Raw genomic sequence first — 112,461 nt, 5'->3', positions numbered from 1 at the left:
ACAGGCCTGAGCGATTCAGGTTGCAGATTTACCGGCAGGGCCGCAAGGATCGTATGCTCGTGGAAGTCGAGGAGTTTGCGTTCCCCAACGTCTGTGTGGATCCAAATAACGCCAAAATCAGGGTCTGCCATATCAACGGTTCCTTGCCAGCGGGTGCCGGTTTTGTCCCATGCTTCAATTCGGCTGCCGGGCTCAAGGTATTGGAATTTGCTCATATTCTTGCCTCCAACGTGCGACCTGCCCTGCCCGTCGTGTCCGTCATGCACCCAGTTTGTGAAGATCAGATCCGATGGTGCTCCCAATTTGTTCTAACAGTGGCCCAGCTTGGTTGATGCATCGGGACAGATCGGGCTGCAGTTCCCGCAGAGAGTAGGCCCGGGTGAAACCAGCGAGCTCAACTTGCGAAGCGTCCAGGGCGATGTTTCCGCAGACTGCAATCACTGGTACACCGTGTTCTGAAGCGATGCGACTGATACCCAGGGGCAGCTTCCCGCCGAGGCTTTGCTCGTCCATGTTTCCCTCACCGGTTATTACGAGTGTTGAGTCCGCGATGTAGTGGTTCAGTTCCAGTATGTTTTGGAAGGCAACGACTCCTGGTTGGGTTCGCGCAGCCAGGACTGCGATGACAGCGTAACCGAGCCCGCCCGCAGATCCCGCTCCTGGTACTGCGGCAGCTCTAATAGCCCGAGGACCGATTTCTTGCTCCATACTTGCGACTAGCTGCTCAAGTCCGGCTTTGAGGCGCGCGATGTCGGTCTTCGTAGCCCCCTTTTGGGGCGCGAATATCGCTGCTGCACCCTCAGGACCGAGCAATGGGTTGTTAACGTCTGTTGCCAAAACGAATCGCGCCCGACGAAGTCTCTTATCCAGGTTGTCCAGATTCACGGAGGCGAGGTCCATCAGAAACCCCCCGCCCTCGTGCAGAGGTTGACCCTTGGCATCGAGAAATTCGGCACCAAGTGCCGCCAGGAATCCAGCCCCACCGTCAGTGCAGGCGCTTCCTCCAGCCCCGATGACGATCTTGTTACAGCCCAGGTCGAGTGCTGCGCAGACGAGTTCTCCTACTCCTCTACTACTAGCGGTCAGCGGAGCGGAGGCACCCCCTGGGAGAAGGGCTAAGCCAGCGGCATTTGCCATCTCAATAACGGCTTCGTTGCCCCGTGTTGCAAATTCTGCGACAACTGGACGTCCCGTGGGACCGCTGACTTGAACGAGATGGCTGCTGAAGCCTGCACTGATCACCGCTTTTACTGTGCCTTCGCCACCATCAGCGACCTGCAGCTGTTTGACCTGAACGGCTGGATGCACGCTGCGAAGACCAGCAGTGAGATGGGCGGCGACCTCTCGTGAGGAAAGGGAGCCCTTGAATTTATCTGATGCGATGAGAACCCGTGCGTGTCCATTCGGGCGCGGACTGGCAAGGTCCATCTAGATCCCGCTTATCCGCAAAAATTCAGACATCCGGAAGGCAGCCAGTGCCGGGTCCTTGAGCAGGCCCGCCTGGTCGGCCAGTTCGAAGGTCTTGGCGAGGTGGCACACAGACCGGCCGGAGTGCAGACCGCCGACCATCTGGAAGCCGGGCTGTTTGCCGTTGAGCCAGGACATAAACGCGATGCCGGTCTTGTAGTAGAAGGTGGGGGCGCTGAAGATGTGCTTGCCCAGTTCCCTGGTGGAGTCCAGGATTTCGCGTGCTTTGGCGGCGTTGCCGGCGTCGTAGTTCTGCAGGGCAACCGAGGCGGCCGGGTAGATGGCCGCGAAGATGCCCAGCAGGGCGTCGGAGTGGTGGGTCCCGTCGCCGTCGATGAGCTCGGGGTAGTTGAAGTCGTCGCCGGTGTAGAGGCGGACGCCTTCGGGGAGGGCCGCGCGGAGTGCAACCTCGTGGCCGGCATCCAGCAGGGAGACCTTGACGCCGTCCACCTTGTCCGCATGGTCCCTGATGAGGCCAAGGAACGTCGCGGTGGCGGTTGCGACATCGTCCGAACCCCAGTAGCCGGCCAGGGCGGGATCGAACATGGTGCCCAGCCAGTGCAGGATGACGGGCTGGTCCACTTCCTGCAGCAGGGTGGAGTAGACCTTCAGGTAGTCGTCAGGGCCGTTGGCAACCTTGGCCAGGGCACGCGACGCCATCAGGATAACCTTGGGGCCGGCTTCGGTGATCACGGCGATCTGTTCGCGGTAGGCCTCAAGCACGGCCTTGATGCCCGCTTCGCCGGCCGGCAGGGAGTCGATGTCGAGCTGGTCCGTGCCGGCGCCGCAGGAAACCAGGTCCCGGACGGTCTTGCCCGCTGTGGCGGCGTTTCCGGTTGCGACCACCGATGCGGCCTCGACGCCTGTCCGCTTGATGAGCTGCTGGGTGGCCGCCCAGTCGAGGCCCATGCCGCGCTGGGCAGTATCCATGGCGTCCGCCACACCGAGCCCGTAGGACCACAGCTCATGGCGGTAGGCCATGGTCGCCTCCCAGTCGAGCCGGGCCGGGGCGCCGGGGGTGTTGTCAGCGAGGACTTCGGGGATGACGTGCGCGGCAGCGTAGGCCCGCCGGGCAGTCAGCGGGGCGGTGGGGCGGGCCCAGGAGGTGCCGCCCTGCAGCCGGTATTCGCGGGTGCCGCCGTCGTGGGAGGGAAGGATGAGCGAGGTCATTAGAGGGTGATCTCCGGGATGTCGAGGGTGCGGCGTTCATCGTTGGACTTCAGGCCGAGCTCGGCCAGCTGGACGCCGCGGGCGGCGGACAGCAGCCCGAAGCGGTGCTCGCGGCCGGCCACGACGTCGCGGAGGAACTCTTCCCACTGCAGCTTGAACCCGTTGTCCAGCTCGGCATTGGCCGGGACTTCCTGCCACTGGTCGCGGAAGGACTCGGTGACGGGCAGGTCCGGGTTCCAGACCGGCTTGGGGGTGTGGGCGCGCTGCTGGGCGACGCACTTGTTCAGGCCTGCGACGGCGGAGCCGTGGGTCCCGTCAACCTGGAACTCCACCAGTTCATCGCGGTAGACACGCACTGCCCAGGACGAGTTGATCTGGCCGATGACTTCGTCGCCGCCCGGGGTCTCGAGCTCGAAGATGCCGTAGGAAGCATCATCCGCCGTGGCCTTGTATTCCTTGCCGGCTTCGTCCCAGCGCGCCGGGATGTGGGTGGCGGTCTTGGCGCTGACGCTCTTGACCTTGCCGATGATGCCCTCGAGGACGTAGTTCCAGTGGCAGAACATGTCCGTGGTCATTCCACCGCCGTCTTCCTTGCGGTAGTTCCAGGACGGGCGCTGGGCCGCCTGGATGTCGCCTTCGAAGACCCAGTAGCCAAACTCGCCGCGGATGGAGAGGATGCGGCCGAAGAAGCCCTCGTCCACCAGGCGGCGGAGCTTGACCAGGCCGGGCAGGTAGAGCTTGTCGTGAACGACGCCGGCCGTGACGCCGGCTTCCTTGCCGATGCGGGCAAGTTCGATGGCCTCTTCAAGGGTTTCCGCTGTGGGCTTCTCGGTGAAGATGTGCTTGCCGGCGAGCATGGCCTTCTTCAGGGTGGCTGCGCGGAGGCTGGTCATGGACGCGTCGAAGATGACGTCAACGGTGGGGTCGTTGATGACCGAGTCGAGGTCCGTGGTCCATTCGGCGACCTTGTGCTTTTCCGCAAGTTCGCGGATCTTGGCCTCGTTGCGGCCCACCAGGATCGGTTCGATCTGGACCCTGGTGCCGTCCTCGAGGGTGAAGCCGCCGGCGTCGCGGATCGGGAGGATGGAACGCAGCAGGTGCTGGCGGTAACCCATCCGGCCGGTGATGCCATTCATGGCGACGCGGACAATCGCTGTTTTAGTCATATTTTCCTCAGAGAAAAGGGTTGAAGGGGCGGCGCTGAGGGTTAGTAGGGCCAGCGCCGCCCCGTGTCGGGTGGGTCAGGAGGTCCAGACCGTCTTGATGTTTACGAACTCCCGGATTCCATAGGCGGAGAGCTCACGTCCGTAGCCGGAGTCTTTGAGGCCGCCGAAAGGCACCGCCGGGAATGACGCCGTCAGACCGTTGATGAAGACGCCCCCGGCCTCGATTGATCGAGCTGCTTCGGTCGCTTCGGTCTCGTCATTCGTCCACACGCTTGAGCTCAAACCAAAATCAGAGTCGTTGCTGAGAGCGATGGCTTCCTGGAGTGATGACACTTTGTAGAGGCAGGCCACGGGGCCGAAGCATTCTTCCCGGTAGATGCGCATGTCCTCTGTTACGCCTGTGAGGACAGTCGCCGGGTAGTACCAGCCCTCCCCTTCCGGTATTTCTCCTCCACACTGAACTGCTGCCCCTTTTTCGCGGGCGTCCCTAACCAGTTCATGAACGTCCTGGCGTCCTCGCTCCGTGGCCAGGGGGCCAAAGCTGGTGCTTTCGTCCAAGGGGTCACCGGCAACTGCTTCGGCCATACCTGTAACGAACAGATGTTCAAAGCGGTCGTAGACATCTTCGTGAACGTAGAAGCGCTTGGCCGCGATGCAGGACTGCCCCGAGTTTTGAAGGCGTGCGATTACTGCCTGGGCAGCAGCCTTTTCAATATCGGCCGAGGGCATGACGATAAAGACATCCATGCCTCCCAGTTCCAGGACACTCCTTTTGATGTTCCTGCCGGCTGCTTCAGCAATGGCGGAACCGGCAGCGACGGAGCCGGTCAGGGTGACCGCCCTGATCCTTGCGTCATCCACGAGGGGAATAACGTCTTTGCCTTCAACCAGCAGTGTCTGAAACGCGCCTTCAGGAAAACCGCCGCGGGCGAAGAGGTCTCCCAGGTACAGCGCACATTGAGGAACGTTTGAGGCGTGCTTGAGGAGCCCTGTGTTGCCCGCCATTAGTGCGGGGGCGGCGAAGCGGACGGCCTGCCAAAGGGGGTAATTCCAGGGCATAACGGCCAAAACGACGCCTAACGGGTCGAATTGTACGTGGAGGTTGGAGGCGTTGACCTCTTTCGCCGGGACCGGGGTTTCCGGGCTAAGGTAGCGCTGGGCGTGATCGGCGAAGTGCCGCATGCCGGTGGCTGATTTCAGGGCCTCGTACTTTGCTGTCGTTAAGGTTTTGCCCATCTCGGTGGCGATGAGACGGGCCACTTCGTCGGCTTCGCTTTCGAGGATGTCAGCGGCCTTATGCATCCAGCGGGCGCGTTCTTCAAAGGAGGTGTTCTGCAGTGACCGGAATGCTGCTTCCGCACGGGCGATCCGGTTTTCTACCTCTTCGGGCGTATGGGCGTCGAAGGTTTTCAGGGTGATGCCCGTGGTGGGGTCGATGGTCGCGATTGCCATGATGCTCCTTGTTGCTGTTTTCGATGGCTGGTAGGGCAGCGGAACGGAATGTCTACAGAGCTGCCGCGCTGAGCTGCCGGCCGATGTAGTCGCCCTGTCGCATCGACAGGGCGACGATTGTCAGGGTGGGGTTCGCGGCAGCGCCGGTGGTGAATTGTGACCCGTCGGAGACGAACAGGTTAGGTACGTCGTGGGCTTGACCGAAACTGTTGACGACGCCTTCATCAGGCTTCTGGCTCATTCGGGCTGTTCCCAGGTTGTGGCCGGAGGGCATCCCCGGGGCTCTGGTTGTGCGGATGGCGCCGACAGCTTTGAAGAGTTTCTCGCCCTGCTCGTAGCCGTGGTTCCGCATGGCGATGTCGTTGGGATGGTCGTCGTAGTGGACGACAGGTGCGGGCAGACCGAGGCGGTCGGTGACGGTGTTGCTTAGGGTCACTCTGTTGGATGCCTGCGGAACGTCCTCACCGCAAATCCAAAGTGCCGCTGTGCGGGTGTAGGCTTCTACCTTTTCTGTGAATTGTGGCCCCCACTCCCCCGGGCTCATGAAGGTACTGAATGAGGGCAGCCCTTGGGCGATCATCTCGATGTAGTAGCCGCCAACGAAGCCCCGTGATGGGTCATGCCGCGATTCGTCGCTGATGATGCCTGCCATTGGTTCGCCGCGGTACATATGGACTTCGTTGGGGAACTCGGCGTAGACGAGACCGGTGGTGTGCCGCATATAGTTGCGCCCGACCTGGCCTGAGGAGTTCGCAAGGCCGTCGGGATGGCCCGAGGTAGCCGAAAGCAGGAGCAGGCGTGGCGTCTCGATGGCGTTTCCTGCTACAGCTACGAGGCGAGCCCGTTGACGTTGCAGGTTTCCGACGGTGTCTGTGTAGACGACGCCGTCCGCGCGGCCGTCAGGGCCTAGCGTGATTTGTACGGCTTGGGCTTCGGTCCGCAGTTCCAGCAGGCCGGTGGCTAAGGCCTTTGGTATCTCGCTGACAAGTGGTGACCACTTGGCGCGGCTTTTATCGCCTGCCATGGCGAAGCCGTCCTGAACTGTGCCCGGGCGGCCATCGTAGGGTTCAACGTTGGTGGCGTAGGGGCCTGTTGCGTAATGGCGGTATCCGATTCGTTCGGCGCCGTTCGCCAGAACCTTGTAGCCGTTGCTCGCCGGCAGTGGAGGTCGGCCGTGCCGGTGGGAGGCTCCCACCGCTTTTTCCGCTTCGGTGTAGTAATGGTCGAGTTCGTCCAGGTCCAGTGGCCAGTCTGCGATGGTCCCATCGGGCAGGTCTCCGTAGTACGTGTGTGTCTTGAACTCGTGCCATTTGAATCGGGGTGTCAGTCCGGTCCAGAATGTCGCGGTTCCACCGACGGCCTTTCCGTTCCACGCCGGGCTGCCGGGGAAGTCCTTCGCGAGGCTCCATGATCCTGTTGCCAGGCGGGTGTCGGTCCATGTGAGCTGCTTGTAGGACTCCCGTTCGTCGTTGATGAACTTGTCGTTGGTGATCCATGGGCCTGCTTCGAGAAGCACGACTTTAAGGCCTTGCTGTACGAGTCTGAGGGCCAAGGTGGCACCGCCGGGGCCGGAACCGATGATAACGGCGACGTCGTCATCAGTGAGGTCATACTTTTTCATCCGGCTGTCCTTGCGTATTCGGTCACGTCAGGAGACGTCGTTGGGAGGGGCCCGATGGGGAGGAGGGACTCGGTGGGTTCTTCGATGCGGGGTTGGGGAAGCCATGCCAGGTCGTCGAATCCGCGGTGCAGGTAGCCGCCGTGTTCGAACGAAGACCCCGGGTAGCCGATGAATTCCCAGACTTCGCGGTCGTCGTAAAGGTGAAATGCAACCAGCGGACGCAGAGTGTTGAAGAACGTCGTTTGCTCAACCGCTCGCAGCAGGCAATCAATGGCCTTGGAATCCATGTCGCGGATTGGCGAAGTTGTTATCTGGGCCAAGTCCCTTAATCCGTCCGACAGGGTTCGGTATAGCCCGGGGTCTGATGCGGCCTGTGTGATGATGCTGGAAACAGTCCGGGTGTAAGGTCCGTCCCGTAGGTCCGGGTGTGGATAAAGCGCTTTTGCCAGCACGATGAGCTCTGCGACGCGCGCAGGTGGAAATAGGTCTGGATGGGGCGAAAAAACAGCGCTGTCTGCCGCCATGGATTTTCCTTTCGAACTGAAGTGAAGTGTGGAGGGAAGGACGTTCTTCCCGGCCCTTCCCTGTGCGGTTAGGGAATGACCCGCTTTTGCCATACCTGCGGAAAGCCTGGAAGGTCCTCGCCGCCGAAGGCTGCGTAATGCGAATCGGGCATTCCCTCGTTGGTCTTCAGTACCTTGTCGAGATCTTCGGAAGTGACTGGTACCTGCGGCAACACCCAATCCTTGGGGATGGATTCGCCCCGGAAGAGGGACGCTGCCGCAAGGAGCGCAGTTCGCCACTGGTAGGCGTCATACACGGATGCGAAGCCTTTGAACCCTTTGTTCTTCCATGCCCTGAGGTAAGAGAGGTTGTCTTCGCCGGTCACCACAGGGATGTCCTTGCCGGCATCCTCGAAGGCCTCGATAGCTGGAACCGACTGGTCGCCCAGGTCCACCCAAACGGCATCGACAGTTCCTTTGGCGAGTTCATCGGCCACGACTGCTTTGATTTTCGTGGGGTCGGCACCGGTGATGTAGTCCGTGTATTTCAGCCCTGCCTTGCTGAAAATGTGCTGGGCAGCAGCCCAGCGCTGCTCGAAAACGTCAACTCCAGGCGCCGTACGCAGTGCTACTACGTGTCCTCCTGGCTTGACGTTTTCTGTTACGAACGTCGCTGAATCAATTCCCCAGGCCATGCCGCCCACGGAGTGGATGAATGTGGTTGCGCAGTCCGTGCCGGCCCCACGGTCGAAGATGATGACGGGTTTTCCTGTGTTGCAGGCTCTTTCCACTGCCGGTGCCGTTGCCTGTGGCGAGTTGGGGGCGATGATGAAGGCGTCACAGGATTGCTGGTTCACGAAGTAGTCGATGTCAGCAACCTGTGTGTTGTCGCTGTCTTGGGCGTTGCGGGTTTCCATTTGCGAGATGACACCCTGCTTTTGCAGCTCCTTGAGCTGTTCGTTCATGGTGATCCAGCCGGTCTGCCGCCACGTGTTACTGAGCGCAGCGTTGGAGAAACAGACCTTGGCCGGCGCGTTCTTTTTGAATGCTGTGGCGTCTACCATTGGCCCGTCGAGGTGCTGAAGAAAGGGGGTGGATGGGTCCCCGGCAAAGGTTGCAGTCCGTTGCGAGTTTTCCAGATCGAATTGTGCCTGGTTGAACCAGTCATTGGTTGTGGTGGTGGAACCCGGAGAGGTTTCCGCACCAGCGGTCGAACCGGGAGCACACGCGGTGATCATCATGGCGGCTGCACCTAGCACCGCAAACATCTTTGTTTTGGTCCCTTGTGTAGGCACGTTGTTCCTTTCGAAGTGGCCTGCTGTGGCCAGGGGGTTGTTGTTATTTGTTACTGGTCATCCGGGGTGTTGCGGTTTACCGGCCTTCTCGTCATCCATGCTGGGCGCCTCATGCGCAGCAGTGGGATGCCGAGAGCGAGGATGATAATTGCGCCTTGAACTGAAGGGCGCCACGTCGATTGGACGCCGGCAAAGTTGAGGATGCTGACGAGGGTTTCCAGGACGTATGCCCCTGCTACCGCGGACAGGACTGCGCCGCGTCCACCTCCCAGGGCGACGCCGCCGAGGACGACGGCCGTGATGGCCGTGAACTCATAGCCCTGTCCGACAACCGGACTGACACCGGCGTAGCCGACCATGAGAACTGCTGCCACGGTGGCTGCCGTGGATGAAAGGATGAAGGCTTTAGTACGGATCCACCAGGGGCTGGCACCAGCAAGGGCTGTTGTCGCAGGATTGTCACCAACTGCAATCAGCATTCGTCCGAACGGTCTTTTCATGAGCCAGGCCGCGCCTATAGCTACGAAGAGCAGAATCAGAACTGAGTAGGGCACGAATCCTATAAGGGGGACATTTTGCAGTCCACCGCGGCCAATGGCGCGGAAGGCATCGGCCGGGTTTCCGCTGGGAGCGCCGCCGGTGAAGTAGAAAGTCAGTCCGGACAGGACCAGTGCCGTTCCGAGCGTTGTGATGAAACTGGGTACCTTGAGTAGAGAGGTCAGTACGCCGTTGACCAGACCTACGACGGTTCCCAGCACCGCCATGAGCACCATGACCTGCGGGATCCGGGATGGCTCCTGGCCAATCAGATTTCCGGCAAGAACGACCTGAGCCGAGATGACGGCGCCCATTGACAGGTCGAATTCCCCTGCGACGATGACGAAGTACTGGCCAATTGCCACGACCGCGATTGGTACTGACCTCCCAATGAACCGGGTCATCTGGTCCGGTTCTGCAAGGGATGGATTGTAAAAGGTCAGGATGATAAGGAGGGCGAGGAGGAGCAAGTAAATCGCTCCACTGGGTGTGGCGAAGGAACGCAGGGTTCGTGAAAACAGGGGCTGCCTTTGGGCGGAATACCTGATTGTGGTCATCGGATGCTTCCCTCCTTCATTGAACTGGTTGATTTCGTCCGCAGTGAGTCGAAGCGCGCGGATCGTTTGAGTTGGTTTCTTTTCGCATAGACAGCGACAGCGATGATGATGATGAGGCCCCTGACTACTTCCTTCAGGTAGGGGTTGACTTCCATGATTCCCAGCAGGCTGTCGATGGTCGCGAAGATGAGGATGCCGCCGAGCGAACCCCAAATCGATCCTTTTCCGCCGGCTAGGACTGCTCCGCCCACCACGACGGCCGCAATTGAGAGCAGGTCATAACCACCCTGGGTGCCGACCTCGGGGCTGCCGACGCCCAGACGTGCGACGATGACCAGTCCGGCGAGGCCCGCGAAGAGTCCGGAAAGGGAGTGAGCCACGATTGCGGGTAACGATGCCCTGATTCCTGACATCCTTGTGACGGCGGGATCCCCGCCAACGGCGTAAATGTGGAGCCCTGTCCGGGTCCTGTTCAGAAACAGGGCTGTGGCCACCAGGCATAGGACCATGGCAACTGTCGTCCATGGCACCACTCCCCAGGAGGCTGACCCGATGGCGGCAAGTTCAGGGGATGCTTTGCCAGTGCTTCCGCGGTAGTTGGTGAAGAGGTATCCCGAAACCACGAGACCTGTACCGAGCGTGGCGATAAAGCCATTGATCTTGACCAGACCGACGAGCAGGCCGTTGATGAGTCCAATGGCGAGGGATACCAAAACCGCTGCGACGATACCGGCAGTAAAGTTTTCTGATCGTCCTGCCATGACTCCTGCGGCCAGGACGCTGGAAAGGCTAAGCACGAATGGAACGGACAGATCAAGGCTTCCAAGGAGAATGACGAGGGTCTGTCCGACGACAACCAGGCCAAGGACGGTGGTGCTGGTCAGAAGGTCGGTGATGTTCCCTTCGGTAAAAAAGGTGCGGCCGGAGAGCCCAGTGAGAACCGCACCGCAGCAGAGGACGAGGATCCAGACCAGATATACCGAACCTGTATTGGACCGGAGGGCGTTGTTCAAAGTGGACTTGAATCTGTGAGCGTTCATGCTGCCACCGCCGCGTCGGTTATGCCGGCCGCTGCCTGCAAAATGCTTTCTTCGCTGGACCCGGCAGGAAGCTCGGAGACCAGTTCCCCGTCACGCATAACGAGAACTCTGTCGGCCATCCCGATGAGTTCAGGCAATTCGCTGGAAACCATGAGGATGGCGTGTCCGGCGGCAGCCAAACGTCGCATTAGGACGTACAGGGCAAACTTCGCACCAACATCAATCCCTCTGGTGGGCTCATCGAGAAGGACGATTTGTGGTTCCATAAGCAGCCACTTGGTGAGAATCACTTTTTGTTGATTGCCGCCGGAAAGGTACCTGATCTCCTGATCCGGTCCCCGTGCTGAGAGTTGCAGCTCCAGAAACAGGTCGGTTGCAGCCTGACGGGCAGTTGAAGTGCGTTTGGGATAGCAGGCTCGGATTACTGTCAGAGCGTTATCAATGACTGATTGATTCAGGAGCAGTCCCGTAGCTTTCCTGTCCTCCGTGACGTGAGCAATCCCGGCTCGAATTGCTTGGCGGGTTGTTTTGATGGTCGTGGCTGCCCCATTGACGTGTATCTCGCCGCGGGTAAATGGTGCCGATCCGGAGATAGCATCCAAGACTTCTGTGCGGCCTGACCCTTGCAGTCCGGCTATTCCCAGGATTTCCCCGCGACGGAGTTTCAGCGTCACGTTGTTTACTACATGGTTCCCGGCGTTTTGAAGGGAGAGCGCTGTGTCTCCAACTACTGTTCCTTCGGTCTTGGGCGGGAAGAACGAGGACAGGGGGCGCCCGACCATAAGCCGGACCAGTTCCTGCTCGTTGAGTTCTTCTGCCGGCTTCGTGGCTACAAGGGCGCCATCCTTGAGAACTGTGATGCGGTCACAAAGCTTAAAAATTTCCCGCAATCGGTGGGATACGTAGAGAACGGCAACGCCGCGCTTCTTGAGGTTTTCAATGATGCTGTACAGGAGCTCCACTTCGTGATCCGCAAGCGCAGCGGTTGGCTCGTCCATGGAGATGACCCGGGCGTCAAAGCTGAGGGCCTTGGCGATTTCCACGAGCTGTTGCTGCGCCACAGATAGTGTTCGCACATGCGCTGCCGGGTTAATGGAGTCAACACCAAGGGATGAAAAAAGCTCTGCAGTCGCTGCGTTCATCTTCCGTTGCGAGATGAAACCTCGCACACGCGGTTCGCGGCCGAGATAGATATTTTCGGCTACGGACCGGTCCGGCAACAGGTTGAATTCCTGGAATACCGTGGAAATGCCTGCCAGCTGAGCCTGCACAGGATGGCTGAACATTACCTCCTTGCCACCGAGAACAACCCGGCCCACGTCCCTTGTGTAGACTCCCGCAAGAATCTTCATCAATGTAGATTTCCCGGCGCCGTTCTCCCCTACGAGCCCGTGCACCTCTCCCGGCCTTATCTCAAGGTCTACGCCGGTCAGTACCGGGAATCCGAAGAATGATTTGCTCACTCCCCGTACTTCAAGTGCTAACACGAAAGCCTCATCTCACTTCGTTGTGACACCCGCCGAAGCGGAAAGCCGCACCGTCTCGGCGGCCTGTTCGAGCAGCAACTCTATGACCGCGATCACCCCCAAGTCAAGCATTATCGATAATGCCTAAAACTTTCTTTTTCTCCTTGCCCCGCGTAAGGTGAATGCAAAGCCCGGCGAGACTAGAAAGCTCGTGCTTGCCTTCCGGGCGCTCCAAGAAAGGCCGAGGAACCATGGACGCCACCTCTAAGCGGCTGACGAGAACGACCGTCGCCAGCCAAGTGCGAGACTTCATCGTCATGGAAATTGCGCAGGGAAGGCTACCTTTGGGCGCCCCCGTTCGTGAGATGGAAATAGCGGCACAGCTCGGGACAAGTCAGACGCCGGTGCGTGAGGCGTTTCGTGAACTCGCAGCCCTTGGCCTGCTCGAATCCCGTATCCACGTCGGCACCCGTGTACGACAACTAGCCGAAAAGGACTTGGTTGAGGCGGTGCCCATCCGTTCTGCCCTTGAAGGCATAGCCGGTCGCTTAGCCGCCAGTAACTATCACAATCACGCTGAGGAGGTTCGTGGAGGCTTCGAGGCTATGAAGGAAGCGGCGGAAGGGGGTGACCGCAGGGTTTTCGCTGCGGCCAGTACCACGTTCCACCGATCCGTCGTACGGGCGGCCGAAAACGCCTCTTTGCTGCGCGCCTGGAACGCCCTGGGAATCGAGGTCATGACGATCTTGGCAATGGCCTCCAGCGACGTCCCATTAGATGACGCAGCCGAATCACATCGACCAATTGTTGACGCCCTCGAAGCTGGTGATCCTGAGCTGGCCGAGCATGCCCTGACGCATCATGTTGCTGCCTATCTCCCCGCCACTGCACACTCCAATGGGGAAGTAGACGCCGCCGTCCAGGCGAGTTAACGGCTAGCGGCCTGGTCAGCCTGGTGCGGTCGCTCCGTTACGGAAAGAAAAGGCTAGGCCGGGGCCCAGCACTGGCTATGCCCACTACCAAGATGTTCCGAAAATCAGGGATAAAAATGGCAGCTGCAAGTGCCTCTGACAGCTTTTTCATGCGTGACCTCGCCCGCAGGGCGTACGCAATCTACGTTGAGCGGATTGGGAAGGAACCCGCTCCGATGACATTCGATTATGCTGCGATTGCAGCCTCCGGGGACGCCCTCCTTGCCTGGAGCGATGACCAGTTGGTCGGCATGCTTATCACCCGTTTGGAGGACGCGGCACTTCATATTCATAACCTCGCCGTATCCCCTGACGTTCAGGACCTGGGTTTGGGATCAGCGTTGCTCATCGAAGCCGAGCAGCTCGCCCGTCGCGCGGGGCGCGATGAACTGGGCCTCTACACGAACGAGGCGATGCTCGATAACCTGACCTTTTACCGGCGCCGTGGCTATCAAGAAACACACCGAAACATCGAAGATGGATTTCGCCGGGTCTACTTTATAAAGCGGCTGGAGCCTGCCACGTGAGCTTCCACCGACCGCCGTGCAATTGATTGCGCTGAGCAGGAGCTGACGACCACCATCGCGGATCTGCGAAGGTCTCGGTAGGAACGCGAGAGATGACTTCCAACCAGTGTTTGCACTGCGGCGATGGTCCAACTCCTTCCTGGGTCCTCCCTATACGACGGCTTATAGCCTAGCCAGCTCAAGGTTCAGCGTGGCAGGCCCTTCTGCCTAACTTAGTCCTGGAAAGGTCCGTGCAGTTGGGGCACACCCCAACCTGACGTCAGGGAGCGTCGAAAAGTCCGTCAGAATAGGGTTGGAAATACAGTTCCTGCACATGCCCGCTGAACGGTCTTAAGGTCAAACCTGACAGCCGGCCGGAGAAGGAGCCACCCCAGAGAGCCCCCGGCAATTACGCAACGGGCTGTTGCACACTTGGCCAGAGACCGCAGCGGAGCGCCGACGGCCTCAGTCAGTCCGGCGGTGCTGCAGTTTGTCCAGGAGGCGGTCCACCATCCCGACGCCGGGCCCAACAGTCTTGCGGAACAGCTCGGAATGCGGGGCGCTGCTGCGGCCTGGTGGGTGCAAGCTTCTTGGCCTTCTCCACCTTTTCGCCGAGCTCCACCAGCTTTTCCCGGGGAAGGTGGGCACAGAGCTTCGGGAACTGCTCAGACTCCCCGTCATTCGCGTGGTGGGTCAGCTGCGATTCGAGCTCATTGACCGTCTCCATGAAGGCCGGGTCGGCAGGCTCCGCCTTTTCCAGCTGCTTCATCAGCTTGACGATGTCGTCGTGCTCCACTTCCTCGCTGCCGTTGGGCACGTGGTCCTCCATGGCGGGGTAGACGTACTTCTTCCTCCGCGACGGCATGGCGCACCCCCTCGGCAATGAGGGCGTCGGCAGGATCCCTCCGCTCGGTTCCATCGGCCGTGCCCTTGATTAGTCCGATCAGTGCAACCATGTCCTGGTGGTAGTCAGGATGTCCATGACATCCACATTGGTTCCGGCGGAATCGGTGTCACTCGAAGTGAAGTCAAAGGGGTTTTGCCGAATGCTGCGTTAACTCGAGCCCTTGGTCTGGCGAGAACCTCATGCTGGCCGACGGCCTAATCACACCCCGCCGCAGGACCCGGCCGGACCCACAAGAAAGACGCGCCGGACAGCACTTCCAAACTCTGGACAAGACCCGCGCCGCGTAGCACGATCAAAGCTGTGACCAGCCCCCCGCCCTCGGATCCTCACCTCCGTGAACTGACCCAGCTGCGCCGGGTTAAAGACCGGATCGACCGCGAGTACGCCCAGCCGCTGGACGTGGAATCACTCGCCAAGGCAGTCCACATGTCGGCCGGCCACTTCAGCCGCCGCTTCAAGCTCGCGTACGGCGAGTCGCCCTACAGCTACCTCATGACCCGCCGCATCGAACGGGCCATGGCACTGCTCCGCAAAGGTGGCCTCTCCGTCACGGAGGTGTGCTTCGCCGTCGGCTGCTCCTCGCTGGGGACGTTCAGCACCCGCTTCACGGAGCTCGTAGGGATGCCGCCCAGCGTCTACAGACAGGAGGCAGAGCAGTCGACGGCGGGCATCCCGGCGTGCGTGGCAAAACAGGTCACCAGACCGGTCAGGAATCAAGAAGCGCCGGCGCCGGAGCCGCAACTAGCATGACTGCCATGGACATCACCATCAGCTCAAGTTTCCTTCCGCACACCGATCCCGACGCCTCGCTGGCGTTCTACCGCGACGCCCTGGGCTTCGAGGTCCGCAACGACGTGGGGCGCGGCGCCATGCGCTGGATCACCGTCGGCCCCGCCGGGCAGCCTGACGTGTCCATCGTCCTGCACCCGCCGGCGGTGGACCCGGGCATTACCGATGATGAGCGCCGCACCATCGCCGAAATGATGGCGAAGGGCACCTATGCCACCGTCATCCTCTCCGCGCCGAACGTGGACGAGGCGTTCGCCAAAGTGGAGGCGAGCGGAGCGGACGTCGTCCAGGAACCGGTGGACCAGCCCTACGGAATCCGGGACTGCGCTTTCCGCGACCCCGCCGGCAATACCGTCCGGATCAACCAGCAGCCCTGAACTGGGAGGATTGTCCCCAGCAGCCGAACAGATGGAGACCCGATGAGCACGGACACCAGCACCGCAGCAGCCACCGATCCCCGGACCAACGGCCTGCACGTCGCCGACACCCACGACCTGATCCGTGTGCAGGGCGCGCGGGAAAACAACCTCAAGAACATCAGCGTGGAGCTGCCCAAGCGCCGGCTCACCGTGTTCACCGGCGTCTCCGGCTCGGGGAAGAGTTCGCTGGTGTTCGCCACTATCGCCGCGGAGTCGCAGCGCCTGATCAACGAAACCTACAGCGCGTTTGTCCAGGGCTTCATGCCGAATCTCGCCCGCCCGGAGGTGGACTTCCTGGAAGGGCTCACCACGGCGATCATCGTGGACCAGGAGCGCATGGGCGCCAACCCGCGGTCCACTGTAGGGACGGCCACCGACGCCCACGCCATGCTCCGCATCCTCTTCAGCCGCCTTGGCTCGCCGTACGTGGGCCCGCCCACCGCGTACTCGTTCAACGTTCCCACCCGCAAGGCCAGCGGGGTCATGTCCACTGAAAAGGGCGGGCGCGTAGAGAAGGCTGTGGTCCAGCAGGCCGTGTACCTGGGCGGGATGTGCCCGCGGTGCGAGGGCATGGGGAATGTCAGCGACATTGACCGCACGGCGTTGTACGACGACGAGAAGTCCCTTAACGAGGGCGCGCTGCTGGTCCCGGGCTACTCCATGGACGGCTGGTACGGGCGGCTGTTCGAGGGCATGGGCCTGCCCATGGACAAGCCCATCGCGAAGTTCACCACCAAGCAGCTGGACACGATGCTCTACGCGGAGCCCACCAAAATCAAGGTGGAGGGCATCAACCTGACGTTCGAAGGCATCATCCCCAAGATCCAGAAGTCCATGCTGTCCAAGGACCCTGAGGCAATGCAGCCGCACGTGCGCCGGTTCGTGGAGCGGGCGGTCACCTTCCAGACCTGCCCCGAGTGCCACGGGACCCGGCTCACCCAGCAGGCCCTGTCCTCCAGGATCAACGGCAAGAACATCGCCGAGCTGTGCCAGATGCAGATCAGCGACCTTGCCGGCTGGATTCGCGACGTGAAGGACCCCTCGGTGGCTCCCCTGCTGAAGGGCCTCCAGCACCTGCTCGACTCCTTCTCTGATATCGGCCTGGGCTACCTCAGCCTGGACCGGCCCGCCGGCACCCTGTCCGGCGGTGAGGCCCAGCGCACCAAGATGATCCGGCACCTCGGCTCCTCGCTCACGGACGTCACGTATGTCTTCGACGAGCCTTCCATCGGCCTGCATCCGCACGACATCGAACGGATGAACCAGCTCCTGCTGCAGCTCCGGGACAAAGGCAACACTGTCCTGGTGGTGGAGCACAAGCCTGAAATGATCAGCATCGCCGACCACGTCGTCGACCTCGGTCCCGGGGCCGGCACGGCCGGCGGTGAGGTCTGTTTCGAGGGCACGGTGGAGGGGCTGCAGTCCAGCGACACCATCACCGGGCACCACCTGGGTGACCGCGCTTCCCTGAAGGAAACCGTCCGGACGGCGTCCGGGGCGCTGGAAATCCGCGGCGCGTCCACGCACAACCTGCAGGCGGTCGACGTCGACATCCCCCTGGGAGTCCTCACGGTCGTCACAGGCGTGGCCGGCTCCGGCAAGAGTTCGCTGATCCACGGCTCGGTGGCCAAGCGCGACGGCGTGGTGGTGATCGACCAGGGCGCCATCCGCGGCTCCCGGCGCAGCAACCCCGCCACCTACACGGGCCTGCTGGAGCCCATCCGCAAGGCGTTCGCCAAGGCCAACGGCGTCAAGCCCGCGCTGTTCAGCTCCAACTCCGAGGGCGCGTGCCCCACCTGCAACGGCGCCGGCGTCATCTTCACCGAGCTGGGCGTGATGGCCACCGTTGAGTCCCCCTGCGAGGACTGTGAGGGCCGCCGCTTCCAGGCCGCGGTCCTGGAGTACAAGCTCGGCGGCCGCGACATCGCGGAGGTGCTGGCCATGTCCGTGACCGAGGCCGCCGCCTTCTTCGCCGAAGGTGAGGCCAAGACACCGGCCGCCCGGACCATCCTGGACAGGCTGGCGGACGTGGGCCTTGGCTATCTCAGCCTGGGCCAGCCGCTCACCACCCTCTCCGGCGGCGAGCGCCAGCGGCTCAAGCTCGCCACCCAGATGGCGGAGAAGGGCGACGTCTATGTCCTCGACGAGCCCACCACCGGCCTGCACCTGGCCGATGTGGAGAACCTGCTGGCCCTGCTGGACCGGCTCGTCGACTCAGGCAAGTCCGTGATTGTCATCGAGCACCACCAGGCGGTGATGGCGCACGCGGACTGGATCATCGACCTCGGTCCCGGAGCAGGGCACGACGGCGGCCGGATCGTTTTCGAGGGCACGCCGGCTGAGCTGGTGGCCGGCGCCTCGACGCTCACCGGCAAGCACCTGGCCGCGTATGTCGGTGCGTGAGTCCGCGCGTACGGTGGAGGCATGAGCGGAAGTTTCCGGTACGACGTCGAAATCCTGCACCTGCTCGTGTCCCCCGCGCACGCCTACTTTGGGCGGGCCCGTGACGGCGCTGCGGACGTGCCCACCACCGACGCCGACTCCGCGGAGGTGGTGGCCGGCAAGGGCATCGTGGGCGACCGGTTCTTCGGCAAGGCCGCCCACATGGACGCCGCCGTGACCCTGTTCGCCGTCGAGTCCCTCGAAGCCATCGCCGCCGAACTGGGCGCCGGACCCTTCGATCCCCTCCTGACGCGCCGGAACGTGATCCTCCGGGGCGCCCAGCTGGCGCCGCTGCTGGGCCAGGACTTCGTGCTGGAGTCAGGCGGCTCGCAGGTGGAATTCCATGGCGGCCGGCACGCCCAGCCCTGCACCTGGATGAACGAAATGCTCGCGCCGGGGGCCCACCCTGCCATGCGCGGCCGCGGGGGAATCCGGTGCCGCGCGCTATCCAGCGGGCTGCTGCACCGCGGGCCCGCGGTGCTGGTCAGCCCGGTTCAGCTTGACCCGGCCCAGGCGGGCGAGCCGAGCCTCCTCCGGCCATCGCGCCTGCCCTAACTCCCGCCTGCCCTGGTTCCCCCTAGCTAGTCCAGCCGGACGCCCCGCAGCAGCAGGAGCGTCCCGCCCACCACAACGGCCGACGCCAGGAAAACACCGCCTGCACCCAGACCGGCTGCAACAGCGCCAATGGCGCTGGGCAGGATCACCTGGCCCACTCGGTTTCCTGCGAGCCGCAGGGCCAGTGCCCGGCCGCGCTGCCCCGGCGGTGCCTGCGACGACAGCCACGACATGGTGAGGGGCTGGCCGATGCCGAGCCCCAGTCCGAGCACGGCCATCACAACAAACAGCAGCCAGGCCGGCATGGGAACCGCCGCAGCCGCCAGCGCCACGGTGGACAGGGCAAGACTCAGCACCAGGAGCCGCATCCGGCCTATCGTTCGGGACACCCTTCCCAGCAGGAGCCGGGAGATCATCGAGAAGACGGCCCGGACGGTCAGCATGGCGCCCACGGTTGCGGCGCTGAGCCCGCGGTCGGATCCCAGCGCGGGAAGGTAGACCATGGTCAGGTCCACCACGGCAAGGACCGTGGCGCTGGTGGTGACCGCGCGGACGACGCCGGGCGCCTTCAGCAGCGAGAGCGCGCTGCCGTTGACGCCGCCGGACGCAACGGCATTCCTCTTTCCGCCGCTGACTTTGGACGAAACCGCGAACGTGGCCAGGAAAAGCACCAGGCTCATGCCGACAGACAGAAGGAAGATCGCCTGTGTGTCCGGGCGGATCGCTGCGCCGCCCACCAGGGAGATCGCCAGCGGCCCCAGCGCCTGGCCGAGCGACGCGGCGAAGGTCAGGTATCCGAAGGCGGAATCCATCCGGGAGGCAGCTGCGTTGTTTGCCACCACAGCCTGCTGCCCCACCACACAGGCAAGCTGGCCCGCGCCGAGCAGCGCGGTGCCAATGACCAGCGCAACGATCGACGAGCCCCACAGCAGCAGGAAGGCGGAAGAGACCAGCACGACGGCGGACCCGATCGCCATCAGCCGCCGCTCACCCAGCCGGTCCACCAGTCCGCCCGTGGGGACGGCGAGCAGCAGGGGGAAGACGGCGTAGCTCGCGGCAAGCAGGCCCAGCGCAAACCCGGGAACGTCCAGCTCCAGTGCCCGGTAGGTGGCGGCCGGGCGGACCAGGAACGTCACGGCCTGGATCAGGGCTGAGTGTACGAGGAGTGCGGTGGCCGAGCGGCGTCCCAGTTCGCCGATCATGAAAGAGCCAGGACGCTGCCCGAGATGGCTTTCAAGGCAGCATCGCGGGCAGCCATGACGTGGTCGAAGGCAATCTTCGCCGCTGCATCCGGGTCTCCGGCAGCGATCGCGCCCACCAGCGTCCTGTGCTGCGCGAGCGCCTGGTCCCGCCGTTCCTGGCTGCTGTTGGTGAAGTGGCGGTACCGCTCCATCTGGCTGGAAATCTGGTCATGGAAGCGCCGGGCCCACGAGTTTCCGGCGATCCCTGCGATCGTGGCGTGCAGCGCCATGCCCTGCTGCATCGCGTCGTCGGCGAACTCCACCAGCGCCGCGTTGCGCGCGAGGATGGCGTGGAGCGCTTCGATGTCGGCCGCCGTGGCTTTGAGGCAGGCGTTGCGCGCCATGAGGGATTCAATGGCTGCCCGGACTTCGTACAGTTCCGAAATCGTGGCCGCGTCCAGCACCGGCACCAGCACCCCGCCGGTGGGCTGCTGCTCAAGGAGGTTCTCCGAGATGAGCCGCCGGATTGCTTCGCGCAACGGCGTCCGGCTCACGTGTAATGCCGCTGCCATGGCTGGCTCGTAGACGCGCTCCCCCGGCTTCAGCTCAAGGGTCAGGATCTTGCGCTTCAGTTCGGCGTACACGAAGTGCGCCCCGGTGTTCCGGCCGGATGTATCGGGCATATGGGCAACCTCCGCGCTTCATCATACTTGTATACAACTGTACAACGCGGTGGGGGCGCATCCCTGTTGCCGCCGTCGGGCCTCATGACAAGGGAGGGGACAACCTAGGCTGCCCCCTCCCTGCGCCCTGCAGCGCGGCTGGTTACGCCTTCTGCGCCTCGAGGTCCTCGAGCGACTTGCCCTTGGTGTCGGAGGACAGGAGTGTGGCCACTGCGGACACGAGGCAGATGCCGAAGGTGGCCAGTCCGATGGTGAAGGGGACATTGGTTGAGCCTGGAGGCGCGATCGCGGTAAAGATGCTCGGGAAGAAGGACGCGATCATCAGACCGATGTTCTGCGAGACGGCAAAGCCGGTAACGCGGATCCGCATGGGAAACTGCTCCTGGAAGAACGTGGCGAAGGTTGCGTTCCACATCTGGAAGAAGATGCCCTGCACGATGACGACGCAGACGAAGACCAGCGGCAGGCTGCCCTGTTCGATCGCCCACAGGTACCCGGCCACGAGGAGGCCGCCCATAAGCCCGCCGGCTGCCATGAGCGACCGGCGCCCGATCCTGTCGGACAGTGCCCCGAACAGCGGGATGGTCAGTACCGCCGCCACGTTGGCCACGAGCGTTACCCAGAGGAACTCGCTGCTGGTAAAGCCGTTGCCGTAGCCCTCCTGGGTGGCGTAGGAGACGCCGAAGATCAGGGTGGCCATGCCGATCACGTTGGTGAAGGTCATGAGGATGCAACGGACCAGGACGCCCGGGCGGGTGCGCAGGAGGTCGACGAGCGGGAACCGCTGCTTTGCCTTGGCTTCTCCCGACTGCGCCGCGTAGGCGGGCGGCTCCTGCACGCGGCGTCGGATGAAGTAGCCGGCAAGGATCACCACGGCGCTGAGCAGGAACGGGATGCGCCAGCCCCAGGTGCCGAACTGGTCGGCGGGGAGGAGTGCGGCGAGCGGCAGCAGGACGGCGGTGGCCAGGATGGAGCCCACCTGGGTGCCCTGGAGGCTGAAGCTCGCGAAGAAGCCGCGCTTGGCATCGGGAGAGTGCTCCACAATCATTGCGCTGGCCCCGCCGAGCTCGCCGGCCACGGCAAACCCCTGGACCAGGCGGAGGATCACCAGGAGGACGGGGGCCAGGATGCCCACTTGGCCGTAGGTGGGCAGGAGCCCCACGGCGAAGGTGGCGAAGCCCATGAGGAGCATCGCGAACACCAGCACGCTCTTGCGCCCGTGCCGGTCACCGTAAGCCCCAAGGACAACGGCGCCGACCGGCCGGGAAACGTAGCCCACGGCGTAGGTCGCGAGGGAAGCGATGATGCCGACCGTCGGGTTCTCTGATGGGAAGAAGATCGTGGGGAAAATCAGGGTTGCCGCGAGCGAGTACAACGCGAAGTCGTAGTACTCCAGAGCGCTTCCAATCCAGCCGCTCATTGCGGCCTTCCTGGGATCCCGCGGGCCGCCTCCCGCCCCTTGGCCGGGACGGGCAGCGGTGGCTTGGGTGATGGTCATGGGCAATATCCTTCGTCTTCATTGGCAAGGAGCCGGAGCCGCTGGATCCAAACAGATCTCAGGGGCCGTGGTGCGTGCGGGGCGGGCTACTCAAAGCAAGGAGCCGCGCGGCGGTGTTTTGAATCGATTCATTAACTTTAGGACGTGATGCCCGTTACGTCAAAGCCTTGGCAGGGGAAGAAACCGGAAGGCGGGACATTTGCCGTCGGAATACTAGGAACCCCTGGAGGAGCAGTGCCACGTATTTTTATCACCGGTTCCACGGACGGACTGGGGCGGCACACTGCCGCGGCGCTGGCGGAAAAGGGGCATCACGTCGTCGTCCATGCACGGAACCAAGCCCGCCTGCCTGCGGTGCAGGACCTCGTGGACCGCGGCGCCGCAGCCGTGGTGGGCGACCTCGCGGACCTGGCGCAGGCGCGTGGGGTGGCCGAACAGGTTAACCGAATCGGCCCGGTGGACGCGGTCATTCATAACGCGGGCGTGCTGCACGGCCCTGACATCTTCCAGGTCAACGTGGTTGCGCCGTACCTCCTCACCGCGCTGATCGACCGCCCGCAACGGCTGGTCTACCTCAGCAGCGGCATGCACCGTGGCGGCCACGCTGACCTCACCCGTCTCGACGGCGGCAACCGCCCAGTGACCTACTCGGACAGCAAGCTCTACCTCACGACCCTCGCTGCCGCCGTCGCCCGCGTGTGGCCGGACGTCCTCAGCAACGCGGTGGATCCTGGCTGGGTGCCTACCCGGATGGGCGGCCCGGGCGCTCCAGACGATCTCCGGCTCGGCCACCTGACACAGGAATGGCTCGCCACCAGCGATGAGCCGGCGGCTCTCACCAGTGGCGGCTACTGGTACCACCAGCACCGCGAGAAGCCGCACCCCGCCGTCCGCGACGAGCGGTTCCAGGACAAACTCCTGGAACACCTGGCCGCAGTCACCGGCCAGCGCCTGGCCTGAAAGCAGTCCTTACATCAGCGCAGTGGCATTTGCAGGTGATCCCGTCCCGCCGGTGATATTCAGTGGCTTGACGGTGATGAAGGCGTCCCACTGGCCCGTGCTGCGCATGTGCCGTGCGAGGGGCCCGAGCCGCCAAAGCTCCCCCAGCGGCATGCCCAGCTTGGCGAGCAGCTGCTGGTGCATCATGCCGTGGTCATTTGGAGCGGACTCACGGTAGGGACTGGACGGCAGGGCAGGCAAGCATTCGAAGGCGAAATTGTCCGCGGCAAGGAGCGAGAGCCGTTGATCCCACGCCCAGGCGACGAACTCCTCCGACTGGGCGACGCCCGTGGCCCGCCGGCTCTCCTGCATGCGCTGTTTTTCCTCCGCCGGCAGGCCCAGGAACCACTCGGACCAGCCGGTGTGCAGCATCAGGATGTCCCCCTGGCGGAGGTTCACGGACTGCGAATCCAGCACCGCTTCGATCAGGTCAAGGCCCAGGGGCTCACCGGCGTCATGGTCGATGGGGTTGCCCTGCGCGGCGCGGTACCCGGCCAGGTCCAGCAGTACTCCCCTGCCCACGATGGGGCTGTCCGCCCATTCCTGGATGCCGAGGTCCGGGGTGCCCTCGGTGATCCGCTCGTCGGGCGTGCCGTTGTAGAAGCCGACGTCGTCGGCCCGGCGGTGCCGCAGCCCGTCGATCTGGCTGGACCCCTGCAGGTAGTAGCCGTCCAGGAAGTCGTCACGGTGGGCCGGGTGCGAGGAGTAGATGGTGTGCCGGGGCGCCCCCCGCTTCAGGGACATGCCTGGATCGAAGGCATCGGCCGGATAGTCCAGGCCAAAGGCAGTGCCGGTGCGGATACAGTTCCGCGCCTCCACCACCGCCTGGGGAGTAATGAACGACGGCGTCCCGCGGGTTGCGTCCGGAAACAGGCCCCAGGAGGTCCCCGCCAATGCGCCCTCCCGGCGGAGGAGTTCGGCAAACGCCGGGTAGGCTTCGTCGCCGGCAAGCGGCCTCACCGCGCCGCTGCTTCCTGCGGCTGTTCCTGGTTCTGGTTCCGCTTGTAGCCAAGCAGGAATCCTGCGATGGCACAGATGGATGCCGCGATGCACATGGGCGCCTTGATGGTGTCGTTGAGCAGTGTGAGCCAGTCGCCCTGGCCGGCCACCAACGCGATAGCCTGCCCCGCCACGAACACAATGCCGCCGGCAAGGAGCGCTGCCAGGGTGAGGACGAAGAGGACTTCGATGGCCCTTCGGATGGTGTGCATGGTGTTAGTCCTTAGATGGGCAGGATGCCGAGGATGATCAGCACGCCGATACCGAGCAGCGGCAGAGCGTAATGGGTGAACAGCCGGAGGAACGTTTTGATCGGGTCCACGTCTGCGATGCCGCACGCCACGTACAGCGGAGCACCGCCCGGAGGAACCGCCGCCTCGCAGGAGGAGAAAACAAGGACGGCTACGGCTGCCGTGGTTGCCGGCACCCCGGCCGCCACCAGTGCGGCAACGCCTACGGTTCCCACGGCGGCCATCGTCGCCGTCGCTGACAGCGGCGCAGCCACTGCAATGACGATCAGCCCGATCAGGATGGCCAGGAGCCACAGCGGCAGGTTCATCCCGTTCAGCAGTTCCGTCATCTGCTTCGGCAGGCCGGTGGCCGCCAGGGCATTGGCACCGGCGAAGGCGAACACCACGGTGACGCCCACAATGCCGAAGCGCGGCGCGGAGTCTTGCAACAGGGTCCACCACGCCCGGCCATCGCTGGGCAGCTTTTTCCGGCCCAGCAGCAGTCCGGTGATGATGAGGACCACGGGAATCCAGACGATCACGCTCACAGACTTGGAGACATCTCCCCCGGTCCAGTCCGAGAGCGCCTTGGCGATGGCGCCCGACGTGATGACCAGCGGGATGGCCACCACAATGAACAGCAGCAGGGTGGCCCAGCCGCGGCCGAACGCGGCCCGGACCGGCAGCCGGTGGGCGGCGTCCAGCGGCGCCATGCCGCTCTTGCGGACCAGCAGCCAGGTGACGATCAGCCGGTGCAGGAAGCACCACAGGCCGCCGAACAGCAGCGGAAGGACCAGCGAGTTGATGTCCAGCAGGGGCCCCACGGTGGCCGAGCCCACCAGGACGAACATTGAGGCGCTGAACGGGAACGTGATGCCCATTCCCGCGTTCCCCGCCACCAGGGTGGCAGCAGCGGGCTTGTCCAGCTTGGATTTCTCCATCCAGGGGATGGTGACCGAACCCACCGTTGCGGCAATGGCGGCCTGGTTGTGCACCACGCTGCCCAGGCCGGCTGAAGCTACCGTGGACACCCACGCCGGCCCTCCCTTGACCCCGCCGATCAGGGAATTCAGCAGGTCGATCAGCCGGTCCAGCACCCCGGTCTTGTCCAACAGATATCCCATGAAAACGAAGGCCATGGTGGCGTAGACAATCTCGTCCGTGATGGCCGAGTACAGCGCATCCCAGCCGATCTGCGCCGCTGCCGCCCCCGTGAACGGAAGCACGGCCAGGAATCCAAGGATCATGGCTTCCCCCACGCTGCGCTTGAGCACGGTGGTCCACAACAGGATGACGGCAAGGTAGGCGCCGAGTGCCCAGATGCCGATCATGCTGCTGCTCCTGACGGCGGGACGCCGGTTATATGGTCAGTCACGAATACCCGCTCCTGATTCTGCCGGACCCTGCGATCAGCGCAAGGCCGGTGCCGTTTCCATTGCGATGCGGGACAGCGCGGCGGCGGACGCGCTGGTCATTTCGGCCGGCACTCCAAGGTCGCCTAGGTAGCTGGCGGTGTCCTGCATTTCCTTGGAACGGCGGACGGCGTGCTTGGCAGTGCCGGTGAGGAACCTGTCGATGACGGCCTGGCCGTCACCGGCCAGCTGGCTGGCAATCTGGGCCCGGATCCAGTCTTCGAGTCCGGCGGCGCGGCCGGCCGTCACGGCCTCGACCACTACGGAGGCGAAGCCTTTCATCAGGACGCTGCGCAGGAGCTTGTGGGCCATGGCTGCCCCGGGTTCGCCCTCGGCAATTTCGACGTCGACGCCCAGCGGGGCGAGGAGGTCCGCCACAGCCTGCGCACCCGGTCCGCTGACCATCAGGGGTGTCTTCTCCCCCAAAGCCGAGACGGGTCCAAGGATGGCTACGTCGGCGAAGTCGGCCTTGCCCGGAAGCTGCCCGAGTTCGCGCATCACACCTGGGGATGAGGAGGTGAAGTCCGCGTAGCAGCTGCCGGCCGCCAGGACCGGAAGGCACTCCTCCGCGACGCTGCGTGCCGCGGCGGCGCCCGTCATCACCAGGACGATGTCGGCGCCGGTGCAGGCCTCGGCGGCAGTGGAGGCGCGGGTGACGCCGGCAGGTGTGGTGGGAGCCACGGGGTCAAAGCCCGTGACGTTGTGGCCTGCGGCGTGGAGTGCCGCGGCGTAGGTGGCTCCGGCTTCGCCGAGGCCAATAACGGTCACTGCTGTCATGGTTCTCTCTGTCTTTCTTGCTTTAGCCGCGCGCTGCGACGATGGCCTGGCGGCGGTTGGTTTCGTCGGCGAAGACTGCTTCGGCGGCCTCGGCGACGGCTGCTGCCTGCTCACGCGGAACCACCACCACACCGTCAGAGTCGCCGATGATCACGTCGCCCGGCAGGACAGGGACGCCGCCGAAGGCCAGCGGTGTCCCCAGGCGGAAGGGACCGTCCTTGTAGGGGCCCGCGGGGGAAGTAGCCCTGGCGAAGACGGGCATGCCAATCTCACCCAGCGCTTCGGCGTCGCGCGCTGCTCCGTCCAGGGCGAAGCCGGCGATGCCAAGGTTGATGGCACGCTCGCCAATCAGTTCGCCAAGGAGGGCGCGGGAGGCGTCGCCGCCGCCAGCGACCACAATCACGTCGCCGGGTCGGGCCAGTTTAAGAGCCTTGTGGATGCCCTGGTTGTCCCCGGGCCGGGTCCACACCGTGAAGGCAGGACCGGCGAGGACGGCCCCCGGCCAAATGGCCTGGATGGCGGAGTCAGCAACGCCGAGCCGGTCCATTGCATCACCGATGTTGGCGGCGGGAAGCTTGGCAAGGCGTTCCACAACGTCCCGGTCGGGGCGGGGGAAGTCGGCGTCGACGGTGTCGATGGCTGGGGTTGTCATGATGGTTTCTTCCGTCCGGTAAGTGCGGGAGGGTCTAGTCGGTCTTCTGGACCAGCGGCAGGACCTTCTTGAAGTCCTCTTCCTGCCCGGCCCAGAACTGCTTGTAGTCCTCGCCCGAGAGGTAGCTGGTCTGCAGGCCCAGGTCGTTCATCTTCTGCTTCACTGCAGGGTCTTCGATGGCCGTCTTGATGGCAGCTTCAAGCTTCTTGGCCACCTCGTCCGGCAGCCCGGCGGGTGCTGAGTAGCCGCGGGCCGTTCCGGCTTCCACTTCGTAGCCGGACTCCTTGAACGTGGGAACGTCCGGCAGCGACGGGGACCGCTCGGAGGTCATGACCCCCAGGACGCGGGCCTTACCCTGCTTGGTCAGGTCCGTCACGTCGCTGACGTTGGCCACAAGGATGTCAACGTGCTTGCCGAGGAATGCCGTGGTGGCCTGGGACGCGCCTTCGGAGAAGTGGACGGGGGCGAACTCAGCACCGGTAACTTCCTGGATCTGCGCCATGGCGAAGTGCTCACCGGTCTGGAGGCCGGTGGTGCTGGCAGTCATGGACTTGGGGCTTGCCTTGGCGGCGTCCAGGAGCTCCTTCAGGTTCTGGTACGGGCTGTCCGGCTGTACGGCAATGACGGCGGGGTCGATGACCTGGCGGCCCAGCGGCTGGAAGCTGTCGCGGGTGTACTTCGCACCGCGGGAGGGGTCCAGGGGCGAAACCACCACGGACGGGGAGCCGGTGGCACCGATGGTGTAGCCGTCCGGGGCCGCGCTGGTCAGCTGGGTGTAGCCGATCTGCCCGCCGGCGCCGGGCTTGTTGATGACCTCGACGTTGGTGCCAAGTTCCTTTTCCAGGATTGGCTGGATGAGCCTGGCGGCCGTGTCCACGGCACCGCCCGAGGAGAAGGCCACCACGAGGTCTATGGTCTTGCCCTTCTTCGGGAAGTCGCCGCCGGCGGCGGTGGTGGTTCCGGCGTTGGCGCCGCAACCGGTGAGTGCAATGAGGGATGCTGCCGCGAGGGCGGCGATGCGGAAACGGGTTTTCATGGTTCTTCTCCTTTGAAGGGGTTTTGGGGAGTAGCGCGGAGGGGTTTTAGGTTTCGGGGTCTTCGTTGAGCGCCTTGGGCTTGCGGAGCTTGAGGAGCGGGCTGAAGACGATCAGGATGCCGAGTCCGATCAGGACCGCGGAGATGGGGCGGCTGGTGAAGATGCTGAAGTCGCCCTGTGAAATTTCCAGGGATTCCCGCAGGGAACGTTCCATCAGGGGGCCGAGGACAAGGGTGAGCACCATGGGTGCCAGCGGGATGTCCAGGTGCCGGAGGGCGAGGCCAAGGAGGCCGAAACCGATCATCACGAAGACATCGAAGACGCTGAAGTTGATGGTGTAGGCGCCGATGACCATAAAGAGCAGGATCAGGGCCGTGAGGATGGTGGTGGGAACCCGGAGGATGGAGGTCCACAGGCCCACCAGGGGAACGTTCAGGACCAGCAGGAGCAGGTTTCCGATGAAGAGGCTGGCGATAATGGCCCACGCGATTTCGGAGTGTTCGGTGAAGAGGGTCGGCCCCGGGGTAAGGCCCTGCTGAAGGAACGCACCCATCAGCACGGCGATGGTGGGGGATGCCGGAATGCCCAGGGTGAACAGCGGGATCAGTGCAGCATTTGCATGGGAGTTGTTGGCCGTCTCCGGACCGGCCACGCCTTCGATGGCACCCTTGCCAAGTTCATTGCGGTGGCGGGAGAACTTCTTCTCCGCGCCGTAGGCAAGCAGGGATGACACCGAACCGGTCATACCCGGGATAAGGCCCAGGCCAAAGCCGATACCAGTGCCGCGGGCCATGGCGGGTGCACTCCGGCGCCATTCCTTGCCGGTGGGAAGCAGGGAACGGAAGTTCGGGGCATGCACGGTGGGGGTGGTGCTGCCTTTTTTGTAGGAGAGCAGCTCGGACAGGCCGAAGACGCCCACGATCACGGCCACAAAGCTGACGCCGTCCAGGAGCCGGTCCATACCGAAGGTGAAGCGGGGCGCGCCGGCGACGGGGTCGATGCCCACCATGGCGATCAGCAGGCCGAGAGCGCCGGAGATGACCGCTTTGACCATGGACTTGCCGGCGAGCGCCACGAGCAGGGAGATGCCCACCACCATCAGCGCGAAAAACTCGGGCGGGCCGACCAGCAGACCCAGTTCGCCAAGCGGTTTGGCTGCCGCCACCAGGCCGAGGGTGGCCACCGTGCCGCCAACGAAGGATCCAACGGCGGCGATGGTCAGCGCGGCTCCGGCCTTGCCGATCTTCGTCATGGCGTAGCCGTCGATGGTGGTAATGGCCGACGCAGCCTCGCCGGGAGTGTTCAGCAGGACGCTGGTGATGGTTCCGCCGTAGGCCGTGCCGTAGAAGATGGCGCACAGCATGATGATCGCGCCGGTCGCATCGAGGTTCAGCGTGAGCGGGATGAGCAGCGCCACGCCTGCTACCGGGCCGATGCCGGGCAGCACGCCGATGATTGTGCCCAGGAGGCAGCCGAGGAAGGCGAAGAGCAGGTTTTGCCACGTCATGGCGGCCGCAAAGCCGCCCATAAGTTCGTTGAAGATATCCACGTTCAGAGTCCGATCGTGTTCAGCAGGGGGAAAGCCGAGACGGGCAGTGCGACATTCAGGCCGTAGTTGAAGGCGTAGAACGCACCCACGCTGCCGGCGAGGGAGGTGATCAGGGAGGAGGGCCAGCGCCTGCCGCCGCGCAGCTTCAGGTGGTACATCAGGAACAGGAACATGCTCAGCTGGAAGCCGAGCAGATCCATCACAGCCGCGAGGACCACCAGGCTGGTGACGACGGCGATCACCAGACCGCGGTCAACACCTTCCGTTGTTTCACTCGGGCGGCGGAGCTCCTGGAGAAGCCAGACGACGGACATCGTTGCCAGGACGGCACCCATGGCGAAGGGGAACAACCCCGGGCCGGGTCCCAGTGACGTCCAGAGTCCGAGCTCGATCGAACTGACCAGGACGTAGACTCCGACGGCGGCGAAAGCGCCGATGCCGGCCAGCACGGAGGGTGCCACGCGGGTGGCGCTCTTCGGGGCGGCCGTTACTGACTCCGTTGTCATGATTCCTTCTCACTGCTTCTTTTCACCCTGCGTCGTTACATTTCACAGAATGAAACCATATTGCGTACAGAGAAATAGTGACAGGAGCCACATCCACTGTCAAGCGCAAGGAAGTTACATAGAATGAAAGGATGGCGACGACGACTACCCCCTCTCTCGGGGTCCCGGCTGAGGAGGGGCCGAAAACCTCCAACATGCGGTCCCTCTCGCGGGCTTTGGAGGTTTTTGCGGAACTGCAGCGGGCAGAGCGTCCTCAGCGGCTTAGCGACCTGGCCAAGGCCTGCGGAATGAGCCTCCCCACAACCCTGCGGATCCTGCGGGTGCTGCAGGATTTCGGCATGGTGAGCCAGACGGACAAGTCCTACCGGATCGGGCCCGCCGTCCTGCCGGCGGCAAGGAGCTTCCTGGAGAACGATCCCCTCGTCGTCGCCGCCCGGCCAATCCTCCAGCAGGTTGCCTCACAGACCGGATTAACGGCCTCGCTCTATACCAGGCTGGGTTTTGAGCGGATCCTGGTGGCCCGTGTGGACGGCGAGGCTCCCCTGCGCTACGACCTTCCGCTGGGCAAGCGCCTGCCCCTCACGCTGGGCGCTGCCGGCAAGATCCTGCTCGCTTCAGCGTCCGACGACGAGCTTCAGCAGGTGGTTGCCGCGGCTGCCGCAGGCGGCCATGAGGATTCGGGGCTGACAGCAGCCGCGCTGCGCTCCCGGCTGCCCGAACCCGGGGCTGAATACGCCTACTCGGAAGACGAGCGGGCCACAGGTGTCCTCTCCATAGCCGTTGCGGTGCCCAACAGGGCAGGGCGCCGCCCGAGCGAATCCATCTCCCTCACCAGCCCGGTCGAGGCGGCCACTGAGGCAACGTTGAAAGCGGGCGTCCCGGAACTGCGCCGCGCCGCCGGAAGGCTGTCGGAACTGCTGGAAGGCTCCGTTTACTAGCGGGCCTTCACGATCCGGCGCCAGGGCGGCCCTCGGCAGCCAGCAGGGCATCAAGCTGCGCGGACTGATGTGCCTGAAACGCCTTGTCCGCGCTTGCCTTCGTGCTGGCTAGCCGCGGTACGTCAAGGCTGGCGCTGCATCCGCGGCACCGGATCTCATCTGTCCGCACCCAGCTGTACGCGGCGTGTTGTTCCCGCACCCTCTGCATCGCTGAGGTAATTGCTTCCGTCTTGGCCGCAAAGTGCGCTGCGTCCTCATTGCTGAGGCTTGTACCAATCTCGATGTCGATGCTCATCGTGCCTCTTCCGTCGTCCCGGATGGTGCTGTCGACAGTACTGGGCGTTGCACCGGGAGGGAACGAACCGAAGGTCACGGTTGCCTAACCCTTCCGGCTGTACCGGCGGCACATGGACCAGCGGACTGTCACTGCCCCGTCCTAGAATCTCTCCATGGATAACAACGGCAAGGAAACCCTCGGCAGCCCCACCCCCGAGCCGGAGGCAGGGCTCAACCGCGACCCGGAGGACTGGGTTACTGGCGATGAGCCTATGACGGCCGCGCAGCGCAGCTACCTTGACACGCTCGCGCGTGAGGCAGGCGAAGAACTTCCGGCAGATCTCAGCAAGGCCGAAGCGTCCAAGCACATCGACCGGCTGCAGCAGCGCAGCGGGCGGGTGTCAGGGGACGGGAACGCCGCCGGCGGCTAGTGCCGGTACGAGGAAGGCCGGTACAAGGAAGAGAAAAGGGATTTACCAGGCCTGGTGTTCACGGGTCAGGCCGAAAGGAACGGCCTCGCTCAGGTCCACGGTGAACTTGTCGGCACCCAGGCGGGTGACCAGGATGCCATGGCGCTTTCCGGCGAGGGCATGCGCCTTGGCAGCGGTGACTGCCGCCTCCAGCTCAGCGTCCATGCTGTGGCGGTCTGCAACGGTCAGGGTCAGGGGAAAGTTCATGGCACTAGCCTCTTGGTTGGCGGGGACATCGGACGGACGAACACCTGCGCTCCCCATGGCTGCAGACGAAGCGGCGCAACTCTTGCGCCTTGACCATCGTCCACCAGCAAACCAGCGCCAGCAACTTGAAAAATCAACCAAAGAGGTAACCGCAGGTCAGGACCACGCCCGCTGGCGGGTGTGGAAGCAATTACGGCCGCCAAGACGCCGTCAATTAGAGTTGAAAAGGAGTGGCGCTGTTTCCGGACCGCTCCGTTGCCCCTGGAAACCATCACAGGCGGCAGAGCCAATGCCATCAGCGCGACTCCCTGTGTGCGCCACGACCTGACAAGGACCCTGCCATTTCCACGGACGCTTTCTTCGGCAATCTGACCCGGATCCGCAACGCCATCCTTCCTGCGGCTGCCCGGACCCGGCTGAATACCGGCCGGGGACTGCTGGGCGGCTTCATCGTGGTGCACCTGGTCTTCCTTGTCTTCGCAGCCTCGCTGTCATTGCGCGGGGAGGCCTTCAGCGACACGTTCATCTACCGCGACTGGGCCATGGCAGGCTTCAACGAGGCCAACCTCAGCGGCGGGCCCAGCCCCTGGGTCTACCCCATCCTCGCGCTGATTCCCATGGCCATCGCCGGCATCGCCGGCCCAGGCCCCTTCTTCTTCCTGTGGGTCCTGATGACCACGGTCCTCAACGGCTGGGCACTGCTGAAGCTGACAAGCCGGGGCCGCGACCACCAGGCCATCCCTGCCGGCTGGTGGTGGCTGGTGTTCACCTTCCTGATGGGCTGGCTCGGCTTCGCCCGCGTGGACGGCCTCACGGCACCCCTGGTCCTCGTCGCCCTGGCGTACGGGGTGGGCCGCCCGTTCATCGCCTCCGTCCTGCTGGCCATCGGCACCTGGGTGAAAGTCTGGCCTGCGGCCGTCATGCTGGCCCTGTTCGCCGTCGTCAAGAACCGCATCCTGGTGGTGCTGGCAGGAATTGCGACGACGGCGGGCGTCGTTGCGCTGGCCGCTGCGGTGGGCAGCGTCCCCAAGCTCTTGAACTTCCTCACCCAGCAGGGCGACCGCGGCATGCAGCTCGAGGCCACCTTCACCACGCCCTGGCTCTGGCTGTCCGTCCTGAACGTGGGCGGTTCCCGGATGTACATGAACACGGACATCAACTCCATGCAGGTGGACGGCCCGGGTACAGCCCTGATGTCGGTACTGATGCAGCCCCTGCTGATCCTGGCCGCGCTGCTGGTGGCCGGCCTGACGTTCTGGGCTTTGCATAACGGCAAAATCAGCGGCGGCGTGGACCGCACGGAGCTCCTCCTGGCCGGCGCCCTCACCCTGGCCACCGCGTTCGTGGTCTTCAACAAGGTGGGTTCCCCGCAGTTCATGGTGTGGCTCGCCCCGGCTGTCGCCGTCGGGCTGGCCCACAGCTGGCGGGAATGGCGCGTCCCCGCCACCATGCTGATCGTCATCGCCGTGGCCACGTACTTCATCTACCCCCTCTTCTACGACGCCCTGAGCCACAACAACCCGTGGATGGCGCTGGTGCTGACCATCCGCAATGTCCTCCTGGTGGTCCTCTTCCTGTGGAGCGTCCGCCGCCTCTACCTGCTGGGCAAGAAGACGCCCGCAGCGGCTCCCGTGCTGAAGGAGTCCTGAGATTTCCACGAAGTTCTTTGACCGGCTGGTCACCGTCCGCACCAAGGTCCTCCCCGCCAAGGTGGTGGACTGGTTCGCCCGCCCCTCCAGCGTGTGGTGGGGCTTCGTCGTCGTCCATCTCTACTTCCTGGGCTGGATGGCGTCCTTTTTCCTGCACGGCGAGACGTTCAGCGACACCGAACAGTACCGCCAGTGGGCCATGGACGGTTACAACCCCCAGGACCTGGACGGGAAGATCAGCCCCTGGGTCTACCCGGTGCTGGCGCAAATCCCCATCTTCCTCGCCGGCATCGCGGGACCGGACCTGTACCTTCTGGCCTGGTTCCTGATCATCACAGCCCTCAACGCCGTCGGCCTCGCCTTCCTCACCCGCGGACCGCGCAAGGTGACCGGCATTGCGCCCGCGTGGTGGTGGTTGTTCTTCACCGTCTTCATGGGCTACCTCAGCTTCGCGCGGGTGGAGGGAATTACCGCCCCCATCGTGCTGATCGCGCTGCTGTACGCGGCCACGCGGCCGGTGGTGGCCGGCATCCTGCTCAGCATCGCCACGTGGATCAAGGTGTGGCCCGCGGCAGTCCTGGTGCCAATCGTGATTGCCAGCCGGAAGCGGATCCAGGTGCTCCTCTCCGGCGTGGCCGTGACCGCCGTTGTGTCGCTGGGGACGTGGCTGTCCGGCGGGCTGCAGCACATCCTGGACTTCCTTCTGAACCAGGGCGAGCGCGGCATGCAGCTGGAGGCGACCTTCTCCACGCCCTGGGTGTGGCTGAGCGTCTTCAACATCGCCGGCTCGAGGATGGCGGACAACACCGCCATCAACTCCACGGAGGTCTACGGCCCGGGTGCCGGCACGGCAGCGTTCCTGATGCAGCCGCTCCTGATCCTGGCCGCGGTGGTGGCAGCCGTCCTGCTGGTCCGCGCACTGAACCGCGGCGCCGAGCGGGAGGAACTGTTCCTCGAGGGCTCGCTCATGATGGTCACCGCGTTCATCGTGTTCAACAAGGTGGGCTCCCCGCAGTTCATCATCTGGCTGGCGCCGGTGATCATCGCCGGCCTCACGCATGACTGGAACAGGTGGAAGGTTCCGGCGGCGCTGCTCATGGGGATCGCCATGACCACGTTCGTGATCTATCCCCTGTTCTACACGCCGCTGATCCACGCCCACCCGGTGATGGCGGCGATCCTCACCACCCGCAACGTGCTCCTCGTGGTGCTGCTCTGGTGGTCCGTGAAGCGGACGGCGGAACTCGGCCGGAAGCCCGCGGCGGTGCCGGCCAGCGCCTAGCCCGTCAGAAACCCGAGGGCTCGGTTTCGAATTCCGGCTCGCCGGGCTTTTGCTCGTGGTGCAGGGGCCGGAGCGCGTTGGTGTGCGGGATCCACAGCAGCGCGTCATAACGTCCCGCCATCCGGGTGGGAACGTAATTGCCGGCCTCGCGCTCAGGATCGTAGACCACGCCGATCGCCCGGTGCCCGCGCCATTCCGTCAGCCAGCGACCGGTACGGTGGCTGCCAAAAACCAGCAGCGACGGTTCCCCGAGGGCATTGTTGAGCAGGTCTTCGTGGCTTCCCTGCCTGGCCGCCGGAACCGTCATTGTTTGCTCTGGCGCGCCCCAGGCTTCCGCTGCGGTGACTGAGCCGGCGTAGGACGCGAAACCGGCCAGGACCACCTCCCCCGGGTGCCGCAGGCGCATCAGTTGCCCGATGTTGTCCATTCCGCCCTGGGCCATATCCGTGGCCCGGGCATCGCCGACATGGGTGTTGTGGGCCCATACCAGCCCCTTTGAACCCGGTCCGTGGTGGGCTGCAATGCGGTCGATGGTGTCGCTCATGTGGTAGTCACGGATGTTCCAGGACTGCCGGTCCCCCCGCACCATGGTCCGGTAATAGCGTTCGGCGTTGGCCGCCACCATGGCATTCTGCACGGCGTCGAACGCGGCGGGATCGTCCTTGACCCGGCCGAGCGTCCGGCGCCGCACCTCCGTCAGCAGGCCCACCACATCCGCCTCGCAGGATGCAGGTACCAGCCGGCTGCTCCACGCGTAGCGGTGCGGGTCCTCTCCGAACGGGACAAAGCACTGCCAGGCCCGCGTCGCGGCGGGGAGGGCATCTGGGGCATTGGCCTCCAGCCAGGAGAAGATCTCCCGCAGCGAGTCCCAGAGGGAATAGACGTCAAGGCCGTAGAAGCCGGCGCGCAGCTGTTCAGGGCGGGCCAGGTTCCACTCGCGCAGCCAAGCCAGGAACTCCGCCACCTCGTAGTTCGCCCACATCCAGGTGGGCCACCGTTCGAAGCCGGCGAGCAGCTGGGTTGCATCAAGGTCCTGGTTTTCCTGCCCCCGGACCCAGCTGTTGATGCGCCAGCAGTCGGGCCAGTCACCCTCAACGCCGATCCAGGTGAACCCGTGTTCCTCGATCAGGCGCCGGCTGATCACTGCGCGCCAGCGGTAGTACTCCTGCGTTCCATGGGACGCTTCCCCCAGGCAGACGTACCGGGCCCGGGCCGCTGGGCGGATCAGGGCATCCAGGTCCTGTGGCACTGCGAGTGGGAGCGCCAGGCCCCGGATTTCCTCCAGTTCCTGCCCGTGGCGTACCGGCACGGATGAATAGGCTTTGTTCACGACGGAACCTCCGATGCGCGTTCCGGTGCGGTTTCCGGCAGCAGGTACCGGGCGAACCACCCCTTCGCCAGGGTGGCGGCCCGCGTGAGCGTCCCCGGCTCCTCAAAAAGGTGCGTTGCCCCTGGAATGATCTCCAGCCGGACCGGTGCTGTCATCTGGTCCATGGCCTGGCGGTTCAGGGCCAGGACCTGGGTGTCTGCTCCCCCCACCAGCAGCAGGGTGGGGGCGCGGACAGCTGCCAGGCGCGGGCCGGCAAGGTCCGGGCGGCCACCCCTTGATACCACCGCGTCCACCTCCGCACCCGGCTCGGCGGCTGCCCACAAGGCAGCGCCGGCGCCGGTGCTGGCACCGAAATATCCCACGCGGCAGCCGGCCGTGTCATCCCTGCCGGTCAGCCAGTGGTTGGCCGCGATGAGGCGCTGCGCGAGCAGGGCGATGTCGAACACGTTCCCGCGGTCCACCTCTTCCGCAGGAGTCAGCAGGTCCAGCAGCAGCGTGCCCAGTCCGGCGCCCTGCAGTACGGAGGCAACGTAGCGGTTGCGGGGGCTGTGCCGGCTGCTGCCGCTGCCGTGGGCGAAGACCACCACCGCGCCGCACTGTGCTGGGAGGTGGAGGTCGCCGTGGAGCGTCACGCCATCCACCGCTATCTCCACATCCTGGTCAACGCCGGCGCCCGCTGCGCTGGCACGGCGTTGCCGCAGCGCGGCCTCGTCGAGCAACTGGACCACCTCGTCGTCCAGGGTGGGTGAGAAGTCCCGGTAGTAGTACCCCACCGCCTGGAAGTTCCGGGCGGAAATGAGCGAGAACACCTCGTCCGGTTCCGGCAGCGAGCCCAGCGTATGTGCCGGGGCGACAGGTACGGCCAGGATCACCTTTGCGGCTCCGAGGTGCCGCGCCACCTGGCACGCCACGCGGGCAGTTGATCCAGTGGCGATGCCGTCATCCACGATGACGGCCGTGCGGCCCCTGAGATCCGTGCGGGGGCGGCCCTTGCGGTAGCGTTCCAGCCGGGATTCCAGCAACTCCCGCTCCCGCCGTTCCACAGACCGGAGGTCATCCTCGGTGACGCGGGCCAGCGAGACCACGCGCTGGTCCAGCACACGGGCATCATCTTCCCCGATAGCGCCCATCGCCACTTCCGGCTGGAACGGGACGCCGAGTTTACGCACCACAATGACGTCGAGCGGCGCGTCCAGGGCCTTGGCAACCTCAGCCGCCACGGGCACACCCCCGCGGGGCAGTCCCAGGACCACTACGTCATCCGCACGCAGGTGCTCCAGGGCCAGGCCCAGCCTGCGCCCCGCGTCAACCCTGTCCAGGAACTCATACATCAGGCCACCTTTTCGCCTGGATACCCGCCGTCAGCGATTCAGCCGCAACGCCTCCACCGGGACCCCCGCCTGCCTACTCTTCCTCCGGCGTGAATTCTGTTGCCGCTGACCATGACATCCTCAGGACGAAGTGGCCATCTGCCGCGTTCCGCGCAATCACCGCCCCGGCCGTTCCGGCGAGCTTCACTCCGAACTCCACTTCCATGTGCTCCGGGGCGATCTCCCGCATCGCCTCCACCGCCGCTGCCGCCGCAGGGCGGACGGCGGCGAGCGCGTCCTCGAGCCGCCGGCCCGCGTCCAGGATCCCCTGCTCATTGCGGCCGGGATGGTCCACCCCGTAGCTGTTATCTGCCACCTCAACCAGCACCGTCCCGGACCCCACTTCGTAGCGGACTACTTCAGTCATCGACAGTGCCTCCAAACTCTCGCGGGACGGGTGCGCCCTGCCCCGGCCCGCTTCCAGTACACGCCTCCTCAAGAACCGGCAACAGTGCCGAAAGACCCAGCGGTGAACCTGCCCGGCCCGGTGATCCCGGCCACCCTAAGGAGGACTTTCTACCCTTGTCTGCGCGCCGCGCCAGGCGTCGGATAAGACCATGACGGCAGGAACCGAACGGCCCACCCGCTGGGAGCGGATTGCCAAGGACACCAACAGCTTCCGTGTACGTCCCAACCTGCCCGATTACCGGGCCGGGTACGAGCGGTTCACCTGGTCCGATGCCCGCCACGCGCTTTCGGGACTTCCGGACGGCGGCCTCAACATCGCGCACGAAGCCGTGGACCGGCATGCCGCGGGGCAGCGGGGTTCGCATGAAGCATTGCGGTTTGTGCGCGCCGACGGGTCAACCCGTTCCCTGACGTTCCGCGAGCTGGCTGCACAAACGAGCCGCTTCGCCACCGTCCTGCAACAACTGGGCATCGGCCGCGGGGAGCGCGTCTTTTCCCTCACCGGACGCAGTCCCGCGCTCTATGTGGCAGTGCTGGGGACCTTGAGGAACGGCAGCGTCTTCTGCCCACTGTTTTCGGCTTTCGGCCCCGAACCGGTAAGGCAGCGCCTCCAGCTGGGGTCGGGGCGGGCCCTGGTCACCACCAAGGCCCTTTACCGGAAGAAGGTGCGCCAGATCCGCGATACCCTGCCCGACCTTGAGTACATCCTCCTCACCGATGCCGAGGGTGATCCGGAACCGGGCACCCTTGACCTCGAAGGATTAATGCGGGCAGCGCCGGACAGCGGCGCCATGGCGCCCACGCGGCCGGAAGACATGGCACTCCTGCACTTCACGAGCGGCACCACTGGCACTCCGAAAGGCGCCATCCACGTGCATGAGGCCGTCACCGCCCACTATGCCACTGGCCTGTATGCCCTTGACCTGCACCAGGATGACGTTTACTGGTGTACTGCCGACCCGGGGTGGGTGACGGGAACGTCCTATGGCCTGATCGCGCCGCTGGTCCATGGCGTTACCACCATCGTGGACGAGGAGGAGATGGATGCGGACCGGTGGTACCGGATCCTGGCGGAGCAGCGCGTTACAGTCTGGTACACAGCGCCCACGGCGCTCCGCATGCTCATGAAGGCAGGGGCCGGCCGCGCATCCGGCCACGACCTCTCTGCCCTGCGCTTCGTGGCCAGTGTGGGTGAGCCGCTCAATCCTGAAGTTGTGGTGTGGGGGCAGGAAGCCTTCGGCCTGCCCGTGCATGACAACTGGTGGCAGACCGAGACCGGCGGCATCATGATCGCCAACTTTGCTGCCACGGAGATCCGGCCGGGTTCCATGGGCCTGCCGCTGCCGGGTGTGGAAGCTGCCTTGGTGAAAAGAGACGACGACGGCAAACCGGTGGTCATCGGTGGCCGGCCGGTGCTGGTGGATGAACCGGGAACCATGGGGGAACTTGCCCTCCGTGAGGGCTGGCCGTCGATGTTCAGGGGCTACCTCAACGAGGAGGAACGCTACCGCCGCTGTTTCGCCGGTGGCTGGTACCTCACGGGCGACGTGGCCAGGAGGGATGCCGATGGATACTACTGGTTCGTGGGCCGTGGCGACGATGTCATCAAATCCTCCGGCCACCTGATCGGCCCCTTTGAGGTGGAGAGCACCCTTATGGAACACCCTGCTGTGGCGCAAGCCGGAGTCATTGGCGTCCCCGACCCCGTAGCCGGTGAGGTGGTCAAGGGGTTCGTGGAACTGCGCAACGGATGGGAGCCGTCCGAGGAGCTCCGCCTGGACATCATCGGCTTTGCGCGCAAGCGGCTGGGAGCCGCTGTTGCCCCGCGGCTGGTGGACTTCACCCCCTCCCTGCCCAGGACCCGCAGCGGAAAGATCCTTCGCCGGCTCCTGAAGGCACGGGAACTTGGCCTCCCCGAGGGCGATACGTCCACCGTCGAGTCACCGGCGGAGTCACGATGACCAGCTTGCCCGAGCGGCTCGCCGCACACCCGGCCGGCCACGCCCAGCACCTCCTCCACCAGATGCTGCGGGTGCGCCGACTCGAGGAAAAATGCGTGGAACTCTACACCGAGGCCAAAATCCGGGGCTTCCTGCACGTGTATATCGGCGAGAAAGCCGTCGCCGCAGGCGTACTGGACACGCTCGAGCCGGGGGACGCCGTCGTCGCAACCTACCGGGAACACGGCCACGCACTGCTCCAGGGTGTGCCCGCGGCCGCCATCCTGGCCGAGATGTACGGCAACGTCCAGGGCTGCTGCCGCGGGCGTGGCGGCTCCATGCACCTGTTCGACGCCGGCACCCGCTTTTTCGGCGGGAACGCGATTGTGGCAGGCGGCCTGCCCCTCGCCGTCGGCCTGGCCCTGGCCGACAAAATGGCCGGCCGCGCCCGCGTCACCGTTTGCTTCTTCGGGGAGGGCGCGGTGGCTGAAGGCGAGTTCCATGAAAGCCTGAACCTCGCCGCCCTGTGGCAACTGCCGGTGCTGTTCTGCTGCGAGAACAACCTGTACGCCATGGGCACGGCTCTGGGCCGCTCAGAATCGCAGACGGACATCGCCCTGAAGGCCGCCGGTTACGAGCTTGCTGCATGGGCAGTGGACGGGATGGACGTGCTGGCGGTCCACGAGGCGGCGCGCCGTGCCGTGGACGCTGTCCGCTCCGGTGCAGGTCCCCACTTCCTGGAACTGCGGACCTACCGTTTCCGCGCGCACTCCATGTTCGATCCGGAGCGCTACCGGGAGAAGTCGGAGGTGGCCCGGTGGCTGGAGCGGGACCCCATCACCCTGCTGCGGCGGGCACTGGAAGATGCGGGCCAGCTGGACGAGGCCCGCTGGCTGGAACTGCAGAAGGAGGCCGACGACGAGGTGGCGGGCGCCGTCGAATTCGCCGAGGCCGGGACTCCCGAACCTGTGGAGGACCTGACCCGCTTTGTCTACAGCGAGCGGGTGCAGGAATGAAAACAACCTACCGCGAAGCCGTCAGGGCTGGCATTCGCGACGCCATGAAGCGGGACGGGCGCGTGTTCCTCATGGGGGAGGACGTTGGCGCGTACGGTGGCTGTTTCGCTGTCAGCCTGGGGCTGTTCGAGGAATTCGGCCCAGAACGGATACGCGACACTCCGCTGTCCGAATCCGGGTTCGTGGGCGCCGGCATCGGAGCGGCGCTGGGCGGAATGCGGCCCATCGTCGAAATCATGACCGTGAACTTCAGCCTCCTGGCACTGGACCAGATCGTGAACAACGCCGCGACGCTCCTGCACATGTCCGGCGGCCAGTTCAACGTTCCGCTGGTCATCAGGATGACCACCGGCGCCGGACGACAGCTGGGCGCCCAGCACTCGCACAGCCTTGAGGGCTGGTACGCCCACATCCCGGGCCTGCGCATCCTCGCGCCGGCTACGCTGGAGGACGCGCGCGGCATGCTGTGGACCGCCCTGCAGGACCCGGACCCGGTGCTGATCTTCGAACACGGGACGCTGTACAACATGCCCGGCGAACTCGATGACGACGCCGGGCCGGTGGACATTACTGCCGCGGCCGTCCGCAGGGCAGGCCACGACGTTTCCCTCATCACCTACGGCGGCACCTTGCCGGCCGTACTCGACGCCGCTGAACAGCTCGCCGGGGACGGCATCGACGCGGAGGTACTGGACCTGCGGACGCTGCGGCCCCTTGATGACGCGGCCATCCTCGCGTCCGTAGGGAAGACGCACCGTGCCGTGGTGGTTGACGAAGGGTGGCGCAGCGGCAGCATCTCGGCAGAGATCAGTGCCAGGATTACCGAGGCTGCCTTCTACGACCTCGATGCCCCGGTAGGCCGGGTGTGCAGTGCGGAGGTACCGCTGCCCTACTCCAAGCATCTCGAGCTTGCCGCGCTGCCGTCCGCCGGACGGATCGTGGCCGCTGCGCGGGAGGTGGCGGGCAAGGGTGGGTGAGTTCCGGATGCCGTCCCTGGGGGCGGACATGGACCACGGAAAGATGGTGGAGTGGCTGGTCAAACCCGGCGACTACGTCCACCGCGGCGATGTGGTGGCCGTGGTGGACACGGACAAGACCGTCATGGACATCGAGACCTTCGAGGAAGGAGTGGTGGCCGAGCTCCTGGTGGACATCGGCACCACCGTCCCGATCGGCACTCCGCTCGCCCGCATCACGGCAACCCCTGACGATGGAACGGCACCGCCCGCGCCTGGAGCTCCGCAGGAAGCTCGCATGGAGAACCACGCGCTGGTTTCACCCCCGGTGCGCCACCTCGCCCACCAGCTGGGAGTGGACCCTGCGGCCATTCGGGGCACCGGGAAGCATGGTGCGGTGACACGTGCCGACGTGGAGCATGCCGCAGCCCCGTCGGGGGCACCAGGGGACACAGCGCGGCAGGCCGGGCAGGAAGCCATGCCCGCTGCGGCAGCCGCCCGGCCCGGCCGCGTGCGGTCGTCGCCGCGTGCACGGCGGCTCGCTGCCGAGCGTGGACTGGACATCGCCTCGCTGGCTGGAAGCGGTCCCGGCGGCGCCGTTACGGAGGACGACGTCCTCCGGGCCCCAGCTGCCATTGCCCCCACTGGCCCGGAGCCTGCTGGACAGGCCGCCACTGCGACCGAGGAAACCGCACCGGGCCAGATACCCCCGGAACCCGCAGGGCAGGATCAGGCAGGGCAGGAGGCAGCGCCTGCACCGGCGGTAGCGGCTGTCCCCGCCGCGGAGGGCCGTGAGCGCGAGGCGGGCCTGCGCCGGGCAGTCGGCGCTTTGATGTCCAAGTCCAAGAAGACCATCCCGCACTACTACCTCAGCAGCACGCTGGACATGGGCCCGGCCATGGCTTGGATGCAGTCAGTCAACCTGCAGCGCCCCGTGTCCGCGCGGCTGGTGCCGTCTGCGCTGCTGCTGAAGGCAGCCGCCCTCGCGGCGAAAGCAGTTCCGGAGGTCAACGGGTTTTACCTGGACGACGAGTTCCGTCCCAGCAGTTCGGTACACCTCGGCGTTGCCGTTGCCTTGAGGAAAGGGGGCATCGTGGCGCCCGCCATCCATGACGCGGACCAACTGACCGTCGACGCCCTGATGGAGCGGCTGCGGGACCTCGTTGGACGGGCCCGGGCGGGAAGGCTGCAGCGGGCCGAAATGGCAGATCCCACCATCACCGTCACCAACCTGGGCGAGCTCGGAGTGGACAGCGTGTTCGGGGTGATCTATCCCCCGCAGGTGGCCATGGTGGGACTCGGCAGGGTCATGGAGCAGGCGTGGGCCCACGACGGGATGTTGGGCGTACGCCCGGTGGTCACCGCAACGCTCTCGGCGGACCACCGGGTCAGCGACGGCCTGCGCGGCGCCCGCTACCTGGCACAACTGGACGAGCTGCTGCAGAAACCGGAGGAGCTGTGAACGAACAGGATGCCCGCGCTGCCGTACACAAGGCACTGAACCAGGTGGCGCCCGACCTTGAGCCGGAGGATCTTGAGGCTGACGCAAGGCTGCGGCAGGATCTGGAACTTGATTCGCTGGACTTCCTGCGGCTGGTGGAAACCATTGATGCCGCCACAGGAGTGAACATCCCGGAAAGCGACTACCCGCAGGTGGCCACCGTGGGAGGCTTGATCGGATACTTGGCCGGTCGGGGCTGAGGGTTGTTCAGCGGCTTCCGAGCTGCTGGCGGCCCGGCTGCTCGATGCGTGCCCGCCGTGCTTCCCTGCGTCCCAGGACCCACCTCCAACCCCGTCTCGCCAGGTCCAAGGGCCTGCCCTGAATCAGCAGTTTGCGTGTATGCACGTCGAGGAATAGAAGGTAGAACGTAAATGCCAGGGCAGTAATAAATGCCAGGGAGGAAGCGTCGATGGGCAGTTCCACGAAGGACCAGACCGAGAGCTGGTCCTGCGCCCCGAACACCACGAAGAACGTGACCCCCACATACAGGGACCGGATCTGCCAGTCGTCCCGGATTCCCGTGACGGCCAGGAACGGCAGGAACCATAGGATATACCAGGGCTGGATGATGGGTGAAAGCATGACGACGGCGGTAAACGCCAGGGCCATCCGGCGCACCGCGCGCGAGTAGTCGCCCCGGAACATAAGCAGCAGGACCAGCCCGATGGCTGCCCACTTCATCCCGGTGCGCAGCAGGGTGGCCAGCGTGCCGCCAGGGAGTCCCAGCACGTTGGCGAGGAACTCCACCTGCTGGCCCAGGAACCCCGAGGGAGAGTACCCTGTGTAGCCCGGCGTGGGATCCATGATTGCCCATGTCCAGCCGATCCCCAGGTTGTAGGGGATGCCGCTGAGGGCCAGCACACCGAAGCTGATCCCCGCCGTCGCACCCCAGATCATGAACTTGCGCGGCCACGACGCTGACGGGCCCGCCCACATCACCCCGATGAACGGCAGCAGCAGCACAGTGATGGGCTTGATGCCGATGGACGCGGTGACCAGAAGGATGCCCAGCAGGTAGCGGCGCGTGGCGGCGAAATAGACACCGGCGACGGCGAGGCCCACCATGAGTGCGTCATTGTGGGCGCTGGCAATGAAACTGATCAGGAACAGCGGGTTGGCCACAGAAATCCACAGGGCGCGCGCCCCGTTGATGCCGTGCAGCTCCGCCAGCTTGGGTACATAGAGGACGCAAAGCAGGACGCCGGCCCCGGCGAGGAGACGGAAGAGCAGCACCGAGATGTCCGGCTGGGCGCCCGTCAGGCCCACCACGGCCCGGGCAAGCCAGAGAAAGTAGGGCCCGTAGGGAGTCCTGTTTTCCGCCCAGGCAGGGTCAGCCCCCAGCGAGAACCAGTTGCTCAGCGTGGAGATGCCCACCTCGTAGGGGTTCTGGCCTTCCATCACCAGGCGCCCCTGCCCTGTGTAGGCGTAGACATCGCGGGAGAACACGGGCACGCAGAAAAGCAGCGGCAGGGACCAGGCGGAAATGGCGATCACCACGGACCGCAGCGACGACTTGCCCCAATCGGCAAGCCGCTGCCCCAGGCGCAGCCAGGACCGCATCAGGACCATGGCGCCCACCGTCAGCAGGATGGTGGAAACTGTGACGCCCCAGCCTTCGGTGCGGAGCGCGATCACCACAGGCTGCCGGATCATGGGCGAGCCGTTGGCGATCCAGCCTGTGCCGATGGAACCGGCGAACATCATGAGGGCGCCGACGAAGCCTTCTATGGTGGCAAGGTAGGCGCGGCCGGTGGCCAGGCCGGAGGATTTGGCCGGTGCGCCCGGCTCAGTCTCCGGAGTCCCGAGGTGTGACCCGCCTGCCGTCATGAGTGTCTGGTCCCTTACTTGGTTACGGCGCTGGTTGGACCAGCAATAAGGCCGCCCTGCAACCCGCCCATTTTATCAGCCGGCATTCCCGCTGCTGCGGACACCTCCCGGCCCGGAGGCCACAGACTGGCAACAGGTGCCGGCCGTGGTCCGATCCGGCTGAAGTGGCGTGGACTGAAACCCCGTTGGTTACAGCAACCGGTCGCTGCGGGCGGTCCGGTTCCGGCCCAGCGACTTGGCGCTGTAAAGGGCAGCATCCGCAGAGGCGATCAGTCGCTCCACGTCTGTTGTGGCGCCGTCGTACGTTGAAATCCCGTAACTGACGGTGGGCATCTCCATCCCGTCCACCGTGGTTGCCGAAGCCAGCCGGCGGCTGATGGCCTCGGCGATAATCTCCGCCCTTTCCGCGCTGGCGCCGGGAATGAGGAGGACAAACTCCTCGCCGCCATAGCGGCCTACCAGGTCCGTGGACCGCACGGTGGCGGTGCAGGCATCAGCAAACGTCTGCAGGGCGATGTCTCCGGCGGCGTGGCCGTATGTGTCGTTGATCGCCTTGAAGTGGTCAAGGTCGGCCAGGACCAACGCCCCCGCGCCCCTGGTGATGGACAGGTCCGACAGTTGCTCCGCGGCCAGGTTGAGGAAGGCCTTCCGGTTCAGGAGGCCGGTCAGGTCGTCACGGGACGCCACCACGCGCAGGGCCCTGGTCTGCTGTTCGCTGCTGAGCGCCGCCATGCTGAAGGACACCACCACCAGCAGGAGCATGGTGATCAGAGTGGTGACGGCGGAGCCAAACACAGTGACAAAGGTGGGACCGTCCTGGCCCTCCAGCATGAAAGCCGCCCAGCGGAGCAGGTAGAACACGGACAACCCGCCGGCGGCCACGGCCATGGGAATCCGGACCCGCGAATACCCTGGTTCCAGGCGCCACAGCTCACGGGAGGCCAGGCCGATGGTGAGGCTCATAGCAGCGAGGAACACTGGCCCGCCGGACCAGGTGTTGGTTGCGGGATTGTCCAGGACCGAAGCCACCAAAACTACAAGCGGAATGCCCGTGAACGCCCATTTTGGTGGCGGCACGGTCCGCAGCGAGCGGGCACCGGCCCAGACGCCCACGCCGCCATGCACCAGGAGCACGTTTCCCAGCGGGTTGGCCCAGACCTGGTGCGGCGTGCCGTCCAGCAGGAAACACGCTGAACCGAACAGGAAAAACAGCAGCGCCAGGCACCACCAGCCGCTGTACGGCGAGCGTGTGACGCGGTAGGCCGAGAAGTAGAACAGGAGCACCAGCACCAGTGCCATCAGGCCGAAAGCAATCCGGAGGGTGGCGGTGTCCAAAGCCATATTTCCGAAGTCCCCCTGATGCAGAAAACCGTGCTGACCCCAAGTATGGCACTGCTCCGGGAAGCTGTCAGGAGAGGCTGCGGTCCAGGTCCAGGCCCTAAGGTTGTCGGATAGGCAGCAGGACAAACCTACGGAAGGGTAATCCGATGTTCCTTCTCTTTGGCTTCAAGACAGTGCTCAAAGCCCTGCCCGGCAAGCCGGCAACCTGCCAGTACTGCCGATCGTTCGCCCACCATCACCTCGAGGAGCGGGCCACCAAGTTCACCCTCTTCTTCGTTCCGGTGTTCACCACGTCGCGGTCCTACCAGATCACGTGCAGCAATTGCGGGTATGTTTCACGTATTTCCGCACGCGAGAAGCGGGCGCTTGAACTGCAGCGGTAGCTTCCGCCCGGCGCCGGAACCCTAGCCGCCGAACAGCGGCGCGAGGGATGTCCAGAACTGCCGGATCCCCAGCACCACGAACAGCAGGGCACATAAGCCCAGCGCCATGTTGCTGTGCGGTTTGTTGGCCCAAGCCTTGGGAATCCGCCTGCCATTCAGCAGGCCAAGCAGTGTCAACGCCAGGAACGGCATAAACAGGGAACCCAAGGCGCCGTACAACAGGATCAGGCCGATTGGCTGGCCCAGTGCGAAAAGGATCATGGGCGGGAAAGTCAGCCACAGAATGTAGAACTTGAAGTATTTGCCGCCCACCCGCGTATCGGGGTGGCCGGACTCCTTGCCCCGCATGTTGCCCCAGAAATCCGCAAACATCAGCGAAACACCATTCCACACCCCGATGATCGAGGAGAAGGAGGCGGCCCAGAAACCCACCAGGAAACCGGTCCCCACAACGTCCCCGTATTCTGCCTTCAGCACGTCATAGAGGTCCAGCAGACCCTCATCACTCGCGCTCAGTGAGACACCCGCGGAGCGCACAACCTCAGCGCCCACAATGAGCATGGCAATTACGAAGATTCCGGTTATGACATAGGCCATGGAGTTATCGATGCGCATGACCTTCATCCACTTGGGCGTGTACCAGCCCTTTTCGCGAAGCCAGTATCCGTAGGCGGCGAGCGTTATGGTCCCGCCCACGCCGCCCGCGAGGGCAAGGGTGTAGAAGATCCCGCCGTCCGTGGAAGGGATCATGGGAACCAGCCCGGCGAGCATTTCAGGAATGTTGGGAGCGGCAATGACGGCCAAGCCCACCACAGTCACGAACATCATGCCGACGAGGACCGCTGTGATCTTCTCGAAGGTGGCGTATTTGCCCCACCACACCATCGCAAACCCGGCCAAACCCATCATGATGGCCCAGGCCCAGAGCGGGAGCACGGGGAATACTGCCGCAAGCGGCAATGCCGCCGAGGACATTGCGGTGGCGCCGTAGACGAAGCCCCAGATCATGATGTACGGCCCGAAGTACCACGTTGTCCATTTGCCGAGGGAGCGCCACCCCTCAAAGATGGTCTTTCCCGTTGCCAGGGTGTATCTGCCGGCTCCCTCAACGAGGATGATCTTCAGGACCACACCCACGATGACTGCCCAGAACAGGCCGTAGCCGTACCGGGAGCCCGCAACCAGGGTGGCCACCATATCGGCAGCCCCCACGCCAGTGGCGGCGACCACCAGCCCGGGACCAATGATGCGCCACTTGGCGGGACGGCCTCCGTCGTCATCGATACGGTCCGCGTGATCCGCCCGGAAGGACGCCTCCTGATCCGCATTGAGCGCAGCTTTGGTCCGCGGCGCGGCGCTGTCCATGGCCTCATCGTCCATGGTTCCTCCTGAGTGTTGGCTGGATAAGAAAAAGGCAACTCCAGCCAACCTACGCCCGGCCGGAGCACTATCCAAGGCAAAACCGCTGGTCAGCGGCCTTTACCAACAGAGAACCGCGCAGGCTCTGGTGCACTCCCGGGCCCGCGGCTACAGTGGGACGAGCGGGAGCCGTCAGCTTCACAGCATGCGGCCCGGATAACGGCCCAGGTTCGGGAAAGGAAGGTGGTTTTGATGACTGTCATGAACGTGCGCCCAATGCGCTCCGCGTCCATCATCCACACCCTCCCCCGCACCGTCCGCCCGATTTAACCGCGGAGCGCCTGGCCCCCGGGCCGTAGCGGCCGATGCCCGGGGAGACATTCCCCGAGGTATCACAGTGAACACATCCCCAGGCCATGCCCTGGCCCGCAGTATCCCTGCAAACAGCTCCAGCCCGGTCAGCAGCGGACCCCTCCTCTACGGCTATACGTCCGCCGTCGCCGAGCACTTCGACAACCATCCCGTCCCTGACGCCACTGAACGTGGGCGCGTGGTCAGGGTGGACCGCAACCTGCTGCTGGTGGCGGCCGGCGCGGAACTCCTCCACCTGCCCTACCCGCTTACCGGTGAGACCGCGGTCACCGGGGACTGGGTGTGGCTCGGGCCGAACCGGGCGGGCGTGCGCCAGATCCTGGGCGTCCTTCCGCGGCGCTCGGAGCTGAGCCGCAAGCGCGCCTTCGAGGACTCCTCGGAGGCCCAGGTCCTTGCGGCCAACATGGACATGGTGGGCGTGGTGGTGCCGGTGGACCGGCCCCTTACGCACAACCGGCTGGAGCGCACGCTTGTTGCCGCCTGGGACTCCGGGGCCACTCCCTTGGTGATTGTCACCAAGGCGGACCTCGCCGCAGTGGCGGACGACGTCGTCGGGAAGGTCATCCTGCAGGCTGCGGGTGTGGAGGTGGTCACCACGTCCGCGGAAAACGGCGACGGCATCGAGCACCTGCTGGCGCACGTTCCGGCGGGCGGCACCATCGTCCTGCTCGGTCCCTCCGGTGCAGGAAAATCCACACTCATCAACGCCCTGGTGGGCCGCGAGGTCCAGGACACGGGGGAGGTCAGGTCCGGCGATTTCAGGGGCAAGCACACCACCACCGCACGGGAGCTGGTGCCGTTGTCCAACGGGACAGTCCTGATGGACACGCCGGGTGTGCGCGGGTTCGGTTTGTTCGACGCCGAGGACGGCTTTGGCGAAATGTTCGGCGACGTGGAGGAGCTGGCCGGCCGCTGCAGGTTTTCGGACTGCGCCCACCACGGCGAACCCGGCTGCGCCGTGCAGGCTGCGATCCAGGAGGACAAGCTGGAGGAGCGCCGCTGGCACAACTACCAGAAGCTCCAGCGGGAACTGGCCGCCCTGGCCCGCCGCAGCGATGCCGCCGCGCAGCGTGCCTACCAGCGGGAGTGGCACCAGAAGGTCGCTGCCGCAGGCAAGTCGCAGCGCTGGGCGGAGCGGGAGACCGCTGAACGGAAGGAGCGGGCGGGACGCCGGTGGCGCTGATCAGCCGTTTGTGCTTCCGCGCACCACGAGCTCCGCCGGGAAGATCACCGGCTCCAGCTGCTCTTCGGGGTGGTCGATCGCCCGGATCAGTAGCTGCCCTGCCGTGACGGCCATGTCCACCATGGGCTGGGTCACCGTGGTCAGGCCCAGTCCGTTGGCCGCCAGCAGGGAGTGGTTGTCGAATCCTACGACCGCCACGTCCCCCGGCACTTCCCGGCCCCCGCCGCGCAGGGTGTCGATGACCCCCAGCGCCATGAGGTCGGAGGCCGCGAAGACGCCGTCGAGCTCCGGTGCGCGGGCCAGAAGGTTGCGGGCGGCGTCTGCCGCCCCCGCCGTCGTAAAGTCCGCGTGGATGGCGGGCCCGGGCTCAAGCCCCGCCTCCCGCAGCCCCTGCAGCCACCCGTCCAAACGGTCGACGGCGGCTGTCATGTCGGTTGGGCCCGCCACGGTTCCGAGCCTGGTGCGGCCGATCGCGGCCAGGTGGCGTGCCGCCAGCCGGCCGCCCTCGAAGTTGTCCAGGTCCACGAAGGGAATCCCCGATCCCGTGTCCCACGGCCGGCCGATGAAGACGGTGGGCAGGCCGGTGCTTCCGAGCGACTCCACCCAGTTGTCGGCCCGGTGGTGTGAGACGACGATCGCGCCGTCCACGTGCCCTCCGCGCAGGTACCGTTTGGTCCGCTCGGAATCGTCCCCTGCCCGGGACATCAACAGCACCAGCTGCATGTCCGTGCTGCGAAGGGCCTCATTCACCCCGGTAATGACGGCGGCGAAGAAGGGATCCATCATGACCCGTGCATCCGGCTCCGGAATGACCAGCGCCACGGAGGCCGTCCGCTTGGTCACCAGGCTCCGCGCGGCACGGTTGGGGGTGTAGCCAAGCGCCACGATCGCGGCCTCTACAGCCGCCTGGGCCTCCGGGCTCACTTTCAATCCGCCGTTGATGGCCCGGGACGCAGTGGAGCGGGACACGCCCGCGGCGGTGGCAAGATCCTCCAGCGTGGGGCTGGGCCGACCTGCTTTCACCTGGGCAGGACGGTGGGTCTTTTGGTTCATTACACAGACAATACGACACCTGCCCCCGCGGATGACACGCCGGAATCCGCGTCCGGGACAGCGTTGGCGGCCGCAACTGCCGAGTACCACAGGGCGCTGGCCTTCGGGACGCGCTCCTGGGTGCCGTAGTCCACCCGGACGAGGCCAAAGCGCTGGTGGTAGCCGAAGGACCATTCGAAATTGTCCAGCAGGGACCATGCCAGGTAGCCGCGCACGTCCACGCCGTCCGTGATGGCCCCATGCACGGCCTGGAGGTGGGCGGCGAAGAAGGCGAGCCGCTCCTGGTCGTCCACGAAGCCCGCTTCATCGGGGACGTCAGGATAGGCGGCGCCGTTCTCGGTGATGTACACCGGAATTCCCGCCGGACCCGTGTACTCGGCATGCAGCCTGTTCAGCAGCCGCCGCAACCCTTCCGGCTGGACCTCCCAGCCCATCCCCGTCACGGGAAGTCCGCGTGGCACTGACCGCGCCCCGTCCGCGGCGACAAAGGGCGACGCCGGGCGGCGGGATTCGCCGGCGGCAGCGGCGTCCGCTTCCACACTGGTGGGCAGGTCCGCGGGATCCTTGGTGACGGATTCACCGTGGTAGTAGTTCACGCCCAGCAGGTCCAGCGGCGCTGAGATGATGTCCAGATCCCCCGCCTGGACGGCTTCGTCCAGGCCCAGGTGGGCCACGTCAGCCAACAGATCCGCCGGGTATTCCCCCTTGAACAGCGGGTCCAGGAAGATCCTGTTGAACTGGCCGTCGATCCGCCGGGCGCCGTCACGGTCGCCGTCGTTGTCCGGGTCGCGGGGATCCGCCACGGTCAGGTTCAGGGTGATGCCCAATGCGGCGTCCGCGTCCAGGCGTCGGAGTTCCCTTGCGGCGAGGCCATGGCCCAGCAGCAGGTGGTGGGCGGCAGCCAGGGCCGACCGGGGTTCCTGCCGTCCGGGGGCATGGATGCCTGCGGCATAACCGAGGAACGCCGAACACCACGGCTCGTTGAGCGTTGTCCAGAACCGGACCCGGTCCCCCAGTGCCTCGTGCATCACGGCGGCGTACTCGGCAAAGCGGTACGCAGTGTCCCGGTTGGCCCAGCCGCCCTTGTCCTCCAGTGCCTGCGGCAGGTCCCAGTGGTAAAGGGTCAGCCACGGCGTGATACCGGCCGCCAACAGTTCATCCACCAGGCTGGAATAGAAGGCGATGCCCTCCGGATTGGGGGTAACGCCGTCGGGCATGCAGCGTGCCCAGGAAGTGGAAAAGCGGTAGGCCTTCATGTTCAGGCTCTTCATCAGCGCCACGTCCTGCTTGTAGCGCCGGTAGTGGTCACAGGCCACGTCGCCGTTGTGGCCGTCCGCCACGGCACCGGGCACACGGGCGAAGGTGTCCCAGATCGAGTCCTTCCTGCCGCCGGCGTGGGCGGAGCCTTCGATCTGGTAGGCGGCGGTCGCGGCTCCCCACAGGAAACCCTGGGGAAACGGAAGCGGGTTGGAACTCATCCTTTTACTGCTCCTTGCATGATTCCTGATACGAGTTGCCGGCCTGCCGCGATGAACAGGAGCAAGAGGGGGACGGTGGCCAGGACCGCACCGGCCAGCACCACGGAGTAGTCAACAAAGTGGGCCGCCTGGAGCAGCTGCAGTGCCACCGGGAGGGTGGGGTTTGAGGGGTCCAGGACGATGAACGGCCAGAAGAAGTTCGTCCAGGTTGCCACGAAGGTGAACAGCGCGAGCATGGCCGCCGCGGGCCGGGCAGCCGGGAACCCGACGTACCAGAAAGCCTGGATCATGGACGCGCCGTCCATACGCACAGCCTCAATGAGTTCATCCGGCAGGGCGTCCCGGAGGTACTGGGTCATCCAGAACACTCCGAAAGCGGTGACCAGGCCGGGGATAATGACGGCCCAGAGCGATCCGGTCCAGCCCAGCTTGGACATCACAATGAAGAGCGGGACTACGCCCAGCTGGGTGGGAACGGCCATTGTGGCGATGACGAACACCAACAGGCCCTTGCTGCCGCGGAAGCGGAGCTTGGCGAAGGCGAAGCCGGCGAGGGTGGAGAAGGCGACGACGGACGCCGCGGTGACGCCGGAGACGATCAGGCTGTTGCCCATCGCCTTCCAGAACGGGATGCTGTCAAAGACCTTCGCCGCGTTGGCCAGGAAGTTTCCGCCCGGGAGCAGCGGGATGCCGCGGCTCAGGACGGTGTTGTCGTGGCTGCCCACCAGGAAGGACCAGTAGAGCGGGAACACCGAGGCGAGGAGAACGGCGCCCAGGAAACCGTAGGTCAGGAATCCGGGCCGCCGGGCGCCACCGAAGCCGGTTTTGCGGTTCCCTCCGGCGTTCCGGCGGGCGGCGGCCCTGGCCGCGCCCTTGCCGGCAGTCTGTTCGATCATGGGAACGGAGCTCACTTGCGGCCTCCCTGGCTGGCGATGCGCTTGGTGATGAAGAAGTTGAGCAGGGCGATCAGCACGATGATCAGGAAGAGCAGCCATGCCACGGCAGAGGCCCTGCCGAAGTTGCGCTGGCCCCAGCCAAGTTCCCAGATGTACATGGTCAGCGTCTGCCACTGCCGGTCAGCCCCGCCCAGGCCGGACTGGTCAAAGACCCGCGGCTCGTCGAAGATCTGCAGGCCGCCGATGGTGGAGGTGATCACAACGAAAATCACGGTGGGGCGAAGCATCGGGACGGTCACGGAAAAGAACTGCCGCAGCCGGCCCGCACCGTCAATGGTTGCCGCCTCGAACACGTCCCGCGGAATTGCCTGCATGGCGGCAAGGAAGATCAGCGCGTTGTAGCCGGTCCACCGGAAGTTCACCATGGTGGCAATGGCAGCATGGCTTGCCAGCGAATCAGAGTGCCACCGGACCGGGTCAAGCCCCACAACCTTCAGGATCTCGTTGATCAGGCCGAACTGGTCTGCAAAGAGGTTGTTGAAGATCAGCCCCACCGCTACGGGTGCAACGACGAACGGCACCAGCACACCCATCCGCCAGAACGTCCTGGCCCTCAGGTTCGCGTCCAGCACCGCCGCGATCACCAGTGCCAGGACAACCTGGGGAACCGAGGAAAGGATGAAGATGCTGAAGGTGTTGCCCACGGCATTCCAGAAATAGGGCTGGGCTATGACGAACGCGTAGTTGTCCAGTCCCGCGAACTTTCCCTGCCCGCCGATGAGGTTCCAGTTGTGAAGCGAAACCCACGCCGTGTACCCCAGCGGGAAGAGTCCCGTGATGGCAAACAGGAGGAAAAACGGGGAGATGTACAGGTAGGGGGACAACTTCACGTCCCACTTGGAAACCTGTTGCGAAAACGCCAGGCGCCGGACGCTCTTTCCGTCGTTCGCGGGCAGGGGGCTGCGCCCGGCCCTGGGGGGCTTGACCCGGTCGGTGACAGCCATGGTTAGAGCGACTTCACTGCGGTGACGAACTTCTCCCAGGAGGAGGCGGCGTCGTCCGTCTTGTCAACGTCCACGCGGGTGAGGGCCTGCTGCATGGCGTCGTTGATGGCAAAGAACTTGGTGCCCTTGAAGGGGGTCACCTCAACAGCCTTGGCGCGCTCGGCAAAGATCTCGCCCGTAGGCGCACCATTGAAGAAGGCGTTGGTCTGTCCCAGCAGTTCGCTGCTTTCCAGGGCCTCCTTCTGGCTGGGGAAGGTTCCCTTTGCGGTGAAGGCCTTGATCTGCTGCTCCGGTGCCGTCAGCCAGTTCGCCAGCTTCTTGGCCTCGGCCTGGTGATCGCCCTGGGCAGGTACCGTCAGGTAGGAACCGCCCCAGTTGCCGCCGCCTCCGGGGAAGACGTTGGCCACATCCCAGCCGGTTACTCCCGCCGCGTTGCCCTCAATGACGCCGAGCATCCAGCCGGGGCAGAGGGTTGTGGCGAAGGCATTGGTCTGGAAACCGGAAGCCCAGTCATCGCTCCACTGCTTGAGATGGGCTGACAGGCCGTCCTCCGTGGACGCCTTGAGCACCTGGTTGTAGATGTCCTTCACCTTTTGGTTCTCCGTGGCGATGACGGTGCCGTCCTCCTCCTCGTAGGCCTTCTCGAGCTGGTTGCTCATGCCTTGGTAGATGGCCCCGGCGGAATCGAACCAGGCAGCGCCCGGGTTGGCGGCCGTGAACTTCCGGCCGGCGTCGAAGTAGCTTTCCCAGGTGCCGCCAAGCATCTTGGCCACTTCACCGCGGTCGGTGGGCATCCCGGCTTTCTTCAGCAGTTCGGCGTTGTAGCAGACGGCTTCGGGACCGGAGTCGGTTCCGTACCCCACCAGCTTGCCGTCGGCTGTGGTGGCTGCTTCGGTCTTCCAGTCGAGCCAGCGGCCCTCCACTGCGGGATCGCTGAGGTCCGCAAACTGGTCCGGGTACTGCAGGAGCTCAGGGAGCCAGTCCACCTCGACGGCTTCGATATCGGACAAGCCGGATCCGGCAGCCAGGCGGGTGGTGAGGTTGTCCCGGGCCTCGTTGCTGGTGGCCGCCTTCTTGTGCTCGATGGTGACGTTGGGGTTCAGCTCCTGGTACTCCTCAAAGAGCTTCTCGTAGCCGAATTCGTTGAAGGTGCCTACTGTCAGGGTGACCGGATCGGAACCGGTGGCATCATTGACGCCGCCTTTTTCCGGAGCCGACGATCCGCAGGCGGACAGTGACAGGGAGAGGCACGCCGCGGCGGCCGAAAGAACAAAGAATTTGCTGGGCTTTTTCACTGGGGAAGACTCCTTCGTCATATGGATCCACTCCATAGACCAGGTCCGGACCGCAGCGGCACGAGCGCGCAGGAACACGCGCAGCAACACAAGGGTCCGGTTGGGTGAGTGGTGGGAGCGAAATGGTGGGAGCGCTCTCACGCCAATGGTGTCCTACGTCACGCCAAGTTGTCAACCATGGTGGGAGCGATTCCATTTTTCCTTGCCGGGCAACCTGCGCGGTGTTACGCTTCCCCGACGAGAGCGCTCCCACGGTCGCACCATCACGCTGCCGGCCAGGCTCGACGAATCCCACCAACGAACAGGACCAGCAATGCCGCTAGCCCACGTCCCCCATCCTCCGCGTGCAGACAGGCCTTACAAACCGCACCTGCGGCGCACGCAGGACCGGCGCCGGCATGTCGCCGGTGCCGTTGCCCTCCTGGCCGGCCTGGTTGCCAGCGGCGGAAGTATGGCCGCCGCTGCGCCGGCCGCTCCCGCCGTCTCGCAGGCATCGGTGCAACAGGCTCCTGCACCGGCGGCTCCCCCGGCCCTTCCGCAGGGCGCGGAACCGGACTTCGGCCCCAATGTCCGGATCTTCGATCCCAGCATGCCGGTGGCTGAAATCCAGGCCACGGTTGATTCCATCGCCGCCGAACAGGTGGACGATGAAATGGGATCCAAACGCTACTCCCTGCTGTTCAAACCGGGAACCTACGGCAGCGCCGAGGAGCCGCTCATCGTCCAGGTGGGATACTCCACAGAAGTCGCTGGGCTCGGCGCCTCCCCCACGGACGTCACCATCAACGGGCACGTGGACGTCTACAACCGCTGCCTCACCGCGGACAACTGCATCGCCCTGAACAACTTCTGGCGGTCCCTGTCCAACCTCACCATCAATGTCACCGGCCTCGAGGGCTGCCGAAGCTCCGCCAATTTCTGGGCAGCTTCCCAGGCCTCGCCCATGCGGCGGATCAACATCACCGGCGGCAACCTTTCCCTCATGGACTACTGCACCGCGGGCCCGCAGTACGCCAGCGGCGGCTTCATCTCCGATTCGAAGACGGGCGACGTCATCAACGGCTCGCAGCAGCAGTACTTCGTGCGGGACAGCAGCATTGGCAACTGGTCCAACGGGGTCTGGAACCAGGTGTTCTCCGGCGTGGACGGGGCGCCGGCGCAGTCCTTCCCCAACCCGCCATACACCACCCTGGCGGATACACCGATCAGCCGCGAGAAGCCCTACCTCACGCTGGATTCGGCCGGGCAGTACAGCGTGTTCGTTCCCGCAGTCCGCGTGGAGTCGTCCGGGACCACTTGGGAAAACGGTCCGACGCCGGGCCGCAGCATCCCGCTGTCCGACTTCTATGTGGCCAGCCCCTCGGATTCCGTCAAGACCATCAACTCCCAGCTGGCACGCGGCAGGAACCTGCTGCTCACCCCCGGGGTTTACGGCATTGATGAGAGCATCGAGGTCAAAAGGGCCAACACGGTCGTCCTGGGGCTGGGCATAGCCACCCTCACGGCCGTCAACGGCGCCGTCCCGCTGACAGTCGCGGACGTGCCCGGCGTGGACATTGCCGCCGTCACCATCGATGCCGGCGAAGTGAATTCACCGGCTTTGATGCGGATCGGAAAGGCCCGGCAGGGCGAGGGCAGCGGGTCCGCCAACTCGGCTGTCCACACTGATCCCGCCAATCCCACCACGCTCCATGACGTCTTCTTCCGCATCGGCGGGCCGCACGTGGGCAAAGCCTCGGTCAGCCTGGAGGTCAACAGCGACAACGTCCTCCTGGACCACATCTGGGCCTGGCGTGCCGATCATGGCAACGGGGTGGGCTGGACCACCAACACCGGCAGGAACGGCGTGATCATCAACGGTGACAACGTCACGGCTACGGGCCTGTTCGTGGAGCACTACCAGGAGTACAACGTCATCTGGAACGGCGAGAACGGCAGGACCGTTTTCTTCCAGAATGAGCTGCCCTACGATGCACCCAACCAGGCCGCATGGCAGCACGACGGCGTCCTGGGCTGGGCCGGCTACAAGATCGCCGATTCTGTGAAGACCCACGAACTCTGGGGCGGCGGCAGCTACGTGTACAACAACGTGGACCCCACCATCCACGCCACCCGCGGCTTTGAAGTGCCGGTGACACCGGGCGTGAAGCTGCACAGCCTGCTGACGGTCAACCTGGGCGCGGGCACACTGGACCACGTCATCAACGACACCGGCGCACCCGTGTCAACGGACGCCGTCGGCGTTCCCAGCTACGTCCCCAGCTTCCCCTGACCAACCCCCTCGCGGGTTTCTGTCCAGATATGCCGGGATAACCCCCCACGGAAGTCCCCATATCCGGACAGAAACTCGCGGGTCATGCGGTCCCCCGCATCCGGACTGGGGCACCAGCTCAAAGTTCGGGTGCGTGCTCCTCCGGCAGGGCGCCCTCGTCTTCCGGATGCCTCTTAAGGTTCACCAGCGCAAGCGCCAGGCCGCCCCAAACCGTGAGAATAGCGATGATCATCATGGTGATGGCGATGGGAGTCATGGCGCCGTCTCCTCTGCTTCCCTCTCCACTACTTCGTCATATTCGGGATCGTGATGGGCTTTGGAACTGCGGCTCCAGGGGATGAAGGTCAGGACCAGCGCCACGACGACGAGCGCTGCGGACATGCCCCAACCGAACAGGCCAACGAACCATTCCGGATACCCCTCATACGTGGTGGAAATCTTGCTGATGAATTCGTTGGCCACCATGTAGATGAGGGCGAGCGGCACAACACCGGCAACAAGCACCATCCACAGCCGCCCCATCTTGACGGTTGAAACGCGGTTCAGGTGGGCGGACAGCAAGGGCAGCTTGCGCAGGAACCATGCCAGCACCACCACTGTGACCAGCGCGCCAAGTGTGATGCCGAAGCTGTTGACGAACGCGTCGGAGGTGTCCAGCAGGTAGAGCCCGGTGGCCGTGGGGAACAGTCCCAGCGACACGGCCGCCACCAGGACACTGACCACCACCGACGCCTGGACCCGGCCCCAGCCCAGCTTGTCCTGGACCGCGGCCACGATGACCTCCAGGACCGAAATTAGGGACGTTATTCCGGCGAAGACCAGGGACCCGAAAAACAGCACGCCCATGACGGCCCCGAACGGAGCCTGCGAGACGATGGTGGGAAACGCAACGAACGCCAGGCCGATGCCCTGGGTCACCACGTCGTTCACGCCCGAGCCTGCCGCCTGCGCCATGAACCCAAGAGCCGCGAAAACACCGATGCCGGCGAGGATTTCAAAACCTGAGTTCGAGAAGGCAACCACCATGCCCGAACCGGTGAGGTCCGTGCGGCGCTTCAGATAGGAGGAATACGTGACCATGATGCCGTAGCCCACGGACAGCGAGAAGAAGATGTGCCCGTAGGCGGCCGCCCACACCGAGGGATCTGCAAGCGCGGCCCAGTCCGGGGTAAAGAAGGCGTTGAGCCCTTCCGCCGCGCCGGGAAGGAACAGCGACTGGACCACCAGGAGCAGGAACATCACCATGAGCAGCGGCAAAAGGATGGAGTTGGCACGCGAGATGCCTTTCCGGATTCCCGCCACCATAATGACGATCACTGCCGCCCACACCAGCAGCAGCGGGAAGAAGACCGACGGCACGTAGGTGAATCCCACCCCAGGTGCTTCGGCCACAGCGAGGAATGTTCCGAAGAAGTAGCCCTCGGCGTCGTCACCCCAAGCCTCCGTGAACGAAAAGATGGTGTACATCAGGGACCAGGCGATGATCACCGCGTAATACGCGGCGATCACGAAGCAGACCAGTACCTGCCACCATCCCAGCGGTTCGGCGGCCCGGTGGAGCCGGCGGTAGGCAAGCGGCGCTGATCCCCGGAATTTGTGGCCTACCGCGTAGTCGAGGAACAGCAGCGGAATGCCGGCCGTCAGAAGCGCCACCAGGTAGGGAATCAGGAATGCGCCGCCGCCGTTGTCGTAGGCGATGTAGGGAAAGCGCCAGATATTGCCGAGGCCCACCGCTGATCCGATGGCCGAGAGGATGAAGAGCCGCCGTGAGTGGAAGGTTTCGCGTTTGGCCGGGGCAGTCCGTGGCTCCGATGCTCCGCTGCTCACGTCCTCAAACCTCCAGCCCTTGCCCGCGGCACGCAGCGCCGCACGGATCGCACCAGGACTCCGGCCGGTTCATACAGGCTCTCCCTCGGGTGGTGTTGGAGACGAAAACACAGCTACTCCCGGACTTTACTGCCCGTCTCGCCAGCACGGAAGCCCTTGATATTTGCTGCCGGAATCCCTCATTGCACCGCTGCGCAGTTCTGTGGCGACAGGCTAGGGTTCCCTCATGGACATCATCCTCGTTCCCGGTTTTTGGTTGGATGCTTCATCCTGGCACGAGGTCACGCCGGCGCTGGAAGCAGCCGGACACCGGCCTCATCCCATGACACTGCCCGGGCTTGAATCCGTTGACGCAAGCCGGTCCGGCATCACCCTGCAGGACCACGTGGACGCCGTGACAGCGGCCATCGACGGCCTGGACGGCAAGGTTGTCCTGGTGGGCCACTCCGGCGGCGGTGCGATCATCCATGCCGCCCTTGATGCGCGGCCCGAAAGGGTTGCGCGTGCCGTCTACGTGGACAGCGGTCCGCTGGGCGAAGGAGGCGTGATTAACGATGAACTCCGTGCCGAGGGTGACGACATTCCGTTGCCTCCTTGGGAAGCATTCGAAGACGGGGACCTGGTGGACCTCGACGACGGGCTGCGGGAAGCTTTCCGGCGCCGCGCCATTCCCCAGCCCAAGGGCGTGGCCTACGGCCGGCAGCACCTGCACGATGACCGGCGCTACGACGTCCCCGCCACCGTGATCGCGTGCGAGTTTCCGTCCTCGATGCTCCGGGAGTGGATCCAGGCAGGACACCCCTTCGTGGCCGAACTGTCGCGGATGCGGAACGTGGAGTACGTCGATCTGCCCACGGGGCACTGGCCGCAATTCACCCGGCCGGCCGAGCTGGCACAGGCCATCCTGGCTGCCGTGGACGGAAAGAGCCGGCCCGCCTGAGGACCGCGTTCCCTGCCCGGATTCCACGACGTAACTCTTGGCGCCACCCTTGCGCAGGTGAACCACCGTCCCCATAATAAATGAATGCCATTCATTTATTCTTCCATCAGCCCCGGGTCCACTCCTGCACCGACGCTGGACGGCTGCCCTGCCCACATGCCCGCGGAGTGGGATGTTCACCAGCGCACGTGGATGGCCTTCCCGCCGCCCAACCAGACCTTCGGTCCATCCGGCAGCCCCACCCTGGACCGGGCCCGGGCCGCCTGGACACAGGTTGCCCGCACCATCAGCCGGTACGAACCGGTCACCGTTGCGGCCCACCCCCGCGATACCACTGCGGCGAAGGAGTGGCTCGGCGAGGGCATCGCCGTAGTGGAAGTACCGCTCGACGACGCATGGCTGCGGGACAGCGGCCCCACCTTCACCCGCCTCCGGGACGGCGGGCTGGCCGCCATCGACTGGGTCTTCAACGGCTGGGGCGCGCAGCAGTGGGCCGAGTGGGGCAACGACCAGGGTGTTGCCCGCACGGTAGCAGCGGAGGCGGGAGTCGGGGTCCGGCCCAGTTCCCTGGTTAATGAAGGCGGTGGATTCCATGTGGACGGTGAGGGCACCGTACTGCTGACCGAGACGGTCCAACTGGATCCGGCGCGCAACCCCGGAGCCACCAAGGAGTCGGTGGAGGCGGAAATCCACGCCGTCCTGGGAACGAGCAAGGCCATCTGGCTGCCGCGCGGGCTCACCCGCGACTACGGTGAGTTCGGAACCCGGGGACATGTGGACATCGTGGCGGCTTTTGCAGGCCCGGGCACCATCCTGCTGCACCGGCAGGGCGATCCTTCCCACCCTGATTACGGGGTGTCCGAGGAACTCCACGCCGTTCTTTCCGGCCAGACGGACGCCCAAGGCCGGCCCTTGCGGATCATCGATGTACCGGCCCCCACCTGCCTGGAGGATGAGGAGGGCTTTGTGGACTGGTCCTACATCAACCACTACGTGGCCAACGGCGTGGTGGTCCTCTGCAGCTTTGACGATCCTAACGACGCCGTGGCGGCAGGAATCATGGAACGTGCCTACCCTGGCCGGACGGTGGAGCTTGTGGACGCCCGCAATATCTTCGCCTTCGGCGGGGGCATCCACTGCATCACCCAGCAGCAGCCGGCACCTGCAGTGAAAGGCCCGCTGGCATGAGCGGGTTCGATGTCGTGGAAGCGGGCATTGCCCGGATTCGTGCAGCACTTCAGGCGGGCCAGGTCACCAGTGAGGAGCTGGTGCGCCAGTACCTGGAGCGTATCGAGAAGTATGACTCATCCGGCATACGCCTGAATGCGCTGGTAGTGATGAATCCGGAAGCTCTGGCGGAGGCCCGGGCCTCGGACGTGCGCCGTGCGCAGGGAGCCCTGCTCGGTCCGCTGGACGGCATCCCCTATACGGCCAAGGACAGCTACAAGGTGCGTGGCCTGACCGTCGCCGCCGGATCCCCGGCCTTCAAGGACGTGGTGGCACAGCAGGATGCGTTCACCATTGAGCGGCTGCGCTCGGGCGGAGCGGTCCTGATCGGCCTGACCAACATGCCGCCCATGGCCAACGGCGGCATGCAGCGGGGTGTCTACGGCCGGGCGGAAAGCCCCTATAACGCGGACTACCTCACCGCCGCTTTCGCCTCGGGATCCTCGAACGGTTCCGGAACAGCCACTGCTGCAAGCTTCTCAGCCTTCGGTCTCGCAGAGGAAACGTGGTCCTCGGGCCGGGCCCCGGCGTCGAACAACGGACTGTGCGCCTACACCCCGTCGCGCGGCGTCATCTCTGTGCGCGGAAACTGGCCACTGGTTCCCACCATGGACGTGGTGGTGCCGCATACCCACACCATGGACGACCTCTTGGAAGTGCTGGATGTGGTGGTGGCCGACGATCCGGAGAGCCGGGGCGACTTCTGGCGCGTGCAGCCGTGGATCCCCATCCCCAAGGCCTCGGAGGTCAGGCCGGACTCCTACCTGGACCTGGCCGTTCCGGACCGGGCGGCGGCTGCCCGCGCTCTCGCCGGCAAGCGCATCGGCGTGCCCAGGATGTACATCAACGCAGATCCCAGGGCCGGAACGGCTTCCGCACCGGGCATTGGCGGGCCCACGGGGCAGCGCATCGACACCCGCGCATCCATCATCCTGCTGTGGGAAGCCGCCCGCCGGGACCTTGAAGCCGCGGGGGCCGAGGTCATCGAGGTGGACTTCCCCGTGGTGTCCAACTATGAGGGGGACCGTCCTGGTGCCCCCACCATTGCCACCCGAGGCCTGGTGCCTCCTGGGTACCTCCGCCGGGAAATCGTGGACCTTTCCGCCTGGGCCTGGCATGACTTCCTCGATGCCAACGGGGATCCGAACCTCCGCAGCCTTTCCGACGTCGATGGTGCAGCGATCTTCCCCGGCCCGGACGGCTCCCTCCCGGACCGGTACCACGGGTTCGAAGACGATATCAGTGACTACCCGTCCTGGATCCGTGCGAACGGCGTCCCGGTTATGGCCGAAATCCCCCACCTCGCGGCGGGACTCCGGGGCTTGGAGGAGACCCGCCGGATTGATCTGGAGCAGTGGATGGACGGCCTGGGCCTGGATGCCGTAGTGTTCCCGGCCGCCGCCGATGTTGGCCCTGCCGATGCCGACCGCAATGAGCATTCGGCGGAGCTGGCCTGGCGCAACGGCGTCTGGGTGTCCAACGGCAACCTTGTCCCCCGGCACCTCGGCATCCCCACGGTCACGGTGCCCATGGGCCTCGCCCCGGACATCGCCATGCCGGTGGGCCTGACCTTCGCGGGCAGGGCCTACAGCGACGCCGTCCTGCTGCATCTTGCCGCCGCCTTCGAGGCCACCGGCAGCCGCCGGGTTCCGCCGCCACGGACCAGTTCCGCAGACGGACAGCGGGACGCTGACTGACGTGGACCCGCCTTGACACCAAGGATTGTTAGCGCTGACAGTTGAGGAGGCCACAACCACTTCCAACCGGAAAGCCGACTGAATGAAGAACTGGGCAGGAAACCTCGAATACGCCTCAGCGGATGTCCAGAGGCCGTCCTCGGTGGCAGAACTTGCGGGCATCGTTGCGGGGGCGGAAAAGGTCAAGGCTCTTGGCTCCCGCCACTCCTTTAACCGGGTGGGCGACACCGATGGCGTGCATGTGCTCCTGGACGCCCTGCCGCAGAGGATCGAGCTGGACCCGGAGCGTCAAACAGTCCGGGTCAGCGGTGGAGTGAGCTACGGAACACTTTGCCGGTCGCTGGAAGAATCCGGTGTGGCCATCCACAACCTGGCCTCGCTGCCGCACATCTCCGTGGCCGGAGCGGTCCAAACCGGAACGCACGGATCTGGCGTAAACAACCAGTCCCTGGCCGGTGCCGTCGAATCCATCGAGCTGGTCAGGCCGTCCGGTGAAACGGTCACCCTCTCCAGGCAGGACGGCGACGAGTTCCTGGCAAGCGTGGTGGGGTTGGGCGCTCTGGGAATCGTGACCGGCCTGGAACTGGCCGTTCAGCCCAGCTTCCGGATGCGCCAGCGCGTGCTGGAGGACCTGCCATGGGACAGGGCCCTGGCCAGTTTCGGGGAACTGGTCTCGAGTGCGTACAGCGTCAGCCTGTTCACCAACTACGCCGGCGGCTCCGTCAACCAGGTTTGGCTCAAGGCGCTGGACTCCGAGCCTCCCCTGGGAGAGCTGTTCGGAGCCACCGCTGCCCGCACCCCCCGGCACCCCCTGCCGGACATGTCAGCCGAGAACTGCACCCTCCAAATGGATGAACCGGGCCAGTGGCTCGACCGCCTGCCGCACTTCCGCCACGAGTTCACGCCCAGCAAGGGTGAGGAGCTGCAAAGCGAATTCATCCTGCCGCTGGAGCACGCTCCGGCAGCCATAGAGGCCGTACGCAGCCTCGCGGACAAGCTCGCGCCCCTGCTCTTTGTTTCAGAGATCCGCACCGGCGCCGCCGACGAATTCTGGCTCAGCCCCTTCTACCGGCAGCAGAGCGTTGCGCTGCACTTCACATGGAAGCAAATGCAGCCGGAGGTGGAAGCCCTCCTGCCGGAACTCGAGGAGCTCCTTCGGCCTTTCGGTGCCCGTCCGCACTGGGGCAAGCTCTTTTCCGCAGGAGGCCATGACTGGGAGTCCCTCTACCCCCGCTTCGCCGACTTCCGCTCGCTGGCCGCCTCCCACGATCCGGAGGGCAAGTTCCGGAACAGACTGCTGGACAGCATCCTGGGCGTTCCGGCGGCCAGCGGACGGTAAAGGACGCCGGGCGTTCCTGCCGTGGCCGGCCTTCACGCCGGTCCGGCGGACGCGGGTTCGGCAGGCCCCGGTGCCCAGCCGATAGGCTGGACAAATGAATCGCCGTCTTGCCGCCCTGTCCGCCGCCCCTCTTCTCCTGCTTCTTGCCGGCTGTGGTGCCGTCGAGGAGGCGGCCGGCAACGCCGCCAGTGATGCCGCTTCCAAGGTCGCTTCCGCCGCCGCCGAAGAAGTGAACCGCCAGATCTGCGCCGTGGTCCAGGACGGCCTGGTCAGCGTCGAGGACAAGCAGGTGCTTGCAGGCTTGGTTTCGGCCGCCCGGACGGCCGGGGTGCCGGCAGAAATTACGACGCCGTTGGGCGAGATAGCGGCGGCCGGGGACGAGGTGCCGGCGGATTCAGTGAAGGCCCTTCAGGACGCTTGCTCCGCCTGAGGCATTCCCTTCCCTTTCCCCCTTTAAACCACCGCGTCCCGGTGCTACCGTGAAATGACGAACTAGTAAGCCTGTGATACTAAATTTCACGGAGCGAAGGAGATCGTCATGGCTGAACGCGGCAATACCAAGCACGGTCCCATCCTGGACGACGAGCTGAAACACGAAGCCCAGGGCGCGGTCCACGCAAACCAGCCTCCCCACGCGGAGGAATGGCGGGAAACAGAACCTTTCCCCGACGACACGGATCCTGCGGAGGTTCGGGAAGCCCTCAATCCGGTCGCATCACGGGACTCCATCAGCGATGAGGAGGAGGGACGGTGACCGGAAGCCTCAAGGAGTACTCGGATCTTTACCGGCTGCCCGGCCCCTGGTGCACCGCCTATGTGGATGCCGGCACCGGAACTGTGGACACGCTGGAAGCTGCGGACGTCCGGCCCGGCAACACGCGGGCGGCGCTGGAAGCCCAAGGCGCATCCCCGGCGGACCTCGATGCGATGGAGGAGGCCCTGCAACCCGAGACAGGGCTCCCTTCCCCGGTGTCCAGGTTCATCCTGGTGCACCAAGGGAAGGTGGAGCTCAACGAGGTCCTGCCGGGAGACCGTGTGGGGGCGGAACGGATTTCTGTCGATCCCATCCCCGACCTGCTGCAGCTTGTAAAACACCGCCCGGAGGACTTCCCCTACATTGTGGCGGAAGTAAGCCGGGAGCACGGTGAGATCCGGTTGCACTACGCTGGCGCAGGATCCGCTGCCAGCGTCGAAGAAGTGCAGGGAAGCACCGAGCACATCAAAAAGTTCCAGGGCGGCGGCTGGGCCCACCTCCGCTTCCAGCACCACACCGAGGATGTGTGGCGCCGCAACGCAGACGAGGTTGCGGGCGAGATCGACCGGGTCGCGGGCAGCAGCGGCGCGCGCCTGGTAGTCCTGGCAGGAGACATCCACGCCCGGAGGCTGGTGCAGGAGCAGCTTTCCAAGGCCAGCCAGGCGCTGGTATCCGTGGTGGATTCGCACACCCACACTGCAGGGGCGGACCACTCCCTTTTGGAGGACCAGGTCAATCAGCGGGTGGCCGAGCAATGGGCCGCCGAACAGCAGGACATTATGGAGCGGCTGGCCACGCAGGAGGGCCAGGCCAACCCGGAGTCTGCCACCGGTATTGGCGCGGTGGTGCATGCGCTCCAGCAGGCACAGGTGGAAGTGCTGATTTTCGATGACGCGGCCCTCTCCGAACGGACGCTGCTGGCACTGGACGCCGAGCCGTGGATCGCCACTGCGGAGGAGGAATCCCTGGCGGCAAACGTCCTCGGTGAGGTTTCTGCCCCTGCAGCCCTGCTGCGGGCGGCAGCACTGACGGACGCGCGCGTTCTCCTGGTCCCCGGCCCCGTCCTGCCTGCAGGCGTGGATGTTGCCGCCCTTCTCCGCTGGCCCACGGGACCAGCTGTGCCGTCGTCGTAAGAAACCGGCCTGCCGATCAGCCAGGAAAACCAGCCGTTGGAAGGAGCACCATGACCACCGCAGACGAAAGCCGCGATCCCGCCCTGGGCGGAATCATCGTCCCGGAAGAGGACGCCCTCCCCCAGCCCACCCGGACGGGGCACGGGAAGATGCCGGCGGACATCGACGACGACGCCTACCAGGCGGCAGCGGACCAGGAACGGGTTGCAGCCGGGCTCGCGGACTACGCGCCAGGCGACGTTCCCCCTGCCACCGACCCGTTGCCGGAGGAGGCGTCAGACGCCGCCGATCTCGCCCAGCGGGGACTTTTGGACAACCAGCCGCCTTCACGCAGCAAAGACGCCGGCTAGGACCGCCGACAGCCCTGCCCCGGATCTCCCGGGGCGGGGCTGATTCATGCCTGGGCTCTGGGACAGGGCTGATTCCCCGGTCCGCGGATCTTCAGCACAGCATGCCTAAAGGCGGGGCTGATCCACTCCGCGAAGACCGCTGCCGCGCCCCGGCGGGCGCCTCACTGTCCGGTGTTCCGGAGCCGCAAAGGGGACTACGCCCTGGTCCCGGTGGGCAGGCAGGGCGGACACAAATTTAGCCAGTTCCCGGCTCAGTACTTTCCAGTCGATGCTTGGGTCATCCGGATAGGCGTTGATCTCGGCCCGTCGGGCGGCTTCCAGGACAGCAGCCCCGGATTCCGTGAGCTCCACCTTGAACTGCCTGCGGTCCGTGGATTGGCGTGTCCTGGTGATATGCCCGGCACCTTCCAGGCGAATCAGGACGCGGCCCAGGGTCTGGCTTTGGACGCGGATCGCTTCCGCGAGTTGCTCCTGGTTCAGCGGGCCTCCGGCCAGGCCCTCGAGTGCAATGACTGCGGCGCGTGTGAGGCCCAGGTGCGCCAGGGCATCGTCCTGCCGCCGCTGCACCAGCCGGGCCGCCACAGTGATGAGGCGGTAGCTGGTCCGGGCATCTGGATCGAGATTGCTGGTCATCGGGCCGTGGCCTTCCTGTGGGTGGCGAAGTGCAGGGTGTGATCACCTCTTTTTGCGTCGCTACATTCTCTACAATAAGCATGCTTAGCATCAGATTCGCAAGTAGGCTTACTATCGCCGCCACCAAAACCCCTCGCCCCGCCGCCATTTATGCGGGCCCCCCTTGCATTCCAAAAGGGAAGTGTGCTTAGTATCTAATTAGTAACCATGCTTACTACTAGCCAGCACTGCTGGTTCTTGATCGCCAGCTGACCCTTCATGAAAGAGAGCCCGATGACAGAGAACCAATGGCCCCAGACATCCACCCCGGCTACCACTAACCCCTACGGGGCACCGGAAGCAGGCGCTACCGAAAGCTTTGGCACCGTTCCTGCTGCCGGTTCGGCCGGAAATTCCAAGAGCCAGGCGGCAAAGGAAGAGGCTTCCCACGTTGCAGGTGAAGCCGCCTCGGCCGCCCAGGGAGTTGCCCAGACCGCCAAGGAAGAAGCTGCGCACGTGGCCTCCGAGGCTAAGTCCAGCGCCCAGGATCTGTTGCACCAGGCGAAGTCGGGCCTTACGAGCCAGGCCGGGACCCAGCAGCAGAAGGCGGCGGAGGGTATCCGCACCATTTCGAGCCAGTTGCAGAGCATGGCCGACGCCCCTGACCAGCAGGGTGTGGCCAGCGACCTGATCCGCCAGGCCGCCAGCAGCACTGAAACGGTCGCCTCCTGGCTGGAGAACAAGCAGCCGGGTGATTTGCTTGGCGAAGTCCAGAGGTTCGCCCGGAACAAGCCGGGAACCTTCCTGCTGCTCGCCGCAGGCGCGGGCGTCCTCGCCGGCCGCCTCACCCGCGGGCTGACTGCAGGTGCTGTTGAGTCGCAGGGTGCTGTCCAGGGCTCATCCCCGCAGCGCTCCGTGCAGCCCCAGCCGGTTGCTCCGATCCATCAGGAGACGGTTTACGCCGCGGGCACCGACGACCTCTTCGCCGAACCCGTGGTCGGGAGCGGGGCACCGGTTTCCACCTCAACGCTGCCCGCAGGGACGGCTGAGGACACTCCCCTCCGGTACGAGGACGATCCGTTCCGCGACGAAGACGGCAGCTACCGCGCTGAGGACGGCACCTACCGGTCAACGGAAGGACGCCAGCTGTGAGTAGTTCTATTCCGGAGATGCCGCCGAGTGCGGCGCATCAGAAGGCCGATAACGCTTCGCTGGGCGAGTTGCTGGGCGACGTGACGCGGGACCTGTCCACGCTCATGCGCCAGGAAGTGGAGCTCGCCAAAGCCGAACTCAAACAATCCGCCACCAAGGCCGGCAAGGGCTCGGGCATGCTCGGCGGCGCCGGCGTGGCCGGACACTTCGTCCTGGTCTTCCTCTCCCTGGCCCTGATGTTCGCCCTGGGCGCGCTCATGCCGCTGGGCTGGGCCGCCGTGATCGTCGCCGTGCTCTGGGGCATCATCGCCGCCGTCCTGGCCGCGATGGGCCGCAAGGAACTCAAACAGATCAAGGGCCTGCCCCAGACAGGCGAAACACTCTCAGAAATTCCCCCAACCCTAAAACCAGGTGAGGTAAACCGATGAGCGATAACCCGGACGCAATCCGTTCAGACATAGAAGCCACCCGCGCACGCCTGGGCACCAACGTGGACGCGGTCGCCGACAAAGTCACCCCCTCCAACATCGTCCACCGCCAGACCGACAAGGTAAAAGGCGCCGTCACCGGGGTCAAGGAGAAAATCATGGGCGCAGCAGATTCCGCCAGCACCACCGTCCAGGACACAGTCCACTCCGGCGCCGGACACACCGGCAACGCCATGCACTCCACCGGAGAAACCCTCCACGGCGCCAAGGACACCGCCGCAGCCAAACTCAGCGACGCCGGCACCGCGATCTCCCAGGCACCGGACCAGGTCAAAGCCAAAACCCAGGGCAACCCCCTGGCCGCCGGCCTGATCGCGTTCGGCGCCGGAATGCTCATCTCCTCTCTGATCCCGGCCAGCCAAAAAGAACGCCAGGCCGCCGACCAGCTCAAAACCGCCGCCCAGCCCCTGGCCACCCAGGTCACCGACGCCGCCAAAACCGTCGTCGAAGACCTCAAGGAACCAGCCCAGGAAGCCATGGACAACGTCAAGGCCACCGCCACCGACGCAGCCCAAAACGTCAAAACCGAAGGCCAACACGCCGCCACCGACGTCAAAGACCGCGCCACCGACGCCAAAACCAACGTCCAAAACACCTAAATCGGTGCTCTAACCGGACGTGACAGGCCGGCTCCCACTCGGGGGCCGGCCTGTTCCATGTCCTCAGGCAGTTGGGCCTGGGCCCACGACCGCAGGGTTCCCTGGCCGGGCTTGCGAGGTTAGGGGCGGTTTGGGACTACCGTTTGCCCTTTTTCCGCGAGCCCTTGCCCCTCCCTTTGTCCGGGTTGGGCGCGTACCGCTGCGCCACTTTGGGTGCCTTCCTGGCTCCGCTGCCGCGCCGGTCCGGCTTGGGCTCCTTCTTCACCTTGACGGGCTGCGCTGACGGCTGCCGCGAGCTTTGGGCGGTGCGTCCCCGCACGATCCCGATGAACTCCTCGAGGACCTCATCCGTGGAGTCCGCGGGCCAGACCAGAGCGATCTCCGTACCCGGGGCGCCGGTGAGGCGCCGGGCCACTGTGTCCTTCACGTTGTAATGCCGGGCCACGGACATGGGAAGAATGGCCAGGCCCGCTCCGGCAGCAACCAGCTGCAGGGCAGGCTCGGGACCGCCCAAAGCGGCCACATCCAGGAAGGACTCCTGCTCCAAGTCGGCCAGTGCCACTTCCTCGAACACGGAAATCTCGTGGCCCTTGGGAGCCACCACAACGGGTTGCTCCTCGTAGAGCGGGATAACGTTCAGGCCCTCGCGCTCGATGGGCAGGCGGACAAAGGCCATGTCCGCGGAACCGCCGCGGACAGCGTCAACCTGCGCGCCGTCGTCGGACATTGCCGCCTGTAGCGGAACGCCCGGCATCCGCTCCTCCCAGCGGCGAATCCATTTGCCCGGGGTCACGCCTGCCACGTAGGCGATCCGGAGCACGCGGGGCGGGGCGCTTTCCGCCTGCCCGGCCGGGACTGCTGTCTGGTCCTGGCCGTCAGGGCCGTTTTCTGGGGAGGCGTCGTGGGTGGGCACGTCTTCACAGTACCGTCCGCCCGGATACCCTTGAAGCATGACCTCTGCAAACTCCCAGTCCATGAAGCCGGCCACCGTTGCCAAGAAACTTGGCATCTACCTGCCCGCGACGCCGCAGGAGTTCCAGGATTCAACCATTACCCGCGAGGAATTCGCGGAGCTCCAGGCCAACCCGCCGGAATGGCTGGCCGAACTGCGCCGCAACGGCCCGCACCCGCGCCCGGTTGTGGCGCAAAAGCTAAACGTCTCCATCAGCGGCCTGGCCCGCGGCGGCGTTGAGGAGGCCCTGACGACGGCGGAAATCACCGCGTTGCTGCAGGCTCCCCCGCAGTGGCTGGTCACCGAGCGTGCCACCCATGCCGCCGTCCGCGCCGAGGCCCAGCGGGTCAAGGACGAGGCCGCCAAGAAAGCTGCCAAGAAGGCGCGCGCCTGATCTTAACCCGCTGACCCGCCTCGGGAGTCGGGCCCGGGACGTCAGTCCTGGTGCAGTTGGACGTAGTTCCCGCAGCCGTCATCGAACACCGCGCTGATCCCGGAAGGGTCCTCGGTCGGTCCGCTTTTGAAGCTGACTCCCGCCTTCATCAGCCGCTCGTACTCGGCCCGCACGTCCGGAACGCCGAAGACAATGGCGGGAAGCCCGGCGTCGTGCACGGCGTTCATGTAGGTGGCGCCAATTGGATTGTCACTGGGTTCCAGCAGCAGGCCCACTGAATTCGCGTCCGCACCCGGGTCCTTGATGATGAACAGGTTGTACTCCGGCATGGCCATCAGGGTGTCGAAGCCCAGCGTCTCGGTGTAGAACCGGTGGGCGGCGGCCGGGTCCTTGACGTGGATGCTGCACATTTTGATTCGCATGGTCCCCAAGATACTCCTGCTCAACTCACCAGGATCTGGGTTGCGGACTCCTTAAGCTTTCCGTTCGCCCATTTCATCTGGCGGAGATTTTGGGGGTGGCAGCGCTGGGCGACTTCGAGCAGGTCGGTGTGCTTGATGCCTTGCGCCGCCTGGGCCAGCAGCTCCCAGTCCGCCGAGACTCCGCAGGCCTTGATGTATACCTCGCGGAGATCCCGCAGGAGCAGCAGCCCGGCCTCGGCGTCACGGCCCACAAGCTGGCTGCCCTTTTCACGGACCTTTTCCATGAGCGTGTTCTCGCTCCGCGGTTCCGGGTCCAGGTCCTGCCCATATTGGGACGCAATGGCGGCAATCTCCCGGACGTGCTGCTGCGACCATTTCGCCAGGTCACGGCCCAGGTGGTAGATCTCATGGTCCACCTTGTGCCGCTCTGAGACATGGAATAGCTGCTGCGCCAGGTCATTCTCGTCCCGGTGCAGCTGTTCCAGGACCAGTCCGATCTTCACTGCTGTCCCTCCCCTGCGGTAGTGCGGATGTCTTCAGAGGCCAGGGCGGATTGGATTCCCTTGGTCCTGGCCCCCACAGGAAGTTCGACGGCGGGTGCGGACGCTGTGTTGGTCGGTGCCGGAGCCGGGCCATCCCCTCCGCCAACCCTTCGGACACGGGCAGCGGCGGTTTTGAAGATGGGCTGTTTGGAAGCGGCGTCCCAATCCGTAATGGTCAGTTCATTAGCGGCACGGCCGTTCCCCTCGGGCTCATGTCCCGCCCCGGTATCCCAGTAGCCGTAGTGAAAGGGGAGGAAGAGGACACCCTCGCGGATCCCGCCGATCCGCACCTGTGCCCTGACGGAACCGCGGGGTGTCTCCACCTCGGCAACGTCTCCTTCCGCAATCCCGTGCGTGCCGGCGTCGTGGGCTGACATCTCCACCCACACCTCGGGTGCGGCTGCCTGCAGCTCCGGGGCCCGGGCCGTCTTGGTGCGGGTGTGGAAGTGGAACAGCGTGCGGCCGGTGATGAGCTGGAGCGGGTACTGCCGGCTGGGGAGCTCGTGCGGCGGGACGTACTCGGCGGCCTTGATGACGGCGCGTCCCTCCGGGTTGAGCGCCTTGTATTCCGACGGCTCCACGGGAGCACCGGTGATGAGGTCGCGGCCGTAGGTTTCGCAGTACTCGGGGTGTGCCCAGAACTTCCCGTCCGCGTAGATGCGCTCGGCACCGTCCGGGTTCGCGTCATTGCACGGCCACTGGATGCCGGACCCGCCGCGGAGCTTGTCATAGGTTATGCCCGTGTAGTCGCAGGGCCGGCCTCGGCTGCACTCCTTCCATGCCTCAAAGGCGGACTCGGCGTCATGCCATTTGACCAGCGGCTGGCCATCCTTGTCCTTCAGGCCCATCCGGTGCGCGTAATCAATAAAGATGTCCAGGTCGGGACGGGCCTCCCCCGGCGGGTCCACGGCCTTCTCGGACAGGTGCACGGTGCGGTCCACGTTGGTGAACGTCCCGGTCTTCTCCCCCCAGGTGGCGGCGGGCAGGACGACGTCGGCCAATTGCGCGGTCTCGGAGAGGAAAATATCCTGCACCACCAGGAAGAGCCGGTCCTGTTTAAGGATGGAGCGGACGCGGGTGAGCTCGGGCAGCGAAACCGCCGGATTTGTTCCGCTGACCCACAGCATGCGGATGGAGCCCTCCTCCACGTACCTCATCATCTGCATGACGTGCGTGGGCGGGGAGTAGTGCGGGATGCTCATGGGGTCGATATTCCAGACGCGGGCCAGGTCCTGGACATGGTCATCGTTGGACCAGTTGCGGAAGCCGGGCAGATCACCGTCTGCACCGCACTCGCGGGTGTTCTCCGCCGTGGGCTGGCCGTTCATCTGCAGGATCCCGCAGCCCGGTTTCCCCAGCATCCCTCGGATGATATTGACGTTGTTGACCTGCACCGCCGCAGCCGTTGCCTGGTTGGACTGGTAGAAGCCCTGCAGGACAGTGGAGAGCAGCCGTTCTGCAGCGCCGAGGATCGCTGCGGCTTCCCGGATCTTCTCCGCCGGCACTCCGCAAATTTCAGCCACGAGCGCGGGCGGGTACTTCCTGACTTCCTTCTCCAGTTCCTGGAATCCCACGGTATGGGCCTGGATGTAGTCCCGGTCAACCCACCCGTTGGTGACAATTTCGTGCAGGAGCCCGTTCATCAGGGCCACGTTGGTACCTGGCCGCGGCGCCAGGTGGACGGTGGCGGCCCGGGCAACAGGTGTGAGACGCGGGTCAACGCAGATAATCCTGGGCGGATTTGGGCCGGCCAGCCGGTCCAGCATGCGGCTCCACAGGACGGTCTGGGTTTCGGCGACATTGTGGCCGTACAGGGCGATCACGTCCGCGTGGTCCACGTCCGTGTAGGACCCGGGCTGGCCATCACAGCCGAAGGATTCCTTGAGGGCTTCCGCCGCGGTGGCCGTGCACAGGCGGGTGTTTCCATCCACGTGGTTGGTGCCAATCCCGCCGTGGGCTACGGCGCCCAGGGTGTAGTACTCCTCCGCAAAAAGCTGCCCGGTGGTGTAGAAGCCGATGGCACTGGCACCCTGCTCGGCAAGGAGTGCTTTGGACTGCGCCACCACCTTGTCCATGGCCGTGTCCCAGTCGGTTTCCACGAGCCGGCCGTTCTCCCGGATGAGGGGCCTGGTGAGTCTGTCCGCGGAAGCGTTCGCCTGCCAGCCGTAGAGGTCTTTGGGTCCGAGGCGTCCGTGGTTCACCCGGTCCGAAGCACGTCCCCGAACACCAACAATCCGGTCGTCCTTGACCGCAATGTCCATGGCGTCACCGTTGGAATGGAGGATCGAGGCGGTCTGTACCCAGCGGTCCACCGACTCCGGTTCCACCCCTTCCGCAAGGTGCGTGTCCACCCTGACGGGCCAACTTGTGCCGCCTGCATACGGCGTCCTGGTCCCCCAGGGTTCGGCGATCCGGTCTATCCGAGCCATGGCTGATTCTCCTGTCCGGAAATGGGCACACGGCGTCGGTGCCGGTCCGCTTACCGGGAATGTACCCAACTTTTGCCGGCCCCAACAGGACGGCTGCGGCTTCCTGTCCACGCCTGCCAGGCCATTGACCCCGGGGGGGCGAACACGGTGCAATGGAAGGACCAGCCGGGGCAACTGGCCCGCGGCTGCGGCGCTGGAGGTGCAAGGTGTCAGACGTACTGGAAGCCGTGGTGCAGAGCCTGTTCCAGGGGGCGGGCGCCGTTGTCTTGTGCGGCCTTGTGCTGGTGGCCAGCGTCGCCGCCACCGTTTATGTCGTCCGCCGCCGCGCCCTTACTGGACCACAGGGCAGTCCCGAGCGCTCGGACCAGCTTTTTTGGGACGTGTTCCTGGGTTCATGCGTGGCCGTCCCGGCCCTGCTGATCCCGGCCCTCATTTCGCCGTGGGCAGGACTCTTCCTCAGTGGCGCGGGCGTGGCTGCGGGCGTGGCGGCGTACAGGGGCAGCGCCAGGTACCTGGCGTGGCGCAATGATCGCCGGGACGCGCAGGTGCGGGCGTCGGCGCACCAGGAAGCACAGCAGCGCCACGACGAACTGATTGCGCGCTGGCGCCGCTACGAACTGGACCCGGCATGCTCCATCGACTTTCCGGCCCTGACGGATGTGCGGACGCCGGAAACCTCGGCCTTCATCAAAGCAATGCGCCAGGCTGACGAGCTGCGCACGGCGCCGCACCAGGACTATCCCGACGCGGTGACCAGCCTCGACGCCTCCCTCGCCGCAGCCGAGAAGGCCGCGGGCATCCGGGCGGAGCAGGCGTAGCGGGGACATTACCTGCCGTGTCTCCCTGCATGGAACGGGCAGTGCGACGGCGGTAGCATCCAATGATGGATCCCCTCGAAGTGCCAACCCGAGACCAGTTCGGCCGACTGCTGGAAGACCGGGGTGTGTGGCGGCAGGCAACCACCTTGGCCGCGGCGGGTGAGCTGACTGCCCGCTGGCTTGAGGGGCGCAGCGGGTTCCAGCCGGGCACCCTCGCTGCAACGTACGACGCCGAGACCGCGCCTATCGCCGCCAGGCTCGCTGTGTTGAACCGGACCGGACTTTTTACGAAGGAGTCCCAGCCTGGGCTGCGGTCCGCCGGCCTCGCCCAGCGCGAGTACGTCACCGGCTTTTGCGTTGCCGACACCGCGGCCGAACTTCTGGCCCTCTCTGCCCGGACGGAACTGGTGACGGTGGCCCATGCGCCGGGCGAGTCCAGCAACGCCGCCATCCCGGTGACCGTGGACGGCGGCGAAGTGGTGACTGTCCTGGGTTCCAGCGAGAACCCCGTAACGGAAGAGCAGATCCGGGACTGGGCCGATGAAACCAACGAATCGCTGGCACTGCTGCTGGCCGACTCCTGGTATGTGGAAGTCCTGGACCCGGTCTGGGGCCGGGACGACGTGCTGCTGCCCGCCGTCCTGGGCGCCCTGACCGGCTGGTAGGGGCCTCTTACAGCTCTACCGTTCCGCTTTCGCCAACGCTCATGCGGCTGTTGGTGACCTTGGACTTGACCCACTGGAAGACCGTCGCGGCGGTACCGCCGGGGCTGGTCCAGTACTCCGCGGAGTCCGAGTCGATGCGGAGCAGGCACACTTCGGGAGTGTCCGGCCCGTCCGGGAACCACGCCTCAACAGCCTGGTTCCACATTTCACGGATCTTCTCCCGGTCCGTGACCACCTCGGCCGTGCCGGCCACGGACACCCATTCGGTGTTCTTGCCAAAGGAAACGTTCACGCGCGGGTCAGCCCGGACATGGGCCACCTGCGAGGTGCCGAGCCCGGTGAAAAACCACATGTCGCCGTCGTCCTTCACGTCCTGAACGGCCAGCGGGCGGCTGACAAGGGCGCCTTCCTCGTTGATCGTGGTCAGCATCCCGATCCGTGAATCGTTGATGATGTCCGTAACCTTGCTGATGCTCTCGGTGTCAGTCATGTCTCACCTTCGTTCGTGTGCGTACAGGGACGCTCCCCACCCGCCAGCCTATTGGTAAGCATGCTTAGAATCCAGCCGTCCGTCCCGTCTACGCGGGAACCGGCAGCTTCGCGGCTTCGCAGACCCTGGCAGCCGTAAGGCGTCCCATCCGGATGGCCCCGTCCACGTGCTGGTAGCCCTCGGCAGCGAGGTCCGAGGAGGACCAGTAGATGGGGCCAACGGGGGCGTGCTGGTCCTTGCCGTAGCGGTGGAGGCCGCCCAGGTCGTAACTCGAGGCGTAGGCGCCGCGGGTCCATTCCTCCGAGCCCCAGTCGGACTCGTAGTACACCTCGGGCTCGAGTGCCTCGGCGCCCAGGAACCCGGCGATGGATTCCAGGATGGCGCGCTTGCGTTCTTCGGCACCCAACTCGAAGACGGCGTCGGCCTTTTCATCGGATACGAAGCCCACCAGGGTGCCCCTGGTGTCACCGAAGTTGGTGTTGTCGTAGACCTCCTGGACAAGGGACCCGGCGCCGAAGCAGGTGCCGGAGAGACCGGAGTTCCGCCAGAAAGGCCGGCTGTAGACGGCATGGACCTTGATGACGAGGCCGAGCGACTGGTGCTGGTGCATCTGGTGCTGCCGGCGGGGCAGCGGCGGGTTGAATGAGACGCGGGAGTAGAGGTTGGGCGGGACCGCCATAATGACAAAGCGGGCGTTGACCGTCGCCTGGTCCGATTCGACGCTGACGCGGTGGCCGCCGTCCGCGTCCGGCTCCCAGTTGATGGTGCGCACCGGGGAATCAAGCACGACGTCGTCCCCCAGCTCCTGCGCGAGCAGCAGCGACACCTGCTGCATGCCGCCCACTACGCGCCGGTCGAGGATGAAGTCCTCGTCCGTGAGGTGGGTGAAGGAACCGGCGGAGGCGGCCATGAGCACCGCCTGGAGTGCGGAGAAGGCGTGGGCGGGTTTGGTGAGCATGCCGCCCGCGATGAAGAGGCCGATGTTGTTGCAGGCTTCCTCGTTTCCGGAGTGCCTGCGCAGCCAGTGGTGGAAGGAGATGGTGTCCAGTTCGCGTGCCTTGGGGTGGGCCCAGGGCTCGGTGGGGCCGATCTCCGCCGCGAGGCCGTCCAGCAAGGCGACGAGCTTGTTCATCTCCGCTTCGGTGTCCGGGTCCACGGGGAAGGTGCCGCCTGCATAGCGGACCGGGATGCCGTCCCTGCCGATGTACATCGACTGGCCCTCACGGTAGCGGGGGTAGGTTTGCAGGTTCAGCTCCTGGAGGAGGTCCAGGAGGACGGTCTGGTCCGGCGAGACCCACTGGCCGCCTATTTCGAGCATGGCCCCGTCCACGGTGTCGGTCCAGGTGCGGCCGCCCACGCGGTCGCGGGCTTCGAGCACGGCGACGGTGAGGCCGGCCTTCTTCAGTTCACGGGCGGCGGTCAGTCCCGATGGTCCGGCTCCGACGACTACAACGTCGCGGTTCAGGTTCAGCATGATGTCCTCTCTTTGACCCCTCCGGTGACGGGGAACCAATAAATGAATGGCATTCATTTATTAGAACTATAACCGCTGCCTCCCCGGACCGGAAGTACCGGATGGAATAATGCTGGGGACCACCAAAGAAAGGCCAGGAATGCCGGCAGTATCAGCCATGCAGGGGCGCCCGTCCGGGGATGCCGGCCGGCAGAAGAGGCGGGCGGGCAGGCCCTCGGCCGCGATCCTGGACAAAGGGGGGATCACGGCCGCCGCCCTGGACCTCATCAAGCGCAAGGGCTACGACGGGCTCACCATGGCGGGCCTGGCCAAGGAACTGGACGTGGCGCCGTCGGCCCTCTACAACCACGTTGCCGCCAAACGGGACGTCCTGCTGCTGGTCGAGGACCACCTCACATCACTTGTGGATGTCTCGGGCTTCGGAACAACCACGTGGGAGGAGGCGGTGCGCAGCTGGGCCTGGAGCTACCGGAACGTTTTCGCCGAGCACACACCCTTGATTCCGGTGATCGCGGTCCTTCCCGTGACCGATGCGCCGCAGACACTGGCGATGTACGAGACCGTCAGCAAGGGCTTCCTCGACGCCGGCTTCCCCCAGGAGCGAGTGATCTCCTCGATTGTGGCGCTCGAGTCCTTCATTTTCGGCTCCGCGTACGACGTCACCGCCCCCGAGGACATCTTCGATTCGGGCTCCATGGCCGAATCGACCCCCCATTTCACAGCCGCAGTGCGGAGCGCCGCCCCGCCCTCCGCAGGGGGAACCCCTGCCCGGCCCGCGGACGCCGCCTTCGAACTCGGACTCGAGGCGCTGATTGCCGGCCTGGGCGCGTTGCGGGGCTGAGGGAGTTCGCATCCCGGGCTGCAGCATCCGGGTGAATGCAGACCCGCCCTACTTGTAATACAAGTTCGCTACTTATATCCTAAGCAGGTGGGCGAAGGAGCCCAGCACGCCTTTAGGAGAATCCATGAGCCCCGTTGACCTGATCCGGCACGTCAAGCTGTCCACCGCCCGCCTCCCCCTCACTGTTCCCATCAGCGATGCCAAGGTCTTCACCGGCAGGCAAAAACCCATGACCGAGGTGGTCTTCCTCTTCGCCGAGATCACCACCGAACTCGGGCACACCGGCGTCGGCTTCAGCTACTCCAAGAGGGCAGGCGGCCCGGCCCAGTACGCCCATGCCAAGGAAGTGGCGGAGGGCATCATCGGTGAAGACCCCAACGACATCGCCAGGATCTACACCAAACTCCTGTGGGCAGGCGCCTCGGTGGGCCGGTCCGGCGTCGCCACCCAGGCCCTCGCCGCCATCGACATAGCCCTTTACGACCTCAAAGCCAAGCGCGCCGGCCTGTCCCTGGCGAAGTTCCTCGGCTCGTACCGTGACTCCGTCCAGACGTACAACACCTCCGGCGGCTTCCTGAACGCCACCTTGGAAGAAGTGAAAGCGCGTGCAACCCAGTCCCTCGAAGAGGGCATCGGGGGCATCAAGATCAAGGTCGGGCTGCCGGACAGCAAGGAAGACCTCCGCCGCGTGGCCGGCATCCGCGAACACATCGGCTGGGACGTCCCGCTGATGGTGGACGCCAACCAGCAATGGGACCGTGCCACCGCCCTGCGCATGGGACGCCAGCTCGAGGAATTCAACCTTGTCTGGATCGAGGAACCGCTGGATGCCTACGACTTCGAAGGCCACGCCCACTTGGCGAACGTCCTGGATACGCCCATTGCCACCGGCGAAATGCTGGCCTCCGTGGCCGAACACAAGGGCCTCATCAACGCCAACGGTTGCGACATTATCCAGCCCGACGCACCCCGGGTGGGCGGCATCACCCAGTTCCTCCGCCTCGCTGCCCTGGCCGACGAGCGCGGACTGGGCCTCGCCCCGCACTTCGCCATGGAGATCCACCTGCACCTCGCCGCCGCATACCCGCGCGAACCCTGGGTGGAACACTTCGACTGGCTGGACCCGCTGTTCAACGAGCGCCTCGAAACCAAGGACGGACGGATGATCGTGCCGGACCGCCCCGGCCTCGGCGTCACTCTCAGCGACGAGGCACGCGCCTGGACCACCGAGTCCGTGGAATTCGGCGCGTAACCCTGAAGCCGTAACCTTGAAGCCATGAGCCGGAACCTGACCGCGGACCTCGCCGCCGACCTTCGCAACCGCATCGTCGACGGCGTTATCCAGCCTGGTGAGAAGCTCCCCAGCGAAAACACCCTCATCAGCGATTTCGGCGTGAGCCGGACCGTTGTCCGCGCCGCGTTGACCCGGCTCCAGGCCGAAGGGCTCGTGGAGACTGAACGCGGGCGCGGCAGCTTCGCCCTCACGCCGCCGTCGGACGGGCCCCGGCCAGCACCCGGGGCCCGTCCCGTGGCCACCACGGAAGACCGCCTGCACCTGCTGGAATTCCGGATGGGCGTGGAAGCCGAGGCCGCAGCGCTGGCTGCACGCAACCACACCGAGCGCCACTTGCGGGCTGTAACGTCGGCGCTGGAAGAGTTCACGGCCAGTGCCGGACACCCCGCGCACGCCATGAAGGCGGATTTCGAGTTCCATCGTGCCGTGGCGGCTGCCTCCGGCAACCCCTACTACTCCGACTGCCTGGCCGCCCTGGGCCAAACGATGATCGCGATGCCGCGCACCCGGCTGATGACCGGCGTCGAACATTACGCCCGGGACCACTTCGACCAGGTGGTCCAGGAGCACCGTTCCATCTCCGAGGCCATTGCCGACGGCGACGAAGCTGCCGCGGCGGCTGCCATGCGCAGCCACTTGGCCAACTCACGACGCCGGTTCAAGGCTTCCGCGCGGCCATAGCCTTGGGGCGCATCCCGGCCCCTCCTAAACCTAAGCTTGTGCGCAAATCCGGACCTTCAAGGGCCGGATGCGCGAACAAGGCCAGGATCCGGGGCTGGTTGTTAAACAGAAGAGCCCCGGTCTTTCGACCGGGGCTCTATCTTGATTGCGTGCGCGAGGGGGGATTTGAACCCCCACACCCTTTCGGATACTGGCACCTGAAGCCAGCGCGTCTGCCGTTCCGCCACTCGCGCGCAACTTCTTTCACCCGGCATCGGCCGGTTTCCCGGATCCGCGACCTTGTAAAAGCAGCGAGATCAAGCATAACGGACACTGGACAGAAAACACCAATTGGGAGTTCCAGGGCTCCGTCAGCCATTGATGGGACCTGCCCGAACAGGCAGCAACAGACCGCCGCCGCACCCCCACACCGCGGGCCTTGGAACGTCTGGGACTGAACTTTTGGCACTCCCCGGGCGTTGCTGATTAAGGTCATTCACAGGCGTGCCCAGTAGTATCGGATGTAGGGGTGGCTGCTGCGTGCAGGCACACCGCCGACTTACGAACTGCACTGCAGGTGGAGTTCCGCAATGAGAACAGCCCCGCGGACGGGGGGAAAGGAGAAGAACCATGGGCCTGCTGGACAAGGTTGAACGCGGCATTGAAAAGGCTGTCCGGGGCGTCTTCTCCACCGGCTCGCGCGCCCAGGTTGAACCAGTGGAGATCGCCAGCAGGTTGCGCCGCGAAGTGGACCATAAATCCCTGACGGTCGCGGCCGGCCGGACCCTGGTACCCAACGTCTTTGACGTCCAGCTCAGTGATGAGGACTTCAGGCGGGCCCAGGAATGGGGCACTCCCCTTGCTGAAGAACTCTGCGACGTCGTGATCAACCACGTCCGCAGCCAGGGATACACGCTCCAGGGTTCCGTGCGGATTTCCTTCCGCAGGAATGCCGAGCTGCGGGCCGGCGATTTCGAGATTCTGTCCTCCACCGAGAAGTCCCAGAACGCTCCCGGCGGCCAGGCCCCCCGCTCCAACGTTCCCGCAGCCCCCAGCCGGCAGCCTGTCCGCCTGCAGCCAGTACTGGACATCGACGGCCAGCGCTACTCCCTTAACGCCCCCTCAATCGTCCTCGGCAGGTCATCCGAAGCCGACATCCACGTTGAAGACACCGGCGTTTCGCGCCGCCATCTGGAAATCCGCACTGCCAACGGCGTAACCAGCGCCGTGGACATGGGTTCCACCAACGGCAGCTACGTCAACGGACAGAAGGTGTCAGGGAGCACCGAACTCACTGACGGCTCCACCATCACGATGGGACGGACAAAAATTATCTTCCGCCTTCTGCCTGCCAGCCCTGGTGGCCGCGCATGAGCGACTTGACCATCACAGCCCTGCGTTTCGGCTTCCTCCTGCTGCTGTGGGTGCTGATCTTCAGCATTGTTTCAGCCATGCGCCGGGACCTGATGGTGGGGCGCAAGGCAGCCTCCGGCGCCCCCAGCCCGCGCCAGGTCCGCAGGAATCCTGACCTGGCGGAAGCCACCCCGCAGCCGGTAAAGCAGCAGGCCCACCAGCTGGTGGTCGTCGAGGGCCCGCTCAAGGGGACCACCCTTCCGCTGGCCGCGAGTCCTATCCTCCTGGGACGGGCACAGGAGGCCACGCTGGTCCTGGAGGACGACTATGCCTCCGGCCGCCACGCACGGCTGTTTCCCCAGGGCAGCCGGTGGTTCATTGAGGATCTCGGCTCCACGAACGGTACGTACCTGGCGGACCAGCAACTTACCCGCGCCCTGCCGGTTGAGCCAGGGGTTCCCGTGAGAATCGGCAAGACGGTCATCGAATTGAGGCCATAGCCGTGGCTCTCACGCAAGATCCCGCCAACGGGCCCCAGCCCGCGCAGCGGCCTCTCATCATGCGCTACGCCGCGCGCTCCGACGTGGGCCGGATCCGTTCCAAGAACGACGATTCGGCCTACGTGGGGCGGCACCTCGCCGTCGTTGCGGATGGAATGGGCGGCCATGCGGGAGGCGACGTCGCTTCCGCCGCCACCGTCCTGGACATGATCCACCTGGACCGGGGCGACTATGACGGCGATGCCGGCACCGTCCTTGCCGACGAAATCCAGACGGCCAATTCCCTGCTCTCCGAACTTGTGCATCAAAACCCCAAGCTCGCGGGCATGGGGACCACCGTCACCGCACTCCTCCTGGCCGAGGGAAAGCTGCACTTCGCCCATATCGGGGACTCCCGCGCCTACCGCCTGCGCGGCGATGAGTTCAAACAGGTCAGTGTTGACCACACCTTCGTCCAGCGGCTCATCGACGAGGGCCGGCTGCGCCCTGAGGAAGCCGAAACGCACCCCCACAAGAACGTCCTGATGCGGGTCCTGGGGGATGTTGATGCCAGCCCCGAACTCGATCTCGACACCCTTGATGTCCGCCCGGGAGACCGCTGGCTGCTGTGCTCCGACGGCCTGAACTACGTCGCCGGCCATGCGGTGGAACGGACGGTGCGCGAAACCAAGGACCTCCGCGAGTGCGTGGAAACCCTGGTGGACCTCACGCTCGAGGCGGGCTCCCCGGACAACGTCACCGTGGTCATGGTGGAAATCGTGGAGGAAACGCCCGACGACGTCAGTACCGCCGCCGTCGACGTCATCCCTTCTACAGGTGGTGCCACAGCCGCTACCGCTGCGGCCGCAGCCGCGGCAGAGTCCAAGGACAAGGACAAGGACAAGGACGTTGAAGCGTCCGCATCGAAGTCCGAAAACAAGAATGCCGAAGTTCACGGGAACCGGGGCAAGGATGCCGAAGCGGCGGACCCGTCCGCGAGCAGCGCCAATACGGGCACAGCGGAGCCGGCTTCCACCGACCCGCACCTGGGTGAGCACCTCTCCGCCGAGGTCCTGCGTGAGGAACTCTCCTCCCGCCCGCACGAACTGGTTGGCGCGGCAGCAGCGGCCGCGGAATCGGGCTCCATTCCCACCATCGCCGGGCGCACGGTGGCCCGTCGGGCGGCTACTCTCCTGACCCACAAGGCCGAACCACAGGCCAGTGACGAGGATGCCCTGGTCCCGCTCAGGCCCCGCCGGTGGGTGACATGGTCCATCGCGGCAGCGGTGCTTCTGGTCCTGACAGTGGGACTCTGGCTCGGTTATGCCTGGACGCAGACCCGTTACTACGTTGGGGAGTTTGATTCCCGCGTGGCCATCTATAACGGCGTCTCGCAGCGGCTCGGCCCCATCCAGCTGTCCAGCCTGGAAGCCGTGACGGATATCCGGATGGACTCCCTGCCGCCGTTCTCGCAGCAACGCGTCCGCCAGACGGTTCCCGCGAATGACCTTTACGACGCCCAGCGGATCGTGAAGAATCTCGAACTTACGGGAAGCACCTCCCCGGAAGACGAGTGCCCAAGCCCGTCGCCGTCCCCCGGAACAACCCCGCCGCCCGAGTCGGCTGCTCCCGCACCAGCCCCTGATGCGTCGGCGACGCCCGCCAGCCCCTCCCCGTCACCCAGTCCCACCGTCACCTGTGAGGCGGTCCGATGAGCCAACTCAGCACTACCCCCAAACCTCGGCGCAACGTTGAACTTGCGTTGCTCCTGCTGGCCCTGGCCGTGGGCATCGGAGCCAACATGCTGGTGGGAGTGGACCAGGAAAAGGCGTTTGATTCAGACTTCTGGTTCCAGTCCAGCCTTCTGGCAGTAGCGGCCTTGGTGTTCCACGGTGTCCTCCGTTTCCGGGCGAAATATGCCGACCCCGTAATACTTCCCCTGGTCGTTGCCCTTAACGGCCTCGGGCTTGCGATGATCCACCGCTTGGATGCCCCGGGCGACGACACCGGCAACAACCAGCTCCGTTGGACCCTGATCGCCATGGCAGTGGCAATCGCCGTCATCTGGTTCCTCAAGGACCACCGGATCCTCCGCAGGTTCACCTTTATTTCCCTGGCGGCCAGTGCCTTGCTGCTCATCCTGCCGCTGATTCCTGGCATAAGCGCCGGCGAAATCCTGGGCGCCCGCGTCTGGATCCGCCTCGGTCCCATGACCTTCCAGCCTGGTGAGGTTGCCAAGATTACCCTCGCCATATTCTTTGCCGGGTATCTTTCCTCCAACCGCGACCTGATCCTGCTGGCGGGCCGCAAGATCGGGCCGCTGCAGTTCCCACGCTTCAAAGACATGGGCCCCATGATCACGGCCTGGCTCGTCAGTATCGGCGTGCTGATTTTCCAGCGCGACCTCGGCTCCTCGGTACTGTTCTTCGGGCTGTTCATCGTGATGATCTACGTCGCCACGAGCCGCATCAGCTGGGTGGTGATCGGCCTGGCCCTCATCTTTGGCGGCGGGTTCGTTGCGGCGCAGGTCTTCTCCCACGTGGAACTCCGCATCGACGGCTGGCTCAATGCCTTCACCCCCGAGGTCTACGACCGCTCACCCGGCGGCAGCGGACAGATCGTCCAGGGCCTCTTCGGCATGGCCAACGGGGGCCTGGTGGGCACGGGACTAGGCCAGGGCAGGCCGGACCTCGTTCCTTTCGCCAACAGCGACATGATCATCGCGTCCCTCGGCGAGGAACTCGGCCTGGTGGGCCTCTTCGCCGTCGTCATGATGTACCTGCTGCTCTTTACCCGTGGTTTCCGCGCTGCCCTGGGCACCCGCGACGCGTTCGGCAAGCTCTTGGCCTGCGGGTTGTCCTTCGCTGTGGCACTGCAGTGTTTCGTGGTGATCGGCGGCGTCACGCGGCTCATCCCGTTGACAGGCCTGACCACGCCGTTCCTGGCGGCCGGCGGCTCTTCGCTGCTCGCCAACTGGATCATTGTTGGCCTGCTCCTGATGATCTCGCACACGGCCCGCGGCCCGGTGGACACAACGCCATTGCGGCCAGGCGAAGCAGAAGAATCCATGGGCATTGACACTCCTACCGAGGCGGTGAAGCATTCGTGAACCAGGCAATACGGCACTCATGGGTGGCAGCCATCGCCATGTTCGCCCTGATCTTTGGCGCCATCAGTTATGTCCAGGTGGTGGGCGCGGATGAGCTGAAGGCCAACCCGTGGAACCAGCGGGCCATCCTCCAGAACTACTGCAACGACCGCGGCGCGATCATTGTGGGCGGTTCCCCGGTAGCGGAATCGGTGGAGGGCGCCTCAGAGACCTGCAAGTTCCAGCGGACCTATGCGCAGCCGGAGCTCTACGCCGGAATTACGGGCTACTTCTCCCAGAATTTCGGTGCCACGGGGCTGGAACAGTCCATGGGCGAGGTCCTCACCGGGAACTCGGACCAGCTGTTCCTGGACCGGGTGGGCCAGCTGTTCCTGGGCAACCAGCCCAAGGGTGCCTCGGTGGAACTCACCCTGGATCCGGAAATCCAGCAGCTCGCCTACAGCCTTATTCCGGACGGCCAGCGTGGATCGATCGTGGTCACCAATCCCAAAACGGGTGCCATCCTGGCCATGGTTTCCAAGCCGTCCTACGATCCCAACCTGATCGCAACGCAGGACCCCAACGCCGAGAGCGCCAACATCAACGAGCTGCTCAAGGTTCCGGGCATCAACCTCAACCAGAATGTCAGCGGCCCCACCGGGGAACTCCTCGCTCCCGGTTCGGTCTACAAACTGGTGGACACGGCTGCGGCCCTTGCATCAGGAAAGTACAACAAGGACAGCGTGCTCCCCAACCCGGCAGAAATGCCGTTCCCGGGCATCCAGTACACGCTGCCCAACTACGCGGGCGGCAACTGCTACACCCGGGACACGGCCAGCTTCGCCTTCGCGCTCCAGCAGTCCTGCAATACGCCGTTTGCCAGCATCGCGCTGGATCTGGGCCGCGACGCCATCGCCGAGCAGGCCCAAAAGTTCGGATTCGGCGAGGACATGGGAGACCAGCTGAAGCTCGGCTACGCCAAGGGCAACGGATTCCCGGATGACCTGGACGCACCCGGCCTGGCCCAGTCCGCCATCGGCCAGAAGGACGTCCGGGCCACCCCGCTGCAGGTTGCGCTGATGACTGCAGCAATTGCCAACGACGGCGTGCAGATGAGGCCGAACCTGATCAAGGCCCTCCGGTCGCCGGACCTGCGCGTCATCGACGAACCGCAACCCGAGCAACTGCGCACCTCCACCACACCCGAGATCGCCAACCAGATCACCGAGTGGATGGTCAGTGCCGTGAGTGAAGGCATCGCCAACCGGGCGGCCGTGCCGGGCGTACAAGTGGCTGGCAAGACAGGAACCGCGGAGCTCGGAAACGGCACCAACAACTCCTGGTTCACCGGCTTTGCCCCCGCAAACAACCCGCAGGTGGGTGTCACCATCGTCATGGAGGGCGTGGACATCACCACCGGAGCACAGCTAACCAGTCCGAACGCGAAGAGAATTTTTGAGGCGGTGTTGAATAAGTGAGGCCTACAACCGGAATCACCCTCGGCGGCAGATTCCAGCTGACCACGCGGATCGCGATCGGCGGCATGGGTGAGGTATGGAAAGCCAAAGACCTCGTCCTGGGACGCATCGTCGCGATCAAGGTCCTGAAGGAGGAATACACCGGCGACCCCGGCTTCCTTCAGCGGTTCCGCGCTGAGGCCCGCCACACCGCGCTCCTGAACCACGTGGGCATCGCCAACGTGTTCGACTACGGCGAGGAGGAGGGCTCCGCCTACCTGGTCATGGAACTGGTGCCCGGCCAGCCGCTGAGCAGCATCATCGAACACGAGCAGGTCCTGTCCCCGGACCGCACGCTGTCCATCATCGCCCAGACTGCCCGCGCCCTCGCCGTCGCCCACGCCCAGGGCCTGGTGCACCGTGACGTGAAGCCCGGCAACCTCCTGATCACGCCCGACGGACGGGTGAAAGTCACCGACTTCGGCATTGCCCGCCTCGCCGACCAGGTGCCGCTTACGCAGACCGGACAGGTCATGGGAACGGCCCAATACCTCGCTCCTGAGCAGGCTACCGGCCAAACCGCCACGGGGTCCTCGGACATCTACTCCCTTGGCGTCATCGGCTATGAGTGCCTGAGCGGACACCGCCCCTTCTCCGGCGAATCCCAGATCGCTATCGCCCTGGCCCAGGTCAACGATGCTCCGCCGCCCCTGCCGGAGACGCTTCCCACTCCGGTGCGTGCACTCCTCATGTCCATGCTTGCCAAGGACCCCAAGAACCGGCCGGAAAACGCGATCAAGCTCGCCGAGGCCGCTGAGGCCATCCGCAACGGTGACATCAAAGCCGCGCACGCCGCGGTGCCGGGAATGCTCCTCTTCGACACCGGAACCGGCCCGGTCACCGCCCCCGTGGATACAGCCACCGCGCCCACCGGCGTCATCGGGACACAGCAGGAGTCTTCCCCAACGCCTACCTCTGCCCTGCCGGTGCTGGGCGCGGGTGCGGCAGGTGCCGCAGCAGGGGCGGCGGCGGGCGCTGCCGCCGCCGATGCCGAGGGCCGCCAGGGAGCGCTTGCCCGGGCCAACGCACTCGCTGCCGAGCGCAAATGGATTCCGGAAGAAACAACGTACGACGACGAGCCCGCCGACGAGCCCCAGCGGAAGGGACGCAGCCCCTGGACGTGGCCGCTGATCGCCCTGATCCTGCTCCTTCTGTTCGCCTTGGTGGGCTTCTTCCTCAGCCAGCGGGGAGTCCTCTTTCCCTCGGACGACCCCACGTCGGGAGCGACCACCAGCAGCCCGCAGACGAGCAGCGCGAGCCCCACCAGGACCACCCAGTCCGCCACCCCCACCCAGACGCGGTCCACACCGACCCCCACTCCCACCCAGGAGACGGTGAACGTGATCCCGGCGGCTTACCTTGGAAAGGACTACCGGCAGGTCCAGGCAGAACTCGCGGCACTGGGACTCGCCGTGACAGTTGTTCCGCAGGAAAGCACTGCCGCGGCCCCGGGCAGGGTCCTGGAACTGAATCCCACCGGGCTGGTTCCCGTGGGATCCCCCATCACAGTGGTCTATGCAGTGGCGCCGCCCGCGCCTACCACCACCGCTCCGGCACCCCCGTCACCCACCACCACTGCTGTGGCCGTACCCACCGCGGAATCATCCCTGCCCGATTGCGCTGACGGTGAACTGCCCGGCGCCCCGCCCACCTGCAAGCCGTAGCTGCCGGGACAGCCAGTGAACGAGTCACCGCGAACACCGCTGCACCGGGAGGACAGCCTCCCGGTGGATAACCGCCGCGTCCTGAGCGGCCGCTACGAGCTGGGCGGCCTGATCGGCCGTGGCGGGATGGCGGACGTCTACCGGGGTACCGATACGAGACTGGGGCGGACCGTGGCCATCAAGCTGCTGCGCGCCGACCTGGCCCGTGACCCGCAGTTCCAGGCACGGTTCAAGCGGGAAGCGCAAGCGGTGGCTGCCCTCAACCATTCCTCCATCGTTGCCATATACGACACGGGCGAACACCTCATCCATGACGGCTCGGAGGAAAACGTCCGGGTCCCTTACATCGTCATGGAGTACGTGGAGGGCAAGACCATCCGCGACCTGATCCGCGCCCACGACGTCACGATTGACCAGGCAATCGACTACTGCCTGGGCGTCCTGGGAGCCCTTGAGTACAGCCACAAGGCGGGAATCGTCCACCGGGACATCAAGCCGGCCAACGTCATGTACTGCGAGGGCACCAACTCGGTGAAAGTGATGGACTTCGGCATCGCCCGGGCCATCGCCGACTCCTCGGCAACCATGACCCAGACCCAGGCCGTGGTGGGCACAGCACAGTATTTGTCCCCTGAGCAGGCACGGGGCGAAACGGTTGATGCGCGCAGCGACCTGTACTCCGCAGCCTGCCTGCTGTACGAAATGCTCACGTCGCGGCCGCCGTTCGTAGGGGACAGTCCCGTGTCCGTGGCGTACCAGCATGTCCGTGAAATTCCGGAGCCGGCCAGCAGCCTCAATCCGCAGGTAACGCCAGCCCTGGACAGTGTCCTGGCAAAGGCCCTGCAGAAGAACCGCGAGGACCGCTTCCAGGATGCGGCTGCCTTCCGCCGTGCCCTGCGCGCTGCCCGTTCAGGGGTTCCAGTACCAGCACTGGCAGCCTCCGAAGCGCCAACAGACCCGAACGACCATGTCCCTGCCCCGTCCGCTCCAGCCACTGAGGCCTTCGCCGCCGCCGGCGCCGCCGGTTTCGTGGATGAGGCCCCCACCGGCCGTTTGGACGCCACCCGCCGCGGAACTGCCTACCCCCTTGTGGCCGGCGACGATGACGCACCCGCAGATGCCCTGCCCCTGGGATTGCCTCCGGAACGTGAGCGGAGCCCCCGGCAGAAGTCCCGCCGTCGTGCCTGGATCACTACGCTGGTGCTCTTCACCCTGCTGGTCCTGGCCGGTGGAACACTCTGGCTTTACAGCATCATCAACCGCCCTGCCCCGGCAGTGCCCAAAGTCCAGGTTCCCGCAGTGGTGTCCATGACTGAGTCTGCAGCGCTGCAGGAACTGTACAACGCCGACCTGAAGCCGCGGATCGTCCGGTCACAGCACGACACCGTTGCCAAGGGAACAGCCATCGGCACCGACCCTGCGTCAGGTGCCTCCTTGGACCCCGGGGCGGAAGTGGTCCTGAACATCTCGGAGGGACCCAGCGCGGTCATGATCCCGGAGAACCTTCCGGGGATGACCGAAGCCGCGGCCAGGGATATCCTGCGCCAAAATGGACTGGTGGGCGCACCGTCCACTACTACGGCCAACAGCGCCACCGTTCCTGCCGGAATCGTCATCACCACCAGTCCTGCCCCCGGGCAGAAGGTGGGAGTGGGAACCAGCGTTGAATTGGTGGTGTCCACGGGCAAGGTGGCGGTGCCCGAACTGCGAGGCCGTACCCGTGAGGAAGCCGAGGCGGCCCTCAAGGAACTGGGCCTGGTCCCGGCGGTAACCGAGGCCGAAAACGCACAGGTGGAGCCCGGCAGGGTGACGGACCAAAACGAACCCGTGAACGCCGCCGTCGAGCAGGGGGCGACTGTCACGATTGTGGTGGCGAAGGCGCCGCCACCACCGCCGAGCCCCACGCCAACGCCGACACCGACGCCTACCCCAACGCCCTCAAAGAAGGGGCTGCTGTAGGCCCAGTCAGTGCTGGATGAGCGGGCTCAGCTTGGCAGCGCGGGCTGCCGCGCCCTTCATGCCCAGCGACTCAAGCCAGTTGCCGAGCATCTGGTAGCCGCCCTCGGTCAGCACGGACTCGGGGTGGAACTGCACGCCGCACAGTGGTGCAGTGCGGTGCTGGAGTCCCATCACCACACCGGATGCAGTCTCTGCCGTGACTTCCAGGACGTCCGGGATCGATTCCCGGACGGCGGCCAGCGAGTGATACCTCGTGGCGGTGACGGGGGAGGGAAGCCCGGCGAAGACACTCGTGCCAATGTGCTGGACCTGCGAGGTCTTGCCGTGCATGAGTTCCGGCGCGTGCGTCACCTTGCCGCCGAAGGCCTCCGCCAGGGCCTGGTGCCCCAGGCAGACTCCGAACATGGGCACGCTGTTCTCGCCGCACCACCTGATCAGGTCAATGCACACCCCGGCCTCCGCGGGGTTTCCCGGACCGGGAGAGATGAGGACGCCATCCCGGGTACTCGCCAGTTCAATGGCTTCCGCCAGGGTGACGTCGTCATTGCGGACCACGGTGGTTTCCGCGCCGAGTTCCTGGAGGTAGCCCACCAGGGTGTAGACGAAGCTGTCGTAGTTATCCACCACGAGGATCTTGGTTGTGGTCATGGCCGGTCTGCTGAACCAATCGTTGAGTCGGTGAATTGGGTGTACTCGGACATCCAGGGAAAAAGGAACTGAACCATCAATACCAGTGCGGCGGCAATCAGCACCAATGAGGTGAAGATCCGGAGCCACAGCGGGCCGGGAAGATGGCGGAAGATCCAGCCGTACATGCTCAGCCCTTTCCGATCGCTGCAGCCACTTGGGCTGCTATTTCCGGCGGCGGGCCGGCCGAGGCGGGACGCCAGCTGTCCAGCAGTGCGTAGGCAATGATGCGTTCCTCGGCCCCGAAGCGTGGGTTGCAGCTTGTCATGGTCAGGAATCTTTCGGTGGGGGTGGCACCGGGCCTGGTGGGCACCGGCTCCAGGACATCGGTGCGCGAGGGCATGACGATCTGGTTGTTCCGGAAGACGTAGACGTAATAGCCGTCCCTGGTCTGGACGTAGATCTTGTCCCCGGGGACCAGGGTGTGGATATTGTCCAGGACGGCACCGTGGGTCTGCCGGTGGCCCGCGACCGCAAAATTCCCTACCGCCCCCGGCATGGCGGTAGTCCCATAATGTCCCAGCCCCAAGGTATCCAGTACGTCGCTGGTGGTTCCCTGGACGATCGGCCGGGTGTAGTTCGGACCGAACCGCGGAATGTACATGATGCCGATGGTCCCTGCATGGGCCGGAGCGGTTGCCACCACGGGCTCACCGAAGTCCTCCCCGGCGGGCGGCGCCGCTGCATCCGCCGCGGCCGGGGGAGCACCGGCAAGGTCCTGCGCGAATTCCTTGATGACCTCTGTCTGTTTGGCGTCCGATTCAACATTGGTCCACCACAGCTGCCAGGCGACAAACAGGAGAAGGATGATCCCGGCGGTGATGAGCAGCTCGCCAACCACTTGCACAGCCCCGCGCAGTATTACGACGCCGGCAGGCGGCGCAGCAGCTTGCCTCGCCTTCTCCTGCAATACCACGCGTTCTCCTCCGGGCGGTTCCGACGGGCACCGGCGGCCCCTGAACTGCGGCTAGAATTGGCTGCTAGTAAGAATCCAGACTTGACCAAGATCGCGCGGACCGCTGGCAATTTCCTTCTTGCAGGATATCAAGCCCGGAACGCCGAGCTTGCCCAGCCCGCCAAGGAGAGCCAGTGCCCGAGTCAAAGCCTCGCAAGAAGACTGCCAGCACCGCCCAGCCGGCTTCTTCCCAGACGTACAAGCCCAACCCGGTCTGGTTCAAGCCGGTCATGTTCGGACTGATGATTATCGGCCTCTTCTGGATCATCACGTTCTACATCAGCGAAGGACGCTATCCCGTCCAGGCATGGGAGTCGTGGAACATCGTCGCCGGCTTCGGGATCGCCATCATCGGGTTCCTGATGACCACCCGCTGGCGTTCATAAAAGCATGGCGCCTGACCCATCCGGTGTCCTGGTGGGCCCGGACGGACTGGCCCGCCCGGCCTGGGCGTCCACCGATCCCCTGATGCGGGATTATTACGACAACGAGTGGGGCCTTCCCGTTCGGGACGAACAGGGCCTCTACGAACGCATCTGCCTCGAGGGATTCCAGGCCGGCCTTTCGTGGGCAACCATCCTGCGCAAACGCCCGGCCTTCCGGGCCGCCTTCATCGGCTTCGACCCTGATGCTGTTGCCTTGTTCACCGAACATGACGTTGAGCGGCTCATGCAGGACCCGGGCATCGTAAGGAACCGGATGAAAATCCAGGCTGCCGTAAAGAATGCCCGGGCTACCGTGGCATTGCGGCAGGACGGCGGCCTGGTGGACTTCGTCTGGCAGTTCCAGCCTGCAGTCACACCACGCCCCGAGGTCCACGCAGACGTTCCTACCCAGTCGGCGGAATCCATCGCCCTCTCCAAGGCCCTCAGGAAAAGGGGCTTCGCCTTCGTCGGGCCCACCACCATGTTTGCCCTGATGGAAGCCATCGGCATGGTGGACACCCACTTGGTGGGGAGCCACCGGCGTGGCTCCTCCGGAGTCTGGCCGGCCTGACATCCACGCGGAGGGGCTTTTCCCCAGCTGTTGGGAAAGTTATCCACACTGTGGATAAGGACCGGAAGCTCACGGCCGCCGCTTCGTTCGCAGCACCGCCACCCTGCCCCCAGTCCAAACTGGCACCGCGGATGCGGTTATTAACAATGTGGAAGACCTGTGGATAACCGGTGGCTCTGTGACTACCGTTTCCGGCGTGACTACCGTTTCCGGCGGACCGGGTGGTGGCTGGTGATCGAGATGCGGTTGAAGGCATTCATGGTGATGGCCAGCCAACTGACCACCGAGAATTCCTCCTCCGTGAGGTGTTTCCTGGCGAAACCTTCCTCATGCTCCTGCACGTTGTGCCCGGGCAGTTCCGTGATGGTTTCCACCAGTGCCAGGGCAGCGCGCTCCTTCTCGGTGAACAATGACGTGTCACGCCAGGCAGGTAGTACAGCCAGCCTCTGGTGTGTTTCGCCGGCCTCGACTGCTTCCTTCACGTGGAGGTCCAGGCAGTAGGCGCAGCCGTTGAGCTGGGATATGCGCACGTTCAGGAGTTCCATCGTCCTTGTGTCGATACCCGCTTCCTGAGCCGCTTCCTTGAGCTTGAGCCCCAGTCCATTCAGTGCCCGCCACAGCACGGGGTGCTGTTTATCGAGGAAGATGTGCTTGGTGGTCGGGGTCATTGACTCTCCTGTGGAAAAAAGCGATAGTGCGCCAAACGGTGATCAAGTGAAGCTTATCCACTTACCAACATCGCGATACCCACAAGTTATCCACAGGTGTGGATACTTCTTGCGCGGGAGAAGGCGTTCGTGGCCCGGGTGCTGCGAACCAGCCTTGCGGAAGGCCTAAAACTACACCGCTGTTGTTTATTAACAGTGTGCATAACGTTGTTGATAGCAGGCGCCACGAGGGGCGTCCACAGCCGGATCAAGGCCGATTTGCCCTTGTTATCCACAGAAGGCCCTGGAGAAGGGCGGTTGTCCACTTAAGCACACCCATTTCCCCAGAAGTTTTCCACAGGTGTGGAGAAAAACGACGTTTTCTGGGGAAACAGCCCGCCGTTCCGGGACTTTGGTCCTGCTGCAGGTCGAACTACAGGCGTGTAAGTTACCAACATTGTGGATAAGCCCTGTGGAAAAGAAGGACCCCGACGTCCTCAGGACGCCGGGGTCTTCTTGGTCTGCGGCCACTGCCGCAAGTCATCGGAGGGCTACAGGGATACCCTGACCCAGCTGACGGCTATCAGGAGCACAAGGACGGCCAGAAGCCCGGCAGCCTGGAGAAGCCCCTGCCGCCGGCCACGTGGGGCATAGGCCACCACGGCTGCGCACAGCGCGCCGGTGATGAGTCCGCCAAGGTGGGCCTGCCAGGCAATCTGGGGGATCAGGAAACCTATCACGCCATTGATGGCGATCAAGACCCACAGCTGACGGGTGTCACCGCCACGCTGGCGCTGCACCAGAAGCATTGCGCCGAAGAGTCCGAAGATGGCACCAGACGCACCAACCACCCCCACCGGGCCTCCAGGCGGGAGGATCGGCGTCAGGGCAAGGTAGCCCACTGAACCGCCAATGGCCGAGAGCAGATAAACGGCAAGGAACCGCACGCGGCCCAGGAGCGGCTCAAGTGCCTGGCCGAAAATCCACAGCATGTACATGTTCAGCACAATGTGGAGAATGAACCCCTGGGAGTGCAGGAACGCCGCGGTAAGCATCCGCCACGGTTCGAATGCCCCGTACTCCGGGGTGGCATAGACAGATGCGAACGCAAGGTTCCGGAAGACGGCATCCGACGGGATGACCCATTGCAGGACGTAAAGGACTGCACAGGCGGCGATGATCCCGAACGTCACCATGGGTTTGCCGGTGGCCACGGCGCCGCCATAGACGGTCCGTACTTCCGGCGTCGTGCGTTGTGCCTCGTTGACGCAGTCAACGCATTGGAATCCGACGGCGGCCGCCCGCTGGCAATCGGGGCACGCAGGGCGCCCGCACCGCTGGCAGCGCACGTAGGAGGGCCGGTCCGGGTGCCGTGGGCACACAGGAACCTGCGCGGACGGCTCAGCCGACGGAATTCCGTAACTCATGGACCGTTATTACAGCTGTTCGATATCAATGCTGTTGATGGTGACGTCCTCAACGGGGCGGTCGCCCATGCCGGTGCGGACACCCTCGATGGCGTCTACGACCTTCTTGGATTCGTCGTCCGCAACTTCACCGAAGATGGTGTGCTTGCCCTGCAGCCAGTCCGTGGGGATGGTGGTGATGAAGAACTGGGAACCGTTGGTGCCCTTGCCCATCTGGATGCCGGCGTTGGCCATGGCCAGCTTGTAGGGCTGGTTGAAGCTGAGCTCGGGGTGGATTTCGTCGTCGAAACGGTAGCCGGGGCCACCCGTGCCACGGCCCAGCGGATCGCCGGCCTGGATCATGAAATCCTTGATGATGCGGTGGAAGATGGTCCCGTTGTAGAGCGGGGTGCCGGTCTTGTCTTCGCCCGTTTCGGGGTGGGTCCATGCCTGCTCGCCCGTGGCGAGGCCGACGAAGTTCTTGACGGTCTTCGGTGCGTGGTTGCCGAAGAGGTTGACGACGATGTCGCCGAGGCTCGTGTGGATGGTTGCTTTTGCTGTTGCGATGGCAGTCATAGGCCCCATTCTTTCACGGCGGTCCCGGGTGGAGCTGGCTGGGCGGACAGTTCCGCGCTCGGTGAAATCCGCCTAAAATCCGCAGGGAGAATAGCGGGTGAACACCATGCCACGTAGGCTAACCACAGAACCGTCACATTAATCGGGAGGTAGTTGTGAAGAAATCGGATCGTATTGCCCGTGACCTTGAGCAGTCAGTCACCAGCGCCGTAGAGAATGCCAGGGATTGGGCAGCCCCCCGTGTGGAAGCAGCCGTGGACATGCTGCAGCACAGCCTGGATACCGCATCTCCCAAGATCCAGGAAGGCCTCAAGTCCGCCGCACACAAAGCGGCAGACGGGGTAGCCACTGTGACTCCGCGCATCCAGGACGGCCTGGCACACCTGGCACCCAGGATCAACGATGCCGTCGAGGGCGCATCCCCCAAGCTGCATGAGGCACTGGATAAGGCCACCCCGGTTCTCCTGAACGCCCGCGACCGGGTGGTGGTTGAGTACCTGCCCCGCCTGTCTGACCAGATCGGCCATGCCTCTGACGCGGTCCACCGCACTCTTGAGAGCACGCCGGCGCACGTCGACGCCGTGGCGCAGAAGCTCGGCGATGTAGGCATCATTCACGCCCTCCAGGAGCAGGCGCAGGCCAAGGGCACCCAGCTGAAGGCGGCGGCCACGCAGGCTGGACGTACGGTGGGCATCCAGCTTGCCGAGCCGGAAAAACCGAAGAAGCGCGGCTGGCTCGTCTTTGGGGTCATTGCAGCTGCCGTTGCCGCCGGCGTCGCAGCCTGGAAGGCATCCAAGCCGGTGGAAGACCCGTGGAAGACGCCCTCCCCGGTGACGCCCACGCCCGCTCCTGTTCCCGCCACCACGGTGAACGAGGTCAAGGAAACCGCAGCCGACGCCACGGAGAAAGCCGGGGAGGCAGCCGCAACAGTTGCCGGAGCAGCCGGGGACAAGGCGGAGGAGACCGGCGAGAAGGCCAAGCACGTGGCTGAGGATGTTTCGGAGGGCGCATCAACGGCAGCCACCGATGCAAAGACCGCCACCAAGAACATTGCGTCCAACATCAGCAGCGGGGACAAGGGCACCACCCAGTCCTGACCCACCGCTTCGGGCACCGACAGGACAGGGCTCCGCCTCCAAAGGGCGGGGCCCTTTCCTGTACCCGGGATCCACGCCGTCCCGGGGCGGGCGGTGGGTCGATGCTAGATTTGAACTGATGTCAGCCGAACAATCCTCTGGGGATGCCTTGAACGACGCAGCACACCTGCCCCGCGTGTCCATCGTCATCCCGGCGTATAACGAGGAGAGCGTCATCCGGCAGTGCCTCATTGCTGCCATCTACCAGTCCGTCCCCGCGCACGAAATCCTGGTGGTGGACAACCTGTCCAAGGACCGCACAGCCCGTATTGTGCGCCAGATGCAGCTCGAGTACCCGGAAAGTCCTATCATCCTGCTGAGCCAGGATAAGGAACAGGGGCTCATCCCCACCCGGAACTTCGGCCTGGACAACGCCACCGGTGACGTCCTGGGCAGGATCGACGCCGACTCGGTGGTGGAGCCTGACTGGGTGGAGCAGGTCCAGAAAGCATTTCTCGACCCGTCCGTCCAGGCAGCCACCGGACCCGTGGTGTACTACGACATGCCCATGCGGCGTTTCGGCCTAAAGGCCGACGATAAAATGCGCCAGCTCATGCTGAAGCTGGCCAAACACCAGTACCATTTCCTCTTTGGTTCCAACATGGCCCTGAGGTCCTCGGCCTGGGAGACAATCCGGGGTGAAACCTGCCGCGACGAAAAGGACGAGATGCACGAGGACATCGATCTGTCCCTGCACCTCGCCGAAAATGACCTGAAGATCCAGTACTGCCCGCAGATGGTTTCCGGCATGTCCGCCCGCCGGCTGGAAGATTCCCCCCGCGACTACCGGTACTACGTCACCCGGTTCGACCGCACCTACAAGGCCCACAACGTTAAGAAGATGGCCCTGAAGGCGCCCATGGTGGTCTTTTTCTCGGTGTACTTCCCCGCCAAGCTCCTGCGGGCCATCCATACCGTCAACACCGCACAGCCTGTCCGCCGCGGCGGACAGTAGACCCCGCCGGGCACGGTCACGTTAGATAGTTCAGTCTGTTCCGAGTTCCGCCAGCGGACGGCCCGACGGCGGCTCCTCCTGGCCGTGCCCGGCTGACCTTGCCCGGCGGGGAGCCCTGCCGGATTTTTGGCCCAGGACCACGACGGCTAGTCCCACCAGGATCAGCCCCAGTCCCGCGTAGGTGCCGGCAGGCAGCGTCTCCTGGAGGAAGACGGCCGCAAGGATTGCAGCTCCCGGAATTTCCAGGAGGATGATCATGGACACCAGCAGCGGGCTCATGGTGGCGAGCAGATGGTTGAAGGCAGTGTGGCCTACAAGTTGCGCGCACACCGTGATGGCCAGGATTCCCAGCCAGCCCGCAGCATCGAACCCCACCAGCGGTTGTCCCCACAGCACGGCCATCGCGGCCACCAGCGCTGCGCACATGCCGTAGCAAAGGGTGGTGTAGGTTCCCGTCGTCATGCTCTGCCGGGCTTTTCCTCCCGCCAGGGTGTACAGGCCTGCCAGCGCCCCACCGGCCACGGCCAGCAGGTCACCCAGCAGGGCCTGCGGGGAAGAACCCATATCGAAGCCGGTGATGGCCACCACACCGCCAAAGGCAACGCCAAGGCCCACCAGCACCTGCCAGGGGTGGCGGGTACCCCGGAAGAGCTGGAAGACGGCGATCCACGCCGACTGCAGGCACACCAGTGCCGTGGCAGCAGCAACCGACGTGAGTTGCAGCGAAGTTATGAAGCAGGCGAAGTGGAAGGCAAGCGCGACGGCAGCGAGCAGGCACCAGCGGAATTCGCCCCGCGTGATGCTGCCGAACTGCCGTGGCTCCCGGACAAGTGTGGGCGAAGCCATCACCGCGGCGCCGATGGCATTGCGCCAGAAGGCAATAGCCAGGGCACTCACGGTGGTGGCTCCCAGGGTCGCGGCAATCAGTGGCCCGGAAGAGGCCACACCCAGGACGCCAATTGCTGCGAGAAAGAAGTTCACTGGTCAACCCTAATGCGCAGTTCCACCTGATGTTCGTGCCTCCGCAGGCAAAACAAAAGTCCCGGCCCGCGTTTCCGCTGACCGGGACTTTCCTTATGGTGGAGGCACGGGGACTCGAACCCCGAACCCCCTGCTTGCAAAGCAGGTGCGCTACCAATTGCGCCATGCCCCCATAAGAAGCAACCCGTCAATCATACCCTAGGATCAGGAAGCCTTTGACCAGCTCCTGTCCGGGCTCCGGGGCTAGTCCACCGTGTCGGTTGACTTGCTCCAGACATCTTTCCGGGCTTCGGATTCCTGTGCTTTCCTGAACACCAGGAAGCCTGCGATCGCTGCTGCCAGTACAAGCAACTTCTTCACATGCTCCCCGTTCCGGTCCGGCTTGACGTTTCCGCAAACCTGACCTGTTCGAACCTGCACAGGTTCCGTGGGCGTACCAGGACTTGAACCTGGGACCTCTTCGTTATCAGCGAAGCGCTCTAACCGCCTGAGCTATACGCCCCGATCCCTCATCGGGCCGAGACATGACTTTACAGCACATCCCGGCCCGATCTCAAATCGGGCCTTTCCGCAGGCAGGACACCCGCGGGAGGAGGGACTTAGTCGTCCGTGAGGGTCACGCCAATGCCGCCCACCAAGGTGGCGGAAATGTTGTACAGCACTGCTGACAGCATGGACAGCGCCGTCAGCAGGACCACGTTTACCACCGCGATGATTGTGGCGAAGGAGGCCACCTGTCCCAGGGATGCCACCTTCTTCAGCTCGAAGCCGCCGCCTTCGGTACCGGCCAGCGTACCCAGCAGGCTGTCCACCTGGTCGAAGATGCCGGTGAGGTCAAGGACAGTCCACAGCACGATGGCGGCCACCACGGTGACAATTCCCAGTGCCACGGACAGCAGGAAGGCCATCTTCAGGACGGACCAGGGGTCCACCTTGCTGACCAGCAGCCGGGCGCGCCGGACTTTGGCTTTCGGAGCGGGCTTGACCAGGCCCGGAGTGCCCTGCCCCTGCCCGGGGTTGCCCTGGCCGGGCCGCTGCGCGCCCATGGCTGGCCGCTGTCCCGCTGCCGGGCGCTGGCCGGGCTGGCCGGGCGCCGGCCGCTGGGCCGCCTGGCCGGCGGGGCGTTCGCCCTGGGCAGGCCCTTGGGCAGGACGCTGCCCGGGAACTGCCGGACGCTGCTGCCCGGGGGCAGTTGCGGGTGCAGCAGGGCGCTGCTGGGGACGAACGGGGGCGTTCACCCGGGGAGCGGCCGAGGGCCGGCTGCCGTCGGGAACGGTACTGTTCGACTTGGGAAATGAGTCGGGATTACTCACTCGTTACCTCCGTGTAGTCTTCGTTCGGCTCAGCGTCGCCCGAGGCGTCCTCTGACTCAACGGCCGGTGATTCATCTGCCACTGCTGGCGCTGCGGCTTCCGCTGCGGAGCCGCCATCTTCAGCCAACGTTACGTCATCCTCCGCCGATTCCTCGCCCTCGATGCCGCGTTCGCTGTTGCGTGCCACTTCAATAATCCGGTCGTTCTTGTCCGGTTTGGCGAAGATGACGCCCATCGTGTCGCGGCCCTTGGCGGGGACGCCGGCAACTGATGAACGGACAACCTTGCCGCCCTCCATGACCACCAGGACCTCATCCTCCTCCTGGACGATGAGCGCCCCCACCAGGTCACCACGTTCCTCGGCGAGCTTGGCCACCTTGATACCAAGGCCGCCACGTCCCTGCAGGCGGTATTCCTCGACGGCCGTGCGCTTGGCGTAGCCGCCTTCGGTGACGATGAAGACGAAGGAGCCGTCGGTTACAACGTTGGCTGCCAGGAGTTCGTCATCCTCGCGGAACTTCATGCCGGTGACGCCGGACGTGGCCCGGCCCATGGGCCGGAGTGCGTCTTCGGTGGCCGTGAAGCGGATGGACTGGCCCTTGCGGGAGACCAGCAGCAGGTCATCGGTCTCCGAGACCAGCTGGGCGGACACCAGTTCGTCCCCGTCACGGAGGTTGATGGCGATGACGCCGGCGGAGCGGTTGGTGTCGTAGTCCTCCAGCCGGGTCTTCTTCACCAGTCCGCGCTTGGTGGCCAGGACCAGGTACGGTGCCTGCTGGTAGTCCTTCAGGTCCAGTACCTGGGCAATGTGTTCATCCGGCTGGAAGGCCATCAGGTTCGCCACGTGCTGGCCCTTGGCGTCCCGGCCTGCTTCCATGAGCTCGTATGCCTTGGCCCGGTAAACGCGGCCGAGGTTCGTGAAGAACAGGAGCCAGTGGTGGGTGGTGGTGACGAAGAAGTGCTCCACCACGTCGTCGCCCCGGAGCTGGGCACCCTTGATGCCCTTGCCGCCGCGCTGCTGCGAGCGGTAGTTGTCGCTGCGGGTCCGCTTGACGTAGCCGCCGCGGGTGATGGTAACCACCATTTCCTCTTCGGGAATGAGGTCCTCCATGGACATGTCGCCGTCGAATCCCATCAGGATCCTGGTGCGGCGATCATCTCCGTGCTTGTCCACGATCTCGCCCAGCTCGGTGCTGATGATCTCGCGCTGGCGCTGCTCGGAGCCAAGGATCTCGTTGTACTCGGCAATCAGTGCCTCGAGTTCAGCGTGCCGGTCCTGGATTTTCTGGCGCTCCAGTGCAGCGAGGCGGCGCAACTGCATGTCCAGGATTGCCCTGGCCTGCAATTCGTCGATGTCCAGCAGTTCCATCAGGCCATCGCGCGCGGCTTCGGTGGTGTTGGAAGCACGGATCAGCGCAATGACTTCGTCCAGCATGTCCAGCGCCTTAAGGAGCGCACGGAGGATGTGGGCTTCTTCTTCAGCCTTGCGCAAGCGGTACCGCGTGCGCCGGGCGATGACGTCCATCTGGTGGGTCACCCAGTGGCGGATGAACGCGTCCAGGCTGAGCGTCCTGGGAACGCCGTCCACGATGGCCAGCATGTTGGCCGAGAAGTTGCTCTGCAGTTCGGTGTGCTTGTAAAGGTTGTTCAGGACAACCTTGGCAACAGCATCGCGCTTGAGCACGATAACCAGCCGCTGGCCGGTGCGGCCGGAGGTCTCATCGCGGAGGTCGGCGATCCCCTGGATCTTGCCGTCCTTGACCAGCTCGGCGATCTTGATGGCGAGGTTGTCCGGGTTCGCCTGGTACGGCAGTTCCGTGACCACCAGGCAGGTGCGTCCCTGCAGCTCCTCCACGTTGACCACAGCCCGCATGGTGACGGAACCGCGGCCGGTACGGTAGGCGTCCTCGATGCCCTTGTGGCCCAGGATGGTGGCGCCAGTGGGAAAGTCAGGGCCCTTGACGCGGAGCAGGAGCTCTTCCAGCAGCTCCTCGCGGCTGGCTCCCGGGTTGGCCAGGTACCACTGCACGCCGTCCGCTACTTCGCGCAGGTTGTGCGGCGGGATGTTCGTGGCCATGCCGACGGCGATGCCCGAGGACCCGTTGACCAGCAGGTTGGGGAACCGGGCCGGCAGGATAGTGGGTTCCTGGTTCTTGCCGTCGTAGTTGTCCTGGAAGTCGACGGTTTCCTCGTCGATGTCCCGGACCATCTCCATGGCGAGCGGGGCCATTTTGGTTTCGGTGTACCGGGGGGCTGCGGCACCATCGTTGCCGGGCGAGCCGAAGTTGCCCTGGCCAAGGGCCAAGGGATAACGCATCGTCCAGTCCTGGATCAGGCGGACCAGCGCATCATAGATCGCAGTATCGCCGTGCGGATGGTACTGGCCCATGACCTCGCCCACCACACGGGCACACTTGTTGAAGGACCGGTCCGGCCGGTAGCCGCCGTCGAACATTGCGTAAAGTACGCGGCGGTGGACAGGCTTCAGGCCGTCGCGGACGTCGGGAAGGGCACGCCCCACGATGACGGCCATGGCGTAGTCCAGGTAGGACCGCTGCATTTCCGTCTGCAGGTCCACCTGCTCCACGCGGTCAACCAGCACATCGCCTTCAAGAACGGTGTCCGGGTTCCCGGCCTCGGGGACCGGGTTCTCGGGTGTTTCGTCGCTCATTTTGTATTTTCCGTTTCAGGTATATGTCAGGGTCCGAATATCTGGAAGAAGGGTCTTCCTAGATGTCCAGGAACCTGACGTCCTTGGCGTTCTGCTGGATGAAATTACGGCGGGACTCCACGTCCTCGCCCATCAGGACCGAGAAAATCTGGTCCGCGGCGAGGGCGTCGTCCATGGTGACCTGCAGCAGCGTGCGGTTGTCCGGATCCATGGTGGTGTCCCACAGTTCCGTGTAGTCCATTTCGCCCAGGCCCTTGTAGCGCTGGATGCCGTTGTCCTTGGGAATCCGGCGTCCGGCTGCCTGCCCGGCCACGAGCTTGGCGTCCCGCTCACGGTCGCTGTAGACGTAGTCGTGGGCGGCGTTGGACCACTTGATGCGGTACAGGGGCGGCTGGGCAAGGTATACGTAGCCGTTTTCGATAAGGGGCCGCATGTAGCGGAACAGCAACGTCATCAGCAAGGTGGTGATGTGCTGGCCGTCCACGTCGGCATCCGCCATCAGGACAATCTTGTGGTAGCGCAGCTTGGAGAGGTCAAAGTCCTCGCCGATGCCCGTTCCGAACGCGGTGATCATGGACTGGACCTCGGCATTGCCCAGCGCCTTGTCCAGGCGCGCGCGTTCCACGTTCAGGATCTTGCCGCGGAGGGGAAGGATCGCCTGGGTCTCGGGGTTGCGTCCGCGCTTGGCGGACCCGCCTGCCGAGTCACCCTCCACGATGTAGACCTCGCACCTCTCGGGGTCTTTCGACGAGCAGTCGGAGAGCTTGCCCGGCATGCCGAAGGATTCCAGTGGACTCTTGCGGCGTGCGTTGTCGCGGGCTTTGCGCGCCGCCATGCGTGCCTGTGCCGCCGAGATTGCCTTGCGGATCACATCGCGGGCGGGGCCGGGATTGCGTTCCAGCCAGTCTCCAAGGCCGTCGGTGACCACGCGCTGCACGAAGCCCTTGACCTCGGAGTTGCCCAACTTGGTCTTGGTCTGGCCTTCAAACTGCGGCTCTGCCAGTTTCACGGAAATGACGGCGGTGAGGCCTTCACGGATGTCATCACCCGTGAGGTTGTCGTCTTTTTCCTTGATGATGCCCTTCTCGCGCGCGTACCGGTTGATCAGGGAAGTCATGGCAGCACGGAAGCCTTCTTCGTGCGTTCCGCCCTCATGGGTATTGATGGTGTTGGCGTAGGTGTGGACGCTTTCGGAATACGCATTGGTCCACTGCATCGCCATTTCCAGGGCGATCTTGCGGTCCTTGTCCTCGGTCTCGAAGGCGATGACGTCCTCATGGACCACATCCACCTTCTTGCCGGAGTTCAGGTGCTTGACGTAATCGAGCAGGCCTTCGTCGTACTGGTACACCACAGTGCGGTGCTCGGCTTTGACTTCCCCCTCGGTGACCACGCCATCCAGGTCCAGGTCGGCGTCATCTTCCTCTTCGGCGGAGGTGCGTTCATCCGTCAGCGTGATGCGGAGCCCCTTGTTCAGGAAGGCCATCTGCTGGAAGCGGGCACGAAGGGTTTCGAAATCGAATTCCGTGGACTCAAAAATCGCCGGATCCGGGTAGAACGTCTGGGTGGTGCCGGTAAGGTCCGTTTCCTCGCCCTTGACCAGGCTGCCCTGGGGCTTGCCCCCATCGGCGAAGGACATCCGCCAGACGTGGCCCTGGCGCCGCACTTCGGTATCTACCCTGCTGGACAGGGCGTTCACCACGGAGATGCCCACGCCATGCAGGCCACCGGAAACGGCGTACCCGCCGCCGCCGAACTTGCCGCCGGCGTGCAGGATGGTCATGACCACTTCAACGGTGGGCTTGTGCTCAGTGGGGTGCATGTCCACGGGAATCCCGCGGCCGTCGTCGACGACCTTCACGCCGCCGTCGGCCTGCAGGACCACCTCGATGTGCGTGCAGTAGCCTGCCAGGGCCTCATCCACCGAGTTGTCCACCACTTCATAAACAAGGTGGTGGAGACCGCGGGGTCCAGTGGAACCGATGTACATGCCCGGGCGCTTCCGCACCGCTTCAAGGCCTTCGAGGACAGTGATGTCGCTGGCGCCGTACTCGCGCTGGGTGGCCGGCGCGGCCGGGGTGTCAGGCGTGCGGGCATCCTCGATTCCGGATTCGGCTGCCAGAATATCTGTATTGTCGTTAGCCACAGGCGCTGTCGACTCCTCTGTTCTCGATGATGGCCGGCCAAATCCTCTCCTGGTCCAACACAGGAAAGTCATCCGCCAACAGGCACAAACTTATAGCGCCGGTGACTTGCTGACGGGGATCCGCACTCCGCGTGCTGGAAGCGCACGGAAAACGGACTCAGTCAACGTTTTACCCGCGCCCAGTTATCTGCAACGATTCTACCGCGAAACAGCGTATTTCCCCGCATTCCAGAGCTGTCAGCGAACAGTGGTGTGCCGATGCAAGGCCCGTGACCGCACCTTGGGTGCGCTGGCAGTACGGCGTCCGGGTGCCTATACACCCGAAGGCCCTTTCAGGGCTCTACACGCCGCAGGGACGATTTTCAATAGCCGGTGGCGGGCCTATCCATAGGTGTCCCGGGGTCCCCGCCCATTCACCGACCGTCCGCCCTTCCGCCAACTGGGCGCTGCGGGACCGAGCACATGGATGCTTGTGACAACCCCATCGCCGAGTTCCACCCGGAATTTCTCCAAAAGGCTGGAGCTGAGGAGCCGCAGTTGCGTAGCCCAGGCCGTCGAATCACAACGGACATGCAGGGTGGTGTCAGTGAAGCTCTCCGGCGTGCAATGGGCTGAGATCTCGGGGCCCACCAACGTGGCCCATTCCGCCATGACCGATCCCACCGCCACCGGCGAAGTCCAGCCCCGTTCCGCCACCAGCCTGCCCACCACCTTGCCAAGACCCAGGGGATCACGGCCGGTCGCGTGGAACTGGCTGAAGCCGCGGGTATCGCGGATCCCACGTTTGGCCTTCGCGGAGCCGGGGCGGGGCGCGGACCTTCGGATTTCTCCGCGGGCGGCGGCGGCTTCGCGCATCCGGTTCAGGGCAGCCCGTGGAGCATCGATGTTGTCCGGGTCGCGGCCTGGCTGGAGCCCGCCGCCATTGTTATTGTCCCTGCTCATCAATACCTCCCGGGATGACCTTCACCCGCCGTCCGGACAACTCTTCCGGGATATCGGCGTCGACGGCGGCGGTCACCAGGACCTGTTCCGCGCCGGAGACTATTGCGGCCAGTTTACGCCGACGCTGCACGTCCAGCTCGGCAAAAACATCATCCAGGATCAGGATCGGGGCGGAGCCTCCGGTCCTGGCATCGTCCAGCATCACATAGTAGGACGCGAGGCGCAGGGACAGGCACATGGACCACGTCTCACCGTGGGAAGCATAGCCTTTCGCTGGCGCCTGCCCCAGGACGAGCTCGAGTTCATCGCGGTGTGGCCCCACCAGCGAGATGCCCCGCTCGAGTTCCTTGCGGCGGGACTCAGCAAAAGCCTGCACATACCGTTCCGTCAGCTGCTCGACGCCGAAGCTGAGCAGGTCTTCCGCCCCTGCCGAAGCACCTCCGGCGGCGGTGCCGCCAGCTCCCACAAGCGCGGCGCCGTCGTCGTCCATCTGGTTCTGGAGCGTGGAGCGGTAGACGGCGTCAGCAGGCTTGGATTCGTCAGTCAGCTGGGCATAAGCCCGGGCAAGATGCGGCCGGAGGCGCTCCACGAGCTCAAGGCGTGCGTGCAGGAGCTCAGCGCCGGCACGGGCCATGTGCTGGTCCCAAACATCCAGGGTGGCTTCATGGGCGGACGTGAATTTGCCGGCCCGGGCGGATTTCAGGAGGGCGTTGCGCTGTTTCAGCACGCGGTCGTAGTCGCTTCGGGTGGCAGCGTGGTGTGGAACGAGGCTCGCGAGCAGCTCGTCGAGGAAGCGGCGGCGGTTGGAAGGGTCACCCTTCACCAGTGCCAGGTCCTCGGGCGCGAAAAGTACCGTCTGGCAAATACCCAGGAGATCGCGGGCCCGGACGGGATTGCTGCGGTTGATCCTTCCGCGGTTGGCACGCCCGGCGTTGATTTCAAGCTCAAGGATGGTGATCTGCCCGCCCCGGACCAGCCTTGCGCGGACCAGGGCGCGATCGGTCCCGAACCTCAGGAGGGGTGCATCAGAGCTCACCCGGTGCGAGCTCATCGTTGCGAGGTACCCGATGGCCTCCATCAGGTTGGTCTTGCCGATGCCGTTGTAACCTACCAGCACGGTGACGCCGGGGCCCAAGGCGAGGTCCACCTGGGCATAGCTGCGGAAGTCAGTCAGCGAAAGGTGTTCTAGGTACACGCGGTCTTCGGCAATTCTGGGAACCGTCGGGTTCCCGGCTGGATGCTACTTGGCGGGACGGGTTGCGTGCCCGCCGAACTGGTGGCGCAGCGCGGACACCATCTTCATGGCCGGTGAACTGTCCTCGCGGGATTCAAAGCGGGCAAACAGCGCTGCCGTAATGGCCGGGGCTGGAATGGCGTTGGCGATGGCCTCTTCCACGGTCCACCTGCCCTCACCGGAATCCTCGACATAATCGTCGATGTTCTGCAGGCCCGGATCCTCATCGAGGGCTTTTACCAGCAGGTCCAGCAGCCAGGACCGGACCACGGTGCCCTTTTGCCAGGCGCGGAACGTGCCGGGCAGGTCATTGATGATGTCCTTGGACGCCAGCAGCTGGTAGCCCTCGGCGTAGGCCTGCATCAGGCCGTACTCAATTCCGTTGTGGACCATTTTGGCGTAATGGCCCGCCCCCACACCGCCAACGTGAACAAAACTGTCGGCCCGTTCGCCTTCCGGACGCAGGGCATCGAAAACAGGAAGGGCACGTTCAATATCAGCAGCATCGCCGCCGGCCATCAGGCCATAGCCGTTCTGGAGGCCCCATACACCGCCCGATACTCCACAATCCGCGAAGTGGATACCCTTGGCGGCAAGCAGTTCGGCGTGTTTCTGGTCCTCGGTAAACCGTGAGTTTCCGCCGTCAATCACCAGGTCGTCCGCATCTAGCTTTTCGCTGAGCTCATTGACCACAGCGTCCGTGATCGCACCTGCGGGGACCATGACCCAGATGAGCCGGGGAGCCGGTACTGCGGTGATGAGTTCATCGAGGGTTGCGACGTCCGTGATGTCGGGGTTCCGGTCGAAGCCCGTGACCTCAATGCCGCCCTTGCGCAGGCGTTCGCGCATGTTGAATCCCATTTTGCCAAGGCCGATCAGTCCAATGTGCATTGTGGAACTTCCTTCTGCGCTAGGGTGCGGGAAACAATCGTGGGCTGCCCAACTAGGTAGCAGTAAGTGTCGTTTTGGACGTCCATAACGACACTTGGCGCTACCTAGTTGGGGAGGCGGACGGGCATCACCAGGTAGCGGTAGTCGTCCTGGTCCTCGCCGTCCGCATCAGCCTGGGCCGTGATCATGGCGGGCTTGGGTGCTGTGGTGAACGAGAACCGGACGAACTTGGTTTCAATCACGCTGAGCCCTTCCACCAGGTAGTGCGGGTTGAACGCCACCGTGATGTCTTCCCCGGACAGTTGGGCTTCAAGTTCCTCGGAGGCCTGGGCGTCCTCGCCGGTTCCGGCGTCGAGGTTCAGCTGGCCCTGGGTGAAGGCAAGGCGCACGGGAGTGTTGCGTTCGGCAACCAAGGACACACGGCGGACGGCTTCGACGAGCTCCTGGGTTTGGACCGTGGCGTGGATGGGGGTGGAGTCCGGGAACAGTGAACGGATCTTGGGGTAGTCACCGTCCACGAGCAGCGACGTGGTGGTGCGGCCGCCGCTTTCGAAGCCGATCAACCTGCTGTCGTCATCGGAGAGTGCGAGGTTGATGTCGCCGCTGTTGCCCAGGGTCTTGGCCACCTCGTTAAGGGTTTTTGCCTTGACCAGCGCACTGGTGGAAATTCCGGGGGTGACGGGCTTCCACGGCACCTCGCGCATGGCCAGGCGGTAGCGGTCAGTCGCCAAGAGCGTGATCAGGTCATCCTCAATCTCCATCCGGACGCCCGTGAGGATGGGGAGGGTGTCGTCCTTGCTCGCAGCGATGATCACCTGGGACACCGCCTGCGCAAAGGCATCACCGGGAACTGTTCCGCTGATGGCCGGAAGCGCGGGCAGGGGCGGATACTCGGCCTCAGGCATCGTGGCGAGATGGAAACTGCTTCGGCGGCAGGTGAGGGTGACTTTGTTGCCGTCGGTTTCGACGTCAACCGGAGCGGAGGGCAGGCTGCGGCAGATATCCGCGAGGAGGCGGCCGGACACCAGGATGGTGCCTTCGTCGCGGATGTCAGCACCAATCTCCAGCCGGGCCGACGTCTCGTAGTCGAAGCTGGAGAGGCTCACAGTGCCGGCTTCGGCTTTCAACAGCAGGCCGGAGAGGACGGGTACGGGCGGCCGCGGAGACAACGACCGGGCTGTCCATGTGACGGCTTCTGCCAGGACGTCCCGATCGACTCTGAACTTCACGGAAGGGTGCCGCCTTTCATTGCTGCTGCTTCTAGGTTCCTGGAACGACGCGCTGGAAGTTCCACAAAGTGTGGTGCCCCCGTTCCTGAACCTGCATGGTCCGTGCTGAGGGAACCACATGAAAAACCCAAGGATGGGAGCGCTGCTGACAGCTTAGCCGGAAGATCCGGGATTAACCCATCCCCCTGGTGGTCCCGGTGCTTGAGGGCCGTCCGGCCCGGACCGGGGTGGGTGTGCGGAACGGTCTTGTTGTTTGAGGGATTTCAATTTTTTGGGATTAGTAGTGTTAATAACTGCTGTGGAAACTGTGGATAACTCTCCCTCACCGCGCAGTTCGGCGGTTAAGCCCTGTTCATGGACTGTGGGTGGAGCAGGTTTTAAACAGGGTGTGGATGGGGACAACATTTTTCGCGATTTTCGGAATCCACAGGCGCCTTAAGGGTTTTAAGCCCATTAACCGCGGTTGTCCCCTTAACTATCCACAGGCTTATCCACATGCACCTGTTAATAAGGTATAGGTGCGGCGGCTATGAGTCGCGCTGCTGCTGCTTGATGCGGTTGGTCAGCTCGGTCACCTGGTTGTAGATCACACGGCGTTCAGCCATCAGCTCACGGATTTTCCTGTCAGCGTGGATCACGGTGGTGTGGTCGCGACCGCCCAGTTCCTGGCCAATCTTGGGGAGCGACATGTCCGTGAGTTCCCGGCAGAGGTACATGGCAATCTGGCGTGCGGTCACCAGGGTGCGGGTCCGGGACTTGCTGCAGAGCTCCTCCATGCTGAGCTTGAAGTACTCCGCGGTCTGCTGGAGGATCTGGCTCGAAGTGATTTCCTGGGCGCCGTCGTCGGTGATGAGGTCTTTGAGCACCATTTCGGCGAGGGCAACATCCACGGGCTGGCGGTTCAGGCTCGCGAACGCCGTGACCCGGATCAGGGCGCCCTCAAGTTCGCGGATGTTGCTGGAGATCTTGGATGCGATGTATTCCAGAGCGTCGTCCGGAGCGGACAGTCCCTCGCTCAGTGCCTTCTTGCGGAGGATCGCGATCCGGGTTTCGAGTTCCGGCGGCTGGATGTCCGTCAGCAGGCCCCACTCGAAGCGGGACTTCATGCGGTCTTCAAATCCGGCCAGCAGCTTAGGCGGCTGGTCCGAGGTGATGACCACCTGCTTGTTGTTGTTGTGGAGCGAATTGAAGGTGTGGAAGAACTCTTCCAGCGTCCGGTCCTTGCCGGCCAGGAACTGGATGTCATCGATCAGCAGAACGTCCACGTTGCGGTACGTGGTCTTGAAGCTGGCGCCTTCATCGTCGCGGATGGAGTTGATGAAGTCGTTGGTGAACTCCTCGGAGTTCACATAGCGGACGCGGATTCCGCTGTAGAGCCGGCGGGCGTAGTGGCCGATGGCGTGCAGGAGGTGCGTTTTTCCGAGGCCTGAATCACCGTAAATGAAGAGTGGGTTGTACGCCTTGGCCGGTGCTTCAGCCACGGCGACTGCGGCGGCGTGGGCAAACCGGTTGGAGGAACCGATCACGAAAGTATCGAAGACGTACTTGGGGTTGAGCCGGCCGAATTCATGGGAGGTGCTGGGCAGCATGGGCTGCGGCTTCTGCTCGATGAGCTGGTCCGGGGAGAAGGACGGCTCGACGACGACGGGCTCGGGTTCCTGGTGGATGGGAACCAGGTCAGTGTCCACGTCGATGGCGCACCGGATGTCCTCGGAGAAGACATTGTGCAGGGCATCATCCAGGGCATCCTTGACCTGGGTCTGCAGGACTTCACGGGTGAGCTCGTTGGGAACAGCCACCAGGAGGGTGGAACCGATCAGGCCCTGGGCCTGGGCAAGGATGACAAAGCCCCGCTGCCGTGGCGAAACGCGGTGGTCCTGTTCCAGCAGGGTGAGCACCCGCCGCCAGGAACTTCCGACAGTATTGGCGTGGTTGGCTTCGTCTACTGTCATCAATCGGTTCCCTCAACTTGCTTTGCCTGCATTGCCTGCAGCCGCAAGCGCGGAACCAGCCTCTGGTTCAGCTTCATCCACAGGGTTATACACAGCACGTGGATAATCGGCTACTGGGCCACTCTAGGGGATGAAAAGCCTAGAAGATAGCTGGCAAGTAGCTTGTGGATAATTACACCGGTGTTGTTCTGAAAACGGCCTTGTGAGCCACTTCATCCACAGGTTCGAGGGGTAGGTTAGGCACAGCTGGGGACAACCGTTGAGCCCTGCGCCGGTTTGACTCGGCGGCTCATTTTGCCCTAACGTTGTGAAGTCCTTTGTGTCCGCTTTTTGGCCCCATCTGAATCTCTCAGGCGCAGTGCGTTTGAGCAGCCGGGGGAAGCGTGCATATACA

Annotated in this window: 108 protein-coding genes and 3 tRNA genes (1 of these 111 only partly in view); 47 read left to right on the top strand and 64 right to left on the bottom strand. The window is 64.7% G+C overall.

Annotated features, from left to right (window positions below; translation table 11 throughout):
• The 11 genes from ASPHE3_RS00545 to ASPHE3_RS00495 all read right to left on the bottom strand — a co-directional run.
• Positions 1–215, bottom strand: partial view of a hypothetical protein gene (locus tag ASPHE3_RS00545; RefSeq protein WP_013599275.1) — the 5' portion only. 4 nt of this gene lie to the left of the window's left edge; the window shows 215 of its 219 coding nt (coding positions 1–215); it begins with the start codon at positions 213–215; its stop codon lies beyond the left edge, outside the window.
• Between the two features lie 43 nt (positions 216–258).
• Entirely contained in the window at positions 259–1,428 is a 1,170-nt protein-coding gene (locus tag ASPHE3_RS00540) for a glycerate kinase (protein ID WP_013599274.1), read from the bottom strand.
• Positions 1,429–2,637 (bottom strand): dihydrodipicolinate synthase family protein, encoded by a 1,209-nt coding sequence (locus ASPHE3_RS00535; RefSeq protein ID WP_013599273.1) that lies wholly within the window; start codon positions 2,635–2,637, stop codon positions 1,429–1,431.
• Positions 2,637–3,803, bottom strand: a complete 1,167-nt coding sequence (locus ASPHE3_RS00530; protein WP_013599272.1) for a Gfo/Idh/MocA family protein — start codon at positions 3,801–3,803, stop codon at positions 2,637–2,639. The genes ASPHE3_RS00535 and ASPHE3_RS00530 overlap by 1 nt, the downstream gene beginning before the upstream one ends.
• Positions 3,804–3,878: 75 nt before the next feature.
• Positions 3,879–5,255: an aldehyde dehydrogenase AldH gene (aldh, locus tag ASPHE3_RS00525; protein WP_013599271.1), complete on the bottom strand. Its 1,377-nt coding sequence runs from the start codon at positions 5,253–5,255 to the stop codon at positions 3,879–3,881.
• Between the two features lie 52 nt (positions 5,256–5,307).
• Positions 5,308–6,876, bottom strand: a complete 1,569-nt coding sequence (locus ASPHE3_RS00520; protein WP_013599270.1) for a GMC family oxidoreductase — start codon at positions 6,874–6,876, stop codon at positions 5,308–5,310.
• Complete coding sequence (locus tag ASPHE3_RS21160; protein WP_013599269.1) at positions 6,873–7,163, bottom strand: hypothetical protein; 291 nt, start codon at positions 7,161–7,163, stop codon at positions 6,873–6,875. Before ASPHE3_RS21160 ends, ASPHE3_RS00520 begins: the two co-directional genes overlap by 4 nt.
• Before the next feature lie 305 nt (positions 7,164–7,468).
• Positions 7,469–8,620, bottom strand: a complete 1,152-nt coding sequence (locus ASPHE3_RS00510; protein WP_254362953.1) for an ABC transporter substrate-binding protein — start codon at positions 8,618–8,620, stop codon at positions 7,469–7,471.
• Between the two features lie 104 nt (positions 8,621–8,724).
• Positions 8,725–9,768 (bottom strand): ABC transporter permease, encoded by a 1,044-nt coding sequence (locus ASPHE3_RS00505; RefSeq protein WP_013599267.1) that lies wholly within the window; start codon positions 9,766–9,768, stop codon positions 8,725–8,727.
• Positions 9,765–10,808, bottom strand: coding sequence for an ABC transporter permease (locus tag ASPHE3_RS00500; RefSeq protein WP_251421482.1), 1,044 nt, complete (start codon positions 10,806–10,808; stop codon positions 9,765–9,767). The genes ASPHE3_RS00505 and ASPHE3_RS00500 overlap by 4 nt, the downstream gene beginning before the upstream one ends.
• Positions 10,805–12,271, bottom strand: a complete 1,467-nt coding sequence (locus tag ASPHE3_RS00495) for a sugar ABC transporter ATP-binding protein (protein WP_309296831.1) — start codon at positions 12,269–12,271, stop codon at positions 10,805–10,807. The genes ASPHE3_RS00500 and ASPHE3_RS00495 overlap by 4 nt, the downstream gene beginning before the upstream one ends.
• 254 nt (positions 12,272–12,525) lie before the next feature.
• Here ASPHE3_RS00495 and ASPHE3_RS00490 point away from each other — a divergent pair, with 254 nt between their 5' ends.
• Positions 12,526–13,206, top strand: coding sequence for a GntR family transcriptional regulator (locus tag ASPHE3_RS00490; RefSeq protein WP_013599263.1), 681 nt, complete (start codon positions 12,526–12,528; stop codon positions 13,204–13,206).
• Positions 13,207–13,283: 77 nt separating this feature from the next.
• Positions 13,284–13,772, top strand: a complete 489-nt coding sequence (locus ASPHE3_RS00485) for a GNAT family N-acetyltransferase (protein ID WP_049785989.1) — start codon at positions 13,284–13,286, stop codon at positions 13,770–13,772.
• 448 nt (positions 13,773–14,220) lie between these two features.
• Here the strand turns inward: ASPHE3_RS00485 and ASPHE3_RS00480 are convergent, their stop codons facing one another.
• Entirely contained in the window at positions 14,221–14,616 is a 396-nt protein-coding gene (locus ASPHE3_RS00480; RefSeq protein WP_217259041.1) for a hemerythrin domain-containing protein, read from the bottom strand.
• 342 nt (positions 14,617–14,958) lie between these two features.
• Here ASPHE3_RS00480 and ASPHE3_RS00475 point away from each other — a divergent pair, with 342 nt between their 5' ends.
• From ASPHE3_RS00475 to ASPHE3_RS00460, 4 genes are read left to right on the top strand one after another with little or no spacing between them, the layout of a single operon-like run.
• On the top strand, positions 14,959–15,408 hold the full coding sequence (locus ASPHE3_RS00475) for a helix-turn-helix transcriptional regulator (RefSeq protein ID WP_013599260.1): 450 nt from the start codon (positions 14,959–14,961) through the stop codon (positions 15,406–15,408).
• Complete coding sequence (locus ASPHE3_RS00470; protein WP_013599259.1) at positions 15,405–15,824, top strand: VOC family protein; 420 nt, start codon at positions 15,405–15,407, stop codon at positions 15,822–15,824. The genes ASPHE3_RS00475 and ASPHE3_RS00470 overlap by 4 nt, the downstream gene beginning before the upstream one ends.
• Before the next feature lie 42 nt (positions 15,825–15,866).
• Complete coding sequence (locus ASPHE3_RS00465; RefSeq protein WP_013599258.1) at positions 15,867–18,269, top strand: ATP-binding cassette domain-containing protein; 2,403 nt, start codon at positions 15,867–15,869, stop codon at positions 18,267–18,269.
• 21 nt (positions 18,270–18,290) lie between these two features.
• Positions 18,291–18,863: an MOSC domain-containing protein gene (locus tag ASPHE3_RS00460; protein WP_013599257.1), complete on the top strand. Its 573-nt coding sequence runs from the start codon at positions 18,291–18,293 to the stop codon at positions 18,861–18,863.
• A 26-nt stretch (positions 18,864–18,889) separates the two neighbouring features.
• Here ASPHE3_RS00460 and ASPHE3_RS00455 read toward each other — a convergent pair whose 3' ends face one another.
• The 3 genes from ASPHE3_RS00455 to ASPHE3_RS00445 all read right to left on the bottom strand — a co-directional run bounded on the left by ASPHE3_RS00455 (position 18,890) and on the right by ASPHE3_RS00445 (position 22,225).
• Entirely contained in the window at positions 18,890–20,065 is a 1,176-nt protein-coding gene (locus tag ASPHE3_RS00455) for an MFS transporter (protein ID WP_013599256.1), read from the bottom strand.
• A complete protein-coding gene (locus ASPHE3_RS00450) occupies positions 20,062–20,727 on the bottom strand; it encodes a GntR family transcriptional regulator (protein WP_013599255.1) in 666 nt (221 codons plus the stop codon). The genes ASPHE3_RS00455 and ASPHE3_RS00450 overlap by 4 nt, the downstream gene beginning before the upstream one ends.
• Positions 20,728–20,869: 142 nt before the next feature.
• Complete coding sequence (locus ASPHE3_RS00445; RefSeq protein WP_013599254.1) at positions 20,870–22,225, bottom strand: MFS transporter; 1,356 nt, start codon at positions 22,223–22,225, stop codon at positions 20,870–20,872.
• 234 nt (positions 22,226–22,459) lie between these two features.
• On the opposite strand from ASPHE3_RS00445, the gene ASPHE3_RS00440 reads away from it, so the two are divergent.
• Entirely contained in the window at positions 22,460–23,185 is a 726-nt protein-coding gene (locus tag ASPHE3_RS00440; RefSeq protein ID WP_013599253.1) for an SDR family NAD(P)-dependent oxidoreductase, read from the top strand.
• A gap of 9 nt (positions 23,186–23,194) precedes the next feature.
• Here ASPHE3_RS00440 and ASPHE3_RS00435 read toward each other — a convergent pair whose 3' ends face one another.
• The 8 genes from ASPHE3_RS00435 to ASPHE3_RS00400 form a co-directional block, all read right to left on the bottom strand.
• The gene (locus ASPHE3_RS00435) at positions 23,195–24,184 is read right to left on the bottom strand and encodes a cyclase family protein (protein WP_013599252.1); all 990 of its coding nucleotides are present in this window, start codon (positions 24,182–24,184) and stop codon (positions 23,195–23,197) included.
• On the bottom strand, positions 24,181–24,435 hold the full coding sequence (locus ASPHE3_RS00430; protein WP_013599251.1) for a hypothetical protein: 255 nt from the start codon (positions 24,433–24,435) through the stop codon (positions 24,181–24,183). The genes ASPHE3_RS00435 and ASPHE3_RS00430 overlap by 4 nt, the downstream gene beginning before the upstream one ends.
• A gap of 11 nt (positions 24,436–24,446) precedes the next feature.
• Positions 24,447–25,784 carry a TRAP transporter large permease subunit gene (locus ASPHE3_RS00425; protein ID WP_013599250.1) on the bottom strand — a complete coding sequence of 446 codons (1,338 nt, stop codon included), beginning with the start codon at positions 25,782–25,784 and terminating at the stop codon, positions 24,447–24,449.
• 78 nt (positions 25,785–25,862) lie between these two features.
• Positions 25,863–26,642, bottom strand: a complete 780-nt coding sequence (locus tag ASPHE3_RS00420) for an NAD(P)-dependent oxidoreductase (RefSeq protein ID WP_013599249.1) — start codon at positions 26,640–26,642, stop codon at positions 25,863–25,865.
• 22 nt (positions 26,643–26,664) lie between these two features.
• On the bottom strand, positions 26,665–27,294 hold the full coding sequence (locus ASPHE3_RS00415) for an RraA family protein (protein WP_013599248.1): 630 nt from the start codon (positions 27,292–27,294) through the stop codon (positions 26,665–26,667).
• 34 nt (positions 27,295–27,328) lie between these two features.
• Positions 27,329–28,330, bottom strand: a complete 1,002-nt coding sequence (locus ASPHE3_RS00410; protein WP_013599247.1) for a tripartite tricarboxylate transporter substrate binding protein — start codon at positions 28,328–28,330, stop codon at positions 27,329–27,331.
• Between the two features lie 46 nt (positions 28,331–28,376).
• Complete coding sequence (locus tag ASPHE3_RS00405) at positions 28,377–29,879, bottom strand: tripartite tricarboxylate transporter permease (RefSeq protein ID WP_013599246.1); 1,503 nt, start codon at positions 29,877–29,879, stop codon at positions 28,377–28,379.
• A gap of 2 nt (positions 29,880–29,881) precedes the next feature.
• Complete coding sequence (locus ASPHE3_RS00400) at positions 29,882–30,385, bottom strand: tripartite tricarboxylate transporter TctB family protein (RefSeq protein ID WP_013599245.1); 504 nt, start codon at positions 30,383–30,385, stop codon at positions 29,882–29,884.
• A gap of 131 nt (positions 30,386–30,516) precedes the next feature.
• Between ASPHE3_RS00400 and ASPHE3_RS00395 the strand changes: the two genes are divergently transcribed.
• Positions 30,517–31,323, top strand: coding sequence for an IclR family transcriptional regulator (locus tag ASPHE3_RS00395; RefSeq protein ID WP_041651795.1), 807 nt, complete (start codon positions 30,517–30,519; stop codon positions 31,321–31,323).
• Between the two features lie 7 nt (positions 31,324–31,330).
• On the opposite strand, the gene ASPHE3_RS00390 is transcribed toward ASPHE3_RS00395, so the two are convergent.
• Positions 31,331–31,618 carry a hypothetical protein gene (locus ASPHE3_RS00390; protein WP_013599243.1) on the bottom strand — a complete coding sequence of 96 codons (288 nt, stop codon included), beginning with the start codon at positions 31,616–31,618 and terminating at the stop codon, positions 31,331–31,333.
• 154 nt (positions 31,619–31,772) lie between these two features.
• Here ASPHE3_RS00390 and ASPHE3_RS00385 point away from each other — a divergent pair, with 154 nt between their 5' ends.
• Positions 31,773–32,030 carry a DUF3072 domain-containing protein gene (locus ASPHE3_RS00385; protein ID WP_013599242.1) on the top strand — a complete coding sequence of 86 codons (258 nt, stop codon included), beginning with the start codon at positions 31,773–31,775 and terminating at the stop codon, positions 32,028–32,030.
• A gap of 42 nt (positions 32,031–32,072) precedes the next feature.
• Here the strand turns inward: ASPHE3_RS00385 and ASPHE3_RS00380 are convergent, their stop codons facing one another.
• Positions 32,073–32,276, bottom strand: coding sequence for a hypothetical protein (locus tag ASPHE3_RS00380; protein WP_013599241.1), 204 nt, complete (start codon positions 32,274–32,276; stop codon positions 32,073–32,075).
• Positions 32,277–32,644: 368 nt separating this feature from the next.
• On the opposite strand from ASPHE3_RS00380, the gene ASPHE3_RS00375 reads away from it, so the two are divergent.
• Both ASPHE3_RS00375 and ASPHE3_RS00370 read left to right on the top strand, forming a co-directional pair.
• Complete coding sequence (locus ASPHE3_RS00375; RefSeq protein ID WP_174266606.1) at positions 32,645–33,925, top strand: glycosyltransferase family 87 protein; 1,281 nt, start codon at positions 32,645–32,647, stop codon at positions 33,923–33,925.
• Between the two features lie 61 nt (positions 33,926–33,986).
• Positions 33,987–35,207, top strand: a complete 1,221-nt coding sequence (locus ASPHE3_RS00370; RefSeq protein ID WP_013599239.1) for a glycosyltransferase 87 family protein — start codon at positions 33,987–33,989, stop codon at positions 35,205–35,207.
• Positions 35,208–35,211: 4 nt separating this feature from the next.
• On the opposite strand, the gene ASPHE3_RS00365 is transcribed toward ASPHE3_RS00370, so the two are convergent.
• The 3 genes from ASPHE3_RS00365 to ASPHE3_RS00355 all read right to left on the bottom strand — a co-directional run bounded on the left by ASPHE3_RS00365 (position 35,212) and on the right by ASPHE3_RS00355 (position 38,274).
• Complete coding sequence (locus ASPHE3_RS00365; protein WP_013599238.1) at positions 35,212–36,537, bottom strand: erythromycin esterase family protein; 1,326 nt, start codon at positions 36,535–36,537, stop codon at positions 35,212–35,214.
• The gene (locus ASPHE3_RS00360; protein WP_013599237.1) at positions 36,534–37,868 is read right to left on the bottom strand and encodes a phosphoribosyltransferase; all 1,335 of its coding nucleotides are present in this window, start codon (positions 37,866–37,868) and stop codon (positions 36,534–36,536) included. Before ASPHE3_RS00360 ends, ASPHE3_RS00365 begins: the two co-directional genes overlap by 4 nt.
• A gap of 73 nt (positions 37,869–37,941) precedes the next feature.
• Positions 37,942–38,274 (bottom strand): CU044_2847 family protein, encoded by a 333-nt coding sequence (locus tag ASPHE3_RS00355; RefSeq protein WP_013599236.1) that lies wholly within the window; start codon positions 38,272–38,274, stop codon positions 37,942–37,944.
• Positions 38,275–38,464: 190 nt separating this feature from the next.
• On the opposite strand from ASPHE3_RS00355, the gene acsA reads away from it, so the two are divergent.
• Genes acsA through ASPHE3_RS00330 form a run of 5 tightly spaced genes read left to right on the top strand, consistent with a single transcriptional unit; the run spans position 38,465 to position 43,928 of the window.
• A complete protein-coding gene (gene acsA / locus ASPHE3_RS00350) occupies positions 38,465–40,276 on the top strand; it encodes an acetate--CoA ligase (protein WP_013599235.1) in 1,812 nt (603 codons plus the stop codon).
• Positions 40,273–41,271, top strand: coding sequence for a pyruvate dehydrogenase (acetyl-transferring) E1 component subunit alpha (gene pdhA / locus ASPHE3_RS00345; protein WP_013599234.1), 999 nt, complete (start codon positions 40,273–40,275; stop codon positions 41,269–41,271). Before acsA ends, pdhA begins: the two co-directional genes overlap by 4 nt.
• The gene (locus ASPHE3_RS00340) at positions 41,268–42,248 is read left to right on the top strand and encodes an alpha-ketoacid dehydrogenase subunit beta (protein WP_013599233.1); all 981 of its coding nucleotides are present in this window, start codon (positions 41,268–41,270) and stop codon (positions 42,246–42,248) included. Before pdhA ends, ASPHE3_RS00340 begins: the two co-directional genes overlap by 4 nt.
• The gene (locus tag ASPHE3_RS00335) at positions 42,241–43,689 is read left to right on the top strand and encodes a 2-oxo acid dehydrogenase subunit E2 (protein WP_013599232.1); all 1,449 of its coding nucleotides are present in this window, start codon (positions 42,241–42,243) and stop codon (positions 43,687–43,689) included. Before ASPHE3_RS00340 ends, ASPHE3_RS00335 begins: the two co-directional genes overlap by 8 nt.
• Positions 43,686–43,928, top strand: coding sequence for an acyl carrier protein (locus ASPHE3_RS00330; protein WP_013599231.1), 243 nt, complete (start codon positions 43,686–43,688; stop codon positions 43,926–43,928). Before ASPHE3_RS00335 ends, ASPHE3_RS00330 begins: the two co-directional genes overlap by 4 nt.
• A 7-nt stretch (positions 43,929–43,935) precedes the next feature.
• On the opposite strand, the gene mptB is transcribed toward ASPHE3_RS00330, so the two are convergent.
• Together mptB and ASPHE3_RS00320 are read right to left on the bottom strand one after the other, a co-directional pair.
• Positions 43,936–45,555: a polyprenol phosphomannose-dependent alpha 1,6 mannosyltransferase MptB gene (gene mptB / locus ASPHE3_RS00325; RefSeq protein ID WP_013599230.1), complete on the bottom strand. Its 1,620-nt coding sequence runs from the start codon at positions 45,553–45,555 to the stop codon at positions 43,936–43,938.
• A 189-nt stretch (positions 45,556–45,744) separates the two neighbouring features.
• On the bottom strand, positions 45,745–46,896 hold the full coding sequence (locus tag ASPHE3_RS00320; RefSeq protein WP_013599229.1) for a GGDEF domain-containing protein: 1,152 nt from the start codon (positions 46,894–46,896) through the stop codon (positions 45,745–45,747).
• A 146-nt stretch (positions 46,897–47,042) separates the two neighbouring features.
• Here ASPHE3_RS00320 and ASPHE3_RS00315 point away from each other — a divergent pair, with 146 nt between their 5' ends.
• Positions 47,043–47,279: a zinc-ribbon domain-containing protein gene (locus ASPHE3_RS00315; RefSeq protein ID WP_013599228.1), complete on the top strand. Its 237-nt coding sequence runs from the start codon at positions 47,043–47,045 to the stop codon at positions 47,277–47,279.
• 21 nt (positions 47,280–47,300) lie between these two features.
• Here the strand turns inward: ASPHE3_RS00315 and ASPHE3_RS00310 are convergent, their stop codons facing one another.
• The gene (locus tag ASPHE3_RS00310) at positions 47,301–48,659 is read right to left on the bottom strand and encodes an Nramp family divalent metal transporter (RefSeq protein WP_013599227.1); all 1,359 of its coding nucleotides are present in this window, start codon (positions 48,657–48,659) and stop codon (positions 47,301–47,303) included.
• A 376-nt stretch (positions 48,660–49,035) separates the two neighbouring features.
• Here ASPHE3_RS00310 and rsgA point away from each other — a divergent pair, with 376 nt between their 5' ends.
• Entirely contained in the window at positions 49,036–50,193 is a 1,158-nt protein-coding gene (gene rsgA / locus ASPHE3_RS00305; RefSeq protein WP_013599226.1) for a ribosome small subunit-dependent GTPase A, read from the top strand.
• Here the strand turns inward: rsgA and ASPHE3_RS00300 are convergent, their stop codons facing one another.
• Genes ASPHE3_RS00300 through ASPHE3_RS00280 form a run of 5 tightly spaced genes read right to left on the bottom strand, consistent with a single transcriptional unit; the run spans position 50,194 to position 55,919 of the window.
• Positions 50,194–51,246, bottom strand: a complete 1,053-nt coding sequence (locus ASPHE3_RS00300) for a LacI family DNA-binding transcriptional regulator (protein ID WP_013599225.1) — start codon at positions 51,244–51,246, stop codon at positions 50,194–50,196. It abuts the gene before it with no gap.
• The gene (locus ASPHE3_RS00295; protein WP_013599224.1) at positions 51,246–52,724 is read right to left on the bottom strand and encodes a glycoside hydrolase family 1 protein; all 1,479 of its coding nucleotides are present in this window, start codon (positions 52,722–52,724) and stop codon (positions 51,246–51,248) included. Before ASPHE3_RS00295 ends, ASPHE3_RS00300 begins: the two co-directional genes overlap by 1 nt.
• Complete coding sequence (locus ASPHE3_RS00290) at positions 52,721–53,635, bottom strand: carbohydrate ABC transporter permease (protein ID WP_013599223.1); 915 nt, start codon at positions 53,633–53,635, stop codon at positions 52,721–52,723. Before ASPHE3_RS00290 ends, ASPHE3_RS00295 begins: the two co-directional genes overlap by 4 nt.
• Complete coding sequence (locus tag ASPHE3_RS00285; protein ID WP_013599222.1) at positions 53,632–54,624, bottom strand: carbohydrate ABC transporter permease; 993 nt, start codon at positions 54,622–54,624, stop codon at positions 53,632–53,634. Before ASPHE3_RS00285 ends, ASPHE3_RS00290 begins: the two co-directional genes overlap by 4 nt.
• 2 nt (positions 54,625–54,626) lie before the next feature.
• A complete protein-coding gene (locus ASPHE3_RS00280) occupies positions 54,627–55,919 on the bottom strand; it encodes an ABC transporter substrate-binding protein (RefSeq protein WP_013599221.1) in 1,293 nt (430 codons plus the stop codon).
• Between the two features lie 313 nt (positions 55,920–56,232).
• On the opposite strand from ASPHE3_RS00280, the gene ASPHE3_RS00275 reads away from it, so the two are divergent.
• The gene (locus tag ASPHE3_RS00275) at positions 56,233–58,191 is read left to right on the top strand and encodes a hypothetical protein (protein ID WP_013599220.1); all 1,959 of its coding nucleotides are present in this window, start codon (positions 56,233–56,235) and stop codon (positions 58,189–58,191) included.
• Between the two features lie 118 nt (positions 58,192–58,309).
• Here ASPHE3_RS00275 and ASPHE3_RS21345 read toward each other — a convergent pair whose 3' ends face one another.
• Both ASPHE3_RS21345 and ASPHE3_RS00270 read right to left on the bottom strand, forming a co-directional pair.
• Positions 58,310–58,447 (bottom strand): methionine/alanine import family NSS transporter small subunit, encoded by a 138-nt coding sequence (locus ASPHE3_RS21345; RefSeq protein ID WP_013599219.1) that lies wholly within the window; start codon positions 58,445–58,447, stop codon positions 58,310–58,312.
• Entirely contained in the window at positions 58,444–60,018 is a 1,575-nt protein-coding gene (locus ASPHE3_RS00270) for a sodium-dependent transporter (protein ID WP_013599218.1), read from the bottom strand. The genes ASPHE3_RS21345 and ASPHE3_RS00270 overlap by 4 nt, the downstream gene beginning before the upstream one ends.
• A 226-nt stretch (positions 60,019–60,244) precedes the next feature.
• Between ASPHE3_RS00270 and ASPHE3_RS00265 the strand changes: the two genes are divergently transcribed.
• From ASPHE3_RS00265 to ASPHE3_RS00230, 8 genes are all read left to right on the top strand, one after another.
• Complete coding sequence (locus ASPHE3_RS00265) at positions 60,245–60,958, top strand: alpha/beta fold hydrolase (RefSeq protein WP_013599217.1); 714 nt, start codon at positions 60,245–60,247, stop codon at positions 60,956–60,958.
• Positions 60,959–61,042: 84 nt separating this feature from the next.
• Complete coding sequence (locus tag ASPHE3_RS00260; RefSeq protein ID WP_041651788.1) at positions 61,043–62,146, top strand: agmatine deiminase family protein; 1,104 nt, start codon at positions 61,043–61,045, stop codon at positions 62,144–62,146.
• Positions 62,143–63,882 carry an amidase gene (locus ASPHE3_RS00255; RefSeq protein WP_013599215.1) on the top strand — a complete coding sequence of 580 codons (1,740 nt, stop codon included), beginning with the start codon at positions 62,143–62,145 and terminating at the stop codon, positions 63,880–63,882. The genes ASPHE3_RS00260 and ASPHE3_RS00255 overlap by 4 nt, the downstream gene beginning before the upstream one ends.
• 82 nt (positions 63,883–63,964) lie before the next feature.
• On the top strand, positions 63,965–65,221 hold the full coding sequence (locus tag ASPHE3_RS00250) for a D-arabinono-1,4-lactone oxidase (protein ID WP_013599214.1): 1,257 nt from the start codon (positions 63,965–63,967) through the stop codon (positions 65,219–65,221).
• A 94-nt stretch (positions 65,222–65,315) separates the two neighbouring features.
• The gene (locus ASPHE3_RS00245) at positions 65,316–65,651 is read left to right on the top strand and encodes a hypothetical protein (protein WP_013599213.1); all 336 of its coding nucleotides are present in this window, start codon (positions 65,316–65,318) and stop codon (positions 65,649–65,651) included.
• Positions 65,652–65,759: 108 nt separating this feature from the next.
• Positions 65,760–65,975 (top strand): hypothetical protein, encoded by a 216-nt coding sequence (locus ASPHE3_RS00240; RefSeq protein ID WP_013599212.1) that lies wholly within the window; start codon positions 65,760–65,762, stop codon positions 65,973–65,975.
• A complete protein-coding gene (locus tag ASPHE3_RS00235) occupies positions 65,972–67,108 on the top strand; it encodes a baeRF2 domain-containing protein (protein WP_013599211.1) in 1,137 nt (378 codons plus the stop codon). The genes ASPHE3_RS00240 and ASPHE3_RS00235 overlap by 4 nt, the downstream gene beginning before the upstream one ends.
• 50 nt (positions 67,109–67,158) lie before the next feature.
• Positions 67,159–67,458 carry a hypothetical protein gene (locus ASPHE3_RS00230; RefSeq protein WP_013599210.1) on the top strand — a complete coding sequence of 100 codons (300 nt, stop codon included), beginning with the start codon at positions 67,159–67,161 and terminating at the stop codon, positions 67,456–67,458.
• 105 nt (positions 67,459–67,563) lie between these two features.
• Here ASPHE3_RS00230 and ASPHE3_RS00225 read toward each other — a convergent pair whose 3' ends face one another.
• Entirely contained in the window at positions 67,564–68,091 is a 528-nt protein-coding gene (locus ASPHE3_RS00225; RefSeq protein ID WP_013599209.1) for a MarR family winged helix-turn-helix transcriptional regulator, read from the bottom strand.
• Positions 68,092–68,364: 273 nt separating this feature from the next.
• On the opposite strand from ASPHE3_RS00225, the gene ASPHE3_RS00220 reads away from it, so the two are divergent.
• Genes ASPHE3_RS00220 through ASPHE3_RS00210 form a run of 3 tightly spaced genes read left to right on the top strand, consistent with a single transcriptional unit; the run spans position 68,365 to position 70,309 of the window.
• Positions 68,365–69,222, top strand: coding sequence for a hypothetical protein (locus tag ASPHE3_RS00220; protein WP_013599208.1), 858 nt, complete (start codon positions 68,365–68,367; stop codon positions 69,220–69,222).
• 17 nt (positions 69,223–69,239) lie between these two features.
• Positions 69,240–69,650, top strand: a complete 411-nt coding sequence (locus tag ASPHE3_RS00215; RefSeq protein ID WP_041651786.1) for a phage holin family protein — start codon at positions 69,240–69,242, stop codon at positions 69,648–69,650.
• The gene (locus ASPHE3_RS00210) at positions 69,647–70,309 is read left to right on the top strand and encodes a DUF3618 domain-containing protein (protein ID WP_013599206.1); all 663 of its coding nucleotides are present in this window, start codon (positions 69,647–69,649) and stop codon (positions 70,307–70,309) included. Before ASPHE3_RS00215 ends, ASPHE3_RS00210 begins: the two co-directional genes overlap by 4 nt.
• 136 nt (positions 70,310–70,445) lie before the next feature.
• Here the strand turns inward: ASPHE3_RS00210 and ASPHE3_RS00205 are convergent, their stop codons facing one another.
• Positions 70,446–71,261 carry a LysR family substrate-binding domain-containing protein gene (locus tag ASPHE3_RS00205; protein ID WP_013599205.1) on the bottom strand — a complete coding sequence of 272 codons (816 nt, stop codon included), beginning with the start codon at positions 71,259–71,261 and terminating at the stop codon, positions 70,446–70,448.
• On the opposite strand from ASPHE3_RS00205, the gene ASPHE3_RS00200 reads away from it, so the two are divergent.
• Positions 71,260–71,655 carry a DUF5997 family protein gene (locus ASPHE3_RS00200; protein ID WP_041651782.1) on the top strand — a complete coding sequence of 132 codons (396 nt, stop codon included), beginning with the start codon at positions 71,260–71,262 and terminating at the stop codon, positions 71,653–71,655. The genes ASPHE3_RS00205 and ASPHE3_RS00200 overlap by 2 nt on opposite strands.
• A 41-nt stretch (positions 71,656–71,696) precedes the next feature.
• Here ASPHE3_RS00200 and ASPHE3_RS00195 read toward each other — a convergent pair whose 3' ends face one another.
• Genes ASPHE3_RS00195 through ASPHE3_RS00185 form a run of 3 tightly spaced genes read right to left on the bottom strand, consistent with a single transcriptional unit; the run spans position 71,697 to position 75,048 of the window.
• Positions 71,697–72,077, bottom strand: coding sequence for a VOC family protein (locus ASPHE3_RS00195; protein ID WP_013599203.1), 381 nt, complete (start codon positions 72,075–72,077; stop codon positions 71,697–71,699).
• Between the two features lie 20 nt (positions 72,078–72,097).
• Positions 72,098–72,580, bottom strand: coding sequence for a hypothetical protein (locus tag ASPHE3_RS00190; RefSeq protein ID WP_013599202.1), 483 nt, complete (start codon positions 72,578–72,580; stop codon positions 72,098–72,100).
• The gene (locus ASPHE3_RS00185; RefSeq protein ID WP_013599201.1) at positions 72,577–75,048 is read right to left on the bottom strand and encodes a molybdopterin oxidoreductase family protein; all 2,472 of its coding nucleotides are present in this window, start codon (positions 75,046–75,048) and stop codon (positions 72,577–72,579) included. The genes ASPHE3_RS00190 and ASPHE3_RS00185 overlap by 4 nt, the downstream gene beginning before the upstream one ends.
• A gap of 206 nt (positions 75,049–75,254) precedes the next feature.
• Between ASPHE3_RS00185 and ASPHE3_RS00180 the strand changes: the two genes are divergently transcribed.
• Together ASPHE3_RS00180 and ASPHE3_RS00175 are read left to right on the top strand one after the other, a co-directional pair.
• Positions 75,255–75,866 carry a hypothetical protein gene (locus ASPHE3_RS00180; protein ID WP_013599200.1) on the top strand — a complete coding sequence of 204 codons (612 nt, stop codon included), beginning with the start codon at positions 75,255–75,257 and terminating at the stop codon, positions 75,864–75,866.
• Positions 75,867–75,931: 65 nt separating this feature from the next.
• Entirely contained in the window at positions 75,932–76,531 is a 600-nt protein-coding gene (locus ASPHE3_RS00175) for a DUF6919 domain-containing protein (RefSeq protein ID WP_041652404.1), read from the top strand.
• Positions 76,532–76,538: 7 nt separating this feature from the next.
• Here ASPHE3_RS00175 and ASPHE3_RS00170 read toward each other — a convergent pair whose 3' ends face one another.
• A complete protein-coding gene (locus ASPHE3_RS00170; RefSeq protein WP_013599198.1) occupies positions 76,539–77,021 on the bottom strand; it encodes a pyridoxamine 5'-phosphate oxidase family protein in 483 nt (160 codons plus the stop codon).
• 88 nt (positions 77,022–77,109) lie between these two features.
• Positions 77,110–78,495: a flavin monoamine oxidase family protein gene (locus tag ASPHE3_RS00165; RefSeq protein WP_013599197.1), complete on the bottom strand. Its 1,386-nt coding sequence runs from the start codon at positions 78,493–78,495 to the stop codon at positions 77,110–77,112.
• Between the two features lie 139 nt (positions 78,496–78,634).
• Between ASPHE3_RS00165 and ASPHE3_RS00160 the strand changes: the two genes are divergently transcribed.
• From ASPHE3_RS00160 to ASPHE3_RS00150, 3 genes are all read left to right on the top strand, one after another.
• Positions 78,635–79,336 carry a TetR/AcrR family transcriptional regulator gene (locus ASPHE3_RS00160; RefSeq protein WP_013599196.1) on the top strand — a complete coding sequence of 234 codons (702 nt, stop codon included), beginning with the start codon at positions 78,635–78,637 and terminating at the stop codon, positions 79,334–79,336.
• A 124-nt stretch (positions 79,337–79,460) separates the two neighbouring features.
• Positions 79,461–80,588, top strand: coding sequence for an L-talarate/galactarate dehydratase (locus tag ASPHE3_RS00155; RefSeq protein WP_013599195.1), 1,128 nt, complete (start codon positions 79,461–79,463; stop codon positions 80,586–80,588).
• A 24-nt stretch (positions 80,589–80,612) separates the two neighbouring features.
• Positions 80,613–81,311: a FadR/GntR family transcriptional regulator gene (locus ASPHE3_RS00150; RefSeq protein ID WP_013599194.1), complete on the top strand. Its 699-nt coding sequence runs from the start codon at positions 80,613–80,615 to the stop codon at positions 81,309–81,311.
• Between the two features lie 150 nt (positions 81,312–81,461).
• Here ASPHE3_RS00150 and ASPHE3_RS00145 read toward each other — a convergent pair.
• A tRNA-Leu gene (locus ASPHE3_RS00145) sits at positions 81,462–81,544 on the bottom strand.
• A 376-nt stretch (positions 81,545–81,920) separates the two neighbouring features.
• Here ASPHE3_RS00145 and ASPHE3_RS00140 point away from each other — a divergent pair.
• The 7 genes from ASPHE3_RS00140 to pknB are packed head-to-tail and all read left to right on the top strand — an operon-like array spanning position 81,921 to position 91,350.
• The gene (locus ASPHE3_RS00140; RefSeq protein WP_013599193.1) at positions 81,921–82,664 is read left to right on the top strand and encodes an FhaA domain-containing protein; all 744 of its coding nucleotides are present in this window, start codon (positions 81,921–81,923) and stop codon (positions 82,662–82,664) included.
• On the top strand, positions 82,661–83,143 hold the full coding sequence (locus tag ASPHE3_RS00135) for an FHA domain-containing protein FhaB/FipA (protein ID WP_013599192.1): 483 nt from the start codon (positions 82,661–82,663) through the stop codon (positions 83,141–83,143). Before ASPHE3_RS00140 ends, ASPHE3_RS00135 begins: the two co-directional genes overlap by 4 nt.
• A 59-nt stretch (positions 83,144–83,202) precedes the next feature.
• Entirely contained in the window at positions 83,203–84,837 is a 1,635-nt protein-coding gene (locus ASPHE3_RS00130) for a PP2C family serine/threonine-protein phosphatase (RefSeq protein ID WP_013599191.1), read from the top strand.
• Positions 84,834–86,231, top strand: coding sequence for an FtsW/RodA/SpoVE family cell cycle protein (locus tag ASPHE3_RS00125; RefSeq protein WP_013599190.1), 1,398 nt, complete (start codon positions 84,834–84,836; stop codon positions 86,229–86,231). Before ASPHE3_RS00130 ends, ASPHE3_RS00125 begins: the two co-directional genes overlap by 4 nt.
• Positions 86,228–87,688 (top strand): peptidoglycan D,D-transpeptidase FtsI family protein, encoded by a 1,461-nt coding sequence (locus ASPHE3_RS00120; protein ID WP_013599189.1) that lies wholly within the window; start codon positions 86,228–86,230, stop codon positions 87,686–87,688. Before ASPHE3_RS00125 ends, ASPHE3_RS00120 begins: the two co-directional genes overlap by 4 nt.
• The gene (locus tag ASPHE3_RS00115; RefSeq protein ID WP_013599188.1) at positions 87,685–89,391 is read left to right on the top strand and encodes a serine/threonine-protein kinase; all 1,707 of its coding nucleotides are present in this window, start codon (positions 87,685–87,687) and stop codon (positions 89,389–89,391) included. Before ASPHE3_RS00120 ends, ASPHE3_RS00115 begins: the two co-directional genes overlap by 4 nt.
• Positions 89,392–89,406: 15 nt before the next feature.
• Positions 89,407–91,350, top strand: coding sequence for a Stk1 family PASTA domain-containing Ser/Thr kinase (gene pknB, locus ASPHE3_RS00110; RefSeq protein ID WP_041651773.1), 1,944 nt, complete (start codon positions 89,407–89,409; stop codon positions 91,348–91,350).
• A 6-nt stretch (positions 91,351–91,356) separates the two neighbouring features.
• On the opposite strand, the gene ASPHE3_RS00105 is transcribed toward pknB, so the two are convergent.
• The 3 genes from ASPHE3_RS00105 to ASPHE3_RS00095 are packed head-to-tail and all read right to left on the bottom strand — an operon-like array spanning position 91,357 to position 92,953.
• Entirely contained in the window at positions 91,357–91,998 is a 642-nt protein-coding gene (locus ASPHE3_RS00105; RefSeq protein ID WP_013599186.1) for an aminodeoxychorismate/anthranilate synthase component II, read from the bottom strand.
• On the bottom strand, positions 91,995–92,165 hold the full coding sequence (locus ASPHE3_RS22210; protein ID WP_013599185.1) for a hypothetical protein: 171 nt from the start codon (positions 92,163–92,165) through the stop codon (positions 91,995–91,997). Before ASPHE3_RS22210 ends, ASPHE3_RS00105 begins: the two co-directional genes overlap by 4 nt.
• A 2-nt stretch (positions 92,166–92,167) precedes the next feature.
• Positions 92,168–92,953 carry a class E sortase gene (locus ASPHE3_RS00095; RefSeq protein WP_041651771.1) on the bottom strand — a complete coding sequence of 262 codons (786 nt, stop codon included), beginning with the start codon at positions 92,951–92,953 and terminating at the stop codon, positions 92,168–92,170.
• 173 nt (positions 92,954–93,126) lie between these two features.
• Here ASPHE3_RS00095 and ASPHE3_RS00090 point away from each other — a divergent pair, with 173 nt between their 5' ends.
• Both ASPHE3_RS00090 and ASPHE3_RS00085 read left to right on the top strand, forming a co-directional pair.
• Positions 93,127–93,378, top strand: a complete 252-nt coding sequence (locus ASPHE3_RS00090) for a cell division protein CrgA (protein ID WP_013599183.1) — start codon at positions 93,127–93,129, stop codon at positions 93,376–93,378.
• A 4-nt stretch (positions 93,379–93,382) separates the two neighbouring features.
• Entirely contained in the window at positions 93,383–93,988 is a 606-nt protein-coding gene (locus ASPHE3_RS00085) for a DNA-3-methyladenine glycosylase I (protein ID WP_013599182.1), read from the top strand.
• Positions 93,989–94,188: 200 nt separating this feature from the next.
• On the opposite strand, the gene ASPHE3_RS00080 is transcribed toward ASPHE3_RS00085, so the two are convergent.
• From ASPHE3_RS00080 to ASPHE3_RS00070, 3 genes are all read right to left on the bottom strand, one after another.
• Complete coding sequence (locus tag ASPHE3_RS00080; RefSeq protein ID WP_013599181.1) at positions 94,189–94,656, bottom strand: carboxymuconolactone decarboxylase family protein; 468 nt, start codon at positions 94,654–94,656, stop codon at positions 94,189–94,191.
• 530 nt (positions 94,657–95,186) lie between these two features.
• Positions 95,187–96,062: a rhomboid family intramembrane serine protease gene (locus ASPHE3_RS00075; protein WP_013599180.1), complete on the bottom strand. Its 876-nt coding sequence runs from the start codon at positions 96,060–96,062 to the stop codon at positions 95,187–95,189.
• A 9-nt stretch (positions 96,063–96,071) separates the two neighbouring features.
• Positions 96,072–96,617, bottom strand: a complete 546-nt coding sequence (locus tag ASPHE3_RS00070; RefSeq protein ID WP_013599179.1) for a peptidylprolyl isomerase — start codon at positions 96,615–96,617, stop codon at positions 96,072–96,074.
• Positions 96,618–96,772: 155 nt separating this feature from the next.
• Here ASPHE3_RS00070 and ASPHE3_RS00065 point away from each other — a divergent pair, with 155 nt between their 5' ends.
• Together ASPHE3_RS00065 and ASPHE3_RS00060 are read left to right on the top strand one after the other, a co-directional pair.
• Positions 96,773–97,714, top strand: a complete 942-nt coding sequence (locus ASPHE3_RS00065) for a hypothetical protein (protein ID WP_013599178.1) — start codon at positions 96,773–96,775, stop codon at positions 97,712–97,714.
• Positions 97,715–97,832: 118 nt separating this feature from the next.
• Complete coding sequence (locus ASPHE3_RS00060) at positions 97,833–98,708, top strand: glycosyltransferase family 2 protein (RefSeq protein WP_013599177.1); 876 nt, start codon at positions 97,833–97,835, stop codon at positions 98,706–98,708.
• Between the two features lie 30 nt (positions 98,709–98,738).
• Here the strand turns inward: ASPHE3_RS00060 and ASPHE3_RS00055 are convergent, their stop codons facing one another.
• From ASPHE3_RS00055 to dnaA, 12 genes are all read right to left on the bottom strand, one after another.
• The gene (locus ASPHE3_RS00055; RefSeq protein WP_013599176.1) at positions 98,739–99,689 is read right to left on the bottom strand and encodes a DMT family transporter; all 951 of its coding nucleotides are present in this window, start codon (positions 99,687–99,689) and stop codon (positions 98,739–98,741) included.
• A 96-nt stretch (positions 99,690–99,785) separates the two neighbouring features.
• Positions 99,786–99,861, bottom strand: a tRNA-Ala gene (locus ASPHE3_RS00050).
• Positions 99,862–99,932: 71 nt separating this feature from the next.
• Positions 99,933–100,049: a DLW-39 family protein gene (locus tag ASPHE3_RS22445; RefSeq protein ID WP_217259039.1), complete on the bottom strand. Its 117-nt coding sequence runs from the start codon at positions 100,047–100,049 to the stop codon at positions 99,933–99,935.
• A gap of 68 nt (positions 100,050–100,117) precedes the next feature.
• Positions 100,118–100,191 (bottom strand) — tRNA-Ile (locus ASPHE3_RS00045).
• Between the two features lie 97 nt (positions 100,192–100,288).
• Positions 100,289–101,002: a DUF3566 domain-containing protein gene (locus ASPHE3_RS00040; protein ID WP_041651769.1), complete on the bottom strand. Its 714-nt coding sequence runs from the start codon at positions 101,000–101,002 to the stop codon at positions 100,289–100,291.
• Positions 100,995–103,673 (bottom strand): DNA gyrase subunit A, encoded by a 2,679-nt coding sequence (gyrA, locus tag ASPHE3_RS00035; RefSeq protein WP_013599173.1) that lies wholly within the window; start codon positions 103,671–103,673, stop codon positions 100,995–100,997. Before gyrA ends, ASPHE3_RS00040 begins: the two co-directional genes overlap by 8 nt.
• Before the next feature lie 58 nt (positions 103,674–103,731).
• On the bottom strand, positions 103,732–105,819 hold the full coding sequence (gene gyrB, locus ASPHE3_RS00030; protein WP_013599172.1) for a DNA topoisomerase (ATP-hydrolyzing) subunit B: 2,088 nt from the start codon (positions 105,817–105,819) through the stop codon (positions 103,732–103,734).
• Between the two features lie 381 nt (positions 105,820–106,200).
• Entirely contained in the window at positions 106,201–106,761 is a 561-nt protein-coding gene (locus ASPHE3_RS00025; RefSeq protein ID WP_013599171.1) for a DUF721 domain-containing protein, read from the bottom strand.
• Entirely contained in the window at positions 106,745–107,956 is a 1,212-nt protein-coding gene (recF, locus tag ASPHE3_RS00020; protein ID WP_013599170.1) for a DNA replication/repair protein RecF, read from the bottom strand. The genes ASPHE3_RS00025 and recF overlap by 17 nt, the downstream gene beginning before the upstream one ends.
• Before the next feature lie 45 nt (positions 107,957–108,001).
• The gene (gene gnd / locus ASPHE3_RS00015; RefSeq protein ID WP_013599169.1) at positions 108,002–108,886 is read right to left on the bottom strand and encodes a phosphogluconate dehydrogenase (NAD(+)-dependent, decarboxylating); all 885 of its coding nucleotides are present in this window, start codon (positions 108,884–108,886) and stop codon (positions 108,002–108,004) included.
• Positions 108,887–108,990: 104 nt separating this feature from the next.
• Positions 108,991–110,115, bottom strand: coding sequence for a DNA polymerase III subunit beta (dnaN, locus tag ASPHE3_RS00010; RefSeq protein WP_013599168.1), 1,125 nt, complete (start codon positions 110,113–110,115; stop codon positions 108,991–108,993).
• Between the two features lie 527 nt (positions 110,116–110,642).
• Complete coding sequence (gene dnaA, locus ASPHE3_RS00005) at positions 110,643–112,067, bottom strand: chromosomal replication initiator protein DnaA (protein ID WP_013599167.1); 1,425 nt, start codon at positions 112,065–112,067, stop codon at positions 110,643–110,645.
• Positions 112,068–112,461 lie beyond the last annotated feature (394 nt).

It is taken from the genome of Pseudarthrobacter phenanthrenivorans Sphe3 (assembly GCF_000189535.1).
Lineage (GTDB): Bacteria > Actinomycetota > Actinomycetes > Actinomycetales > Micrococcaceae > Arthrobacter > Arthrobacter phenanthrenivorans.
Note: the sequence above shows the minus strand (reverse complement) of the source record. Positions and strands in the feature narration are given on the sequence as shown.

Bases quoted from the DNA above. Each gene is read 5' to 3' on its own strand.
- ASPHE3_RS00530 (WP_013599272.1), bottom strand. From the start codon at position 3,803: ATGACTAAAACAGCGATTGTCCGCGTCGCCATGAATGGCATCACCGGC.
- ASPHE3_RS00340 (WP_013599233.1), top strand. From the start codon at position 41,268: ATGAAAACAACCTACCGCGAAGCCGTCAGGGCTGGCATTCGCGACGCC.
- ASPHE3_RS00355 (WP_013599236.1), bottom strand. From the start codon at position 38,274: ATGACTGAAGTAGTCCGCTACGAAGTGGGGTCCGGGACGGTGCTGGTT.
- pdhA (WP_013599234.1), top strand. From the start codon at position 40,273: ATGACCAGCTTGCCCGAGCGGCTCGCCGCACACCCGGCCGGCCACGCC.
- ASPHE3_RS00245 (WP_013599213.1), top strand. From the start codon at position 65,316: ATGAATCGCCGTCTTGCCGCCCTGTCCGCCGCCCCTCTTCTCCTGCTT.
- ASPHE3_RS00360 (WP_013599237.1), bottom strand. From the start codon at position 37,868: ATGTATGAGTTCCTGGACAGGGTTGACGCGGGGCGCAGGCTGGGCCTG.
- ASPHE3_RS00285 (WP_013599222.1), bottom strand. From the start codon at position 54,624: ATGGCTGTCACCGACCGGGTCAAGCCCCCCAGGGCCGGGCGCAGCCCC.
- ASPHE3_RS00215 (WP_041651786.1), top strand. From the start codon at position 69,240: ATGCCGCCGAGTGCGGCGCATCAGAAGGCCGATAACGCTTCGCTGGGC.
- ASPHE3_RS00295 (WP_013599224.1), bottom strand. From the start codon at position 52,724: ATGAGTTCCAACCCGCTTCCGTTTCCCCAGGGTTTCCTGTGGGGAGCC.
- ASPHE3_RS00200 (WP_041651782.1), top strand. From the start codon at position 71,260: ATGACCTCTGCAAACTCCCAGTCCATGAAGCCGGCCACCGTTGCCAAG.
- ASPHE3_RS00025 (WP_013599171.1), bottom strand. From the start codon at position 106,761: ATGAGCAGGGACAATAACAATGGCGGCGGGCTCCAGCCAGGCCGCGAC.
- gyrA (WP_013599173.1), bottom strand. From the start codon at position 103,673: ATGAGCGACGAAACACCCGAGAACCCGGTCCCCGAGGCCGGGAACCCG.
- ASPHE3_RS00315 (WP_013599228.1), top strand. From the start codon at position 47,043: ATGTTCCTTCTCTTTGGCTTCAAGACAGTGCTCAAAGCCCTGCCCGGC.
- ASPHE3_RS00400 (WP_013599245.1), bottom strand. From the start codon at position 30,385: ATGACAACGGAGTCAGTAACGGCCGCCCCGAAGAGCGCCACCCGCGTG.
- ASPHE3_RS00060 (WP_013599177.1), top strand. From the start codon at position 97,833: ATGTCAGCCGAACAATCCTCTGGGGATGCCTTGAACGACGCAGCACAC.
- ASPHE3_RS00175 (WP_041652404.1), top strand. From the start codon at position 75,932: ATGGATCCCCTCGAAGTGCCAACCCGAGACCAGTTCGGCCGACTGCTG.
- ASPHE3_RS00275 (WP_013599220.1), top strand. From the start codon at position 56,233: ATGCCGCTAGCCCACGTCCCCCATCCTCCGCGTGCAGACAGGCCTTAC.
- ASPHE3_RS00230 (WP_013599210.1), top strand. From the start codon at position 67,159: ATGACCACCGCAGACGAAAGCCGCGATCCCGCCCTGGGCGGAATCATC.
- ASPHE3_RS21345 (WP_013599219.1), bottom strand. From the start codon at position 58,447: ATGACTCCCATCGCCATCACCATGATGATCATCGCTATTCTCACGGTT.
- ASPHE3_RS00460 (WP_013599257.1), top strand. From the start codon at position 18,291: ATGAGCGGAAGTTTCCGGTACGACGTCGAAATCCTGCACCTGCTCGTG.
- ASPHE3_RS00420 (WP_013599249.1), bottom strand. From the start codon at position 26,642: ATGACAGCAGTGACCGTTATTGGCCTCGGCGAAGCCGGAGCCACCTAC.
- dnaA (WP_013599167.1), bottom strand. From the start codon at position 112,067: ATGACAGTAGACGAAGCCAACCACGCCAATACTGTCGGAAGTTCCTGG.
- ASPHE3_RS00220 (WP_013599208.1), top strand. From the start codon at position 68,365: ATGACAGAGAACCAATGGCCCCAGACATCCACCCCGGCTACCACTAAC.
- ASPHE3_RS00500 (WP_251421482.1), bottom strand. From the start codon at position 10,808: ATGAACGCTCACAGATTCAAGTCCACTTTGAACAACGCCCTCCGGTCC.
- ASPHE3_RS00320 (WP_013599229.1), bottom strand. From the start codon at position 46,896: ATGGCTTTGGACACCGCCACCCTCCGGATTGCTTTCGGCCTGATGGCA.
- ASPHE3_RS00225 (WP_013599209.1), bottom strand. From the start codon at position 68,091: ATGACCAGCAATCTCGATCCAGATGCCCGGACCAGCTACCGCCTCATC.
- ASPHE3_RS00485 (WP_049785989.1), top strand. From the start codon at position 13,284: ATGCCCACTACCAAGATGTTCCGAAAATCAGGGATAAAAATGGCAGCT.
- ASPHE3_RS22210 (WP_013599185.1), bottom strand. From the start codon at position 92,165: ATGTACGGCTGGATCTTCCGCCATCTTCCCGGCCCGCTGTGGCTCCGG.
- ASPHE3_RS21160 (WP_013599269.1), bottom strand. From the start codon at position 7,163: ATGGATTCCAAGGCCATTGATTGCCTGCTGCGAGCGGTTGAGCAAACG.
- ASPHE3_RS00465 (WP_013599258.1), top strand. From the start codon at position 15,867: ATGAGCACGGACACCAGCACCGCAGCAGCCACCGATCCCCGGACCAAC.
- ASPHE3_RS00415 (WP_013599248.1), bottom strand. From the start codon at position 27,294: ATGACAACCCCAGCCATCGACACCGTCGACGCCGACTTCCCCCGCCCC.
- ASPHE3_RS00210 (WP_013599206.1), top strand. From the start codon at position 69,647: ATGAGCGATAACCCGGACGCAATCCGTTCAGACATAGAAGCCACCCGC.
- ASPHE3_RS00075 (WP_013599180.1), bottom strand. From the start codon at position 96,062: ATGAGTTACGGAATTCCGTCGGCTGAGCCGTCCGCGCAGGTTCCTGTG.
- ASPHE3_RS00205 (WP_013599205.1), bottom strand. From the start codon at position 71,261: ATGCTTCAAGGGTATCCGGGCGGACGGTACTGTGAAGACGTGCCCACC.
- ASPHE3_RS00450 (WP_013599255.1), bottom strand. From the start codon at position 20,727: ATGCCCGATACATCCGGCCGGAACACCGGGGCGCACTTCGTGTACGCC.
- ASPHE3_RS00070 (WP_013599179.1), bottom strand. From the start codon at position 96,617: ATGACTGCCATCGCAACAGCAAAAGCAACCATCCACACGAGCCTCGGC.
- aldh (WP_013599271.1), bottom strand. From the start codon at position 5,255: ATGGCAATCGCGACCATCGACCCCACCACGGGCATCACCCTGAAAACC.
- ASPHE3_RS00385 (WP_013599242.1), top strand. From the start codon at position 31,773: ATGGATAACAACGGCAAGGAAACCCTCGGCAGCCCCACCCCCGAGCCG.
- ASPHE3_RS00395 (WP_041651795.1), top strand. From the start codon at position 30,517: ATGGCGACGACGACTACCCCCTCTCTCGGGGTCCCGGCTGAGGAGGGG.
- ASPHE3_RS00160 (WP_013599196.1), top strand. From the start codon at position 78,635: ATGCCGGCAGTATCAGCCATGCAGGGGCGCCCGTCCGGGGATGCCGGC.
- ASPHE3_RS00140 (WP_013599193.1), top strand. From the start codon at position 81,921: ATGGGCCTGCTGGACAAGGTTGAACGCGGCATTGAAAAGGCTGTCCGG.
- ASPHE3_RS00480 (WP_217259041.1), bottom strand. From the start codon at position 14,616: ATGCCGTCGCGGAGGAAGAAGTACGTCTACCCCGCCATGGAGGACCAC.
- ASPHE3_RS00155 (WP_013599195.1), top strand. From the start codon at position 79,461: ATGAGCCCCGTTGACCTGATCCGGCACGTCAAGCTGTCCACCGCCCGC.
- ASPHE3_RS00105 (WP_013599186.1), bottom strand. From the start codon at position 91,998: ATGACCACAACCAAGATCCTCGTGGTGGATAACTACGACAGCTTCGTC.
- ASPHE3_RS00430 (WP_013599251.1), bottom strand. From the start codon at position 24,435: ATGCACACCATCCGAAGGGCCATCGAAGTCCTCTTCGTCCTCACCCTG.
- ASPHE3_RS00505 (WP_013599267.1), bottom strand. From the start codon at position 9,768: ATGACCACAATCAGGTATTCCGCCCAAAGGCAGCCCCTGTTTTCACGA.
- ASPHE3_RS00535 (WP_013599273.1), bottom strand. From the start codon at position 2,637: ATGACCTCGCTCATCCTTCCCTCCCACGACGGCGGCACCCGCGAATAC.
- ASPHE3_RS00445 (WP_013599254.1), bottom strand. From the start codon at position 22,225: ATGACCATCACCCAAGCCACCGCTGCCCGTCCCGGCCAAGGGGCGGGA.
- ASPHE3_RS00085 (WP_013599182.1), top strand. From the start codon at position 93,383: ATGGCGCCTGACCCATCCGGTGTCCTGGTGGGCCCGGACGGACTGGCC.
- ASPHE3_RS00135 (WP_013599192.1), top strand. From the start codon at position 82,661: ATGAGCGACTTGACCATCACAGCCCTGCGTTTCGGCTTCCTCCTGCTG.
- ASPHE3_RS00260 (WP_041651788.1), top strand. From the start codon at position 61,043: ATGCCATTCATTTATTCTTCCATCAGCCCCGGGTCCACTCCTGCACCG.
- ASPHE3_RS00185 (WP_013599201.1), bottom strand. From the start codon at position 75,048: ATGGCTCGGATAGACCGGATCGCCGAACCCTGGGGGACCAGGACGCCG.
- ASPHE3_RS00125 (WP_013599190.1), top strand. From the start codon at position 84,834: ATGAGCCAACTCAGCACTACCCCCAAACCTCGGCGCAACGTTGAACTT.
- ASPHE3_RS00130 (WP_013599191.1), top strand. From the start codon at position 83,203: ATGCGCTACGCCGCGCGCTCCGACGTGGGCCGGATCCGTTCCAAGAAC.
- mptB (WP_013599230.1), bottom strand. From the start codon at position 45,555: ATGACGGCAGGCGGGTCACACCTCGGGACTCCGGAGACTGAGCCGGGC.
- ASPHE3_RS00195 (WP_013599203.1), bottom strand. From the start codon at position 72,077: ATGCGAATCAAAATGTGCAGCATCCACGTCAAGGACCCGGCCGCCGCC.
- ASPHE3_RS00150 (WP_013599194.1), top strand. From the start codon at position 80,613: ATGAGCCGGAACCTGACCGCGGACCTCGCCGCCGACCTTCGCAACCGC.
- ASPHE3_RS00250 (WP_013599214.1), top strand. From the start codon at position 63,965: ATGAAGAACTGGGCAGGAAACCTCGAATACGCCTCAGCGGATGTCCAG.
- ASPHE3_RS00410 (WP_013599247.1), bottom strand. From the start codon at position 28,330: ATGAAAACCCGTTTCCGCATCGCCGCCCTCGCGGCAGCATCCCTCATT.
- ASPHE3_RS00520 (WP_013599270.1), bottom strand. From the start codon at position 6,876: ATGAAAAAGTATGACCTCACTGATGACGACGTCGCCGTTATCATCGGT.
- ASPHE3_RS00540 (WP_013599274.1), bottom strand. From the start codon at position 1,428: ATGGACCTTGCCAGTCCGCGCCCGAATGGACACGCACGGGTTCTCATC.
- ASPHE3_RS00240 (WP_013599212.1), top strand. From the start codon at position 65,760: ATGGCTGAACGCGGCAATACCAAGCACGGTCCCATCCTGGACGACGAG.
- ASPHE3_RS00300 (WP_013599225.1), bottom strand. From the start codon at position 51,246: ATGAACCAAAAGACCCACCGTCCTGCCCAGGTGAAAGCAGGTCGGCCC.
- ASPHE3_RS00170 (WP_013599198.1), bottom strand. From the start codon at position 77,021: ATGACTGACACCGAGAGCATCAGCAAGGTTACGGACATCATCAACGAT.
- gnd (WP_013599169.1), bottom strand. From the start codon at position 108,886: ATGCACATTGGACTGATCGGCCTTGGCAAAATGGGATTCAACATGCGC.
- ASPHE3_RS00080 (WP_013599181.1), bottom strand. From the start codon at position 94,656: ATGACCCCGACCACCAAGCACATCTTCCTCGATAAACAGCACCCCGTG.
- ASPHE3_RS00310 (WP_013599227.1), bottom strand. From the start codon at position 48,659: ATGGACGATGAGGCCATGGACAGCGCCGCGCCGCGGACCAAAGCTGCG.
- ASPHE3_RS00470 (WP_013599259.1), top strand. From the start codon at position 15,405: ATGACTGCCATGGACATCACCATCAGCTCAAGTTTCCTTCCGCACACC.
- ASPHE3_RS00165 (WP_013599197.1), bottom strand. From the start codon at position 78,495: ATGCTGAACCTGAACCGCGACGTTGTAGTCGTCGGAGCCGGACCATCG.
- ASPHE3_RS00390 (WP_013599243.1), bottom strand. From the start codon at position 31,618: ATGAGCATCGACATCGAGATTGGTACAAGCCTCAGCAATGAGGACGCA.
- ASPHE3_RS00425 (WP_013599250.1), bottom strand. From the start codon at position 25,784: ATGATCGGCATCTGGGCACTCGGCGCCTACCTTGCCGTCATCCTGTTG.
- ASPHE3_RS00255 (WP_013599215.1), top strand. From the start codon at position 62,143: ATGAGCGGGTTCGATGTCGTGGAAGCGGGCATTGCCCGGATTCGTGCA.
- ASPHE3_RS00510 (WP_254362953.1), bottom strand. From the start codon at position 8,620: ATGATGATCACCGCGTGTGCTCCCGGTTCGACCGCTGGTGCGGAAACC.
- ASPHE3_RS00265 (WP_013599217.1), top strand. From the start codon at position 60,245: ATGGACATCATCCTCGTTCCCGGTTTTTGGTTGGATGCTTCATCCTGG.
- ASPHE3_RS00380 (WP_013599241.1), bottom strand. From the start codon at position 32,276: ATGAACTTTCCCCTGACCCTGACCGTTGCAGACCGCCACAGCATGGAC.
- ASPHE3_RS00455 (WP_013599256.1), bottom strand. From the start codon at position 20,065: ATGATCGGCGAACTGGGACGCCGCTCGGCCACCGCACTCCTCGTACAC.
- acsA (WP_013599235.1), top strand. From the start codon at position 38,465: ATGACGGCAGGAACCGAACGGCCCACCCGCTGGGAGCGGATTGCCAAG.
- ASPHE3_RS00490 (WP_013599263.1), top strand. From the start codon at position 12,526: ATGGACGCCACCTCTAAGCGGCTGACGAGAACGACCGTCGCCAGCCAA.